The following is a 115,343-nucleotide window of genomic DNA, read 5'->3' as shown; positions in this document are numbered from 1 at the left end:
AGAGCAATCGACTTCGATATTAATGTATTGGCCATAACGGATCATGACACAGTGGATGGCCTGAAACATGCGCATCACTATGTGGACACAAATCAGTTACCCATCACCATTATCAATGGGATAGAAATATCGACGGTATGGCAAAATAAAGATATTCATATTGTTGGCCTTGATATTGACCCTGAGTCTAAGCAACTGAGCGAATTGATCGACAAACAGAAGCAGCATCGTCAAGTTCGCGCTGAGTTAATTGCCGAGCGTTTGGCTAAGGCAACAAACGATAGGGTGTATGAAGAGGTTAAGGCTATTGCTGGAGAGGCGTCGATTACCCGTGCTCATTTTGCGAAATGGCTAGTTGATAACGGCTATGCCAAAACGATGCAGCAAGTATTTAAAAAATACCTAACCCGTAATAACCCAGGTTATGTGCCGCCGAATTGGTGCTCTATCAACGAGGCTGTCGATGCGATACATCAAGCTGGGGGGTTAGCAGTGCTTGCCCATCCGGGGCGTTATAACTTGACCGCTAAATGGCTCAAAAGATTGATTGGCGCTTTTTCTGACGCTGGAGGAGATGCCATGGAAGTTGCTCTGCCGCAGCAAGGGCAACAAGAAAGGCGTAATCTGGCAGATTATGCGATACAATACAATCTATTGGCTTCTCAGGGGAGCGATTTTCATTATCCTTCACCTTGGACAGAGCTGGGCAGAAACCTGTGGTTACCATCGGGTGTCGAACCCGTATGGAAAGATATGCCAATCTGCCAATAAGTAGCTAGACTTTCCAAGCCAAAGTATGAAGTCACAGATTAACTTCATGTCCGACTGTAAATTTACTCGGTCGTATGACCATAGCATTAATAAAAATTATAGAGTCGAGAGACTCAGTGATGAGGAATTATAATGAGCCAGTTTTTTTATGTGCATCCAGAAAACCCTCAGGCTCGCTTGATTAATCAGGCTGTGGCCATCATTCGTAATGGTGGTGTTGTTATTTATCCCACTGACTCGGGATATGCGCTTGGCTGTCAATTAGAGAACAAACAAGCGTTGGAAAGGATCTGTAAGATCCGTAAATTGGATGAAAAGCATAACTTTACTTTATTATGCCGTGATTTATCTGAGCTCTCTATCTATGCGCGTGTAGATAATGGTGCTTTTCGTCTGTTAAAAAATAACACCCCGGGCCCTTACACCTTTATTTTTAAGGGGACCAAGGAAGTACCTAGACGTTTGATGAACAGTAAACGTAAAACCATAGGCATTCGTGTGCCAGATAATCGAATCGCACTCGATTTACTGGAAGCCTTAGGTGAACCATTAATGTCCACATCACTGATATTGCCTGGCAATGACATCACCGAATCTGACCCAGAAGAAATTAGAGATAAGCTTGAACATGCTGTTGATTGTATCCTAAACGGCGGTTATTTAGGTGAGCAGCCGACGACGGTTGTCGATTTTAGTGAAGATGAGCCTGTTATTGCTCGCGTGGGCTCAGGCGATCCATCTGCATTCGAGTAATTTAACTAGGATAGTGTCTAGAATAAACAGAGCTTAAGATATTGATGTTTATGCTCTGTTTAGCCGCAAATTTCAAATTGACTGCTATGCTGATTGTTAAGTCTCATCAATCACATCGAAATTATGCGCAACACTGCCATCTCCCTCTACTTTTTGAGTATTCCTTGTTTTTCCGCGCCACTGGAAATAAGCATTTTAGATATTGACGGTCGACCAGTTGAAGATGTTGTTGTTTACGTTACTGCTTCAAACTTGCCTAATGAAACCGATCCCCCTGAGGATCTAGTTACTGAAATATCCCAAGAAAATCGCGCTTTTCGACCCTATGTCTCAGTAGTCAGGGTGAATCAGCCTGTGCTGTTTACCAATAAAGATGACATATCGCATCACGTGTACTCAATAGCAGGTCCCTTGGATTTCTCTTTCGTCATTCGATCAGAGGAAAGTGGTGTATCTAAGTCTTTTCCTAGTGAAGGCATCGTCGGGGTAGGGTGCAATATACATGATTGGATGAGCGGATATATAAAGGTTGTTGACACACCGTATTACTCCATAACGGGCACCTCTGGCAGAGTGAAAATGACCTTGCCGGATAATATTGAAAATGCCGAGGTTATTGCATGGCACCCTCAAATGAATGAAGTCCTAAAAACAGGGCTTGGTGAGCAAACAAGCATCACTTTGTCTCTCACTAAGGAAATGTCGCCTATACCTAAGCAGAAAAATTCACAAATGATTGATTTCTACGGTAAGTACAGATGAGCGGGTTCAAAAGTATCCAGACACAAATCTTGTTATCATTTGTGGCCGTATTAGTCATTGTACAGAGCATACTCTTTTATTCCCTGTTTCAATCAAACTCAGATGAAAGAGCAGAGCGAGCTCAGATACAGCTGAATACCGCGCAGGCAGTGTTCGAAAATCAGATGGCACAACGAACAGAAAACCTATCGGGATTTGCTCAGACTGTTGCCAAGGACTTTGGCTTAAAGCAGGCGTTAAGAGAAGATATTAGAAGCTTTTTGGTTGCGCTTAATAACCATAGACAACGTATTGATGCAGACTTGGCCGTTTCTATCGACAAAGAAGGACAGTTTATTGGTAAGTTGACGTATGACAAAAGCAGCAATCGTACAAGTGCTAATACTGAATCTGACTTTTTGAACATGCTTGATCTAAATGCAACAGATGAAAACAGGCCAATTCTCTACGAGTATCAAGGAAATGTATATCAGGTAGTACTTGTTCCAGTAAAAAGCGGTAATGTACTGGTTGCTTGGATCGGTTTTGGATTTGCGGTTGACCGAGAACTTGCCGAACAATTATCGGTTTTAACTGGTATGAACATTGACATCGGGTATCAAATTGACGGTCGTTGGACCTTGCTCGCGAGTAGCAATCCGGATGTTACAGATAAACAGCTAACGACTGAAAAGCTAAAAGACAACAATAAAAGCTTGGTCACCACCCAAGTTGAGATTGGGTTTACCGATGACAAAGCTCTCATTGCTACGCTTTATCTAGCCAGAGAAGACTTATTCGCTACTTTACAAAAACGCTGGCTTCATATTGTTCTTATCGTTTTGGGCACATTTGGTTTTTCAATTATCGCTGCTTACCTTTTATCGAAAAACCTAGCTAGACCATTACAAGAGCTGGTAAAGAAGGCAAAAAATATTGCTCATGGTAAAGACAATACTCAACTAAACGTAAATCGCGAAGATGAGCTAGGTGTGCTCGCCCATGAATTTAACTTGATGAATCAGGCGGTAAACAATAGGGAAGCGGAACTCAACTTTAGAGCTTATCATACCGATCTCACTAAAATGCCCAATAAACGCAAGTTATTTGATGATATTGACTATTTGATTCGTAAAGAGTGCGATGGTTTTTTACTGATTCGATTCCGTGTCTTAGAGTTTGAAGAACTTAATTTCAGCTTGGGTTTGGATACCGGCGAGGAGCTACAGCTTGCTGCTGCAAATCGGTTGATGGCTTTGGAGGACGAAGCGCAATTTTATCAACTTTATCCCTCTGAGTTCGCGCTTTTGACTGCTTGCAATACAGTCCAAGCGGATGAACAAAGCATTAATGTGATCCTGCAATGTTTGTCGGGCCTAGTAAATTTGCAAAGAATATCGGTCACACTGCATACCGCGTCTGGGTATTGTTACTATCCGAAGCATGGTGAAAATGCTCGAGAGTTGTTACACAATGCCGGCATTGCGTTGCAGCAGGCAATGAAATTGAAAGTCCCAAGCCTAGAGTTTGCGTCGAGTATGGCGAAAAGTGCGCTGATGAGAGTGCGCCTTACTCATGAACTAACAGAGGCTATCGAGGGCGATCAATTGATGTTACATTTTCAGCCCAAGCTGAATTTAAAAACATCTAGAATTGATAAGGTCGAAGCGCTAGTCCGTTGGATACACCCTGAACTAGGTATGATTCTACCTGATGAATTTATCGAAATTGCGGAGACAACAGGACAAATTGATGCCCTTACTGATTGGGTGATAAAAAATGCGCTTAATCAACTGGGTATTTGGAAAGAACTTGGTTTTAGTCTTGGTGTGGCGATTAATGTTTCAGCGGTTAATCTCAAGCAAAAATGTTTTGATAGTCAGGTACTCAATTTAATTGCCCACTCTGGTTGTGACGCAAGTATGATTACTATTGAAGTGACCGAAAGTGCCTTAGCTGAAGATCCAGAGCAAGCCCTCTTAATATTAGATCGACTGTCTGACCGCGGTTTGTCTATTTCGATCGACGATTATGGCACTGGGTATTCATCTTTGTCACAACTTAAGCAACTTCCTGCTTCAGAACTTAAAATTGATAAGGCTTTTATCCTCAATGTCGCGACAGATGAACATGATAAGACCATTGCTAGATCAACGATAAGATTGGCGCAAGAGTTTGGTCTGAGAACCGTTGCTGAAGGTATTGAAGACAAGGCCTCTCTTGATTGGTTAACTGAAAATGGTTGTGATTATGCGCAAGGCTATTTCATCAGTCGCCCACAATCTGCAGAACAGCTCACGCTGTGGTTGAAAACGCTGAATGAGCAGTCATGGCCAATTGAAGAGCCCGTTCATTACCTTTCTTAATCTAATTTACGGCGAATAAAAATCTTAGAAGCGGTGCTACCTAGGATCTCAACCTACTTTGACGACAAAAATAAAGCATGCGTTTTCAGTGATATTTTGCGATAATATGCGGCCGCGATTTTAGGTCGCAATGTAGAATCGACGTCTGAGAAGACGACACATAGGTAGATGAATGAACGAGAAATTACAGAAAATACTCGCGAGAGCAGGTCATGGTTCACGACGCGAACTCGAAACTTTAATTAAAGCAGGTCGCGTGAGTGTAAATGGAGTCGTCGCTAAACTGGGTGAGCGACTAGAAGATGAAAATGCTGTCGTTCGTATCGATGGACATATTGTTTCTGCCAAAGCTCAGGAAGAAGTGGTTTGTCGTGTACTCGCTTATTATAAGCCTGAGGGAGAGCTTTGTACTCGTCATGACCCAGAAGGCCGTCGCACTGTTTTTGACCGTCTGCCGAAGATTCGTGGTTCTCGTTGGATTTCTGTGGGTCGTTTAGATGCGAATACATCTGGGCTACTTCTGTTTACTACTGACGGTGAATTAGCAAACCGATTGATGCACCCTAGTCGACAAGTCGAACGTGAATATTTGGTTCGCGTATTTGGTGACGTTGATGAGAAGAAAGTCCGTAACCTTGTAAGTGGCGTAGAGCTGGATGATGGCACCGCACGTTTTGAAGATGTGGTTTATGCGGGTGGTGATGGAATGAATCACACCTTTTACGTTGTCATCAATGAAGGGCGTAATCGAGAAGTACGTCGTTTGTGGGAATCTCAGGACTGTACAGTTAGCCGCTTAAAGCGTGTTCGCTATGGGGATATTTTCCTTGATAAGAAACTGCCTCGGGGTGGATGGATGGAGCTTGATCTTAAAGAGGTAAACTACTTGCGTGAGCTTGTAGAACTGCGTCCAGAGAAAGAGACATTATTGGACGAAAACAAAGCCAATACGTCACGCAAGCGTGAGCGCTCTCGAAGCCAGAAAATCCGCCGTGCGGTAAAACGCCATGAAGAAAGAGTGAACAGTGGTGGTCGCAGTAATAACCCCGCTCGAAGAAAGACTCGAAGAAGCGCAGGAGAGCAAGGAGCTCGCAATAAACAGCGCTAAATCATATACATTAAAAAGCAGCCTAAGCTGCTTTTTTAATATTCTATCTAGACAAATAAAGTGCCTTTAAGTGAGGTGACGGCTTGTCCCGCAAGCTTTACTCGGTCATTTTCTAACTGTTCCATATGGACGTAACCACCTCTTGCTGAAGCTTGATAAGCGGTGAGCTTGTCTTTACTGAGTTTTTCTGACCAATACGCTGATAAAGCACAATGGGCTGAGCCTGTTACCGGGTCTTCATTGACACCGACCCAAGGAGCGAAATACCTAGAAATAATCTCGTAGTTTTGATTGCTCGCATGTGAGGTCACTATGATGCCGCGTCCAGCCTCAGCTACAAGGGATGAAAAGTCAGGATTGAGGTTCACAACCGAATTTTCATCAATGACTTCAATCAGTTGTTTATTTTCGAAGTCGCATACTGAAACGATCTGCTGCTCTGATAACCCAAGGGCCATTCTTTTTTTGTCGGATAACTTTGCGTTATATGCTAGTGTCGGAGAAGGAAAGTCGAGTTCGTAGCCATGGTGCAAAGCATTAACTGTTAGCTCACCAGATAACGTATGAAAGGTAGCCTCATGCCCTGTAGTGAGTTTGCCTTGCTCTTTCAGTATGTGGGCGACCGCTAGTGTGCCGTGTCCACATAGCTTTACTTCTACTTCTGGTGTGAACCACCTTAGATTCATCTCTTCCATTGAAAGAAAAGCAGTTTCTGATACTGCCATTTCTTTAGCAACAGAAAGCATAAGGTCCTCGCTTAGTGGGTTTTGCGTTATACATACACCAGCGGGGTTTCCTTTAAAGGTTTCGCTTGTAAATGAGTCAACCTGATAAATGTCTAATTCCATTTTGTGAAACTCCCAATCATTACTTTTAAAGCGTTTGGTTTAGCTCAAAATAGCGGCCTTTATCTGACATTAGTTTTTTATGGGCTCCGTATTCAACGATTCTGCCTTGCTCAATAAGGCAAATTGCATCCATCTTGTCGAGGTCAACCAGTCTGTGAGTAATAAACACGACCGTTTTATTTTCAAAGTGTTGATTGAACAACTGCATAATTTGGTATTCGGTTTGCTTATCCAGACCTTCTGTCGGTTCGTCAAGAAGCAAAATAGGGCCATCATGCAATAGCGCACGAGCAATGCCAATTCTACGCTTTTCTCCGCCAGATAGCTGTCTTCCACCGTCTCCAAGCCAACTATCTAATCCTTGTTCATTGATAAGCTTGGATAAGCCGACCTTTGATAAAGTTTCCTGCAATTGCTCGTCAGTCGCATCAGGTGATGCCATAAGTAGGTTATCACGCAGGGTGCCATTGAGTATGTCTACCCTTTGACTGACCACTGAAATAGTGTTGCGAAGCTGGCTTTCACTCCAGTCAGTAATAGGTTGCCCTGCGATTTGTATATATCCTGTTTGCACATCCCAGAATCGATTGAGTAACTGTAATAGTGTTGATTTACCTGAACCTGTTTGACCTACGATGGCGACTTTTTGTCCTGCTGGTATAGCAAGGTTTACATCATCGAGTACATTGACTCCGCTGTCCGGGTATTGGAAACAAACATTTTTGTACTCTATGGAATATGATGGTGCGTTTTGTGTCGGTTCACATGGGAACTCTACCTCAGGAGTCGACAGGACAATCTCATTGAGTCGACGAGCCGAAGTGATGGTTTGTCCAAGGTGTTGGAACGCGCCTGCAATGGGCATGAGAATTTCTACACTTGCCATAGTGGCAAAGACAACGAGTGCAATCATTGGGTTAGGCAGCTGACCGCCGACACCATCAGCAGCAAGCCACAGCATAAGAGCAATCATCCAACCATTGGCGAGAATGAGTAATGCCTGAGCAATGCCAGTGAAATGGGCGTTGAAACGCTGATTATTTAGCAAGCGCTCTTGAATGGTATAGATAGCATTTCGGTAACGCTCTTCTGCACCAAAAAGAGTAAGCTCACTGTAACCTTGCAACCAATCCAAGGTAGCTATACGTAACGCTGCTTTATTGTTGGTAAGCTCACGTCCATTTCGTTTGCCGAGTTTGTAAAACAAAATAGGCCAAATCAAAAGTAGGCTAATCAAAATGGCGCCAAGTATTAGACCGAGTTTGGCATCAAACCAGCTGATAAGAGCAGTAAGTCCTAATATGCCCAGCGAGCCAACAATCATAGGACTTATCAGCCTGAGATAAACATGATCCATGGCATTGATATCGGCAACGAGGCGATTGAGTATATCGGCATCTCTTAGGTTAGAAACTTTCCCTGGGATCAAAGGAGCAAGCTTAGAGAAGAAAAAGATACGTAAGTCAGTTAGCAGCTTAAAGGTAGCGTTGTGACTGACGACTCGCTCTCCCCAGCGTCCTGCTGTACGGCCCATAGCGAAGCCACGAACAAAAGCGCCGGGTAACATATAATTGAAAGTTTCGCGCGCTATGGTTAACCCTGCAACGGCTGCTGCAGACAAAAACCACCCAGAGAGAGTCAGCAAACCAATGGAAGCAAGTAGTGTCAGCAATGCCAGTAGCATACCGAGCGACAAACCGAACCAATGTTTCTTATAAAGCTTTAGGTAGGGCACTAAATCACGCATCTAGATTCCCCTTATTGGTGTCACAAAGCGCTTGATTAGCCAAAAGCATCTTTTTGAATAGGCCTTCTTGATTACTCAGTACGCTGAAACTATCTTGTTGGACGATTAAACCATTTTCCATAACTAAGATTTGAGAGACGTTTTTTAGTGGTTGAAGCTGATGAGTCACCATTAATGAGGTTTTGCCTTGAATTTGATTAGATAAGCCTTTCATCACTAGTCTTTCGCTGCGAGCATCTAAACTTGCAGTTGGTTCATCCAGCAGCCAAAAGTTGCCGTTTTGCATCATGGCCCTCGCCAGAGCAATACGTTGCGCTTGTCCTACGGATAGGCCGCCTGAACGATCTGAAATTGGGTAGTCGAGTCCATGTTGTTCAACAAATTCAGATGCGTAAGATTCTTTTAATGCATTCTGAATCTCGTCTTCGCTGACATCATTTTTGCCTAATGTAATATTTTCTCGAATAGTGCCATGGACGAGTAGAGGGTTTTGACCCACCCAGCTGATCTTCTCCCGCCAATTAGCGAGATCCAGTTGTGTTCTTTCAACCCCGTTAATCGTCAATGATCCCTCGTAGGGCAGAAATCCTAATATGGCATTGACCAAACTAGTCTTTCCCGCGCCGCTCGGACCAACTAAAGCGGTATGCTGGTTTGATTTGATCTCAAAGTTTATCGGGCCAAGTAGCTTTTGCCCTTGTGGTGAAAAGACTTCTAAGTTTTTAGCACAAATGGTTACGCCATCCTTGACACTTAACTTACTATCACCTGAACGTACGCTGGTTGCTTCCGTCTCTAAAAATTCGACTATGCTGTCTGCAGCCCCAACCGCTTGTTGTTTTGCGTGATAGAAAGTGCCCAAATCACGCAGTGGCTGATAAAACTCAGGCGCTAGGACCAATATGAATAACCCTGCCATGAGGGTGACTCCTAACCCATAGTCGCCAATATTGATTTCTCCAATAAAGGCAAAGCCAAAGTAGACAGCGGTGAGGGCGATAGAAATTGATGTGAAAAACTCGAGTATGGCAGAAGACAGAAATGCGATTTTCAAAACATCCATGGTACGAGAGCGAAATACTTCGGAGGCGCCTCGCATAACTTCTGTCTCGGCTTGAGTCCGATCAAACAACCGGATGGTGGTCATTGATTGCAATCGGTCATAAAAATGACCTGACAACCGTTGCAGCGCTTTAAAGTTTTTACGGTTTGCATCGGCTGCTTTCATACCGACTAGAGCCATAAATAATGGCACCAGTGGCGCTGTGATCAAAAAGATTAAACCTGCGACCCAATTAACTGGGAAAACCACGATTAGAATCACTATCGGAACGATAACAGCGAGCGACATTTGGGGTAGGTAACGAGCGAAGAAGTCATGCATATCTTCTACTTGTTCCAGCAATAGCGTTGCCCATGCTCCGGCAGGCTTACCTTTGATATAGGCTGGACCTAGCTCTCTCAGTTTATCGAGGATCAACTGTCTAATATAGAGACGAACTTGCTCGCCGCATCGATATCCAGCAAGCTCTCGGCCCCAGGAGCATAAAGCTCGAATACCGACGGCACCACAAAGCGCAAAAAAGAGAGGGATGAGTTGCTGCTTTGGAACCTGATCAATGATTAATTGCTGAAGGATAGTCGCCAATAAAGCGGCTTGAGCCAGTAAAAATAGGCTTGAAAGAATACCTAGACCAACAGCAGTCATGAGCCAGCGTTTTGCTAGCTTACTCTGCTGCTTAAGCCATTTGTTCAAGCTGCGCTGTTTATTTTTGTCCATTATGAGGCTTAATGATAATTATTTTTGATGACTCTAAGTGGGCGATTATACAAAAGAAAGCCTCATGGTCATACCATAAGGCTTTCAGGTTTTGACTCAAAAGTGAAAAATATTATTTACCTTCTGCAAGTGCATCTAAATATCGCTCAGCATCGAGTGCTGCCATACATCCTGTTCCGGCCGACGTTATGGCTTGACGATAAGTGTGATCCATTACATCCCCAGCGGCGAACACACCCGGAATACTGGTTTGAGTGGCGTTACCATTGAGTCCAGATTGAACAATGATGTAACCATCTTTCATTTCAAGCTGGCCTTGGAAAATACTTGTGTTTGGCTGATGTCCGATGGCGATAAAGGTTCCCATTACGTCAAGCTCTTCAACCTGACTAGACTTGGTGTCTTTGATGCGAACCCCTGTGACACCCATATCATCGCCGACCACTTCTTCTAGCACTCTGTCGGTATGAAGAACAATATTGCCATTCTCTACCTTGTCCATTAATCGACGAATAAGAATTTTTTCAGCCCTGAAGCTGTCTCGTCTGTGGATTAGGTGAACTTCAGAAGCAATGTTTGAAAGGTAGAGAGCTTCTTCCACCGCTGTATTACCGCCACCAACAACGGCTACCTTCTGGTTGCGATAGAAGAAACCGTCACAAGTTGCACAGGCAGATACGCCTCGCCCCTTGAATGCTTCTTCAGATTCTAGGCCGAGATATTTTGCTGAAGCCCCAGTGGAGATAATAAGCGCATCGCAGCTGTATTCACCACTGTCTCCTTTTAATCTAAAAGGGCGTTGGCTCAAATCCACTTGATTAATGTGGTCAAAAATAATCTCTGTTTCGAAGCGCTCAGCGTGTTCTTTCATTCTCTCCATTAGCGCTGGTCCTGTTAGCCCTTCTGGATCGCCTGGCCAGTTTTCGACTTCTGTTGTCGTTGTAAGCTGACCGCCTTGTTGCATACCAGTCACAAGCACAGGGTTTAGGTTTGCTCTTGCAGCGTATACAGCTGCTGTGTAACCCGCAGGGCCTGAACCAAGAATAAGAAGCTTGCTGTGTTTGATGTCGCTCATTAGTGCTCCGCTGATCATTAGACTAAACAATACTCTTCGATTGTATGGAATATGGGCTTACAATGAAAGAGCCATCAAGGCTCCTAAGTGTAAGTAATGGTTATAGCTTAGAACGCAAACGATATCGCTTTGTTCATACCAGTGAGAAGTGTTACTTGAACAAGTATTTCGATAGTCTGCTAGATCATTCGGCCATTTCATGACTAACCAAAAATGGTTAGCTGTGTTGTAATAAATAATGACTTAGTAGGGTCTAGTTCAGAATCATAGAAAATAAGGATGTAATGTGAATATAACTCCTTTATCGCCCCACATCGGCGCTTTGGTTGAAGGTGTAGAGCTTGCTGACCTCAATGATGGTGAGTTTGATGCGCTTTATCGAGCTTATCTTGATCACAAGGTATTATTTTTCCATAACCAAAGCATGACACCAGAGCAGCATATGTTCTTTGCTAAGCGATTTGGTCAACTTGAACCTGTTCATCCGTTTTTTCCTCACTTGGAAGAGCAAGAACAAGTGGTGGTGATTGAAACTTCACCAGGTAGTCCTCCAAGTAAAAGTTATTGGCATACAGATCTGACCTGGCAATCAATCCCTTGTCGCTGTTCTATCTTGCATGCCCAGTTATGTCCAGAGACAGGTGGTGATACCATCTGGACATCAATGGAAGCAGTATGGTTAAGTTTGACGCTGAATGAGCAAAATGCACTTAGACGGTTAACTGCGACTCATGCTTTACATGCGTTTGAGGGAAGTCGCTATGACTCAGTAACCGCAGATGGCCAGAGTCGAGTCGCGAAAATATCTACTCAGTATCAACCTGTCACACATCCTCTTATTGTTCGTCACCCTGAAACGGGAAACCCAACGGTGTATGTTAACGAACAGTTTACTCGAGAGGTTGATGGCCTCTCGAGTAAGGAAAGTGAAGCTTTACTAAATAAGCTTTATCAGCGTGCAAGACTGCCAGAATTTCAGGTTCGATTTTCTTGGCGGCCCGGCTCTGTAGCAATATGGGACAACGTATCTACCCAGCATTTTGCTGTGACTGATTATGGCGATAAGCCACGTCGACTACATCGTGTTACTGTGCGAGGAGAAGAGTTAAAGCCTTATTAAGCAATAAGATGCTAGCGGCAGAAAAGGTCTAGTTTCTGCCGTAAACCCTTGGGCGCTTGAATCGGTAAAACCCTTGCTGTTCTTCTTTCTCAAGTGTCGACGCTTCGTCACCAAAATAGCTAATTCTTAAACGATTGAGTTCTGTGTCGAGCTCTTCCCCCGTAAGACTATCTAGCAGTGCTTGCCTTTCACCCATATACTGATAACCCACTTGCCACCTGAGCTCGTTTTTTTCATCTTTTAGCGCCGCTTTTTCTACTTGTCGTTCGGTAAATCCGAGATCTCGGCGTATATTTGCAAGCTGCTGTGAGCGTTCATAAGGCGACATTTTTTCTAAGTCTTGCTGTACGGAATCAAGACTGAAGAATGTACTGGCTAACATGGCTGGGCTTAAGATGTTTCCTCCAACCTGCTCCGAGAAGTTGGTTTCGATCGTTGCTTTGAGTGCATATAAGCGCTGATTTATCTCCATATCGTAGGCATGGTTTAAGAGCTCGATGGACTTTTGCGTATCTGCCATTCTCTGTTCACGTTCGGCTAGCTCTGCAGACCAAATAATATCGGCATCCGAAGCAAAAAGCTCACGGCGTTTTGCCCAAATAGCCACTTGCTTTTGCTCGAAACTCATACCAAGCAGAGACTTCATCTCTGCCAGCAGCCAACTTTCGTATTCTTCCATTAGTGAGATATTGGAAAAAATAGACTCAGCATAGGTTGGGAAGGCTTGTCTTATGACTGAGCGGAATAGACTATCAGTATTATCCTGGTATTGTTGGCGCAGATATTGGCGAAAATCCTCTAGCCCTATTTGTATTTCCACATGCGAGATACTTTCGCCTAGTTCTTGGCGCAACTTTTGAGCTAACTCTTTTACCAGTTCAGTGTTATCAACATGGAGAGTCAGAGGACCATTTTCTTGCTGAAACTCTATAGATGGAATCATGACTTTTTCGGTCTCGGAGTCTGCCGAGTTTGGTATCGTTATAGGAAGGAACCAAACGCCTAAGACAGCTAAGGCACTAATAGTGTATACCCATACCCATTTGCTCATGAACTTTTCCTTATGATTTAAGGTACCTAACCCATGATAGTCATGGGTTAGGTACGGTCTTTGGTTTACAGCACGGCTTCAAGGTATGGCCAGATAAGCTGAGCTAGCTTTTGAGAGCCAGAGGTATTTGGGTGTATATTGTCAGGTAATACATCATTTGAATTGATTGCAGATCTAGGGTCGATAAACTGGCAGGATACGGTTGTATTGTTACATGCATCGGCAAGTCGTTCATCGCCATAATCGATGGCTTGGTGGAGATCTGTTTTTTCACCAGTCGTATAGTAGTAGCCTAAATAAATGACTTGTTGAACTTCATTCTGTTGCATTTGATTGAGAAGGCTTACAGTATCAACGTAGACGTCATCGACCAAACTGGTGCATTTTTCGCTAAGCTCTGATCGATACCAAGTGGTTTTGCACTCATAGGGATCAAAAATCATCGCTGGTAACAAGATGTCATTACCGCCGCCATCCATCACGATGATGTTGATATTTGAATCGTCGGTTTGCGCATCTTGATATTGCTCTACTACTGGCTTTGAGACAATACCTCCGGTAAGTTTGGCACCACTTAATGTGTAATCGCGAAATGTAGTATTGGCCATATCAGGCCCTTCAAGAAACTGCTGAAGTTCACCAGAAAGGTCGAAGATTGAATCTCCAAGTGTAATTACATCATTTCGCTCTGCATTTCTGACATAGGGGTTGCCAGCACAGGCAACAAGAGCACTACAAATTGTGATAGCAGCACTTTTTTTCAGTAAAGAGATAAAGCCAACTTTGTTGTTATTAATCGACGTCATGTTTCTACTCACTTATTAGTTATATTGAAGCACATCTAAGGTGCACTACTCAATTTAGCTGCCACAGGCCGTAAATTCAAAGTGTTGAATTTATTAATGATTTGTTGGTTTTTAGGTGAAAGTTATTTTTGTTACACATATTCCAATTATTTACTATGCACATTGATACTCTTGACGGTATATTTCATGTGAATAAAAAACAAAGAAGTATCATAATGAAAAAAACTTTTGCCCTATGTTGGCTACTGCTTGTCGGATGTGCCCAGAATGCTCCGTCTCAATCTCCTCCCATTCAACCGAATACTAACTGGTCTTCGGGAACTCTAGATAATGGTATGAAATACCACCTTTATCCTATGGATTCTAAAAAGGTATCTATGCAACTGTTGATCAGAGTTGGTTCGGGAGCAGAAAAACCTGATCAGCTAGGATATGCTCATTATGTTGAGCACCTTGCCTTTGAGGGAAGTGAAAACTTTACCTCCACAGAAATAGAGCGATTGATTGGTGAGACGGGCGCAGAGAGCGGTCATGGTGTCAATGCTTATACTAACTATTATCAGACCGCATATGAGCTTAATCTTCCGACTACAGAATCATTCGATACGGCGATGCTTTGGCTTAGAGATGTGGCAAGCCGAATCACTTTTTCGACTAAAGAAGTAGAGCAAGAAAAAAATATTCTGTTATCTGAAAATCGTCTTTATAACTACGATGTTCAGCCATTTATGGACCAATATTATGATTACCTAATAGAAGGTAGTGTTTATGAAAACATGTCCACAGGAGGTACTTCTGAGTCGATCACATCAGCAACCCCCCAAGCTCTTAAGGGCTTTTACGAAAAATGGTATCAACCACAAAACACTGAACTGATTATAGCGGGTAATATCGAACGATCTGAAGCCAAAGCTGCAGTTGAAAAGTTGTTTTCTGATTGGATAGGGACTAACTCAGAGCAAGCCCCTAAATTGCCACCTCTGAAAGCAAAAAAAGATGATTTTATCGCTAGGGTTGCCGATGGAGAACCTGCTTTATTGGGTTTAAGGTTTGATCGAGGTAGCAACCTAGTAACAAACCAAGAGCAGAATCTAAACAGCTATCTTGACGTCATCGTAGCAGAGCTCATAAATACGCGATTAGTGACGGTTTACGGCCAGAAAGCATTACCACTACAGGCAATTTATTCAGATGTTTATCCGTTGGAAAATCTCAGCATTTATGAAGCCATACTCGAATTTACTGAGCATGATAGAAACCTCGTACAGCCGCTATTTTTGACAACATTGGCTTCTTTAAGAGATCATGGTGTCAGTCCGTCAGAATTAGATTCAGTTATTGCTCGTTATCGGACCTATCTAGACCGCGCTGATGAAGACTGGGAAACTTTTTCTCCTGAAAGCTTCGTTTCCGAAAAAAATCGTGAGCGAATGACTGGTGAGCCCACTCAATCACGCAAAGACTATAAACTCAATCTTGAGCATGTGATTCAAAGTGCAGACATCAATACAGTCAATCAGCACTTAAACAATATGCTATCTTCTTCTTATGGGATGTTCGTTGGTATTGGATCTAATGAATCCATCGAGCATATTGAGCAATCGCTGCCAGAGTGGAAAAGCATGTATCGATTGACAGGAGTTGTAGACAAGCAAATTAATTTTGATGTGAATGGATTGGCTGAGGTTACGTCTTCTGAGCCACTGCCTAACTCAGTGGTATTTGACAATGGTGAAGAGCTTTGGACATTAGACAATGGCGTAGAAGTCCTGTTAGATCATGATGTGAAGGGCGATTTTGTTAATCTTGTTTATATGTCTGAGGGAGGCTTAACTTCCTTAGACAGAGATTTATTACCAGCCGCAGCGATATTGTTGCCTGTCATTGCTCGAAGTGGTATCGGTAACTTTGACGGCTCACAAATGAAAGCTTTTACACGTAAAAACGCGATTGATACACAAGGCTTTATCTATAGTACGGAGCATGGGTTTTCGATAAATGTGCCTCGAGAAAACCTTGACCAAGCACTTCAGTATTTATATACATTCATTGCATATCCCAAGTTTGATCCTAAGCAAGTTGAAGTGATTAAACGAGAGTTTGCGGATCAAGCACTCACCCATCTTAAATCTCCCCTTGGGCAGTGGTATGATGCGATGGCAACCAACACTTACGCTTCGAGTAGTACGTACTTCCCAATTTATGCGCAAGATTTTAATAAGGTAACAGTCGATCAAGTTCAGCAAGCATTTGAACACTTGTTCAGGCAGTCACGCAATAACAAATTGGTGGTTGTTGCCGATATAAAATCTGCTGATATTGCAGATTCAATAAATAACTACGTAGCAACTCTGCCGTTACAAGAAGCAAATCTAGCTTCACACCAGATCGACTTCAATCCTCGACCTGATGCAAGAATTAACCTTGCTATCAACAATGAACAAAAGGGCGGGTTTGTATTAAGAACACTCAATAAACAGGCAAGAGCGCAAAACCCTCGACTTGATATCATCGACCAGGTGATAGAGCATATATTGGCAAATCGTTTGTTTAGTTATGTCAGACAAGAGCTTAGCCTAGATTATGCCCCGGCTAGTTATTCAAATGCGGGCTTTAACCAAACTGTGACTGATTGGGTAATTGAATCTCAGGTAGCGGTGCAGGATTTACCAAAGGTAGAAAAGGCCGTAGACCGAGTGATAAATGAGTTGCGGGTATCAGTTACAGAATTAGAGTTACAGTCGGCTAAAAAGCAACTTTATATTAAATTGGAAGATATTACAGACAATGCAGATAGCACTGCTTGGTTGCGGGCGCTGTACATGGTAAACGATTTCGGTAAGGATGTATTGGTTGGTGCAAAAGGAGTCATATCTGACATTTCAGTTGATGAAGTTAGTGAACGAATTAACGAGTCTTTTGGTGAAAATTCAGAATCTTATAGGTATATCTTGAGTCCGTTAGATTAAGCAGATAAAGGATTTAAGTTAACTCAATATCAACAAAGCCCTTATGGTAAGCATAAGGGCTTTTTTGTGACTGCTAGTTAGAGACTTCTACTTCATAGGAAGTAAATTTACGAATATTGATGACGCCGGTGTCAAAAATCATATATTGCCCTTTGATACCCTCAAGCGTACCTGTTACTTGGGGATCTTTATCGAAGTTGTGCGATGTGATTTTACTAGGGTGTTTAAGAACTGGATAACCGATTGACGTGGTTGTGCCATCAAGCATTTCTATTGAATCTTCACCAAATTTTTGTCTGATTTCTTCTATTTTGGGTTCAATTAAAGGCAAAAGCTCAGAGAATTTTTGCTCTAGGGCTAAAGGTTCGCCATCTTGCTTGAGTAAGGTCCTCCAATTGGTTTTATCGGCAATATGTTTGGCGATCTCAACTTCAATGAGTCCGGATATATGACGGGTTTGGACTTTAAATATTGGCAGCCCTTGAGTAGCCCCCTGATCTATCCATCGAGTGGGGATTTGTGTATGTCGGGTAATACCGACTTTGACGCCTGAAGTATTAGACAGATAAACGTAGTGGTCGACCATACAGTTCTCTTCACCCCAAGAGGGTTCTCGGCAAGTACCTTGGCCATAGTGACATGTTTCTGGTTTCATTATGCACATATCACAGCTAGCGAGCTTTTTCATGCATACGAAACAATGGCCCTGTGAGTAACTTTTCTTCGTTTTCTTACCACAAGAACAACAAAATATATTGCCAGTATGGGTTAGAGTAAGAGTTTTGCCGATAAATGGCTTAAGATTTATAACTTGCTCACCCACAGGCAATTGATAGTGAACCTGTTCATCTAGTGAGGCACGCATTTTTTTTAATGTACCTTTCGCGATGGAAGACATAGACATTGCTCTTTATTTTAAGTGTAATTTCAGTTTATCTGATTGGAGTATTGAAAATAATTTCAGTCAAGCCAAAGAACTCAGGGGTAAGTATGCTGCTGCTCGTTTAGTTATTAAAGTTTTGAACCGCGTCATCCCCGTGTATAGGTTCTTTGGGACCAAGAAATTTGGGTCGTTCACGCATAATGTAAAGATCAAGAACGGCTTTTGCTCTGGCAAAAACCTCACGTAGCCTGATTTGGTATCCCGAGTGCGCGCTGGGTCCGGGAACGGCAAAACACTTAGCCTTGATATGATGAAAATTAGCGATGAACAGTGCGCGCTCGCAGTGAAATTTTTGGGTGATGATTAAGAAGTTATCAGTTTCGAAGATTTCTTTAGCTCGTACAATGGAGTCAAGAGTCCTAAAACCTGCGTAATCAAGAAAGATGCTCGATTCGGGAATGTCAGCTTTGAGCAAATCTCTCTTCATGGTCCAGGGTTCATTGTAGGAACGATGGGCGTTGTCACCACTAAGAAGAAAGCTGTCAACTTTCTCTCTTTTGTATAAGTCTATGGCTGCATCGATTCGATTACTGTAATAATCATTTAAAACCTTGCCTAGATACTTGCTGGTACCGAGTACAACAGCTACATCAAACTTACCAATTTCCTCTGAAACGCTGTAAAGCTGATCTCTGGTTTGATAAGAGACCCAGCGATCGATAGCAAAAAGTACTGCGGAGCCTAAAACCAAAATAATTGGCAAACACTTGAGCCCCTTTAGCAAGTATGCCAAATAATGGTCCGAGGGTTTAGGTTGATGGAAAAGCCTTCTCACTAAATTTGTCGATTCCGTTGTGCCCATGAGCCGATAAATATAAAGCATACAACAACAATAGAGAACATGATGCCTGTATCTAAGCTATGCAATGTCCGAGTTAGGTAAGGTGTTGCTTTTACAATAATTAAACCGTATCCAAATGCATTGATTAAAATAAAAGCTGCCGTTCGCATTAAGAAGTGCTGGTTACGAAGCACTCTTCTCAGTAAGGTGTTGATTTCACCGCCGAACACAACCAATAGGCAAGCTATCAGCGCAATGGATATTTCATTTAAGTAGGGCAGAAGGTATTGACCCGCAGGGGCAAAAAAGTCAAAAAACATCATATATAAAGGCCCCTGTTGCCAGGGGCTCGTACCATTAAGAATTTAGAATGAAGTGCGTTTGTACTTGCGGTATACAGGTTGCCAGAAGTGATGTTCGATGGATTCTTCCAATGCATCATCCGGAATCTCTAATGCGACACCTTCTTCTATGGCTTTTTTGGCCACCGCAAAGGCTATCTTCTTCGATACTGAATGAATGGCTTCTAGTGGTGGTAGTAGAGCGCCTTGGCCATTTACCGCCATTGGAGAACATTTTGCTAGTGCACGACTTGACTCCATCAGCATTTCGTCTGTAACGCGTTTTGCTTGCACAGACAGGACTCCCAAGCCAATGCCGGGGAATATATAGCTGTTGTTGCATTGGGCAATAGGGTAAGTTTTGCCTGCGTGGACTACGGGATCAAACGGACTTCCTGTGGCAACAAGTGCCTCACCATTCGTCCATTCAATAATATCGTGAGGAGTTGCTTCAACTCGACTGGTTGGATTTGAGAGCGGGAAAACAATTGGGCGAGGGCAGTGCTTATGCATTTCCTTGATAACATCCTCGCTAAACAAACCTGGCGCACCAGATACACCAATTAACACGGTTGGTTGTCCATTTCGAATAACATCTAGCAATGAGAACCCAGTTCCTTCAGCTTTCCATTTGTCGGTTACGCTGTGCTTTTGAACCAATCTTTGTTGGAAGTCGAGCAAATTAGGCATGCCTTCTTGCAACAGACCCCAGCGATCAACCATAAATACCTGAGATCGAGCCTGCTGATCTGAAATGCCTTCGGAAATCATTTGAGCTATGATGGCTTCTGCTATTCCACAACCAGCAGAACCCGCGCCGAGAAAAGTGATGCGCTGCTCTGAAAGCTTAGTTCCTGCCGCCTGGCAAGCTGCTAAGAGTGAACCTACAGTGACTGCTGCCGTGCCTTGAATATCATCGTTGAAACAGCAAATACGGTCTTTGTAGCGCTCCAATAAAGGCATCGCATTCTTTTGAGCGAAATCTTCAAACTGGATCAAAGCTTCGGGCCAGCGATGATGGACGGCTTGGATAAAATCTTCAACAAAGCCGTCATATTCTTCACCTGTGATGCGAGGGTGGCGCCAGCCCATATACATTGGGTCTGCAAGACGTTGTGGATTATTAGTACCTACATCCAACACGATAGGTAGTGTGTAGGCGGGACTGATACCACCACATGCAGTGTAAAGTGCCAGTTTACCTATTGGAATGCCCATGCCGCCTATACCCTGATCACCTAGACCTAAAATACGCTCACCATCAGTCACCACGATGACTTTTACATTATGGTTTGAGGCATTGTTTAGTAGGTCGTCGATTCTGTCACGATTAGCGTAGGAGATGAAGAGGCCTCGACCTCTGCGATAGATATTCGAAAAATTCTCACATGCCGCACCAACAGTAGGTGTGTATATGATCGGCATCATTTCAGATACATGATTTTGTAGTAGCCGATAGAATACAGTCTCGTTTGTATCTTGGATATTGCGCAGATAAATATGCTTGGCCATATCGCTTTCAAAATTTTGGTACTGTTGGTACGCTCGCTCCACCTGCTCCTGAATAGTTTCAGTCTTTTCCGGTAATAGGCCTTCTAGATTGAAAGACGCACGTTCTTCGGCGGTAAAGGCACTGCCTTTGTTGAGAAGCGGCGTACTGAGAAGAGCTGGACCAGCGTACGGAATGTATAAGGGGCGTTTATCGTTATTCATCACTTGCCTATAAAATGTAGGGTCTTAAGGAACGGGAACCAGAAAATGATAGGGATTACTAACCTTATTGTAAACCGAATATTCCTGCATTATGGACCAGAATAAGTATATACTTTCCACCTTTTTCAAGATCTCGATGCGCACTATGCTCAGCTTACCCATAGATACCCTTAAATCTGACTTTCTCAACCGTTTATCTACTCACAATATGATAGTAGAAGCCGAAACAGGCTCCGGCAAATCTACGAGGTTACCCGTTTGGGCTCAAACGAGAGGAAAAGTACTAGTAGTAGAGCCACGGCGCATAGCTTGTACGTCTCTTGCTCAGTATGTTGCAGAGCAGAAAAACGAGTCTGTCGGACAATCAGTGGGTTACTCCATTAAGCTCGAAAATTGCTCTACGGATGATAGTCAGATTATCTTTGTCACTCCAGGGGTTGCACTACGTTGGTTAGCTGAAAATAGGCTTTCTGATTTTGATATCGTTGTTGTGGATGAATTTCATGAACGTCGTTGGGATACTGATTTACTTGTTGCGCTGCTGAAAGAATACAATAGCCACCGGCTAGTTATTACCTCGGCAACAATTGAAGGACAGAAGCTGGCAAATTATCTGAATGCCGAGCGATTGCAGTCGACGGGAAGAAGTTACCAGGTGTCAATCGAATATCGAGGTGGCGATTCTCGCCAGCTTCCAGACGGCAGAAACCTAGAGTTGAGAGTAAAAAAAGAAGTCGAATATTTAATGGATTTAGATGGTGATATTCTGGTTTTTTTACCCGGTCGTAAGGAGATTGCTCAATGCCAAAGTGTGTTATCAAATATGTCGGATGTGATAGTCGCTCCGCTTCATGCGTCAGTAACCGATCAACAAAGAGATATTGCACTAACGCCTCAGAGCCGAAAAAAAGTGGTCTTAGCGACCAATGTTGCCGAAACGTCATTAACAATACCTAATGTTGTCGCAGTAATAGACTCGGGGTTGGAGCGCCGAACGGAGCAGAGAAATGGCAAGACCACCTTGTGTTTGAAGCATATTTCTAAAGCAAGTGCACGGCAACGTAGTGGTCGTGCAGGAAGAGTCATGGATGGATTATGTATAAGACTGTATGGCGAACACGCAGCACTAGTTGAAGTAACGCCACCAGAGCTTCATCGCGAAGCGCTCAGTGAGCCAATGCTTGCAGCCGCATGCTGTGGATACCGATTATCCGATTTGAGCTTTTTAGACTCGTTACCAGAGAAGTCGCTCCATCAAGCACATACCATGCTTGAAAAGATGGGCGCAATAGATTCGCAGGGGCACGCAACACAACATGGGCAGCGTTTGTATCCACTTCCGATTGATGCATTGTATGCCGATCTTGCTACTCGTATGCCAAAACGTAACCTTCAGGAAGCAATGGTGGATCTAACTTCTGTATTAGCAACACCTGGAACTCTATGTCGAATTTCTCCTGCTGAAGAATTACAGCAGCAGCTTGCTAACGAAGAGCCTTTGGGTAGTGATGGCCAGTTGATGATCCGAGTGTTAAGAGGAGAGACCTTTACTGGTGTGACTATTGACCACGAAGTGTTAAAGGAAGCTCAAAAGCTCGCTGAACAAATGAGAGTCGTGTTTGAGTTACCCAAACTTGAGGTTGCTTCTCGTTTTGACCATGAAGAATTCGTTGAGGCTATTGCAAAGTTACACCCAGAGCTTCTATTTGTGCGTCGTGAAAAGCGTCGAGATGCATTTTCTAACGGTCAAATGGAGATTACACTGGGCCGCAATAGTCGTCTACAAGACAGAGTAGAGGCTACTTTGGTTATGGATACTCATAGCTTACCGGGGCGAGGAGTAAAGCAGACACTTAATATTGCAACTCACACTCTACCGGTGAGGTTGGCCATATTTGAAAAGCTCAATATTGGCGAATGGGCAGAAGGTCATATTGTGTCACATGATGACCTGCCACATGTTGAAATGCAGTTGATGTATGCCGGACGTAGCGTTGCCACAAAAATCCAATTAGCGCAAGGAGAGGCTGCGAGCAAAATACTACTAGAAGCGGTTAAGCAGGAACAAGTACTACCTGGCTTTGCTAAACGACGAAATGAAGAGATTGAACACTGGAAATTGTATCAAGCTCTAGAAAATAAATCGTTATCGAAAGAAGTGGAAGATCTTAGTTTTGAGTCCTGGTTTTTAGGTCAGTTAGAGGAACTTGAGTTGACTGACCTATCGGATTTAGAACTGTTCAATGATGACGACTTCCCATTTGAGGGCGTTCCTGCGTGGGAATATGAAGATTTCGCATCTAAATTCCCATTTGAGCTCTTTATTGGTGATTTAAACTTAACCGTTGAATATTTTCCAAACAAGAAACTGGTTCATGTTAAATACCAATCTGGACTTCGCAAAAGTGATCCCAAAAGGTGGGAGCTACCGAGGTGGTCTGGCTGGCGGATACAATACAAGAAGGCGAGTAGAGTTGTTGATGTTCGCTAGTGGTGGCTTAGTTCGAAGTTGTTGTAAGAGAAGAAAAACGGGTTTTTCAATACTTGTGATTCTGTAAACAGACCATCAGCTTCAGTCAGTGGGCTATACTATCAACACAGATAAAGCTGACATGTTTTGGCAATGTCTTCTATCAAGTACATGGTGTGGTTAACTTGTGTTGTAGAGGTGCCCATGGATGACAAACTTTCTTTTACCAGACCTTCTGTGACATTTTGGTGGGCTCTATTTCTCCTTCCTACCCATGCCAACGCCAGTAACAACTTCAATTACAATTATCTCTATGCAGATTTGGCGGCGGGCTCTTTTAACGATGATCTTGGTACGAACAGCAGCGTGACGTCCTTGGCCGTTGGAGGGAAAAGGATTGTTGAAGATCAAATCCTTGCCACCATTGATTATGAGGCAAGGTTTATTCATCCCAATGACAACACAACAACTGAAAATTATAGTTTGCTTCCAGGTATGGCATTGAGCTATTCGCTGGAAGACAAGTGGGACATCATTGCTGGTGTAAAAATAGGCTACGTTTGGTCATCCAAGACCAATGACAAGACCGATGAAAAGCTCTTTAGCGATAATGATTTTATGTGGGGCTGCGGTATAAGTCTGAAGTACGAAGTAAACCAAGATTGGCAAATTTCATTAACAGGGGAGTTAAGACGTAGTGATGTTTTGGATGAGGATATTTTTAATATGCGTGCTGGCTACAAAATAAATGAAATGTTTGTTATTGCGGGGCTTTACACCCATAAGAATTATGGTGAGACGACAACGAATGAAATGGGTATTAGTCTGAAATACATGTATTGATTTGCCTCTTTCACGAGTAATGATAAAAGCCAGTTTAAGCTGGCTCTTATCATTATGTTTGTCTACAGAACAGCTGCTATTGCTTTACAAAGTGGCAGCATATTTGAACGAGTCATGCCTGCAACGCTGATACGCCCAGATCCGACAATATAAATGCCAAACTCGTCTTTGAGGCGAGTAACTTGCTCTTTTGTCAGACCAGAGAATGAGAACATACCATTTTGACGTTCAATGAAACTAAAGTCTGCACTTACTCCCTGTTCTTTGAGCGTTGTTACGAAAAGCTCTCGCATGTCCTGGATACGGTCGCGCATTTCTTTCACTTCAGCTTCCCACTCAGCACGTAGTTGTTCGTTATTGAGAATGTGGGTAACGACTGCACTGCCGTGAGCCGGAGGATTTGAATAGATTGAGCGTATGATTGCTTTCACTTGAGAGAATGCTGTTGTTGCAACGCTCTCTGATTCAGCGACGAGAGTGAAGGCACCAACACGCTCGTTATAAAGTCCAAAGTTTTTAGAGAATGAACTTGCGACTAAAATTTCTCTGTTATGTTTAGAGAAAATACGCAGCCCTTGGGCATCTTCTTCCACGCCTTTAGCAAAACCTTGATAGGCGAAGTCAAAGAGTGGTAGTAGCTGTTTAGAAGAAATGAGTTTAGCTAGGGCTTCCCACTCTTCTCTTGTAGGATCAATACCCGTCGGGTTGTGGCAACAACCATGTAAAAGAACAACATCACCTTTTTCTGCGCGTTCCAAATCTGCTAGCATGGCAGAGAAGTCTTTGTCTTTTGTTTGCGCATTGTAATAGCTATATTGGGCAGTCTCTAATCCAGCGGCGGTAAACACGGCATTATGATTGGCCCAAGTAGGATTACTGATCCAAATTTTCACGTCACCTAGCTGGCGTTTGATGAACTCAGCCGCGACGCGTAATGCGCCAGTACCACCGGGAGCTTGAGCTGTTTTGGCAAGCTTATTCGTTACGATATCAGCGTCACTACCGAATAAGAGTTTTTGTACTGCCAGACCATACTCAGCTGTCCCCTCAATAGTCAGATAAGACTTAGTCTTTTCGTTTTCTAGCAAAGCGGCTTCTGCTTTTTTGACTGTTGTTAGTACAGGAGTTTCACCTTGCTCATTTTTGTAGATACCGACACCGAGGTTAATTTTGTCTGCACGAGAGTCATTTTTGAACTCTTCTGTTAGTCCGAGAATTGGATCAGCAGGTGCAGCAGCGACTTTTTCAAACATAATGGTCATCCGTGTTAATCGAAGGAAGGGATAGTAATAGTGTGCTTATTTATACCTTATGTAGGCTTGTGGAAACAAGATTGGCGAGCAATAAAATGCATAATTCAACTAACTTTGTCTGGTTACCCTTGGAGTAGGGCTAAAATCGCAAAAATACAGAGACATTTAAGCCTGCGTCAAAGTGATAGACACTCAAGCTTTTCTAAGCCTGAGCACGCATTTCTTCCTCGGCTTGGGCATTTTCTTCCCTCTCAATACGTCTGTATTTATCAGCAATATCGATAAACTCTTGCTCGATGGCTAAGAATGCATCAACAATTTCGGGGTCAAAGTGAGTTCCTCGCCCTTCAATGATAATTGCTTTGGCTTTTTCGTGAGGAAAAGCTTTCTTGTATATCCGCTCGCAAATGAGAGCATCGTAAACATCTGCTATTGCCATAAGTCTCCCCGAAATTGGTATTTCTTCTCCAGCAAGCGATTTTGGGTATCCACTACCATCCCATTTTTCATGGTGTGTGAGGGAGATTTCTTTCGCAAGACGCAGGAATGAATTGCTTCCAAGGTGTTTTTCTGCAATAGAAAGAGCATTTGAACCTATTTCTGGGTGCCCTTTCATTATTTCGAATTCTTCTTCGGTCAATTTACCCGGCTTAAGTAAGATATTGTCAGGTATACCGACCTTTCCCACATCATGTAAGGGTGCGGATTTATAAAGCAGTTCTATATAACTGGGTGTTAGCATTTGTTTATGTTTATCAAACTGGCTGAGATAGGTGGCAAGAGCTCTCACATATTCTTGAGTCCGTAGAATATGTGCCCCGGTCTCGTTGTCTCGAGATTCAGCTAATGCCGATAAAGAAACAATCGCCACGTCTCTCGTTGTTTTTACCTCTTCTTGGCTCGATTGCAAGCTGTCAAGCATATGATTAGTCAGTGAGGCCATGGATCCAAGCTCGTTATGTTCAAAAACAGGCAAACGTTTTTCAATGTTTCCTTTGGTCACTTCAAGTAATGAAGATTCTTGAGAGAGTAGAATCTGACGAGCTAGTTTTGCCCAAAGTACAAGTATAGTTACAACGTAACATAACATTACTACCGAAATATATAAAAACTCTTTAAGAACGCTGATGGTGCCGCTACCATCGAGCAAGCGTTCGGGATTATGCTCTAGCCAAAAAATATCTTTTACCGCCACCATACTGAGCAAAGTTGTTAAAGTAATGATTAATGCTGTAATCATGATACCCATTTGCTTAACGATAGATTGGCGTTCTCCACTGAGTTTGAATATTTCAGCATTGTCTTTCACCTCGGAAAAGTGTTCGATTTTGCTCGACAGTTGTAGTATTAAACCGGATAAGAAGCCAAACAAAGTCATCCCTAGGATCACTTTAAAGTTACTTTCTAGCCCAAAGCTATAATAGACGTTATAAAATAGCGCGAGTGGAATAGACGCCATAAAAAATAGAGTGGAATCGAGCTTTGCGTGATTTTGTTCCTCGATGAGAGGGTGACGGCTGAGTAAGAAATGCCGAGCAAGAAACAACAATAAAAAAGTAAGCCCAACATGGAAAAAGATCTCTTTCGCGCTGAGGCTTTCCAAAAATGGACATACCCTTCCACCGTACAACGCAAAGACCACACCTGCGATCACATACAGCTTAAATGTGAGACGTCTGTCATAACTTGGATTTACCATACTTAGCCCTTCCCTAGCCGCCGTTTGCCCAAATATGGGTCAAACGAAACACCACCATTTATATGACCTGATGTACTGATGACTTCTTTCATCAAGAAGTTGTTCAATATATAAGCCACTGGTTTAGCGTTAGATATATGATATGCAATATTAATCAAACTTAGCAGATATAACTGACATAAGCGCGAATATATCCTTTCTACATTGCTAATACTTACTATCAGTGTCGATGCCCTCACACTTTATATAGCGAGGGGCATGTAAATGTTGATCTATTAGGCTAAAGCCTTAGTGTGATTGCCTAAGTGCATAATTAAATTATGCTTTTTGATTGAAGGGTGAGGAAAAAATGACTCGCTACCAGCAGCTTGCGGAACAACTCAAATTACAAATTGAAAGTGGAATTTGGCGTGCAGGGGAGAAAGTCCCTTCTGTTAGAGTGACCAGCCGTAACTGCTCGGTCAGCGCATCAACTGTTTTGCAAGCATACCAATTGCTTGAATCTAAGGGATGGCTGGTCGCAAAACCACAATCTGGCTTTTTTGTCACTTCAATCATGGATAGAGTGTCGTTAGAAAGTTGTGAGAAATTCATTAGGCCTAAATATAACGACAAACTTTATGAGTTTTTGCAAAGTAATATTAATGTCGGCGTAGCCCTGGGCTGCGCTTTCCCGGATCCCGATCTTTTTCCACTGCAGTCACTCAATCGCCATTTGGCAAGTGCAGGGCGTAAAATGCCAACTCACAGCGTGTTCAATAACATGCCTCCGGGTAATGAATCCTTGAGGCGCCAGATTGCGCAGAGATATATTAATCAAGGACTATCGGTTTCTCATGATGACATTGTCATCACATCTGGAGCGATGGAAGCCCTAAATCTAAGCTTGCAAGTTGTTACTCATCCGGGTGATTCGGTAGTGATTGAAGCTCCTGCGTTTTATGGTGCAATACAAGCCATCGAGAGGTTGGGGCTTAAGGCCATTGAAGTACCTGTCGACTTGGAGGAAGGATTACTTGTTGACCAATTTGAAAAAGTAATCAGCCAGAACAACATAAAAGCGTGCTGGTTTATGCCAAGTTTTCATAACCCAACAGGTACTTGTTTATCGACTGAAAAACGAAGAAAAATTATTGAGTTAGCGCAGAAATATCACCTAGCTGTGGTGGAAGACGACGTTTATTCAGAACTCTATTTTGGTGAACAACGCCCAATTCCTCTCAAGTATTGGGACGAAGAAGATAGGGTACTCCTGTGCGGTTCTTTTTCTAAATCATTGTGTCCAGGTTATCGAATAGGTTGGGTTGTAAACAGAAAGCTTCATCAGCGGTTGCAAAAAGCCCAATTGGTATCAACGCTTTCAGGAAGCGTGCCGGTGCAGGAGGGAGTTGCTCATTTCTTGCAGTATGAAAGCTTAGACAGCCATTATCGAAAACTTCGTAAAGAGTTAAGTTATCGCCAACAGGCTTTTATTGAAGTGCTTCAACGGCACATTCCAGCTAATGTTAGAATGACTCTTCCCAGAGGAGGCTATTTTATATGGCTTAAGCTAGGGGAAAAAATTGATACTTATCGAATGTACCGAAATCTACAAATGAAGGGGATCACTATCGCTTATGGTTGCCTTTTCAGTGCCGGAGAGAAATTCCAAGATTGTATGCGCTTAAATACTTCTTATGAGATGACACCAGAGCTAGCTAAAGCGATTAAACATATTGCGATGGAGGTCAAGAGATAAGCAACTGTTTGGGTATATATTGGGGTAACTGTACTGATTGAATGTGCCGAACTTGTGTTGCAATGGTTGCAGTTATTCAGCGTAGAGAGGTATGTATGATCGCACCTAATTACACCCGTCAGTTCTTTTTATTTGCTGTTGCTATGATAAGCGCTTTTTTGCTCATCTTTGGTCATTTGATTTTGGCTAAGTCTTTTGCTGGCCTAGTATGGGTTGAGTACACAGCAGCTGCTATTCCCTTTGTATTACTCTTTCTTTGTATTTTTGGTTTTAGGTATGCAATAAAAGAGGAAGAAAGCTCGTAATAGTACGAAGAGTAAGCAATGGTTAATTTGTTATGTTTTAGTTATTTACCCTGAGGGGCTGATATTCTCATTCTATCAGTCCCATCCGCATTAGCTTGTGTATTATGCTTTAAAGCTCAGAAGCTTAAAGTTTTTCTAAAAATATGTCATCTTGATTTTGTAGAGTAATTACTTAACTTTATTGCAGGTTAAATTAAAAATATCACTGAGTCGTAAATATGATCTTTTGTGATTATTTCTCTTCTTTTATCATACCAATTGTAACTTCATATCAATGGTGTTAACTTTGCGCCCACTAAAGTTAAACACTGTATCGCACATAGCATCCATAGCGCTTCACTAGCTTAATGGTTTCTTTCAGAGATAGAACTTCGCTAATGCGGATCTCGTTTAACGCGTACCCAATGATTTATCTAATCAATACAAGCTTAAGTTATACGAAGCTTGTGATACCCATGTAAGAAACGCCATGCTGAAAATTACAAAAAAAAGCAGGACTGGTCGGCTCATGGATAAGGAAGTTTATTACTACGCAGGGGAGATATTAGCCGCGAAATCCTCTTACAACCCTTTCTTTGCAAAGGGTGCGAAAGAAAATTATGTACTTGAATGGTATTTGGGTGGTTTTGCTCGAAAACAAGTCGGTGCACTAGACCATGACCATGCTGAAGCCAAATTTGACCATCGTTTACAGCTTTGGACCGAAAGAATTTCACATAATGCTGATGTTATTCGTCCAATGAAATAAAAAAACCTCCCTCGGGAGGTTTTTTTGTATATGCGTTTAAAAGCTTGCTGAGCGCGGTGTCCGTGGGAATGGAATAACGTCTCTCACATTGCCCATACCGGTTACGTATGAAACCAATCGCTCAAACCCTAAGCCAAAACCAGCATGAGGAACTGTACCGTAGCGACGCAAGTCTCGATACCAAGCCATATGCTCTGGGTCAATTCCCATATCACGCATACGTGAATCTAGCACTTCTAGGCGCTCTTCACGTTGAGAGCCACCAATAATCTCTCCGATACCTGGCGCTAGTACATCCATTGCTGCGACCGTTTTACCGTCATCGTTCAAACGCATGTAGAAAGCTTTAATGTCTTTCGGATAGTTTTTCACAATAACAGGCGCTTTAAAGTGCTCTTCAGCTAGATAGCGCTCGTGTTCTGATGACATATCGATTCCCCATTCAACGGGAAATTCAAATTCACGACCAGAATCGAGGAGAATTTGAATGGCATCAGTATAATCTACTTGAGCGAAGTCAGAGTCAACGAATGCCTCTAAACGAGAAATGGCTTGCTTATCAATACGCTGTGCAAAGAACTCAAGGTCGTCGCGACGTTCCTCTAAAACTGCTTTGAAGACATATTTCAGCATATCTTCGGAAAGCTTGGCGATATCCTCAAGGTCTGCAAATGCGACTTCAGGTTCTACCATCCAAAACTCCGCTAGATGGCGACTCGTATTCGAGTTCTCTGCTCTAAATGTAGGACCAAATGTATATACTTTGCTCAAGGCACACGCATAGGCCTCGGCATTTAGCTGACCTGATACGGTTAAAAATGTCTCTTTACCGAAGAAGTCTTCATTGTAATCGACTTGACCTTCATCATTACGAGGAAGATTTTCCATATCTAAAGTTGAAACGCGGAACATTTCACCAGCGCCCTCTGCATCTGAGGCAGTAATAAGCGGAGCTGAAACCCAATAGTAACCTTGTTCATGGTAGAAGCGGTGAATGGCTTGAGATAAGCAGTTACGTACTCTTGCCACAGCACCTATAACGTTCGTTCTTGGGCGCAAATGGGCGACTTCACGCAAATACTCGATTGAGTGACGAGTTTTTGCCATTGGATAAGTGTCAGCATCTTCCACCCACCCAACCACTTTTACGCCGGTTGCTGCAAGCTCAAAGTCTTGTCCTTTCGCGGGAGACTCGACTATTTTTCCAGTGACTTCGACAGAACAGCCTGTAGTAAGTTTGAGGACTTCTTCAGAATAATTATCGAGATTATTTGGGACCACGGCCTGAATCGGGTCGAAACAAGAGCCGTCGTAGATGGCAAGAAAAGAGATTCCAGCTTTGGAATCGCGACGTGAACGGATCCAGCCACGGACAGTTACTTCACTGTCCACTGGTAGCTTTCCGCGTAATACGTCGGATACAGGCGCGTAAGTCATGTTGTAAATATTCTCCAGTAAGTAAAAAGTCAATCCGGTGTTTTAGACGCCAAACATGAATGAAAAGCAGGTAACACAGAACTGTATATGTTAAGTACCACATATTACCTTTCAAATTTAAGGCTTCAACCTTTATTCGCCGCAAGTGAAGTAAAAAGCGCATAAATATAGTAACTCACCAGCCGGTACGCCCATTACTCAAATGGCATTGAAGAAATAATCCTGCAAATCGGCTGGCAAAACTTGTCACTACTATACTATTTCCTTAGTATTGCATGTCTTTTGTATTGCCCGAGAACCAAAATGAAAACTGAGTTATATAAAGAGTTTATGTTTGAAGCAGCGCACCACCTGCCCAATGTCCCAGAAGGGCATAAGTGTGGACGTTTACATGGCCACTCTTTTTTAGTTCGCCTTTACCTTGCCGGTGAGGTTGATCCGCATACTGGATGGTTGATTGATTTTTCTGAAGTTAAAAGGATCTTTAATCCTATATATGAACAGCTCGACCATCACTATCTCAATGATATCCAAGGATTAGAGAACCCAACTAGTGAAGTACTAGCAAAGTGGATTTGGGATAAAGTGAAGCCGTTACTACCAATATTAAGTAAAGTAGAAATCAAGGAAACGTGCACGGCAGGTTGCATATATAAAGGTGATTAGACACCAATATATATGAAGTTAAGAAGAGGCGGCTTTTGTCTCTCTTTTTTAATCTTATATCTAAACTTTGCTTTTATCGATGCACAATGAATATGGGGGAAGACATGGTCACACGAATCGCAATAGTTGTTCAATTTGTTTTGGCGTTATCGATATTTTACCTCGGCTATACCATCCATTCTACATCGAACAAAGTGAGCCATATTATTGAAGTCTACCCCGAAGTACTTAAAGATATTGATTCATTGGCAAACACGCTTCAGGTAGAAGATTGGCTGAAAGTTGCTGAAGTCGCTGAACAAATGATACCAGACGTTATGAAAAGCGTTGATCAAGTGTCGAAAAGTATAACTGCGATAAATCAAACTGCAGCCTCTATTGACGAAAAAGTGCCTAGTGTTCTCAATGAATTAACGCGTTATCGTGTTGAGGTATTTCCTGAGATTGTGACTGAGGTCTCTAGCTATCGTAAGGATGTGATTCCTCCAGTATTAGAGGAAAGTCAAGGTTATAGACAGACCACAATACCGATGTTGGTAAGGGAAAGTACCAATTTGCGTAGTGATATTCCCCCTATGTTAGCGAAAGCCGATGAAATTGTTGATCAAAGCCAAGAACTTGCCGAACAAGTAACGTCAGGGGCGGTAAAAGGAGTCATAATGTCTCCGATTAATCTTATTAAAGATGCAGGATCTCAAATTAAAGGAAAAATCAAATCGGAAGAGCTGCCAGCACCAGAATAATTACCACTAATCTTGTTGCCTTCAATCAATAAGTGCAATTTCTTAATTGTTATCGTTGCAATCTGATCGCTAATGATTAAGATGGTCACTTCCTTCATATTGATAGGAAAACCGTATAAGGAATGCGGTATTACCTAAAGGATTCTCAATACAAGTCGGATTTTACATGATCTTAAAAATTACTACTCCAATTATTGAACCCACTGAAGGTTCACCACATAGTCTTGCAACCATTTCTGTTTGGCTAAAATTATTCTTTTCTCGTCAATATTCATCACACCCCTTCTTTTTTAAAGCTCGTTATTCTCTTCGCTTCTGAATGATAGCCGTAGTGCTAAACAAGCGTATTTTTCACTTTCTTACAATCAAATTTAGATACGAGTTTTATGAATACTAAACTTCTGGGTAGCTCCCTTATAATTTCTGGTACCGCATTGGGTGCGGGCATGCTTGCAATACCAATGGTTTTAGCTCAATTTGGCCTGTGGTACGGCACATTACTAATGATTTTTATTTGCTTTGGGACAACTTATGCAGCTTTGCTGCTACTCGAGGCGACACTCAAAACAGGAAGCGGGTTAGGGCTTAATTCTATCGCTAGGCAGACATTAGGTAAGCCTGGGCAGTTTGTTACCAATCTTCTTCTTTATGCGCTACTTATCTGCCTGTTGATGGCGTACATTCTTGGGGCGGCAGACTTACTTGGTCAGTTTACATCCTTTATCGGGCTCGATCTGTCTCTCCAGCACAGTCAAATTGCATTCACACTTGTATCGGGGATCATTATTGCTTGCGGTACTGGAGCGGTTGATAAGCTCAATCGTTTGTTGTTTTTCGTTATGATAATCAGTCTGGGGCTAAGTTTACTAATATTACTCCCTGATTTTAAAGTCGCTAACATAGCTCATATCGTAAATAGTGATAAAGTGGACCTAATTAAAACAAGTGCGGTACTTTTCACGAGTTTTGGTTTTATGGTCGTGATTCCTTCACTGGTTGCATATAACCATGAGGCCGATGATAAACAATTAAGAAATATGATTATTATTGGCTCAATGATACCCCTGATATGCTATTTATGTTGGCTGTTTGCTGTTGTAGGTAATTTGAGGCCAGATCAACTAGGTGAGTTCTCAAATGTATCAGAGCTTATCCTTGCCTTCGGAGGCAGCTCACAGTGGATTGGGACAATTCTTTCAGTTTTTACGGGTTTAGCACTGCTTACCTCATTTTTCGGTGTCGCTATGTCTTTATATAACCAAAACCGAGACACATTTGGCCAAAATAGAGTGGTAACCTATGTACTTACGTTTATTCTTCCGTTGGCTGGTGCATTGTTAGCAGCCGATAAATTTCTCGCCGTACTTAGCTATGCTGGAATCATATTAGTCTTTTTAGCTGTTTTTGTTCCACTAGCAATGGTCTACGTTGTTCGTAGTCAAAATATGGAATCCAAACGATACAAGGCAGAAGGTGGTAATATTATGTTATTGTTCTCCCTAGGTTTTGGTGTATTTTTGATTGCTTCTCAGTTAATTTAAAAATCGAAGGCCTCTCGCTGCAGAGGCCTTTTTCATTAGCCTAATCTTTTAACAAATTACTTTCACAGCCAGGCCACCTTGAGATGTTTCGCGGTATTTGGCATTCATATCTTTGCCTGTTTCAAGCATGGTTTCTATAACTTTATCGAGTGAAACAGTCGGTGCGGATGAACGGCGTAGTGCCATTCGCGAAGAGTTAATTGCTTTCACTGCTGCAATGCCATTACGCTCGATGCAAGGAACTTGAACTTGCCCCGCTACGGGATCGCACGTTAGCCCTAAGTTATGCTCCATTGCAATTTCTGCAGCCATACACACCTGCTCAGGACTCCCTCCCATCAGCTCAGCTAAACCAGCAGCTGCCATTGAGCAAGCTACCCCCACTTCTCCTTGACATCCTACTTCAGCACCTGATATCGAAGCGTTGCGCTTATACAAGCCGCCAATAGCACCTGATGCCGCAAAGTAGCGAAGGTAATCTTTCTCAGTTACCGTCTGGATAAACTTATCATAATAGGCGAGAACGGATGGAATTATGCCACAAGCACCATTGGTGGGAGCTGTCACAACGCGACCACCAGCTGCGTTTTCTTCGTTGACAGCGAAAGCGAACATATTTACCCAGTCAACCACTGACATAGGGTCATTGGTCGTTTTTTCTGATGTTAGTAGCTGCTGACGCAAAGCTGCAGCACGGCGAGGCACACGCAATGGGCCAGGAAGAATCCCTTCCGTGTTCATGCCGCGCTCCATACACTCACGCATCGTTTTCCAGATGTTGGCAAAGTATGTGCGTGTTTCTTCTTCTGAATGCAACGCTGCTTGGTTCTTCATTACTAAAGTGCTGATTGATAATCCGCTTTCTTTACATTGATTTACCAACTCTTCAGCGGTGGTAAATTCATAAGGTGCTTTGACGGCGCTTTGCTGTTCTTTGCCGAAGTTTTCCTCGTCAACAATGAAGCCGCCCCCGATTGAATAATAGGTTTTCGAGTATACTTTTTCATTCTCTACCCAAGCATGGATCTGCATGCCATTTTCATGCAATTCAAGATTGGTTTTATGGAAGGTCATCCCACCTTCTTTTGGGAACGAAACAGTATGACAATGCATGCCCACAGGAAGACGCTCTGTCTCCTCAACTCTTGAAATAAAACCAGGGATAGAGTCAATATCGACTTTTTCGGGAGTATTACCAGCAAGACCCATGATAATTGCAATATCAGTGTGGTGACCTTTCCCTGTCAGTGATAGCGAACCATAAACGTCTACGGTAATTTTAGTGATATCGCGCAATTTTCCCATTGAACGTAAATCATCAATAAATTCTTTACCCGCTTTCATTGGGCCTACAGTGTGTGAACTTGAAGGACCAACACCGATTTTATAGATGTCGAAAACACTAATCATATCGATTTCCTCAAAACAAAACCTCCCTATGCAGCGGGAGGTTTTTTATTATCATTATATTTTTACAAAACCACGTATCTAAGAAATGTGGTTAAAACGCGCCGTAGATTACAGAAGTAATAGCGGCAAGGCCACAGATTGTTGTGAAAATCTGCACTGGCGCAGAAGTTCTGTATTTTGCCATGGCTGGTACTTTTCGCATGGCAATAACAGGCATCAAAAACAAAATTGCCGCAATCATAGGAGCACCCATAGTTTCTATCATATCTAGGATGCTTGGGTTAATAATTGCGACTATCCAAGTGGTAATGACAATAAAGACCAAAGAGCCCTTTTCAACAACGGTTACAGGTGCTTTGGAACGTGACTTGATTAAACCCACAAGGCCTTCATGAGCGCCAAGGAAATGGCCGAAATAGCTTGATGTGATGGCAGCAAATGCCACCAGAGGACCCAAATAGGAGATAAGAGGCGATTCATGAGCGTTAGCAAGGTATGACAATACCGAGATGTTTTGTTCTTTTGCCATCGCTAATTGTTCTGGTGAAAGTGATAGAACCACAGAGAAAACGAAGAACATGACAAAGCCCATAAGCATTATCGCTGCGCCACCAGTAATCGCGTCAGTTTTTCTTACCGCATCATCGCCGTGTTGACGCCTTTGTTCTTTAGCAAATTGTGAAATGATAGGGCTATGATTGAATGAGAATACAATGATTGGGATCGCAAGCCATACAACAGCGGGCATAGCAGACCAATCCGGGGTAACCTCGATCATAGAGCTATTCCACTCTGGAATTAGGTAGACAGATAGAGCAAGCAGAATAAATACAAGGGGATAAACCATTGCGGAAGTTGCTCGAAGCATTAATTCTTTACCGAATACAACTCCTGCCGTCATCGCTGTAATCAGGCCTCCAGAGAGCAACCATCTAGGAATCGATTCCATCCCGATTTGATTGACTAGGAACGAGTCTACGGTGTTGGTAATTCCGACACCGTAAATGAGAACGATAGGGTAAATAGCAAAAAAATAAGCGAAAGTAATAAGGTTGGCACCCGCTTTACCAAAGTGCTCTTCGACAGTGTCAGTAATATCCGCGTTTGGGTTTTTTGCAGAAAGTACAAAGCGAGCAAGGGATTTGTGGGCAAACCAAGTCATTGGTGCAGCAATGAGCGCGAGGATAACCAATGGCCAAAAGCCTCCAGCCCCTGCCTTTATTGGTAAAAATAACACGCCAGCACCCACCGCAGTGCCAAAAAGTGACAAACACCAAGTGAAGTCTTTGTAAGTAAACGTACTAGACGATTGTGCGGAATAATCCGCAGAACTTGTAGGATTCATTTTATAATACTCATTTTGGGAACAGGAAATAAGTTGGGGGCAATTTTGCATGAAATATTGCACAAAAAATAGATCTAAATCATGAATTGACTCGACTAATAACTACATATGTTAAAAACAAGGATTTGTTCACGAAATCTATGGTTTTTTCATGATTTTTATTAATCAATTTAATAATAAAAACTAATGTAGGCTATTGGGTTGCTACTGGATTTTGGTCATCAGTCTTCTGAGGCGAAGCGCGTTCAGCTGTTAACTGTGTATTATGTGATTTTGCAATGCATGGATGATCTGAGCGGTCATACCCCAAATAAAATAGTGTTCGTAAGAAAGGCCAAATACGCGGTGTGAGTCGTTTCGAACACGAAAACGTTCGCTATGAAGTTTGTGTCTATCCAAAACGACCGATGCTGGGACTTCAAATACTTCGTCAACTTCATTGAGGTCAATATTGGTATTGTAGTCTGGTGCCACAAACGCCAGAAACGGTGTGACTTTGAAGTGACTGATGGTGATAAGTTCTGGCATCTGGCCGAAAACAGTAATTTCTCGCTCCTGTATTCCTACCTCTTCGTAGGTCTCTCGCAGTGCAGTCTGTAGTAGGGAGCGATCACTGTTTTCATATTTTCCTCCCGGAAAGCTGATCTGTCCCGGGTGATGTTTAAGATGTTGCGCTCTTCTAGTGAATATAATGTTGAGACCTGTTCTTCGCTCGACAAACCCTATCAAAACCGAGGCCTTGCGTAATGACTTGCGTGGTATATGAGCAACTCTTCTTATTGTCTCTTGGTGATAATCGACAGTTTGCTGCAATTGGAAGTTTTGAATGATTTGATTTTTATTGAGCTCTGACAACACGTTAGCTCTACCTCCTTATTTGAAAAACTAAATGTTATGACTCATGCTTGAATGGTAACTTTACTTCTAAGGATAGCTCATTCTATGAAAGGAATCATCTTCACAGAATTTATGGATTTGGTCGAAGAAAAATTTGGTTTAGACGTGCTTGACCAGCTGTTGGCTAACGCTTGTGAAGAGGGCGTTTATACTGTTGTAGGCAATTATGACCACAAAGATTTGGTACGTTTAATCGTGCAACTCAGTAAGCAAACAGATACCTCTGCTGAAGAATTACAGAGGGTATTTGGCCAGTCAGTATTTGATAATCTGTATCAATCCTTACTGGAAAGAACAGTGTTTAATATAGGTAAAATTCTACAAAGTTTGTCCAGCGTTTCCTGATATTCAGAGCAGCTTTTGCTGTCTGCTACCAGCCCGCCTCCAGCCCAAACATAGATTTTATTACTTTCTGCAACAAGCGTGCGTATGGTGATACTAGTATCCATTTTACCATGGCGGCTGATGTAGCCTATGCTGCCGCAATAAGCATTTCGACGGTGTGGCTCCAGCTCTTCTATGATTTCCATTGCCCTAATTTTGGGCGCGCCTGTGATAGATCCGCCCGGAAAGCAGGCGCGCAATAAATCTGCTGTTGAATAGTCATCGCGCAGCTCAGCTCGAATCGTACTGACTAGGTGATGCACGGCAGGAAAGCTTTCAATATCGAACAATTTGGGGACATGGACAGTACCGGGTTTGGCCACTTTTCCGATATCATTTCTCAGCAAATCTACAATCATAAGATTTTCAGCTTGATCCTTTTCTGCCATGGCAAGCTCATTGGCTTGAGCTGAATCTGCTTGAATACATGCATGACGTGGACGCGTGCCTTTAATTGGCTTAGTCTCTATTTTGCGATCACTAAGTTGGATGAAGCGCTCTGGAGATACACTTAAAATGGCACTGTTGTCTATGCGAATAAAAGCGGAGAAGGGAGCTTGATTAAATCGTTCTAGCGTTTGATAAGCTTGCCATTCGCAGCCGGTATATTCTGCATTGAAGCGTTGTGCTAGGTTAATTTGATAGCAATCTCCAGAGTGCAGGTAGTCTTTGACTCTTGAAAAACGCTCCACATACTCTTGCTTTGTCATATTTGACTGCCATTCAGACGTTAGCACAAAGTCTTGATCTAGCCTTGGATCTTGGCTGATGAGCCATCTATAGTGTTCATCGACATTTTCGCCCACAACAAAAGCTGTCTTATTTTGATGATCCAAGATGACAGCCCAGCTGTAAATTCCTACGGCCATATCTGGTGTGGTTAAGTCTTGCTGGGCAATTTGTGGTAGCTGCTCGACTCTGCGCCCAAGATCGTAAGAGAAATATCCTAACGCACCTCCAATAAAAGGCAGCTCTCCTTGATAGTCAAGTTGTGGTAACCATTGGTCTTGCTGTTGTTCTAGCAGTTGAAATGGGTCTTGATCGGATTCGAATTGACCCTCGGGGTGAACTACCAGAGTGGTTTGTCCTGAGGTAATGACTTTGACTAAAGGTTCGGCGACTAAAATATCAAACCGGCTATCCACATGTTCACGAGAAGCTGAGCGAAGTAACATTGCCCATGGCAGGGAGGCTACCTTATTGAAAAGCTCTAGTGATAAATATGAGTGATAGTTTAGCGGTTTGATTTGTAGGGAATTTGACGTCTTTTGATTCATTTGTTTTTTTTGTGACAAAGAGATGGTTCACTGCATAGCAAGAGAAGTAAAGCAAGAGTATCATACTGCGACCTATCGCCGCTACAATGACGTTTATAATAACAAGATGGTCTCAGCTCAACTAAACTTGTGGTCAGAAGCAAGAATGTAAGCTGAACTATACACAGCGGCATCAAAAGGAAGCATAACTATAACGAGGCATGCAATGACGGTAATTCGCAAGCAGGATGTGATCAGCAGTGTCGCTGATGCACTTCAATATATTTCTTACTATCACCCTCTAGACTTTGTTCAAGCCCTTGAAGAAGCCTACAACAAAGAGGAGAGCCAAGCGGCTAAAGACGCTATTGCTCAGATTCTAATCAACTCTCGCATGTCTGCAGAAGGCCATAGACCAATTTGCCAAGATACGGGTATTGTTACCTGCTTTGTCAATATTGGTATGGGCGTCCAATGGGACAGCACAGACATGACAGTCCAACAAATGGTGGATGAAGGTGTTCGACAAGCCTATAACAATCCTGACAACCCGCTGAGAGCGTCAATTTTATTAGACCCAGCTGGAAAACGAATTAATACCAAGGACAACACACCAGCTGTTGTTCATATTTCAATGGTACCTGGTAATACAGTTGAGATACAGATTGCAGCGAAAGGTGGTGGTTCTGAAAATAAAACCAAGATGGTCATGCTTAACCCATCCGATGATATTGCAGAATGGGTCGAAAAAACCTTGCCAACTATGGGAGCGGGCTGGTGTCCACCGGGTATGTTAGGTATAGGTATTGGCGGCACTGCGGAAAAAGCGGCAGTATTGGCTAAAGAATCTTTGATGGAGCATATTGATATTCAGGATCTTATTGACCGTGGTCCTCAAAACACTGAAGAAGAGCTTCGTCTCGATATCTTCAATCGTGTCAACAAGTTAGGCATAGGTGCACAGGGCTTGGGTGGTTTAACGACTGTGGTTGACGTCAAAATCAAAACAGCGCCTACTCATGCGGCGTCAAAGCCTGTTTGTCTTATTCCAAATTGTGCGGCGACTCGTCATGTGCACTTCACGCTTGACGGCTCAGGTCCAGCGGAGTTAACACCTCCTAAGTTAGAAGATTGGCCAAAAATCACTTGGGAAGCGGGAGAAAACACGCGTCGAGTTAATCTAGACACAGTGACCAAAGCGGACGTTGAACAATGGAAAACAGGTGAAACCGTCCTGCTTTCCGGTAAGATCCTAACGGGTCGAGACGCAGCGCATAAGCGTATTCAAGGTATGCTTGAAAGTGGAGAGGGACTACCAAAAGGTGTTGACCTAAAAGGCAAGTTTATCTATTACGTTGGCCCTGTAGATGCAGTGGGTGATGAAGTGGTTGGCCCTGCTGGCCCGACGACCTCTACTCGCATGGATAAGTTTACTGACATGATGCTGGAAGAAACGGGCATTATGGGCATGATAGGTAAAGCTGAACGCGGCCCTGCTACCGTTGAATCGATTAAAAAGCACAAAGCGGTTTATTTAATGGCCGTCGGTGGCGCTGCTTATCTCGTCGCGAAAGCGGTTAAAAAAGCCAAAGTTGTCGCATTTGAAGATCTAGGTATGGAAGCGATTTATGAATTTGAAGTCGAGGATATGCCAGTCACGGTTGCTGTTGATTCTAATGGTGCCAATGCCCATCAAATCGGTCCAGATACTTGGAAAGTTAAGATTCAAGAAATGGAATCTCAGTAAGGGTTGCCATCATACCTGATTTTAATCATATTAGGTGTACAACGAGTTATAGGGTGTAGCTTAGCTGCACCTTTTTTATTTTGTATCTTTGATAACTCGACACGACTTAAGGAATATCAATGCCTCGATTTATCCGAATTTTGCAAACCATTATTGCTGTACTTATTGGCTGTTTTGTCGGCTATGACATGATTTTTTATGGTGTGAGCGTCTTTGACCAAAAATATGTACGTTTAACTCTGGTGTTATTTGTTCTATTAGAATTAGCTTTGTTTGTTATCTATAAGCTTACAGAAGACGATTAAATATCATCTCCTACCATTTATACATAACTTCAATGATTTAGACTTTTACTTCCTTGGTTCATTTCTGGTTAAGATAAATAGACGTATGATAGTGAAGAGTTTAAATGAAGAGGCCCTTAATGAAGCCATTGCCCCGAGAATTGAATAAGTTCATTAGTCGCAGTATCGATTCCCATGTTCGTATTGCTGTGACGGGTTTATCCCGAGCTGGTAAAACTGCTTTTATCAGCTCTTTGGTCAATCAGTTACAGCATGTTTCCACCCATGACAATCTTCCACTACTCACTTCGGCTAGAGACCAACGCTTAATTGGATCAAAACGAGAGCCCCAAATAAATATGATGGTGCCAAGGTTTGGCTATGATGAAGCGATGGAACAGGTTTTTGCACAGCCTCCCTCTTGGCCAGAGCCAACTCGTGATGTCAGTGAAATTCGTCTGGCACTAAAGTTCAAATCGACTAAAAGAACTAAAAACTTGCTTGGTAGTACTTCGATACTCCATCTTGATATTGTGGATTATCCTGGTGAGTGGTTGTTGGATTTACCTCTGTTGAATATGAACTTTCATCAGTGGTCGCAAACTCAATTTGCTGCACTCAAAGGTCAACGTAGCGAATTAGCCAAAGATTGGCTTGCTATGCTTGAGTCATTATCCTTGTCGTCCCAAGCGAATGAAAAGTCACTTGAGGAAATCTCAAAAGCCTATACTGACTATCTACATCAATGCAAAGACTCTGGTTTACATTGGGTACAGCCTGGTCGCTTTGTTCTGCCGGGGGAACTGGATGGAGCACCAGTACTACAATTTTTCCCTTGTCAATATGACGAAGAGGATAAGATCCCTAAGGGCTCAAACTTGGCAATGCTGATCACGCGTTATCAAGAATATCAACAGAAGGTAGTAAAAGCTTTTTATAAACACCACTTTTCTACCTTTGACCGCCAAATTGTATTAGTGGATTGCTTACAGCCTCTCAATGCTGGTAACGAATCATTTCTTGATATGCGTCAAGCGATAGAGCAAATAATGCACAGCTTTAAGTATGGTCGGAGCAATATACTTAAACGTCTTTTTGCGCCTAAAATCGATAAAATACTGTTTGCCGCGACTAAAGCCGATCATGTCACTCCAGAGCAACACCCTAATTTAGTTTCGTTACTGCAGCAGATGGTGTATCCAGCTTGGCAAACCGCGGCATACGACAATATTGAGATGAGTTGTATCGCCATGGCATCACTACAAGCTACACGAAGCGGCTTTATTAGCCATAGTGGCGAGTCAATGCCTGCCATTCAAGGCGTGACCAACGGTGGAGAGACATTAACCGTATTCCCAGGAGAGGTTCCTCAAAAGTTACCCAGATCCGATTTTTGGCAGGACAACGAATTCAATTTTTATTCTTTTCGGCCTATGCCTAAATCTGAGGATGAGCCCTTGCCGCATATACGTATGGACAAAGCGCTAGAGTATTTGATTGGAGATAAGCTCAAATGAAAGATTCTCATAACAAGTTGAAAACACAGCGCATCTATACCCAAGTCTTAGAAGAAAAACCAGAGATTGGCGAGGATGAGCTCACCTCTCAACGCCAATTTGACGACAAAGACACGTTTGTTGTGGCAAAAGCGACATCAGAAGATGTTGGTGATCATATTGAAAAAACTATTGAACAGGTGATTCGCCCGCCAAGGAAAAGACGCTTCTTGTTGAGGGGACTTCTTGGGGCTTTTACCGCGTTACTCGCTTGGCAATCGGTTGATACCTTGCATAATGCGATTCAAACAAGTGATTGGTTGTCGGTTGCGTGGATTGGGTTTATTGCAACCCTTGCCAGTGTAGGCTTGGTAGCCTTATGCAAAGAGTTGTGGGCTCTGAAAAAGCTTCGTCATCAATTTAGCGTACAAGATAAAATCGAGACACTGATTACTAACGACAGTGTGGGGCAAGGAAAAGCATTTTGTGAGTCTCTTGCCACAGAGGCGGGTATAACATTGACCAGTCAAAGTTATCAGAGGTGGCAAAAAAGTGTCAATGCATCACACAGTGACTCAGAAATTATTGAAATGTATGATGCCATTGTCGTATCAGAGCTGGATACAAAAGCCACCAAAATAGTGACTAAATATTCAACTGAATCTGCAGCGCTTGTCGCGATAAGCCCTTTAGCGATAGCGGACATGTTACTCGTAGCATGGCGTAGTTTTAAGATGGTTGAGAGCTTAGCTCAGGTTTACGGTGTCCAACTTGGCTATTTGTCTCGGCTAAAGCTGTTTAAATCAATCCTAATCAATATGGCTTTCGTCGGTGTGAGTGAACTTGCCATTGATGCCAGTATGGATTTGCTTTCTATGGATCTTGCAGCAAAAGTATCGGCGAGAGCAGGACAAGGGCTTGGCGTTGGTATCCTGACTGCAAGGGTCGGACTAAAAGCGATGTCCTTGCTTCGGCCAACACCTTGGTATTCAGGAAGACAAGTAAAGCTTGGTGCTATTCGTAAACATGTTGTGGAAAAAATCGCCGCTCTAACAATCAAATAGCGTGATTGTGAAGCTGGTAATGCTGCTTTACTTGACGAGAAAATTTGCTTGGGGGAAACTACTGTCAACTTTTCCTGACACCTTAGACTAGGGACTTTCTCAGTGCGTTTAGAAGTAATATGTGAAGATAGACTCGGCCTTACCCGTGAGCTATTAGATATTCTGGCTTCCAGAAATATTGATTTACGAGGCATTGAAATTGATACCACTGGTATTATTTATCTGAATTGCCCAGATATTGATTTTGATACCTTTAGTGAATTGATGGCAGAAATTCGCCGGATCACAGGTGTAAAAGATGTGCGAAAAATTCAGTTTATGCCCATGGAGAGACATAATACCGAGCTGATATCTCTTCTCAATAGCTTACCAGAGCCAGTACTTGCCATTGATATGAAAGGCCATGTTGATATGGCAAACCACGCAGCTTTGAGTTTGTTCAATTGCGAGCAGGAAGAAATGATTGGTCACCCAATCGTGAGCTTATTGCCAAACTTCAATTTTTCAAATTGGACCGAAGGCAAAATCACACGTCACCGAGAAGATGTTGTGATTGGTGGGCTAGATTACTCCATGGAAGTCATGCCTGTATACATCACTGCTGAATCCAATGAATCTGTCTTAGCAAGTACAGTGATGATCATTCGATCAAATCAAGAAAAACCCATGCTGGTGGATTCTCTGCCCGTTCACAATAACTTAGGCTTTGAGCATTTTGTTGGGGTTTCTAACCGACATAAAGCCCTCATGGGTCAAGCTAAGAAGCTTTGTGTATTGGATCAGCCGTTGCTTATCCAAGGGGAAACGGGAACCGGCAAAGAAATGCTCGCTAGAGCATGCCACAATCGTTCACACCGAGCGGCAGCGCCATTTTTGGTATTGAGCTGCGCGTCTATGCCTGATGATGTCGCGGAGACGGAATTGTTTGGTCACGCGCCTGGTTCATTCAATCATGAACAGGGACATAAAGGTATTTTTGAGCAAGCCGATGGCGGTACGGTATTTCTTGATGAAATTGGTGAGATGAGTCCTCATCTACAAATCAAGCTTCTCAGACTACTTCAGGATGGCACGTTCAGAAGAGTTGGTGCTGAGCAGGAGATCCATGTTGATGTCCGCGTGATAGCATCAACTCGGCACAACTTAGGTGAGCTGGCTGAGTCTAAATCATTTCGTGAAGACTTATTCTATCGCCTAAATGTGTTGACTTTGAACATTCCTGCTTTACGCGAGAGGCCAAATGATATTGCGCCATTACTTGACCTATTTGTGTCAAAATACGTCAAACAGTTGGGCGTTAAAAAGCCAGATCTTAGTGAGGATTTGGTTGACCAACTGGTGAGTTATCAATGGCCAGGTAACATGCGTCAACTGGAAAATATGGTGCTACGAGCCTTGACCGAACTTGACTCAACAACTTTAACTGTAGATTTATTCCACCTTCCTCAACTGGATAACGCGATTGCGACAGGCCCGACGATTAATTTGGACGGTTCACTAGATGAAATCATGAAGGATTATGAATCGCAAGTATTGGAACGTTTGTACCAGTCTTTTCCCTCTAGTCGAAAACTTGCGAAGAGGCTCAATGTTTCTCATACCTCGGTGGCTAATAAATTGCGTGAATACGGGATAAGAAAGAGCTAATGGAACGAGTAAGTACCCCTAGAAATGTGTATGAGCAAGATGAGAATATCATCTTGCGCACTGCTGAGCCGACTGACGGTAAACTGATATCGGATTATTTCATTGCAAATAAAGACTTCCTTAAGCCATGGGAGCCAAGCAGAGAAGAGGCTTTTTATTCTGAAGCGGGCTGGACGAAAAGACTTATTAAGCTTCATGAACTTCATCGGATGGGCCTAGGCTATTATTTGATCATTTTAGACAGTGAATCGGGTGAAATGATGGGAACCGTCTCTTTTAGTAATGTATCCCGCTTTCCATTTCATGCATGTAATTTAGGTTACTCCTTAGCCGAGAATGCTCAAGGTAAAGGCGTCATGACTAGGGCGATGCGATTGGCAATAAAGTACATGTTTTCTATTCAAAATGTTCATAGAATAATGGCGGCTTACCTTCCTCGAAATCATAAAAGTGAAGCCACGTTAATGCGACTTGGATTTAAAAAAGAAGGCATGGCAAAAGACTATTTGCTTATCGATGGAGTGTGGGAAGACCATATTTTAAGTTCATTGGTTAATGACAATTGGACAGCGACGTGAATCGTATAGAAAAGCAGTTATCTTTGATCATGGAACTTGATCAACTGAAATCGGTATTGAGGCGAGCACGCGTAAAAAGTGCGAATGATCGGTTAGAAAATAGCGCAGAGCATAGCTGGCATGTCGCTCTCATGGCCATTTTGATGCAAGAACACGCCAATGAACCTGTGGATATTGCACGAGTCGTTAAAATGTTACTGCTCCACGATATCGTCGAGATAGATGCGGGAGACACTTTTGCCTATGATACTCAAGCCATTGAGTCGCAAAAGGGTAAGGAATTGGCAGCAGCTAAGCGACTTTTTAATATGTTACCTGAAGATCAAGGTGAAGAATTACTTAGTCTTTGGTGCGAATTTGAAGATGCACAATCAGCCGATGCAAAGTTTGCTAAAGCGCTTGATAGGTTGATCCCAATGCTGTTGAATTACCACAATGGCGGAAAAGGCTGGTTAGAGCACCAAGTGACGAGTGCCCAAGCATTGACTGTAAACCGCAAAATTGAAAGTGGTTCCCAAGCTTTATGGGAGCAAGCAAAGAAAATAATTCATGATGCTACCGAGAAAGGGTGGCTTAAAGCCTAACAAGGAATACTAATGTCATATCTTCCTTTGGACGAATACCAAAGAAAATGGATTTTTACTCATCACTCCATGCCTGTTTCTGAGCAGGATTTGGAATCCATAAAACCTATGACACAAGCTCGCTCTTCCCAGCTTTGGAAGGAAAATATCAGTGCTCATAGCCCTGATGCTGAGCGCCTTAGCTCTTCTGATTGGCCGATGAAAGAGACGAACTGGAAAGAAACATTAGATTGGATGGTTTCCTGGGAATCAGATCATGATGCTTTACCTATCGGTGTCGAAGAGTTTCTTGATTGGCAAGATGACGTAACGATTTACTTTTGCTACGAAAAGTACAATGTGATTGAGACTAAATGGTCGGTGTTCAAACGGTATTGGAAAAACTTTCTGTTTTACGATGACGGCCCTATTTTGATCGGCCGCCGACGCAAAGAAGCCCTATGGTTTGATAGCAAAGGTAATGTAAAACTCGGATGGCGCAAGTAAACGCGTTAATTATTGCTCTTATAACAAAGCCCGCTATCAAAGCGGGCTTTGTTTTGTTTGACCGCTATTTTTCATTCAGCAAGTCAAGGAAAAACGCATATTCGAGAGCATCCTCTTTTAAGCGTTTAAAGCGGCCAGAAGCCCCACCATGGCCTGCTTCCATATCCGTCTTAAAGAGTAACGCATGATTATCTGTCTTCATCTCGCGTAGTTTGGCGACCCATTTCATAGGCTCAAAATATTGCACTTGTGAATCGTGTAGTCCTGTCGTGACTAACAGATTCGGATAATCTTGAGAGCTAACATTGTCATAAGGCGAGTAGCTAAGCATATAGTCATAATAGGCTTTTTCACCAGGGTTACCCCACTCATCATATTCGTTGGTGGTCAAAGGAATGGATTCATCAAGCATGGTTGTTACCACGTCGACAAAGGGCACATGAGCTGCTACTCCTCGATATAGCTCTGGTGCTTGATTAATGACAGCCCCCATCAATAGACCGCCTGCTGAGCCTCCAACCGCAAAGACTTTATCTTTTGAGCCATAGCCAGCCTTGGTTAATTCTCGGGTTACATCAATAAAGTCGTTAAAGGTATTTTGCTTGGTAAGCTTTTTACCATCCTCATACCACGGTCGACCAAGCATTTCTGAGCCCCTGATGTGTGCGATAGCATAAACAAACCCGCGGTCTAACAAGCTTAGGCGTGCTGAACGAAATGATGGGTTTATGGTGTGCCCGTATGAACCATAACCGTATTGGTATATTGGGTTAGTGCCATCTTTTTTAAATTTATCCTTTCTGTATACCAGAGACACAGGTATCTGTTTACCATCTCTCGCTGAGACCATGATTCGTTCAGACTGATAGTTACTCGCCTCAAAGTCACCGAGTACTGGCGTCTGTTTGAGTACTTCAGGCTTACCAGTGGTAAGGTCGAAATCATAGTAGGTTCCAGGTGTGGTCAGGCTGCTGTAGTAAATCCTAACTTTTGAGTTTTCAAGTTCATAATTACCTGTAAAGTAGGCAGAAAAAGCACTGTCGTTAAACTCTAGCGGAAACTCTTTGCCTGTTGAAAGCTGACGAACTTTAAGAGTTGATAAGCCGTCTTTACGCTGTTCGTAGACGAGGTGATCGTCAAATAAGGTAAAATCAACCAGTAGAGTATCTTTGTCAGCAGCGATCACATCTTGCCATTTACTGCGGTCTTGAATATTGTCTTTTTCCACTCTCATTAGGCGGAAGTTTACCGCCTGATAATTGGTGTAGATGTAATACCAGTCATTTAGTTTAGCAATGCTGTATTCAACGCCTTCTTCTCTTGGATAAAATGCTTTAGCTGTGGCTTTGGAGTCGTTCGCATCAATAATGGATACACCGCTGGTTTCGGTGCTGTAGTGAGTTATGAATACTTGCTCACCATCTTTACTTTTTCCGAGCGAGGTATAGTAAGCATCGTCTTGCTCTTCATATATTAATGTGTCGCTGCTTTGTGGCGTGCCCAGGACATGACGGTAAACTTGGTAACCTAATAGGGTTTGGGGATCCTTTTTGATGTAATAAAAGGCTTTATTATCATTTTGCCAAGCGATATCACTTTCAGCCCCTTCGACTTTATCGTCTAAATACTCACCTGTATCGAGATTTTTAATCCGTATCGTATAAACTCGTCGGCTTAATGTGTCTTCACCATAAGCCATGAGAGACTCATTTGGGCTTACATATAATCCACCGACATTGAAGAACTCGTGCTCTTTTGCTAATTCGTTGGCATCGAGTAAAACTTCCGAGTCTGTCCCTGCGAAGTCTTTGGCACGTCGATATATAGCGTATTCGTTGTCACCCGATACCTGGTTTGAATAGTAGAAGTTACCTTCTTTCACTGGGACGGAGCTGTCATCTTTTGCGATACGACTTTTTAGCTCTTCAAATAGCTGTTTTTGCAGCGCTTCGGTATGATTTAAAACAGCATCAGCGTATTGGTTTTCCTGTTCAAGGTGCTGCAAAATTTCCGCATCTTTACGTTGGTCGTCTCTCATCCAGTAATAATTATCAATCCGAGTATCGCCATGATTTTCTAGGGCGCGGGGGACTTTCTTTGCTATCGGTGCTTGGGTTTGTTGGGCAATCAGTTCTACTTGGGATGGTTGAGTCATGGTGTTAATTCCTTGGTTGCTGCAGCCAGTGATCAGTATCGCTGAGACAGCTAATGCAGTGAGGGAGAAACGCATCAAAGCTCCTTAAATTATGCTCAGAATGACAATTATGCTAACCTGGATGATAATGCTTTTATATCAGGAGGATAGGCATAAATACTTACTTGGCAGCCTGATACGCTAGCAAACAAAAAGCATCGGATCAAACATTATCAGGGGCAATGTTTTTTACCGTGTGGCATTCATAAAAATTAGAAAAAGGATAGACAAATCATTTCGAGTAAGTTAGAAAGGTAGACGTTATCTTGCCGACGAGGAACTTACCCATGAGAAAAACCTACATTGCTTCATCTCTTATTGCATCACTTGTAACGCTTAATGTTTACGCCTCTCCGATCACACCTGATGAGGTAGAAGCGGCTCAGAAAGGTTGGGGTGAAGGCATTATCGCAATTGGTAAAGCAAAGGATGCTCGTAGTGCTGCCATTAAGCATATCGACAAGTTTTATGCCTATGACTTAGGTACTGTACTTTTCAAGCCGACGTTGGCAGTTGAAGATCAATTTAGACATTCAAAATCTGAAGCACTTTCTTATTTTGTTGGTGGCGAAATTAAAGAAGATAATGGTTTTGCTCTAGCGCCTTATACTAATGTTCGTTGGGAAAATGAAGGCGTTATTACAGATAAAAACTCCGACATAGCAATGGCCATGGGCAATTACTTTTTTACCAAAACCGACGGTCAAGAAGTTAAAGTAGAATACACCTTCGGTTACATCAAAGATGATGCAGGTAACATAAAAATCAATCTGCATCACTCATCTCTGCCATACAGCCCTAAGTAAGGCTAATAGTTAGTAATCTAACTAAGGCATATTAGTTTATCGGCTCGTTATAAAAAACATAACGGGCCTGTTTTTTGTTAGCTTATTTATTTCAATATTGTTGGGAGCTATCTTAAGACAGAACGAGCCATTCGAGCATAAGTATGGCGTATACCTCGAATAGCAATACTATAGCTGCGAATATTTTCTGGTAGTGCAATTCCTGTATAACCCGTATCACCGATGTGATGTAAATCTGCCCCCGCCATTTTGCTCATTAAGGCAATGCGCTTAATTGTGTCTATATCGGCGCCCTCTTGAGAGGTTCCAACTGCCGTCATGGCAAGTACATTATGCTTATGTGCTTCATCAATAAGGGAGGAGACATAAGACTCTGACATACCGGGTACTGTTCCAGGAGCAGGTAGCAGTATCACATCGGCGCCATGGTTTGCAAATGAAGACACATCCTGCTTTGTTATGATTTTTTTCCCATTTTCTGAGCTCACTCCTGCACCATGCATTTTTCCTGCAATAATTAGGATTTTATTCTTCTGATGCATTTTTAATTGCTGGAGAGACTCAGTAATTGCTTTATTTGACACGCCATTACTTGGGTTACCGGTGAGTACAATAAAATCACACTTCATATCGATTAAAGCATTCACATTCTCAGGCGTAGCGGCTCTGCCTGAACGCATTGCCCAAATTTCATTGTGTTCCTGAGCGAACTCTGGGTCAACTGCTTCTAGATTGACGCCAACAGGGCGGCCAGTCAGTTGCTTTAATGTAGCAATAACGCTTTGGGGACGTGTACTCTTGGGTAGGCCAATAATCTCCGGCCTATTAACATCAAACATGTTGATGAGCAGTAAATCAGCACCTTGTGAAGCTGCCAGTTCAGCATTGGTAATGTTTGTTAATAGCGGCTGCACTGAAGCAATGGTTTCAGTCATTAGCACTCTGCCTTCGCTAGCTTTTATTGCAAAGAGTAAATCTTCTTTAGTCATATTATTGAAGTTAGAGGCGCTGCAATCTAATAATCTTTTCATAATGATTTTATTCATATGAGGGGATATGTTGGCCTTCCTTCGTTCGTTTTTTATATTAGAAGGCCAACACAGCCGAGCTAAGGATTGGCGAATATATTTTCAAACATTACGAAGTAAGAAAAGGGTAAACATATAATGATATTATTTCCCTTTTTAAAACTATTGGGGCCTAAATATCATTAGTAGTATGGACATGAAATCACTTTAGCCTACTAAAAAGAATGTAAGCAGGGATTATGCTTAGCTGATTTGCTGAAAGGTAATTTCACTAAAATGAGGGTTATCGGTCAGGGCTGTCATTGATACTAAGGTTGAGGTCGGAATTTGTATGTCGCCACAGGGAGTATCAATAACGATACATTCTCTGCGCTGGTGATCATAGTTGGTTGTTTTCGCTCTCCCTTCAAAGACTTGAGCAGAATCCGTAACTAAGCGAATAGGAATACGAAAGAGACAGACTATTTCTATGTAATCGTATTCGCTACAGGAAATCATGGTTAATCCTTATAAAATAGTGCCAGCCAAATAGTTTCTTTATCAGGGGCAGTATAGCTCACTCTGTGTTTAGTATGGGCTGGAATGTTAAGATTATCACCCGCTTTTAATTCTATTTCTTCTCCATTGATGTATTGGATTTTTGCATGGCCAGTCAATACTAGTATCCATTCATGTTCGTCCTGATCGTACCAAAAATCAGGCTCTGAACATTGGCCTTTGGAAACAATACGCTCAAGGCGAAATTGACTTCCTGTCACAAGATCTTCAAAGACCTCATTGGTTAAATCTGCAGGGATAGAATGAAATAGGTTCATGGAACTACACAGCGTAATCGAAAACGATAATATCTTTTAGGATAGGTTTAAATACTTTTTTTAACGCGTCATGCTCGGGGTGAGGTAGATAATTCTGGCGACCTGATTCATCAGAAAATGTCATCATTACGCAGTGAGTATAATTTTCATTTTTTCCCTCAGGGCTGTTGTTTTCTCCCCACTCGACATCTAAAACGCCTTCAATTTTGTTTGGGATCGCGAGGAAAGCTGCTTTTACCATTTCTAACTGCTGTGGTGTTGCATCATCGATAAACTGAATGAGTAGAATGTGTCTGATCATGGTTTGACCTATTTAATTTTTAATGCCAATTTGTATTTCATAATACAGCGTTAGCTTAATGGTGCAAACTTCGATTTTTGTATTCTTTACTTCTAACTCACCGAGGTTTCGAAGCTTTTATTCTAAGTAACACTATTTGGAAGAGAGGTAAATAGTGTTACTTGGAATGGCTGGTAATGCTACTGACTTGATTCTAGTGTTTCTACTCTTGCTTTTAACTCTTTAATTGATTCTAAAAGTACCGGGATCAGACCGATATAATCTACCCGTAAAGTGCCTTGTATATCACGCTTCGCAAGCTCAGGTAACTCAGATTGTACCTCTTGGGCAATGACGCCGTACTCATATTGGCCAGCCAAGTGGCCTTGAATGCTATCGGGGTGCCAAGAATAGCTGTATCCATTAAGGCGGCTGATTTTATCGAGGCTATTTAGTAAAGGTTGGATATCACTTTTTAAATTAACGTCACTTATTCTAGGCATACTATTAGTCGGTGGTATATACCCAGCGGCGATAGAATAAGTATTGGTTTCTTGGTCAAAGAGCATAAATTTATACCATGAACTCAAAGAGTTTTTGGCTGGTTGAGCTAGATATTGACTGCCAAATTCGGTTTTACATTGTTGATTAACATCAATATAGCTAGATCTTAGAACCAAAAAATAGTCCCCACGATACTCTTCTCTTTCTACCCATGAACCATCAATGACGACTTGCTCTTCATTATCATCTTCTAGCCAATCCCAGTGGCTTCCATCAGGCTTGGAACAGAACACATTGGATTCATCGGCCAGCACGTGACTCGATAATATGACACAGAAACTCACACTTAATATCAAATTAAATAACTTCATCGCTCCCTCATTAACCTTTTATAAATTGTGGTTATTGTATTTTTATTGATCATTTATGCAAGTTGATTGATATGATTTTGCTATTTTTTGTGACCATGTCTAATGGCATTGCTTATTTATTAATAACGAGACTAAGAGAGGGAATAATAAAAAGGGCGAGCAATTGCCCGCCTTGATTAGGAAAGTTTATTGATTTGTCATTATATAGTCGATTTGCTTGCTGAAATAAGGTGATGAAACATTCAGTTGTAAACTGTCTGCCAAGCTATCATTATCGTTATTTTGATATTGGTAACTGTATGTCGTTTCAACCTCGCCGACTGTTTGTTTGAGTGTTTCAATAGGTTTTAAAGAAAGGCCAAAGAAGTCCATATCTACTTTCCATTCTTTTACAGGGTCAGAGTAATATGGGCCGTATACAGAAGCATCGTTTATATACGTTAATTCAATGGTTTTCTCTCCTTGAGCAAACAGGTTTTGAGTGGCTTTTTTGATTTCACCACTCGGGTAGTATTGTAGCGATAGAGTACTTGTTTGTGCAGGTGTTGACTGCTTTACCTCTCGGATTTGTTGTAGTTTTCCATCGGTATGATAGGTGTAGTAAAAGTGCTTTGCCGATGTTTCATCACCTGATAGAGGTGTTTGTATACGTTGAACAAGCTTATCGTTTTCACCATAAACGTATTGAATGTTATAGGTTGCGATCGGTGTGCCGCTTAGATCAGAAGCCTCTCTATGAAAAACTTGCTTTGTCTCTGACGTCACTTGTCCTTGGTCATTGTACTGATACGAAGAGATAAAGTTCTCTTTAGTATGTTTAATGTAAGTGTTCATCTCCCCGTGTTTCATTAGTGCGCGTGCTGATTCTAATAAACCATCATTGTTATAGGTATAGTTTAAAGTGCTATCAACGTAATCACGCTGTGTTACTTGGCCGAGATCATTATAAGAATAGGCAGCCGCTGTTGTGGTTTGGTTGTTATCTGTTTTTATTATTTGACTGATGCGAGCAGTATTGGCTTGCACTGAACTTAAATCCGCATAATCCTCAAAAACACCATAATGTTGATATGAGTGAGCGTTAAAAGCAGCAAGAAGAGCTAGGGTTGTTAAACTTGTTTTTATAGTCATAGTTTAAAGCCTGTTAGTTATTGTTTTTTTAATTAATAGGGAAATACTTTTTCCCATTTATTTCCCTTTCAAATAGACCACTTGAAAGGAGATATGAAACTAACAGCTTATATTCGCAGTGTTAATACCTAGAATTGATATGTGTCTGGTTTAATATTAACAAAATGTTTCTGAAAGAAACTGAGCCAAGCTTAGATACATTGCTAAAAAGGCTTGTTGAAAAAGGCTATCTCTTAAGGAGGGTAGATAGCCGAACGCTAGGAGGGGTTGAGTTTAGTTATTCGATGCTTGGGTAGTGAAATTAACGCTACCACGCTTTATCTGACATTTTTGCAAGATACATTTTCAATTTATTCCCGTTGGCTGGTTCGTGCTCCAATTGTATTAATAGAGAAGTGTCAGTTAATTCTATTTGTGTAGTGGGGATATTAATATGAACGAAGTAATCGTCGGGGTTAGAGAGCCTAGTAGAGAAATTTATAGTGAGTGCTCTCATTCCATTGATGGTTACACTTGAAACGCCTTTGGTCTGTTCTTCGAAGGTAATCCAATTGTCGAGGCCAGCGACAAGGCAAGTCTGAGGTATCAATGGTAGCACTTTATCTTGCAACTCACCGAGTTCTTTGTGCTTCATGTCTATTAGGTCAATGATTCTATTCGTAATATCTTCATCATCAACTTTCGCCTTAGCTTCTTTAATGGAGTCGATGAGTTGGCTCAGTATGGATGAGACAGCAATTACTACGCCAGTGCCCGTTGGATCCATCAGCCCTGCTATACTTGAGCCCAATTTTATCAGACTATTTATACGGGGGATGTGCTCGCTATCGGCACCTAGTATATCTCTTAGCTCTTGCAGCTCTTTTTGATATTCGATTTCTCTTGATTCCATTCTTTTTCCTCCGATAGTTTCATTAAGAGTAACACTATTAAAATCAGGTAAATAGGTTCTTTCTAGAACTACAGAAAAGCAAACGAGGCTGACCCTCGTGCAATAAAAATTTTTCGGTTACCTAGGTCACCACCACCAAGGTTCAGTAGGTTGAAATATATGGTTACTTAAGGCGTAGCGTGACGCGTAACGCTGCGTTCCTAATGTTTAGGTAGTACCTCTCCATTAGTTAACTAAGTTTTGCCCCTAAACTTGTTAGATCAAATGCTCTACATATTTTATGGGCGTGCTTTTTCCCTATCAAATCTAATTCGACGAAATAGAGTCAGACCGAGCGTATTTTGGGCGTATATAGATTGAAAATTGTATTGCTCAGAATCCGCCGGAGTTATACGGAAACTTTCGGCAACTTCTTAAGCTCATGTCTTAGACACTATGCTGTGCGGGCTTTCAATTGAGCGTGAGTGTGATTAGCGTTATGATTGGTCACATACAATTACGGAATAAATCCGTCTAATAAGCGTTAGGCTACAAAATTAATATACGGACAAAAAATGGATTATTTGAGTATAAATAAAGAAGCATGGGATAAAAGAACCAAGGTACACGTTGAATCGGAGTTCTATGATGTCGCATCATTTAAGAATGGTAGATGTTCGCTAAATCCAATCGAACTAAAACAAGTAGGAAATGTTCAAGGAAAGTCTCTATTGCACCTACAGTGTCATTTTGGTCAAGATACCTTGTCTTGGGCTCGATTAGGTGCGGAGGTCACAGGTATAGATTTGTCTGCTAATGCAATCAAGCATGCTAATTCACTGAAGCAGGCTTTGGATTTAAAAGCGAATTTTATTGAAAGTGATGTTGTTCAATTTGGTCATGAAAATAACCAACAATTCGATATCGTATTTACTTCATACGGTGTGTTGTGTTGGCTACCCAACTTAGTTGATTGGGCACAGACTATTGCCAAGTCACTAAAAGTCGGCGGGGAGTTTCACCTAGTTGAGTTCCATACGTTTAATGACTTGCTATCTGGCTACTCGTATTTTCCAGATAGCGAGCCTGACGTTGAAGAGGAAGGCACTTATACCGAAAACTGCGATGGTACAAAATCAACTACGGTTACTTGGTCTCATCCAATAAGTAAGGTTATAAGCGCCTTAATCGACACAGGTTTAAAGATTGAGTCTTTTTCTGAGCATCCATATAGCCCATATAACTGTTTTGATGGTTTGGAGTCGGTACCAAACTTGGGATACCAAATGCTGTATAAAGGTCAACAGATTCCTTTGCTATATTCAATCAAAGCTCGGAAAGTCGCCTAACAACTGAGGATTAAGCGTTGCGTAGCCGACGTTAAATCCCAAGTGTTGAACAAGCCTGAGCCTATATGTAAGTAAATTGTGCGATCTGATCTCGAAGGGTGGCGGCCTTGATACTTTTGTCAAGGTAAGCGCGATCTTCGAAAGGCAGAGGTTTCGACACATCATCCGGTGCGTTCTGCACATCAATTTTGCTATTTGCCATACCTGCAGTTATTCACGGCTTGCTAATGTAAGGTTTTTCGAAACTCATTCCTGTCCACTTTTGACTCTGCTCCAGAAAAGCCTTCCATTTATGAGTCCTTTAAATAATGTATGCGGCTTTCTAGGTAATATACCTTTTCCTGTAGGCAAAGTGCATGATTAGGGACTTTTGCGTAGTTCGTCTCATTTAGAGTGTTGACATTTTTTGGCTAAGTGATTAATAAATAAAGTTTTATTAGGATAGAGTAATACTAATGGCTAATATTGGTGTTTGTGCAATAAGAAATATGCAATTGAGCAAAAAAAGCAAAAGATCTGTAGCAGATGTTAAATCAATTATGGAGTCAGGGAATCTTTTAGCCGGAGCGCTTTCTGCCACCCCTTTCTACTATATTTTTGGCACACCGAGCATTACTAAAAGCCCATTTGAAACACTTGTCAGCATCAGAGAAAATGACTGGGATACATTTGGTAAAGCTATGCTAGCGTCGAGTTCATACACTCGAAGTGCGATCTTAAAAATCGCAATGGAACGAGAGATATTTACTAATGGGGAAGAACGAAAATTTTGGGGGTGTGTTGTTGAGCTATCTAAATAGAGTTTTAATTACGTTTTCACTGTTAGCTGTGTGTGCTTCAAGCTATGCTGCCAACTTAGACGAACTTGAGAAAAAATGGTTAGAAAAAATAGACTTCTGTGTTGATTTCTCAAGAAATAATGAGGTGGCCTTTCCGAAATCTGATTGGTTTCAATCCCTAAAACTTGAAGACAAGAAGGACGTTGTGGGATATCTGGCAAATTACAATACTAGGCAATGCTCAAAGCTTGAGACCGAAGCTTTACTCAAAGCAATTAAAGAACAAAATGCCAAAGATGTTTTTGCGAGACATGCTGCGGACTTGACGCCGCTAAAAAGCCAGACCGAAGAAAGGATGAAGAATATTGACATGGATAAGTTAATGGAACTTCAGGAACGATTCTATGAACCATTCAGTCTTATGTATGTAATGCAAGAGCAGGGTTGGTTTCCTCCAGAGTAGCTGGATTCTATACGAGGCAGGAAGAGACTATCTCCTAGGAAAAGCTTGCTAAATAAAGGCTGCAGGTCAAGCGTGACATTTTGTAGCCTCAAAAACGGTGAAACCCCGATGTTGGTAGCATCGGGGTCTCGAATTTTAGAAGTCTCGGATGGTAAGGCCGATATTCTTTATGCAAAAGGCTGGATTTAATCCAACAAATTCCTTGGTGGGGAATTAGATACGGATGAAGTCCATGTGCTCAACTTTTGGCTTGAAAGCGTGACGTTGAACGTCTTGTGGCTTAACTTTCACTTCAGCGCCGTCGATCACAAGAACAACACCTTCGTAGAACTCAGGCTTATCCATTTGGTTAACGATGTCGTCGTGGTTAAGAACGATTGATACCGGCGCAGCTTCACCACCGTAAACGATAGCAGGGAATTGACCAGCGTGACGTAGGCGGCGGCTCGCACCTTTACCTAGTTCAGTACGTACTACTGCTTCAAATTTCATAGTATTTACTCTCAAATTTAAAAAATGAACTTCACACCCAGCAATGCGACCTTGCCGTGATGTGGTATATCGCTATAGAAGAAACGGATAGTAACTCTATAAGCGAGCGCGGATACTACCACTGTATTGGCTTTCAGGCAATAAGAAACAGATACAATCTATGTGAAACTACTATGTTGGAAATGGTAAGAAACAACTAAACAAGCCACGTCTGCGATATTTGGCATAAAGCTAGAAATCAAATTGGTGTCTTTTGATGGGGATTAATAACTTTTAAATAGTTTGATGAAAATATTTATTTACACTGGGTCATCAAGTTGATATTTATGATGTGTGGTAATGCCATAAAGGGATTTTATATTGCATTCTACTGTAGTAGGATAGCGAATCCTACGATTCAGACTTGTGATGATTTATTTTTAGAGTTTTTATATGAATAAAATACTTCCAATATTAGTTCTATTATTTATTTCTAATTTTTCCTTTGCTAGTAGTCAGGTGGGTACGGTTGATCGTGTTATTGTCCGTGCTAGCGATGGCTTAATATACTTTTATTTAAATAATCCTTCATCCAGAGTGCAACCACCTCCATGCGCTGCTAATGCACATTGGATAATACGCGATGAAAACTCTAATGCAGGAAAACAGCAATATTCAATGATTTTGGCGGCCCATGCGGCTGGAAAAACAGTATCCGTCACTGGCATGAATACTTGCATTCGCTGGGAAAATGGCGAGGATGTTAACCAAATTGAAATTCTCAACTAAAAGCAGTTTTTAATTAACTTGGCTAGAGAAGTTATATACTTGGCCTATAAATACCTGACGGCCTATTTCAATGATAATATAATTCACATGGAGTGTGCATTGGAATATAAATTGGACACTAAGCCTTCTAATCGTGACATTGATGAAGTTCGTGGTGGGTTGATTAAACATAATACTCCTTTTATTTGCCCAAAAACATAATATGCCAGTGTTGACTGTAGAAGATATTGCCTTGTATCGAACGCAATTAGAACGTCACTCAGCTTAAGGTTTGCTTATTTTCGGTATTTGCTCAGGAGCCAAAAAGTTAATATCTTCATGGCTCCTTGTTTGGGTTAGTTACTTGGCTTATTTCTTTCAATAATGCTTATAGATACGGCAAGGAACAAAATATCTTTTACTAGGAAAAAGTTGGTGACTAGTACACCATCCGAGACTTTCCAAGTATTAGGTGTTGTAAGCAAAAAACTCAATGTTGTGGTGAAGATAGCCGCCGCAGCGATACCAGAATAAAACGCAATTTTTGGCTTTTTAATGCCCACAATAAGCCCAATGGCGACAATAATTTCTGCCGCTCCTATCAAATTAGATACTGCTTGAACAGAAAAAAGGTCATAAAGCCAATTCATCGCGAAATGATTTTCGACTAAAGGTTGAATCAGTTTGGCTTCGGTCGGTGTAAATTTATAAACACCGATCCAAATCAGCACGAGTGCCACGCCGAAAACGCCGATAAGGTAACCAATATTGTCAGTCTTTGTATTGTTCTCTAAAGCATGCATAAAATCTTTTTCCTCTTAAGTAGCATGAGAACAAAGACCTAAAGCTTAATGAAAAACTTTCATTAAAAATCCTAATCTATCAATAAAAAATCCTTATTCTGGATTACCTTAGGTATTATCGGGCTGGATGATAGAAATGTTGCTAGTTTGGGGCTTGGAGCAGAGCATTCCATGTTACTCTTACAAATTCATCGATATGTTTATCTGCGCCATTACCACTGATTTTATCTTCAAGAGGATGTTCGCCAACGATATCCGATACAAATATCCCAGGTATGATAGTGACAGAGCAGGGGCTATCATTCACTGCATTGAATATATGCGCCGTTTCTACATCGACCGTTGCTACTTTGTTCTCTTTTTGCTGTGCGAGCCAAGACTTTGTCTCAATGAGCGGTGAATCGACAGTGGTATTAGAACAAGCAGTTGTATTGACGCGTGAAAATTCAGTGGGTATCAGGAGCTCGGTATTACTCAAATTCACAACACTACCTTGGTAAGATGAATGGTTTAGGTGGATATAATCACCTACCTGTGCATCGCCAGTAATTCGGCCACCCGCACCACACATCACGATTTTGTTAAAACCTGATTCGGCAAATGTCTTAACCGCGTCATAAGATAACTCGCCATTAGGCATTCTCAGCGCCGCAATTGATACTGTCTTACCATCGTTTGTGATAGTGACTTCATCAAAAGTAAAAGGGCCGATTTTGTGATTATGTGGGTTGAGCTTTTTGTATCCTTCACCCTCTTTTTCACCCGAAAGACTAAAGATTTTATTGGCGATCGATTCCATGACTTTCCAGCGAGCACCGATATAGAGAATTTTTTCGTCTGCTTGAAGTTGAGCTAACTGAGACTTTAACCTTTTTATCGAGGAAGCTTTTAGGGAGTCAATACTGCCAATGGAGGTTAGCTTGGTTGCAACATTAATTCCCGAGAAGTGGAATTGAAGTATCTGATGTTCAAGGCGTGTATGAGAGCCTATTCCAGATACTACTATTTTGTTTTCATTTGTCTGGTGGTTGTTTAAAAGATAGAAGCGAGTTGAAGTGGGAGAAGATACCTTAAAGCATGTGTCAAAACCCTGGTTTTTATAGTGGTTGGCTACGTCTTGATCACTGGAGTTAAAAAGAAAAAACTCTGCACCGTGTTTGCTGATGAGATCAACTAGTCCTGATGGAAGTCTGTTGGCAAGGTAAGCATTGATATTGACAGTGTGATCTGCATCTGTGCTGGGTAGTTTTATAGGTTTATTTTGAAGTAAACTTGTGGCCTTCTGAGAGCCATTAAGGTTTTCTGCATGGGCAGGGTGTACTTTTTGTAAGCTTAATTGGTCGAGGCTGAATATCTTGCTTGTCCCAACTCGCTTTATATCATCTGCAGATAAGTATCGTGAAGGAAGTTCTGATGAGGTAAGGGCTCAAACTATCTGAGATTTTTGAGCTGATGCATAAGGGTTTTTATCTTCAAACCCAGCTCTAATCGCATTCATTCTATCTCCAGCCTGACGGATCTCCATCATTAATAATGTCGGTAAATGACGTATATTCGATGGAAGGTTTGTATCATTCGATAACTGCCTGATGCGTTTTATATTTAACGGCTGGTCGGATTTTGGTGCGTCTGACTGCTCAAGTGGCGCAGAATTCAGAGCTATACTTGATAACTTCATTACAATTTTTCATTCTGTGGTAGGTATAATGCTATCATCTGATATTATGATTTTATGAGATAAACTTCGTAAAATGTATATGTCTTTATTCGGTAATTAGACTTTTACTTTTTAGGGAGCTGAGAAGTATTAAGAATGCTGCAAAGAGGCACAATGAATATTGGTATCTATAATTATGATCATGCAGAAGTATTGGATTTTTCTGGACCGTTTGAAGTCTCATCTTTCGTTCAAAGCTTCACATTAGTAACCCTGATTAATACACCATAAAATCTACCTCGAAGTTTTTGTGTGATTTTTGATCATGTTGTGGGTTTTAAATACAAGATAATTAAACGAGTTCAACATGATTTAATTAGTGTATAGATTCTAATACTTATGTTTGTGATGTTTATTTATACGAAATCACTCGCTGGTCTGCAACGCAGATAACAATTCATGATGAAATTGTGAGATAGGACCACAAAGTTTTTGTTTTTCTTAGATTTTAAGATATCGTATAGCGACATAACCTAGTGCCTTTATTCAGTTTATGTCGATACTGATAATTAATGAAAACCTTATTTTAAATTTACTAGCGGGCTCGGTAGAAGATATTACAACCGGTTATAAATCAATGCTGGGAGGTAATGAGGTTGCAATGCTCAAATTCATGGTTGAGCATCCAAGTGAGCCACTCACCAAGTCTATTCTTCTTGAACAGGTATGGCACAAAAAAGGTGTCATTGTTGAAGAAAGTAGCCTGCTTCATTGCATCTCAAGCTGTCGTAAAGCTCTGCGTGATAAAGATGCTGAGATTATTAGTACGGTTCGTGGGGTGGGGTACCAATTTAATGGCGATACCAGAGATTATGAGCCTGAAGCCATTACTCCCATCGCTAATCAACAGCCTGATATTAGTGGTTCTTTAAATGACTCAAGTTGGTTAGTTTTAAATAAACCGCGTAGTGCTTACCTAACAATGTTTGTATTCAGTGCTCTATCCAGTCACTGGTTGGTTTCTTCTTGGGTGTCACCTTGGGTTGAAGCTGAGTACACTGAGACCTTTTATACGAAATGCACCCTATCAACTCAATCTCCACTCGTTGTTAATCAAGTTCGAGCATTTGAGACAGGCAACCAAGTTATTTTAATTAAAGAGGATGGAACGTCTATTAGCTATCGTCCAAAAGATGTGGAGGTGGTTTGTGAATAAGATAATATGTTCTGCCAGCATTATTACGGGAATGCTCGTGGGTGGTTTATCTGCATACACAAGTTCGCCGACGATGAATCGCAGTTTTGAGAGTAAAACAGAGATTATTGTTCCTACTAGGCAAGGTAGCGAGAATATAGGCTTATTAACTCAGCTGAACTTCAAACGTTCAGGTCAATATGAGATGTACTTTCTCACTGATGATTTGATTGGCTTTAATGTATCCGGACAATATGGGTTTAGTTCCAATGGTTTATCTCTGATGCCAAGCTCTGCTGAGCGAGTTATACCTCATGGAAAGGAACTTTCCATTATAGAAACTATGTTCAGCCAACACGGTATGCACTCTATGGAAGATCTAAAGATCATTCGCCTTGATGATGATAATACGATATTGGTTGCGCCAAGGTATTCATATTTATACTCTAGTGTTTACATATAGTAGATATACCATTCGTTTTTCTATGGGTTTTTTGCTATAAAAATCAATGTTTTGATGTTTTTTAATAATGCTTCATATTGAAACATCATCAAGCTGACAGTCCTCTAACTTTGGATAAAAAATCTTAGGTATAAAAAGCTCTATCAGTTATTGACCTAAGAGAACTCATGTTGATCATAAACGGAAATTCGATTTTCGATTCTAAACGCGGCTATATTCAAAATCTAAATAGTAATGTGCGTTATCCTATTGGGGTTAATGAGATCGCCTTGCTTAATTTGATGATTGATGAAGCAGGTAAAACGTTGGCTAAAGAGGAACTCATGCATCATGTGTGGCAGAAACGCGGTATTGTGGTTGAAATGAGCAGCTTGATGCATTGCATTTCCAATTGTCGCCGTGCTTTTGAAGACCGTTCTGGAGAGGTAATTAAAACCGTACGTGGTGAAGGGTATCAGTTTGTCGGAACTGTGGAAACTTACCAGCCAGATTACGAACCTAGTGAAATCCAAGTACCAGTTATTGATGCTGAACCTACACAGTTAATTGAAAATGAGGTTGCTCAAAAGCCTAATATACAAAAGCAGACATTATTAATGGCCGCGGGGTTATTTTTTTGTTCGGCACTCACCAGTTACTTAATCGTAGAGAACATGCGCTCTCCTCTTTCAGATATATCATTTGAACAAAAACATTTTAGCGCATGTTGGTTTTCTCCAGACTCTAATGGTACCAAAGTTCGTTATCAAGACGTCAATCTATACGACTTTGGAGAGTTAACTTTATTGGTTGATAAGAGTGGCCGTTCTCTGAGCTTTCGACCTAAGAGTGGGGTGTTAAGTTGTGAGTAAACTGGCGGCAGTTCTTATTATAATAGTGGGAGCAATGTTGGGGGCCCTGATCGCTTATTTGAATAATAACAGCATTAACCGACATATGAGCAGTCACACCGTAGCCCATGTGTCTTCTGTGGTTCCTGATAACAACTTCGGTATTACTTTACCTCTTCGACTTGAACTCATACTGAAAGAAGACAGCAGCTATGGCGTCTATGCTCTTTTGCCAAAGAGCCAAGTTGGATACACCAGCTCAGGTTGGTATGAACTCGATAGTGACGGAATATTTTTTGTCATGGGAAAGCACAAACGTTTGGATTTAGAACCGAAAAGAAATGGAATAATAGAGCAGTTGTTTGTTCGCCAAGGAGCCTTTGATGGGCACATGAAGCTAGTAAAACTCGGTGAGCATAGTGCTGCTTTGGTTGGCAGTAAAGTGGCTCTGCACATGATCTACTGAGCGAGCTTCATGGATAGAATGACTTTTAACCCCCCTAGAGCACTTCGACTTAGCGTTAATTTGCCTCGATAGCTGTGTGCCATTTCGCAAACAATATTGAGGCCTAGACCTGTCCCAGGCATGGTTTCATCCAAGCGAACACCACGCTTAATGACGGTAGCTAGTTTTTGTTCTGGTATTCCAATACCATCATCCTCTATCATAATGTCGATTGTTTCAGGGCTATCTTTTTGTAATAAAGAATGGACGCGAATAATACTTTTTGACCATTTGTAAGCGTTTTCAATAAGGTTGCCTAGCATTTCATCAAGATCGGTTTTCTCGACTGCGACGTTTATACTGCTGTCTAACTCATTAATAAGGCTAATACCGCGTTCTGCGTATACTTTATCGAATGCCATGGAAATGGCGTCAACGCGTTCTGATGGATTGGCACTGACAGACAAAATATTTTTTGCGCCAGCCATCCTCGCTCGGCCTAAGTGGTAATCAATTTGATTTTGGATTTGGTCTATTGGCGGGCGCAGTTGCTCTTGAGTAGCAGAGTCTTTTGTGGATATTTCATTCTTTAGCACCGAAAGTGGAGTTTTTAGTGCATGGGAGAGGTTTCCAGCATGGTGCCGAGCTCGCTCGAGGAGCTCTTGATAGTGGAAAACTAAGGCATTTAGGTCCGAAACAACAGGAGCAACTTCTTTTGGATATTCTTGGTCTAGTTGTGTTTTTTTCCCCATACGTAACTGCGATAGTTCCTTGTGCATTTTGTTGAGCGGGCTTAAAGACCATTGTACCTGAATAATGATTAACGCCAGAATGCCAATGTAGAGAAGCGCCAGAATGAACCATAGCTGGCTCATAAGATTACGGACTGTATCCGTAATGGGCTGTTGGTCGGTGCCAATAGTAACTTCAATAGGGCCAGAATAGTCTGGGTAGTATAAGGTTGATTGAATATAGATAAGTTTTTCATCGCGCGCCCCTAATAAGTCATGTTCATCCTTAGTCGTTAAGTTTTTGTCCCATAATGAACGTGAGCGAAGTAAGGCTTTATCCGTTTTAGCTGACCAATAAAAACCGCTGTATGGGCGCGTAAACCTAGGATCGGAAAGGGGAGAAGTTAATTTAAGATTTCCTTTCTCGTCGGCTTCAAGGGCGGCAGCGATTTCATCCATATAAATGGATAGTTGCTGTTTAGTATCTTCTTGCATGTACAGATACACTTGCGAAGGCATCATGACACCTGCTGCAATTATCATTGCGGTCAACCAAACAACAGCAGCAAGTACTAAGCGGCTTTTGAGGCTAAGGCGTTTGATGAACCTTATCTTCCTAATTGGCATTAAGTTGATACCCTAAGCCTCTGACGGTTTTGATTACCTTAGGCGAGATTTTCTTCCTGATACGGCCAATGAAAACCTCAATAGTATTAGAGTCGCGGTCGAAATCCTGCTTGTAGATATGTTCGACTAGCTCTGAACGTGAGATGACTTTTTCAGGATTGTGCATGAAATAAGCCACAACTTTATACTCTAGCGCAGTCAAATCAATGGCTTGTCCTTGCCACATCACCTTAGATGTTCGTGTATCCAGGCTCAGACAGCCCATCTGCATTATCGGAGAGGCGTTACCGGAAGCACGGCGGAGCTGTGCGCGAATCCTAGCAATAAGCTCGACCATTTCAAAGGGTTTAGTCTGATAGTCATCTGCACCAGCATTTAGTCCCTCGACTCTTTGAGTCAGACCATCTCTTGCACTAAGAATAATAACAGGGGTATTTATGTTTTCATCACGAATACTTTTTAAAACAGTGAGGCCATCTAATTTTGGTAAGCCAAGGTCAAGTACAATTGCATCCCACTGTTCCGATGTTGCACGGTAAAGTGCGTCAATCCCATCTGTTGATAGTTCAGGAACCCAGCCGTTTTTTTCTAACGACTCGATTATTTGTTCGCCTAGGCGAGGTTCGTCTTCGACTACAAGTATTTTCATTGTGATGCCGTTTAGTTTTTTAGGGCTTGTTTAAAATTCCGACCTTCAATCAGAATCATTTCTAAAGTTTGAGCGTTGTATTCGACTTTGATGATGTTGTTATTGTAATTCAGCTTGAGTTCATAGACCCAAACATCATCGTCTTCTTCGAGTTCTACTTTGATAATGCGGCCACGAAGATCTTTTTCAACCATAGTGTAAAGCTCAGAAAAGGGCCGGATATAGCCTTTATGAACAGCATCATAGACTTCATCTTGGTCTTCTTCGAACTCGACTTCAGTTCCAGCATGATGAACATCCTGCACTAAGGCATGGCCGTCTTTATCCGATTCTGTTTTAGTATGTGCTGAAGTACTTGCCATAATACAAAGGGCAGCAATAAGTGGGCCGACTAACTGCTTATTAAACATCACGTTATCTTGCTATAAAATTCTACGATTGAGTATAACCAATCTTTTATGAATACAAAGTGAATATTGGACCATAAAATGACATCAAACTTTGTCGCGAAAAAATTACGTCAGTTCATCAGCAAATATCTTATCGCGTATTTTCCAAAATCGCCCTGATTTCCTGGCAATGATAAACTGTGGTGGTCGGAAGCGATGCTGGTGGCTGACGATTTTAGTCGGAGAGGATTCTTCAAAAGGTCTATGCTTGTCGGCAAGGTGAGATCTGACAAAAAAGTCCTGAAAGTCCTGCTTTTGTTTTGGTGTGGATAATGACCAAAATTCATGAACTTGTGCTTGGTTATCACCAACATAGGATACCTTTAGACAATTTTTGCCTTTCTCATTTTTGTGCAGGGCTAGGTCCATAGCTAGGCACTCAAAAACAAGCGCATCTTTTAATTTTAATGCTTCTTTAAGCTTTTTGTCAGGATCGACTAGCGTCGCGTCGCACTGGTGACAAACCCTTGCTGATATATCATTGTCCGCGCCACATTCGCTGCAATATTTTGCTCGAAAACGGTAGTCACAATGTTCTCTTTCTTGAGTGGTTTTATCCTCAAAAAAACCTTGGCATTTTCGTCCATAGTGTTCGATGAGAAATCCATTACTGTCGAGTTTGCCCCAAAAGTTGTTGTTAAAACCACATGAAGGACAGGGAATAGTGATGATTTCGCTATCTTGGGAAGGTTTCGGTTCGCCTACTTCTGGTTGGTAAAGATCATAACTATTGCCCGCATAATCGAGCACTAAACATTCCGTTTTTCCTGAACTTAAGCGAAGCCCCCTGCCGACAATTTGCTGATATAAGCTGATAGATTCGGTCGGGCGTAAAATAGCAATTAGGTCCACATGCGGTGCATCAAACCCTGTGGTTAATACAGATACATTCACTAAAAACTTGATGTTTCGATTTTTGAAGCCATTGATTATTGAATCACGCTCAGAGACTGTGGTGTCACCGATAACTAAAGCCGATTCGTTAGGGGGAAGTAATGACAATATCTCTTGAGCATGGCGGACTGTAGAGGCAAAAATCATAACACCTTGCCTATTATGTGCATGGTTAATAATTTGCTGAACAATTTGCGGAGTGGCTCGTTTTGCTTGGTCAATAACCATGTCCAACTCATGCTCTTTGTATCTACCAGTGTTGGATGGCTTTAACTGCGAAAAGTCATAGCTAAGTATGGGGGCATCCATCATGCGAGCTGGAGTCAAAAAGTTTTGGTCAAGTAGGTAACGGATAGGTAACTCAAAAATACAATCTCGAAAGAATCTCGGTTCTTTTGTCCGAACAAGGCCACGCGTATGGTACTGATAAATCCATCCCATCCCGAGACGGTAGGGCGTCGCGGTAAGACCAAGGACTTTAATGCCTGGGTTTAATTCGCGTAAGTGATGAATGACCTTTTGATAGCTGGTGTTCTTGTCGTCTGCAACTCTGTGGCACTCATCAATCACGAGTAGGGAAAACTGGTTTTTGAAATCATCTAAGTTTCGGACCACAGATTGGACAGAGGCAAAAATGACTTGTTTATTGGTTTCTTTCCGACCGAGCCCCGCCGAATAAATAGCCCCTTCGAGTTGATAACCTTCGTACTTGGCATGATTTTGCTCAACCAGCTCTTTGACATGTGCCAAGACCAATACCTTCCCTTTAGCCAATCTAGCCAGCTCAGCAATAACAAGACTTTTACCTGCGCCAGTTGGCAGCACCAAAACCGCTGGACTTGAGTGTTTGCGAAAGTAGTGGATAACGGCTTTCACCGAATCAGTTTGATAAGGTCGTAATGTATACATAAATCGCGTGAAATTACTCAACTATTTGGGCTAGGCACTCTATAATACCTTACCCGATGTGGATGAGGTAATCATGCGTTTAGATAAATACTTATGTGATGCTTTGGGTGCAACACGTAAAGAAGCAACAAAAATAATCAAAAGTGGTGACGTTACTGTGAATGACGTCATTCAAAAAAGTGGCTCTGTCAAAGTAACAGACAACTGTTTAGTGGAGTGGCAGGGGAGAGAAATTCAAAAACCTGGCCCTCGTTACATTATGTTGTTTAAACCTGATGGCTTTGTTTGTTCTCACGAAGATGGATTTAATCAGACAGCATTCATGTTGTTAGATGAAGTGAAGATGGAAGATCTTCATTTTGCTGGCCGTTTAGATGTGGATACGACAGGTCTAGTGCTTATCACAGATGATGGAAAATGGTCTCATCGCATTACCTCACCAAAGCATAAATGTGAAAAGACTTACCGTGTTTGGCTTGCTGACCCTATTGGCTCCGACTACGCAGAGAAGCTTGCTCATGGAATCGAGTTACGCAACGAAAAAGCGCCAACACTACCTGCTAAACTTGAGATTGTTGATCCTCAAGAAAATGAGCTTTTATTGACGATTACAGAAGGTAAGTATCATCAGGTTAAACGTATGTTTGCGGCACTTGGAAATAAAGTTGAACATTTGCACAGAGAACGCATCGGTCAGATTGAGTTAGATGAAAACTTAGAGCCAGGCGAATATCGCTTTCTCACTCAAGAAGAAATAGATTCAGTCTGGCACTAGTCAGTTAAATTGGAAATGGTTTAGTTCCAAATAGGAAGTAGTCTTTTGCACTCTGTTAGCTCAATATAGCCTGTATAAATAGCACACTTGTATTGATAGCTGCTTTCTATTTTTCTCTAGCTAAGTGGCTAGCAATCCTAAAATATTTATGGAGACTTATGCCTAGTCACTCCCTTTCTTCATCCTCTTCTCACACCACTACTTATCTACTCTTTTTTGTATTAGGAGCCGTCGGCGCTTTAACGCCGCTAGCTATTGATATGTATTTGCCAGCAATGCCAAACCTTGCTCGTGATTTGGGTGTTGCAGAAGGGTCAGTGCAGATCACTTTAACCGTTTATACAGCAGGGTTTGCCATAGGTCAGCTTATTCAGGGCCCATTAGCTGACAGTTATGGCCGTAGACCAGTTCTGATAATAGGAGTAGCATTATTCGCGGTTGCTTCTGTTATGAGTGCTTTAGCCGAGGGGATTGACGCCCTGATATTGATACGAGGGATTCAGGGCTTTGCTGGTGCTGCTGCCGCGGTGATTATACAGGCTATAGTCCGTGATATGTTTGATCGAGAGGACTTTTCTCGTGCAATGTCTTTTATCACTCTCGTGATTACCATAGCACCTCTCATTGCACCTTTGTTGGGAGGGTATATCGCTATATGGTTTGGTTGGCGTGGCATTTTTTGGGTATTAGCTGTGTTTTCTTTAATCGTTATAGCGCTTGTGCTGTGGAAAATTCCTGAAACTCTGAAAGAGGAAAATAGACAGCCTCTTCACTTAGTATCAATATTGAAACATTATGCCAGTTTATGCCGTAACCCAGTTGTGGTTGGATTAATATTTTCGGGTGCTTTTTCCTTTGCTGGTATGTTCTCCTTTCTTACCGCAGGTTCTTTCGTTTACATCAATATATACCATGTAGAACCTAATGAGTTTGGTTATTTATTTGCTTTAAACATTATTGCCATGATTATTATGACTATGATTAATGGCCGTTTTGTAAAAAAAATCGGTTCGCATGCGATGTTAAAGCTAGCACTTTCGATCCAACTTTTCGCAGGAGTTGGCTTATTTGTTGGTTGGATTCTTGACCTAGGCCTATGGGGCACTGTACCTTTCGTGGTCCTTTTTGTTGGAACAACAGCTACCATCGGAAGCAATACAATGGCTTTATTACTAAGTGGCTATCCGACAATGGCTGGCACAGTTTCATCACTCGCCGGTACCCTTCGTTTTGGTACTGGGTCTGTGATGGGAGGCACTATTGCATTTATGCCTGATGGTGTTGTTTGGCCAATGATTAGTGTTATGACGACGTGTTCGATATTGTCCACGACGTGTTACTGGATATTTGGAAGAAAGGCATAATGTCTCTGTATACAACTGAAATTCAAAACTTGGTTAACTGCGCATTGCAGGAGCTCGCAAGCGAACATAAAACGGGCAAAGTAGTGGATGCTCCTGTCTCTAATAATCACTATTTGGTACGATGGGTAACGCGAGCGATAAAATCACAGCGGTTTAATCGCTGTGTTCAGGGAGATTTGACTCGATGGCAGAAAGAGGGAAGATCTAAGGGTAATAACGCAGCTCTTATGAGTACGTTTCAACGTATTGCGAAATTTTATGCGGATTTCTTCCCACTCAACTCTGCACATCGCCAGATAAAAGATCATGAAATTAATGACTTCTTGGATTCCATGGAGGAACAGGGCTGGGAGGTGTCAACGTCAGAGCCGCTCATCAATTGTGGAAAGGTTCAGATCTTTACGGAAGGACCGAACTCTTTTGCACTTTGTTCAAAACAGTGTGACGAATGCTTTGATGGGGAGGACTTAGTAAAGCCAATGAGTTGGTTTGTTCGCGGAAATCATGCCTTATTTATAGAAAAGGCAGCAAATGCCGGATTTATGCTGCACAAAATCACGGATTATAAGTCCAACGTAAAATATCATGGCGAGTACTTGGTTTATCCTGCGAACCAAGGCGAACAATTGGCTGAAATACCTATTGGGTATCCTCTCTAAACTCATATTAGTGAAGTGACTCTTTACAATACTTATCGGAAGTATATGAGCTTAATAATGGTGCCTAAGCTGTCTGTTATTTAGCCATATTCCACGAGTATTAGAATAGAGTCACGACATGAGATTATTAACCTTGTTTGCATTACTATGCCCGTTTTATGTATTGGCGAGTGATTTTAAGAGCATTTCTAGCTTTGGCGATAGCTTATCAGACTGCGGCAATAAATTTGCTGTTTCCCAAGAGTTTAATTTAGCGACAAAAGGTGCTGTTCTTGCCTCAACGTCCGCTCCAAATTGGCAAGGCAGGGCAAGTAATGGTCGAGTATGGACGGAGTATCTCGCTCAAATGCTAAAGCTTCCACCCGTATCCCCGGCAAGGGTGGAGATTAATACCGACATCCATGTAGAGAAACGAGATGAAAAAAGCTCGTACTTTATTCATATGGAGCCATTGCTAGGCAATAATTGGTCAGTTGGTGGTGCTATGGCTCTAACAGGAAACTTCAATAATCTTAGTAAAGGCCAAAATGTGCTCTCGTTTAGTGGTGGGAAAGTGCTGCCTAATTCAAGCTTACAGATATCAAACCGTATCGCTGCGAAGGGTGCTTTCCAAAAGGGTACAATCGTTACTTATATGGCTGGGACTAATAACATGTGGTATAGCTTGTACGATGAGCTAGGCCAAACCGGAGCGGAGGCTGCTGCTATGGTTGCAGTCGACATACGTCAACTCATCGATAATGAAGCGGAAACTATCATAGTTTCGAACATACCTGATTTCTCAGCAGCGCCATGGTTACAAGATAAAGCTGTGCAAGCGGAAGGTTTTATACGCAATTTCAACCAGATACTTGAAAACCAACTTAAAGATATTGAGCAAGCAAACCCAGCCGTAAATATTGTTTACGCAGACGCTTACACCTTCTATAAAAAGGTCAAAGAAACGGTTCTAGAAGAGGGGGTATATGAGGATAAAATGCTTAACATCAAGTTGACGAATGTGAAAGAAGCATCGTTTGAGGTTGAAACAGGAGAGGTTACAGGCAATCCCGAACAATTTATGTATTGGGATGGTATTCACCCAACAACTAATATGCATAAACTTTATGCTAAATATGTTTCTGAAGTAGTAAAAAGCAGCGTTAATTAGGGTTTTAAGTGCTTTTTCAGCGCTTCTGAGCTTTGTTTACGATGGCACGGACCATGCCTTTGAATATAAATATATGCGCCGGCATCATGGCAAACCAATACAAAAGCCCTCTAAACCCTTGTGGGTGCCACCATGCAGTAACGCTTAGCTTACGCGTGTTACCTAAATCTTTCAGTGAAAACTCTAAACGCCCCAGCCCTGGGGCTTTAAGACCGAATAATAAAGAAAGGAATTGGTTTTTCTCATAACGAATAACTTTCCATGAGTCGATATAATCCCCAACTTTCATCTCTGGACTAGAGGGGGAGCGCCTGATAGGGCGTTTGCCTCCAAATGGTAAATCGAGCCATTCTCTGATTCTCCATAATAAATTAGCGTAAAAATAGCCTTCCTCTCGACTCCCAAACCGTTGGATTATACGCCAAAGCTTATCGGCGCTGACTTGGGTTTGAATACTTGCGCCTGTTTGTTTCGGGTAGTAGCCATAACCTGGCTGCCAGCGTTTAAATGCTGTTGGATCATACCCCCAAACTTCGCTTTCTATATAATCACTTTCCGCTGAGATGGCTTGTTGGACCATTTCTTCATAACCAATTAAATTTTGAGGGTATCGCTTATGAGCGGCTTGCCAGTCTGCAACAAAGTCATGCTTCAAACCAGAAAGCAATGCTGCACCTATCGATTTAGGGACGGAGGTGATTATTCCAAGCCAATACGAGGCAAACTTTGGTGTTAGTAGATTAGTGGAAAAAATCCGAATAGGCTTATTTATTGTTTGACTAATAACCTCAAGTTGTTCCCTATAAGTGAGGATATTCGGTCCTCCAACCTCAAATAGATTATGTGTTGTTGGCGCCTCTTGCACCAGCTCGATTAAATAATGATTTAGGTTTTCAAGCGCGATTGGGTTGGCTTTGCAATCAATCCATTTAGGCGTTATCAACAAAGGCATATTAAAAACGAAATCGCGCATAATTTCGAATGCAGCCGAACCGGGACCAATAATGACACCAGCTCTAAGTTCAGTTACTGGGCGGCCAGCCTGACGTATGATATCACCCGTCATTAGCCGTGCTTTTAGATGCTCGGAATCGCCAGTCTGAGGTTGAAGGGCACTAAGATATATGACGTGTTGTACATCGCTGTTTTTGAGCGCAGATTTAAAGTTAGTTGCAAGGGAAAGTTCATATTCGAGAAAGTCGTGACCATGGACCATTCCATGAACGAGAAAGTAAATAATGTCGAACTTTGCAACCGTATTTATTGTGGTTTCTTTATCGGCTAAGTCGAGATAAATGAGGGAGAGATTTTTGCGAGGTCGTACTCGAGCCTTAAGGTAATCAATTTGTCTCGCTGCTGCCGTGACATGGTAACCCAAGTCGCATAGCTTTGAGAGTAGTTGGGAGCCAACGTATCCTGATGCACCTAGCACTAATATTTTTTTCATCGTATTCCTTCTTACATCAAAATGTGAACTTTTATTTTTGAAATACTGGCGCAGACCTATATGGGCTGATAAGCACGCGAATTGGTATATTTATAATTTCTGTTTATACGTTAGCTTATTGATTGGTAACCTGAAAACGATAGTTTTCGTCGGATCTCTGTAGTTAATAGATCGTCACAGTTTTTGATCAAACCTTGAAGTGTTCCAAAAACTCATTGTTGAGCGAATGAAAATTAGAACGTCTTGCGTGAGCCAGTGTCCAAAGTTCTTTCTCAAGGCAGCAATTTAGTGTAGATTCACAGTCCAATTTTAAAAATTGTGAGATTTTTGATGCTGCAACTAACAGACCTTTGTAAAGGTTATGTGGATGGTGGAGAGTTTCACCCTGTACTACAAGGTGCTGAGTTGTTATTGGATCAAGGCGAGCAAGTGGCTTTGATGGGCGAGAGTGGTTCCGGTAAGAGTACATTACTCAATCTTATCGCGGGGATAGACACAGTTGATTCAGGAGAGATCCTGTTCCCTCACTTTTCAATGCATCAAGTAGGTGAAAACCAACGGACCTCATATCGCAGGGAAAATATAGGGCTTATATTTCAACAGTTCAATCTAATCCCTACCTTAAACATTGCAGATAATATACGTTTTTGTCGACAGCTAAAGGGGCTACCTGAAGATATAGCTCTGTGGCGTCAAATTCTCTCATCGCTCGATCTTATGCCGCTCTTGGGGCGATATCCTGAAGAAGCTTCTGGTGGCCAGCAACAGAGAGCCGCCATAGCTCGTGCTCTATACATGGAGCCCAAGTTATTACTCGCGGATGAGCCCACAGGCAGCTTAGATGAACGTAATGCTGAGGCTGTGATGCGGTTGCTAACGAGCTTAACTCGAGAACTAGAGTGTACACTGCTATTGGTTACTCACAGTGAGCAAGTCGCGTCTCATATGAAAGGAAGGGTGCGCCTCCAAGGAGGGCTGTTACATGTTATGGCCAGTAGTTAAGGCATTATTGGGCCATTACAGACGCTACCCTTTTCAAATCATTCTTGTCTGGCTTGGTCTTACTTTAGGTGTATCTCTTTTGGTCGGTGTTACATCGATTAACGATCATGCGAAAACTAGTTATCAGCACGGAGAAAAGCTTTTTTCTAACCCCCTTCCATACCGAATTCGCCCTAAGCACATTACTAATAAGATACCGCAAGGCTTTTATGTACAACTTCGACGAGATGGATTTGACCAATGTGCGCCTTTTGACCGTCTAAGGCTCAACCTAAGCGATGGTTCTGAACTGATTTTAGTTGGTCTTGATCCCCTTGCTATGTGGCCGTCCCACCAAAACCCAGATTTGAAAGACTTTCCTTCCCTTCCTCTGATGGCAACTCCACATCCAGTAATGGTTGGCTCTGATCTAGCAGCCCATATGGACTGGCAAGACGGAGACCAAATGACGTTGAGTAATGGCAGTACGCTTGGGCCTATTATTGTCGATAAACTTGGCTTGATTCATGGCACCCAAGTGATCTCTGATATGTCACTGACAAGGATGATAGAGCGTAAAGCAGGCATTTCTTTCATTGCGTGTGGAGAAATGAATGTTGAGAAGCTTGCTCATTTAAAAAACTATTTACCTAATGGAATGATTATAACGAGGAGTTCCCATACCGAGCTTGAATCGATAACGCGAGCATTTCATATTAATTTGAGTGCTATGGGGATGCTGGCTTTTCTCGTAGGTCTTTTCATTTTTTATCAAGCAATGTCTTTGTCTTTGACTCAAAGGCAGCCTCTTGTTGGTATTCTTCGTCAAACTGGTGTCTCTGGAAGCCAGCTCACTGTTGCTTTGGGTATTGAGCTATTAATCCTGATCTTTTTCAGTTGGTTGTGCGGGAATCTTTTGGGGATAGTTCTTGCCAATCAGCTAATACCTGCGGTGTCAGGTAGCTTGCGAGATTTGTATGATGCAAATGTCGAGCTTGTTGTTTCATGGAGCTGGTCATCAGCAATATATAGTTTAGCTATGTCAATGATTGGGGCTTTTTTAACATGTGCATGGCCGATAGTAAGACTGCTTCGAACTCAGCCAGTAAGGCTAACTGCTAGATTGTCATTAGTGCGCTTTTCTGGTACTGAATTTTCACTACAAGCAGCATTCGCATGTGTATTATGTATTGTTGCGATTGCGATTTATCAGGCACCACAAACGCAAGTCTCTGGGCTCGTCATTATTGCTCTTATGTTAGTGAGTGTGGCATTGTTTACACCGTATTTTATTTGGAAACTCTTTGATAGCCTTTCATACGTGCTTAAGTGGCCTAAAGCGAGATGGTTTTTCTCTGATGCTGCTGCAAGTATGAGTTATAGAGGGGTTGCAACAATGGCGTTTATGTTGGCAATGGCTGCGAATATTGGTGTAGAAACTATGGTCGGTAGTTTCCGTGATACTACTGATAGGTGGTTGAGCCAGCGCTTGGGCGCTGACCTGTACATATACCCCAGTGTTAACTCTGTAACTAGGATGACTGGTTGGCTATCTGAACAACCTGAAGTCGAGTCTGTTTGGTGGCGATGGGAGCAGCAGATTGATTTGGTAGATGAAACGATTCAAGCAGTAAGCACGGGCCACTCTGATGGCGAGTGGGATTCTCTCACTGTAAAAATAGGGGTTCCTAATTACTGGTATCATTTGCACCATTCTAAGGGGATAATGATCAGTGAATCAATGGCAATCAAACGAGGCATCCGTCCTGGCGACTATATTGATTTATTTGGCCAGTTGGGTAAACGCTGGCAGGTAGTGGGTGTCTATTATGATTATGGCAATCCATACAATCAGATAATGTTGTCTCACCAAAACTGGTTAAAAGCGTTTAAAGATAGTGGTTCGGTGACTCTGGGAGTGATACTCCAAGATGGTGTGAATATTTCAGGCTTAAAACACCGTTTGGAATCAGTTTTCCGAGTGGGTGCTGAACGAACTTATGATAATAGTCATATCCATAAGAAAGCGATGAAGGTTTTCGATCGAACCTTTTCTATTGCAGACACTCTTGGCAACATTACGCTTGTTATAGCAATATGCGGTATTTTTTTCGCTAGTTTAGCAGGAGAAGTATCCCGACAAAGACATATATCATTACTAAGATGTTTAGGAATAACAGGTAAAGAGCTGGTTCTTATGGGTAGCTTACAATTGTTTCTTTTTGGTGCTATTTCAGTATTTATCGCTTTGCCTCTGGGCCTCGCTTTAGCTAATCTGATCGTTGATATTGTTATGAAGCCTTCCTTAGGTTGGACTCTAAGCCTCCAGCTGCTCTGCGGAGAGTATTTTCAAACTAGCATTATGGCAATGTGCTCTCTTATGCTTGCAGGAGCTCTTCCAACGATGAGAATGATTAGGCATACGCCAATGAAGTTTGTACGGAACTCTTTATAGCATGACTAAGGTTAAGGGCCAGTAGTGATTGTTGGCGGTGCATGCTGTGCTCAGAGTTATTACAACAAAGGCCATTGGTAGCATCGTTATACCGCAATATAACTCAAATTGTTTTATATATGACAATGGCTTAAAGTGCGAGTGGCAACCGGAGCCATCTTTTTTTGATGCTCTATTGGTAATGTAGAATCAAGACATTTGTCTCCCATTAAGTGTCCGGTTTTGTACTCTTGATGGACTGTCAAACCGGAAGGGCACTAAGTTTTTGGTATTTATCTCAAGAGTTGTTGTTTATATTGGTAATTCTCTGAATTTACCTATAATTAAGACAGGAATAAACGTGGTGTTACTCTTTAATTGTCGAAAATACCGAAGTGTAACCTCCAAACAAGCGATTTTTCCTTAAGGATATCTATGCGTAAACTCAGCTCTAGTGTTTGTTCATCGTGTATTAACATAATAATTTAAGGGACGATATCATGAACGATATTATTCGCCACTTCTTTAAAATGGAGTCAGCTGGAGGCATTCTTCTCGTCATTGCAGCAGCAATCGCAATGACTATCGCCAATACACCGCTTAATGATGTTTATCAATCGGTTCTTCAGTCTTATGTGCTAGGTTTGTCAGTTTCACACTGGATTAATGATGGTTTGATGGCGATATTTTTCCTCATCATTGGCCTTGAGGTGAAGCGTGAATTACTCGAAGGGGCACTTAAGTCGAAGGAAACCGCAATATTCCCTGCAATCGCAGCAGTGGGGGGCATGTTAGCTCCGGCTCTCATATACGTTGCTTTTAACTATAGTGATGCGGATGCCATTCGTGGCTGGGCTATTCCAGCGGCAACTGATATTGCTTTTGCGCTCGGCATTATGGCTCTTTTAGGTAACCGTGTTCCCGTAAGTCTGAAAGTCTTCCTATTGGCATTAGCTATTATTGATGATTTAGGCGTAGTGGTGATCATCGCTCTCTTCTACACAGGAGAATTGTCGACCACAGCGTTGGGTGTTGGCTTTGCAATGACAGCAGCGCTATTTATCTTAAATGCCGCAAAAATTACTAAGCTCACCCCCTATATCATAGTCGGTGCGATACTTTGGTTTGCTGTATTAAAATCGGGTGTTCATGCAACATTAGCCGGAGTAGTCATAGGCTTTGCAATACCTTTGAAAGGTAAGAAAGACGAAGAATCACCTCTCAAGAAAATGGAGCATGGGCTGCATCCTTATGTCGCTTTTGGAATTCTTCCGGTATTTGCGTTCGCTAATGCAGGTATTTCACTTGCGGGTGTTTCGATTGATGGCCTAACGTCTATGCTCCCACTGGGAATTGCTCTTGGCTTGTTAATTGGAAAACCGGTGGGAATTTTCACTTTCAGTTGGGTGGCTGTGAAAGCTGGGGTTGCTAAACTGCCGGAGGGCATAAACTTCACTCATATATTCGCAGTATCGATTTTATGTGGTATTGGTTTCACTATGTCGATATTTATATCGTCTTTGGCCTTCGGTCAAGCTAATCCAGAGTACGATACATATGCGAGATTGGGAATCTTGATGGGCTCCACTATATCAGCGGTTCTTGGGTATATACTTCTTCGAGTATCACTTCCCGATAGTACCAAAATGGCAGATAAACCAGCCTAATCTAAATCGGAAAAGTTGCGCTCCTCACAAAAGGAGCGCTTTTAGTTTGCAGAAGAATCATTTCTCTATGATGCTAAATATAGTCCACTCTTCAACTACTATTTCATCTAGACCGATAACACTTGCTGTCACACTGCGGTTTGCAGCATGAGCGACTTCATCATCACCTTCGTCTTCCAGACGGCTTTCGCCAAATCCAACGATAGTAATGCGCTCAGGTGCTATGCCGTAATACAATAGTTCGTCCTGTACAGCTGCTGCTCTTTTTTTCGATAAATTAAGATTATATGCTGCTGAGCCTACTTTGCTTGTGTAACCACGTATTTGAATCGATGCAGACATATATTTTTCCAAGAAGTCGGCCATTTCTTGTATTTGGTCTGAAAATACAGGATTAACTTCGTATGAATCGTGTTCGAAAAGGACTCTTAATGCCTGCTCTTCTTGTGTTTTGACCGAGCTCGCACATCCATCATTATCGATTTTTGCGCCCTCTGGGGTATCCGGGCACAGATCTCTTGCATTAACTACTCCATCTCTATCATCATCCGTCAAGTCTGCTACTTGGATTGCTTTGGGTGTATCTATATAACTATACTCATCTTCTATAGCTAGGGAAGTACCAGACAGTGCAACACTGATACTAGTCAGTACAAATATGCCTACACTCTTCATGTTCAATACTCCACTTGTTCCATCCATTCAGGTGGGACAGCAACTAATAAGGAATCTAATAAATTACCAGTAGCATTCATCACTCGATACTTCGCATATTGTTCAGCATAATGCGCATCAAGATAGTCTCTTCGTGCTTCAAACAGCTCGTTTTCCGTGTTGAGAAGATCTAACAGCGTTCTCTGGCCAATTTGATACTGTTTCTCATAGGCGATAACGGTTTCTGAGGCCGAATCAACATGATCGGCAAGAAATTCTTTTTGTTGTAAAGAAAGGTCCAATGCACTCCATGATAATCGTAAGCTTTCCTCTACTTGGCGATAGGCATCATCACGTAAATCTTTTGCTCTGTTTAGTTGGTATGCGGCACGTTCAGAAAGGTCTTTATCAGAACCTCCATTAAAGAGGTTATAGTTCAATCTAAGCATAGCTAGTGATTCATCACTACTGCCGACATTGCCTCCCGCATCCTCTCTCCATGTTTGGCTGGCTTCGACCGATACTGTCGGGTAGTAGTTACCTTTGGATTGTTTATACTGGTAACGCGCGGAGTCAACATCAGCCTGGGAGATTTTAATCACAGGATGACTATTGAAAGCAGTATCTAATGCGTCTTTAAGTGTAAGTGGAAGCTTAGACTCATCAGCTCTGGGATAGATCAAACCCAAGGGGCGTCGTCCTACCAGCCTTCTGTACTGAGTATGAGTGTCGATTAGGTTATTTTGCGCTGCAAGTAGGTTAGCATGCGCTTTCGCAATACGAGCTTCTACTTGGGTAACATCGGCAGTAGATCCAATGCCTGAGTCCGCGCGCTTTTTGATATCACGATATATCTTTTTGTGTACAGCAAGATTGCTCTCAGAAAGAGCAAGAACTTCCGTTGACTTGACAGCATTGAGGTAAACGTCAGTGACTTCTAGTGCTAGATCGGAAGCATCTGCCAATAATTGTAACCTAGATGATTCAGCTTGTGCTGCAGTTCTGTCTATATCGTTTAGAGTTGCATTTCCATCCCATAAAAGTTGAGTGAGTATAATGGATGCTTCTTTTCTGGTTAAGTCTGTATCGGTTCTACCTGATGATCGAGCAGGGCTGATACTCTCTCTACCTAATCCGGCGTCTAAATCAACATTGGGTAAGTAGGCACCAAAAGAGGCATCTGATTCTTTTAGAGCACTTTTGTATAAGTTGAATGTGCTCTTTAGTTCAGGGCTGGTCGCCAACGTAATTGATACTGCTTGCTCAAGAGTTTGGCTATTGCTGGTAAAACCAACTAAAGCGACACTACTGGCCAGAATCGCTTGTTTCCAGTTCAAGGGAGACTCCTTTCAAATCAATCTACTGAAAGCAAGATAAAAGTTGTCCCATTTTATCTAATTCTTCCACGTGAAATTTATCGAGTAATATAGTGCAACTAACTGAAAAAATGGTAACTTTTTACCAAAAATGCCGATTAAGTATCGAAAAGATGTAAGGTTCCTCCTAAATGCTTACTTTCGGTTGGTGTAATACGCACGCAAGGACTAAATTTAAGAGTATCCGTGACTTTACTCAGAATGATAGTGGACGTTATTTATGTCAGTAGTTATTGATGTAAATGGTCAACTAAGAGAGCTTGCTCCGGGAGAGTCCTAGGGCTGGTGAAGTCGTTGTGGAATTTGGGCAAGGTGCCCCAGCAGCAACAGATTTAGATGCTCAGTTAATCACTGGTGATGGCGAAACCTTTGACATAGATCTAGATAGCGACATTGCCTCGATATTCGATCAGATAGAACAGGGAATTGACCCAACCCAAAATGATGAGTTTGCGACAGCCGCAGGTGGGCAAAATGGCTCGAGCCCGACAGGTACTGGTGATAATGCGGGTAGCAGTGTTTACGTTGAAGTGACTTATACATTCGCCGACAATACAACTCAGGTAGAACAATACCAAAAAGACCCTGGACATACAGGTAACAGTCAAATTTTGTATGATTTTACTTATTCATCACCCAATAACCCAATAGTTTCAATGGAGTTGACATCTACAGGAGGGAGTTGGGAACTACGTTATCTTTCAGGTAATCAGCAGGTGACTGAAGATGTAACTTTCAATTATGTAGCGGTAGACTCTGACGCGGCTGTAAGTAATGAAGCTACTGTGACTCTTGATGTAAGTGATTCTCCTCAATATGAAGTGCTTTCTGCAGCCAATGAGGTGACTGCGCAACTTGGGAACCAAATTTTACTCGGTGATAGTAGTGATAATGTATTTAAATGGCTCGATAATACTCTGGATAGTGGCACAGATGTAGTTAAGAATTTTGATCTAGGGAATGACTTACTCGATTTTAGAGACATTTTGGATGATAACGACGTCGAAGTCGCCGATCTGATTAGTAAAATAGCACTGTCTGTAGATAACGATAATGTTGTCTTAACGGTTAGTGATGAAGGTACAGATCAAACTATCATTTTGGATGGCGCAACGACTTCATTTGAAAACGCTGGGTTAATCGTCAATGATGTGATTGCCAACGAACTCAATACTCTGACTCAAATCTTGAAAATGGACAGTTAATTATCCATCCTGGGTGTTATATGTTCTTTTTAGGTACAGTCACATAAATTCTCGTATATCGCACGAAGTTCTTGTTAAACGTTTTCTTTTACTGTATTTTCTCGAGCAATCTCGGTTCTGTCTTAATATTGATACACTGGGGGATACGCGTGATAAACATTCAGGCTGAGTATTTATTGCGTAGGGTAGGTATCGACAAGCTCTTTTGTCGATAGACGGGATACTAATGTCGCCAATGCGGCATGTTGATGGGAAACCCAACATTGAACTCACATAAAAAACACACACTGATCAGCTTTGTTCTACCTCAATGCCCTGTATTACAAAACAGTTGCATTACTGAACCTTGATTCCCCAACTATAAGTTTTAATCCATTTATTCGATGGAGCGTATTCGTATAGCCAGTTTTTTTGGTTTTGATACGAACGGGCAGCCGTACCTGCTATCCCATATAATAGTTAAATAAGTTACACAGAATATCGAAGGAGCTAGTCATGAGCACTGCCTTTGAAGTCGATAATTCGTTGAATGAAAACAATATCGCAAGTCCATTTTCGTCACAAATTCCCGTTGTAGATGGAGTTTACGACCTCACACCTGATTCCGTTTTACAAGAGCAATCCGAGCATGAATCCGAGGTCCGCTCATATCCTCGTCGACTACCTATCGCTATAAAACAAGCTTATGGAGTCCTGGTTGAAGATACACGAGGTCAGATCTTTCTAGATTGCTTAGCGGGTGCTGGTACGCTTGCTCTTGGCTATAACCATCCGGAAATCAATCAAGCACTCAAAAATCAGCTTGATTCAGGCCTTCCATACCAAACGCTTGATATCGCGACGAAAGCCAAAACCCACTTTATTCAGTCGGTGAAAAATTTTCTTCCGCAAGAGCTTGGAGAAAATTGCGTCATTCAGTTCTGTGGACCTTCAGGAGCGGATGCTGTAGAGGCGGCGATAAAACTTGCTAAACAAACCACTGGTAGAAATACCATGTTTGCTTTCCGAGGAGCTTATCATGGAATGACTAATGGCACTATGGGCATGATGGGTAATTTAGGTACCAAAGCTCGCCGCACTGGCTTGATGTCGGATGTGCATTTTATGCCATTCCCGTACAATTTACGCTGTCCTTTTGGTTTGGGCGGAGAAGATGGAGCACGTGCTGGTATCCGTTACATTGAGCGCTTGCTTAATGATGACGAGGCCGGAATCATGAAGCCTGCAGCTATTATCGTCGAACCTATTCAAGGTGAGGGTGGTGTCATACCTGCGCCAGCATTCTGGCTACAAGAGCTTCGTCGTATTTGTGATGAACATGAAATACTACTGATTTTTGACGAAATCCAATGCGGTGTTGGTAAATCTGGATACCATTTTGCGTTCGAGGAAGCGGGAATTGTTCCTGACATATTATGTTTATCCAAAGCAATTGGTGGAGGCTTGCCAATGTCTCTGCTGGTGATCAATAAAGAGCATGACACTTGGTTACCTGGAGAGCATACTGGTACGTTTCGTGGCAACCAACTTGCGATGGTTTCTGGTGCAAAGGCGTTGGAGATCATCGAGCGTGACAATCTTGTCGAACACGCAAATGTTTCTGGCCAGTATTTACGTTTGGGGTTGGAAGGCATTCAAAAACGTGTCAACTGTATTGCTGATGTACGTGGTAAAGGCTTGATGTTGGGTGTGGAAATTTGTCAGCCAAATCAGAAGCTAAATAAGTTCGGTGAACCTGCATCAGATGGCGAATTGACCTTATCTATCCAGCGTGCAGCACTTGAGAGAGGCTTGATGGTTGAGAAAGGCGGACGCGATGGCTCGGTCATCCGATTCCTACCCCCGCTTATTATTTCCTTTGAACAGATCGATTTTGCTCTTCGTGTTCTCGAAGAAGCTATTTTGGTTTCTGGCGGTGCTTATAAGGTTCAACAGGAATCAAATCAAGCATGGAAAAAACACTTTATTCAAACAGGTGGAATGGAGAGGGCTGATTTTAGTAAAGCCATGAACCATGCGACTGCAACAATGGAAAAACTGTTTGAGCAAGTCAGTGGTCCTTATTCAGGTGTCGAGCCTAAAAAGCTAGAAGAGTTAATCAATGCGGTTGACCTTAACAATCAACAATCAAATTTGCTCGATGTTATCGATCATACCGCAGACCTTGTCGGAAAAAACGCTATCTTCACACAGCATCCAGATTGTATTGCACATTTACATACACCTCCGCTGCTATCGTCGGTAGTGGCTGAGACAATCATTGCTTCTTTGAATCAGTCTATGGATTCTTGGGATCAAGCTTCATCTGCAACCTATGTTGAACAAAAAGTAGTGAGTTGGCTGTGTGAAAAATATGAACTAGGCAAAATGTCTGATGGTATTTTTACTAGCGGTGGAACCCAGAGTAACCAAATGGGATTGATGTTGGCGCGAGATTGGGTGGCTGATAGGCTATCTGGTCATTCAGTTCGTCAACATGGGCTTCCAGATTATGCAGATAAACTAAGGATTATTTGTTCAGACAAATCACATTTCACCATTCACAAGGCTGCATCTTGGATGGGGCTTGGTAAGCAATCTGTTTTGACTGTTCCAACCAACATTGATGGTACTATGGACACAGTGCAACTGGAAAGAGTGGTTGCAGATGCTAAATTTAATGGCCTCATCCCATTTGCTATTGTAGGTACTGCTGGCACGACAGATCATGGTGCAATTGATGATTTGAATACGCTTGCTGATATAGCAGATGCTCATCAAATGTGGATGCATGTTGATGGGGCATACGGCGGAGCGCTGGTATTAAGTAGTCACAAAGACCGCTTGGCAGGGATAGAACGTGCGCATTCTATAAGTGTTGATTTTCATAAGTTATTTTATCAAACCATAAGCTGTGGCTCTTTACTGGTTAAAGATAAAGCTCACTTTAAGTATTTGCTTCATCATGCAGATTATCTTAATAGAGAACACGACGAGTTACCTAATCTTGTCGATAAGTCTATCGCAACCACTAAACGGTTCGATGCCTTAAAGGTGTTTATGACGATGCAAAACGTAGGGCCTAAAACATTAGGGGCCATGTATGATCATCTGTTAGAACAAACCCAGAAGGTTGCCGAGTTAATCGACCAAGAGAAAGACTTCGAGCTTTTATCAAACCCATTACTGTCGACGGTTTTATTTAGAGTCACACGTAAACATTCGGTAGATCTAAATGAATTGAATAAACGAGTTCGACTTGAAGCTTTAACACGTGGTGTTGCTGTATTGGGCGAAACCATTGTTGACGGTAAAACGGCACTTAAATTTACGATTCTAAATCCATGCTTAGCCATGTCTGACTTTGAATCATTAATCGCAAAAATAAACAAGCTAGCAGTTGAGTTAGCGTAACTTAGGTAATCAAACTATGGCAATTCTTCAGATTGGCGCAGGTGGTGTTGGCTGGGTAGTGGCACACAAAGCAGCGCAAAATAATAAGATCTTGGGTGATATTACTATTGCTTCGAGAACAATAAGCAAATGTGAAAAAATCATTGCTTCGATTGATAAGAAAAACAACCTACAAGATCCAACAAAAAAGCTAGAAGCAAAAGCTGTTAATGCCGATGATGTAGATGCTCTCGTTGCTTTAATTAATGAAGTCAAACCTGACCTGGTGATTAATGCTGGTCCTCCATGGGTTAATATGACGATCATGGAAGCGTGCTATCAAGCTAAAGTATCGTATTTGGATACGTCGGTTGCCGTTGATCTTTGCTCGGAAGGGCAGCAAGTACCACAAGCTTATGATTGGCAATGGGGTTACCGTGAGAAGTTTGCAGAAGCTGGCATAACTGGAATTCTTGGGGCTGGTTTTGATCCGGGTGTTGTGTCTGTATTTGCAGCCTATGCAGTGAAACATTTGTTCGATGAGATCGATACAATCGACGTTATGGATGTGAACGCAGGTGATCACGGTAAAAAATTTGCCACTAACTTTGATCCAGAAACGAACATGCTTGAAATTCAAGGCGACTCTTTTTACTGGGAAAATGAACAGTGGAAGCAAGTCCCCTGTCACTCGAGAATGCTAGAGTTTGATTTTCCATTAGTCGGTAAACACAAAGTCTATTCTATGGCTCATGATGAAGTCAGATCAATGCAAGAGTTTATTCCGGCAAAACGAATTGAGTTTTGGATGGGGTTTGGTGATAAATATCTTAACTACTTTAACTGTATGCGGGATATAGGTTTATTAAGTCCGGATCCTTTGACTTTGCATGATGGTACCACGGTTCAACCCCTTCATGTTTTAAAGGCGTTACTTCCTGATCCAACATCTCTTGCTCCTGGGTATGTAGGTAAAACTTGTATCGGAACTTGGGTTCAAGGCAAGAAAGACGGTAAAGAGCGTAGTGTCTTTATCTATAACAACGCAGACCATCAAGTAGCTTATGAAGATGTGGAACATCAAGCAATCTCGTACACGACTGGTGTGCCAGCCATTACAGCGGCATTGCAATTTTTCAACGGAAAATGGGCTGATAAGGGCGTGTTTAATATGGAACAACTCGACCCAGATCCATTCTTGGAAACTATGCCTGAGATTGGCCTTGATTGGCATGTTCAGGAATTAGAAGTTGGACAGCCAGATATTCAGATTTTGAAATAATTTCTAGCCCTATCCATTTACCCCAAAGCCGGTACTTAGTTATCGGCTTTATTCGATTTTACGGTATTTAGAAATGCAAAAAAGTGAATTAAAAACACCCTATTTTATGATCAATGAAGCCAAGCTGATTGAGAATTTAGAGCAGGCGAAGAAACTAAAAGAGATATCAGGTGCAAAACTGGTATTAGCTCTTAAGTGTTTCTCAACTTGGGGCGTTTTTAACATCATTAAACCTTATTTAGATGGTACTACCAGTTCAGGTCCATATGAAGTCAAACTTGGATATGAGACATTTGGCGGAGAAACTCATGCTTACAGTGTGGGATACAGCGAGGAGGATGTTCGTGAAGTCGCTGATATTTGTGATAAATTAATTTTCAATTCACACAGTCAGCTGTCCGCTTATCGTCACATTGTCGAAAACAAGGCATCGATCGGCCTTAGGCTTAATCCTGGCGTTAGCTATGCAGGACAAGACTTAGCAAACCCAGCAAGGCAGTTTTCTCGTTTGGGTGTGCAATCCGATCATATAGACCCAGCAGTATTTGAAAGTATTGATGGTGTTATGTTTCACATGAATTGTGAAAATAAGGATGTGGATGCGTTTATTCGTTTGCTAGATTCAGTTTCAGACAAATTTGGTCAATATCTCGATAAGCTTTCATGGGTCAGCTTGGGTGGAGGCGTGTTTTTCACGTGGCCAGGCTATGATATTGAAAAGTTGGGCCTAGCACTTAAAGCGTTCGCACATAAGCATGGTGTACAAGTTTACTTAGAGCCGGGTGAAGCGATCGTCACTAACACGACTGATTTGGTCGTGACTGTGGTCGATATCGTAGAGAATGGTATGAGAACCGCTATTGTTGATTCTGCTACAGAAGCACATCGCCTAGATACCCTTATCTATAACGAGCCCGCATCAATTCGTGAAGCATCAAAACAGGGTCATTATGAATATGTCATAGGATCATGTTCATGTTTAGCTGGAGACCAGTTTTGTGTGGCAAATTTTGAGCAGCCGCTTGAAATTGGGCAGCGCCTGCATATTTTGGATAGTGCTGGTTATACAATGGTGAAACTTAATTGGTTCAATGGCCTGCGTATGCCGTCTGTGTATTGTGAACGTTCAAATGGTGAACTCCACAAACTTAATGAGTTTAACTATTCAGACTTTAAACGTTCTCTATCACAGTGGAGTGTTGAATAGAACTGCATAGTCGCCACTGGGTAGCGCTCAGCTACCCATCGGCTAGGATTCGACAATCACACGAATACCGATACTGAGAGCCTCCAAGTCCTTTACTACATCATCAATAATTACATCTTCAGGCACTTTTACAGACATATTCGCTGTGAATAAACTTGAGCTTACGCCGCCACCACCAGCAACAAAAACACGCTGACAGTCCATATCGAGGATATAGATATTTTGTCTATCCAGTGCATGACTTATTTCGTTGACGATACCTGCTCGATCCGCGGAATCTAATCTCAGTTTATAGATACTTTCTGCGTTCTGAATATGGTTTTTTGCTTTACTAAATTTAACCAGAAGGCCTTCATGATCGCAAAAAGCATCTTTAACTAAGTCTTCATTTTCTTGAGGTATTTCAACCTTAATAACACCAGCAACGAGCTCCTCTAAAAAATTCACCTTGCTGACCAACCACTTTCCGCCGTGGTCATGAGTAATACTGGCCAGTTGCTTAATGGTTTGTGGTGTTGCATTTCCTGTAAAACTAACGATAAAAATTCGATTCATATGACCACCTGAGCAAAATCTATCTCGCATATCTAGTTTGATTGTAGAAGCCCTTCAAGAGTGGAGGTTGATTTGGGTCAACATTTAAAGTGGAATTTCTGCCATTTGACAATAACGTCGTCTTGTAAAGCGCTATGTCACAGTAACTTGACTAACAAATGATAGAGCTAATTTTGGCAAGAATTTTCATAACTTTTCTGGTGATATTTGCATTGAAATTGGCAGTGTGAATTTTCCGTTTAATTCCAATCGAAGGTGATGATGTGAAAGTATCAGCATTAGGTAGGGTGTTTATTTCACCAGTCTATAATAGGGATTTAGCTGAGAGAAAGCTTGAGGTTGTCTCTGTATCTCAACCATCTGAGTATGGCAAAAGCCGTTCTGCTTCTTTACCGCCCTTTAAATTCGAGGCTTTGCCTGAGACTCAGCATAAACCGATACAACCAGAACGATTGAATATTACTTCGGCCGATGCTTTAGACTCCAAGAGTGGAGTCTATGGTCTTGCGATACGTGATCATCAAGAAACAGAAGTGCTTAAAAAACATACTGAGAGTAAATCGTTGGAAGGTATAAAGCGCTTGGTAGTTATTGGTGATAGCCTGTCGGATTCACATGGACGTATGAAGTCAAAAACCTTGGGTCTCATGCTGTCTTCTAGGCAGTATCATGAAGGACGTTTTACCAATGGGTTTGTATGGCCGGATTTTATATCCTCAGATGCTTACTTAAAAAAGCACATTAAAGACAAAGATGTGCGTGATAACTTCAAATTATTCAATTATGCAGAGGGTGGAGCAGTCACGGCACGTTACTCGAAATTGGACCCCACCTTTATTCTCATTTCTCATATGAGCAGACAAATCCGAAAGCATGAAAAAAAGGAAGGATTTAAGCCTGGAGACATGGTGGTGCTAGCACTAAGTGCGAACGATTATATGACTTTTTCTAAGCGCGATATTAACAAGGTGATGAACTGCTACCGAAATCAAATCACAAAATTGGTAGAATCAAAAGGGGTTAAACATATTCTTGTTACTGGTGTGCCTGACTTGTCTACCACGGCTTTAGCGCAGAGAAAAGGGCAAGATTACCAACAGAAAATGGCCAAAATATCTCACGAGCATAATGCTGCAATGCAAGTATTGTTAAAGGAGATGAATAAAAAATATAGAGATAAGGGAGTGGCAATAAAATTTTTTGATTTTGGTGGGGAGTTAAGCAAACTTGTGACTGCGGCCAATAAAGTGGGTTATGACACAGTGACCGAAGAGCAGGCAGGGTATGTTGACCTACGTCGCTACTTTGGGCTTGGAGGATGGAGCCAGCCATTTGATCCCGCACATAAGCACATATTTCACGATCAGGTTCACCCTAGCCAAGAAGTCCACCAAATCCTTGCGTCGCGCATGTGTGACTTTATTGTCAACGAGTTTGGTAGTAATGGTTAGTGCATTCTCTTCGGCTTAACACTTGCCAAATAAACAAGCTTATTCACTGTATACATCATAGTTGGCTTGGCTCTCATTGAGTCGAAATTGTTGTGGTGTGAGGTCAAAATAGGACTTGAATGCCTTAATATAGGAAGAGTCATTTTTATATCCTATTTTGTCTGCAATAACTTGGATGGGTAGTTCTTGATCTAATAAAGGCAAAGAACAAATAAGTCTTAAATGTTGGCGCCAGCGGGGGAAGGAAGTATTGAATTCCTTAAAAAACAGTCGTGATAACGTTCTGTCTGAGGCGCCGACTTTATCTCCCCAAACTTTTAGTGACCAGTCTAATGAAGGCTTCTCCGATAGTTGATTAAAGATAAATCGTAATCGCCTATCCTGAGGTAACAGGAGCTGAAATGTTACTACTTCGTTGGCATATATTTGATCGTGTAACACGTCAAGTAACCGGATCATTTGATCTTTAGAATGACCACATGAGTAGGTCCTACGAATTTCTTGCAATAATTGCTGTAGGAAGGGTGTAAGGTGAAGCGTTCTTAATCTGTCGGTATGGTTTCGACTCAAAGCTGGATTAATATAGATGCCAATAAAAGTGGTATGAGATAAAGCGATTGACTCATGACTTAGAGTAGCAGGAACGAACAACGCTGAAGTATGGGGAAGAAGGTACTGATAGTTCCCTGACTGAGTCTGTAATAGCCCTTTTATTGGGAAAATGATTTGATGCCAATTGTGGCTATGCATTTTGTCTACATAGCCTTTGGCCATTTGTATTGTTTTTACCAGCACCGGCGCGTCTGGTTGAGTAGCGATAACCTCGTTGGCTGATAGTTGATATTCCTGTGTTTTATCTTGGCGGCTTAGCATTATAAGGTGTCTTATTGTCTCTATCTCGTCATTAATACATCAGGTTAGCATAGTGTTATTAACTATCACAGGAGAGACTATGCGGATTCATTTTATTGTCCATGAGATATTTGAGGGACCAGGTTATTTCGAGTATTGGGCATTTAAGAACGGATTTACACTAAGTTATACGCGTTTATATTTAGGAGAGACCCTGCCTGATAATGCCAAAGAATTTGATGTATTAATTGTGTTGGGTGGTCCCCAAAGCCCCTCGACATCTCAAAAGGAAAGCCCTCATTTTGATGCCGATAAAGAGAAAAATCTCATTGGCGAAGCAATATCGAGTAACAAAGCGGTTGTGGGTGTTTGTTTAGGCGCGCAGCTTATCGGAGAGGCTTTAGGTGCTAGTTATACAAAAAGTCCCGAACCTGAAATTGGCGCTTTCCCTATTACACTAACATGTCATGGAATAAGCGACCCTCTACTTAGCAAATTTGAGGGTAAGGAATTAGTCGGTCATTGGCACAATGATATGCCGGGCTTAACCCAAAATGCCGAGATACTTGCTTATAGTCGTGGTTGTCCTCGACAAATTGTTCGTTACTCTGGATTGGTTTATGGTTTCCAGTGTCATCTTGAATTCACGCCTTTTGAACTTCCGGCTTTGATAGAACATAGCACAGAGCAACTTGAGGTTGGACATGAACATGAGTTTGTTCAATCTGAAGATGAAATTTTAGCTATGGAAACCTCGCGGATGAATCATCTGCTTCACTCTTTTCTTGACGGGTTAGTGCAGAAATATTTGCAGAAGGATTGTCATTGATATGAGATATAGGGTAGATATATATCAGCAAGAAAAATTACTTTTTAGTGTAGACATTGAACATATAGATAAAAATAAAAGAGAGGAATACTTAGAGTTACTGCTAGTGAAGTTCCCCTCTGAAGAAGGGTATCAGTTAAAAACTTTCTATTCAGATCATGAAATTCGTTATCTTAAAAGTACCGGAGACAGTGTCGAACTGCTTGCTGCATTGCCTGTCTACCGGTTGGTTCCATATGGCTGAAAAAGGCAACTTCTGTCGAGGAAACTATGAAAAGTTTAGGGAAAGTAAACGCTGTGCTGACGGGTAAGGCAGTGTCGTTTGCTCATGGTTCAAAAAGCGCAATTGACAAGAAAGTTGTTGATGGGCGTCAATCCGTCTCTTTTCTGGGACTTATGGGTGATGAACAAGGAGACTTACGTTTCCACGGTGGAGTAGAAAAGGCTCTCCACGTTTACCCCACTGAGCACTACAGTAAATGGGTGAAAGAGCTTGGTGATCGAGATATTTTTCATCATATCGGAGCGTTTGGTGAAAACATAAGCTCTAGTGGTATCACTGAAAAGGATATCTGTATAGGCGATAAAATACGTATAGGCTCAACGCATTTAGAGGTTTCTCAGGGCAGAATGCCTTGTTGGAAATTGAACGTACGTTTTGAGCAAAATGATATGGCAAAGCGTTTACAAGACTCACTGCGAACAGGGTGGTACTTCAGGGTGCTACAAGAGGGAGATATTGGGCAAGGTGACGAGATCTTATTGTGCGATAGACCTTATCCTGAGTGGACGCTTGCTAGGATTATGAGTCTAATCTTTGAAGGCTGCCTTGAAACGTTAGAGTTACAAAAATTGGCACAATTACCTTTGGTCGAGTCATGGAAAAAATTAGTTGACCTAAGAATAAGGGATGGTGTTGTTGAGGATTGGTCTCCTAGAATAGAAGGCCCTTGTCGTAAAGATCAATAAAGTTGGTGATGTAAGCCTGCTTGAGTCGCGAGCAGGCTTACAAATAGAGGTTATGTCTAGAAAGTAATCTTCATCTCGACGCCATAAAAAATATCGTCATAGCTAGCGCCTGAGTCTAGAGCAAATTTAGCAACATCTTGATTACCAAACCAAGGTTTTGTGTTGAACTGGAATTCGGCTGAGCCGCCCCAAGCATCGCTGACCCAGCCGTGGATGTGACCAACTGGATTGAGAAAGAATAAACTGACACTTCCCATGGTTTCAGAACCCCATACCTCACCACCATTAGCCACGATATCTTGTTCTGCCTCAAACATCATTTCACCGACAACGGCGCCGAAGAATGGTGTGATGAACAGGTCTTGCCAAGATGGCACTTCGGCAAATGCTTCAACCCCATATTCCCAGAAAAAAGTCGATAATGTTGCGGAGTATAAGAAAGATTCAAATTCATTGAAGCCAGCATGACGAGCAGCAGTATAGTAAACTCCACCAAAGTATGGATGCATAACGTAGTTGAGAAAGTGATCATCTCTGTCCCAAACAGGGCCTGAAGTGACGTTGTCTTTCCACTTTGAACCCAAACCGCTTAAATCTCGGTCTTCTTCATCCCACTTAGTAATAGATTCAGGGAGCAAAGTCATTAACCCGACTGTCGCAACACTGAGACCCAAAATAGTGTATGTTTGTCCCTTAAGATAGCCCCAATCTTTTTCGCTTTGTACAGTGAGGTATTTTGGTAACTCAGGCTCTTCAAGTTTAAACTCACTTTCAGTTAGACCTAAATTGTATGGAGTTTGTGAGTTGTATGAATACGGGTTGTCGAAAAGGTAGTAGTTTTGACTGTCTTCTGCTTGATATGAAAACTCAATGTGCTTAGGAGTTTCATAGATGTTGGCGTTTGTGTAGGCAGAAAACGACAACATCAAAGTCGTGATGTATTTTTTGTACACGGATAAACTCCATAATCTTGTGCTTGAACTGTCCCTAGTTCACGATTATCCACCAAAGTAACTAGAATGAAAACCGCAACTTGTGCTAATTAAGAAACTAATACTCTTAGCTGCGCTCAAACTATGAAGGCGGTCCGTTATTACACTCTTCATACATGAGCTAAGATGCTTATCAGTTCGATATTCATACTTCTCTGACTAGCTTCTATCTTAAAGCTGAAGAGTTATCATGGTTATTAAGAACTTCCTAAAAGGAAAGTGAATATGTTGAAAATAGCGATGTTAAGCACTGGTGAAGAAGTGCTTCATGGGGATATTGTCGATACAAACGCTGCTTGGCTGTCTGAAAAGTTTTTCCAACGTGGTTTCTCTTTGTCTAAACGTTCCACAGTTGGAGACAGCAAATCAGCGTTAGTTGAAGAGTTAATGATGTTAAGTTTCAACTACGATGTGGTGATAGTAAATGGGGGGCTAGGACCAACAACCGATGATGTCAGTGCTGAGGCTGCAGCAGAGGCTTCTGGTTGTGAATTAGAACTGTATTCACAATGGATGGATAAACTAGAAAAGCACTTTTCATCTCGTGGTATGCCTATGCCGGAGAGTAACAGAAAGCAAGCCATGTTACCCCAAGGGTCAATAATTTTAGATAACCCAATTGGCACCGCATGCGGTTTTTCACTGACTTTTAATGACTGCGATTTTTATTTTACGCCAGGTGTGCCGAGTGAATTCTACCTGATGGTTGAGTCAATCGTGTTGCCTGCATTAAACGAACGTCATGATAACGTGGTTGGTTTTGACTGTAGTAAGCTATATACCTTTGGCTTGTCCGAGTCATACCTGTCTGATCTGATGAATAAAGTCGATTTACCAGATGAATACACGTTAGGTTACCGTTCTTATTTACCCTATATAGAAGTGAAGCTATTTGGACCAAAAAATGATGTAGATAATAGAGTCAAGCTTCTTAAAATTATCCATAATCTGATTGAAGAAAATGTGGTGAGTGTTGATGAGCCATTTGAAGATTGTGTTGCCTATCTGATAGCAGAAAAAGGTCAGTCAATTTCTACAGCAGAGCAATCAACATATGGCCAGCTTATTCGGTGGCTAAATTCTAATGACCAAACGGCACACTATTGTGAGCACGGATGGGTGTTGGGAGAAAGAGTTGAGGTGGGAGAAAGCAATAATGATGCTTTAGCTGCGATACTTGCCCTTGCTGGAGCTACAAGAGAAAAGTGTGCCACTGATATTGCACTTGCTACCGGAAAGCTCAAAGATCAAACGTTTTCAGTCGCCGTAGCTACTCCTAATGGGGAATGGGGACAGACTCTAAGTTTTAAGCGCTCATTATCTCGTGATGACAAGGTGGCTGTCATTACCACTGTGGCAGCAGATATGCTCAGACGTTACTTTTTGAGTAAAAGTATGTTTCCTAACTACAGCGCTCTTACTCGCGTTAAAGAAATCTATATTCCGAGGGAATGCATTAACAATTAAAGGCTTGAATGATACTTTGTTAGCATTGTTAACGCTATCTAACCATTAGTACAGGTCTTATATCATTAAGTGAATGAATATGCTCCTTATTACAGCTATGACTTGGCTAATGGTTTTTAGAAGAAAATCATCTAACGCTTAAAGTTATGATTTTTAATAGATGGCTGATGAGCTCCATAATTGGTACGTGCATTTGTTTCATTTGTGCTTAAAATGAAAGTTCATCAGAGGTTTTACCTAGGGAGGTTCGCATGTGCCAACATTCGAGAATTGTAGTTTGGTATCAAGTTGCAGGCCAAAAAGTCGTGCTAGGAGAATCACTTAGTGAGTTTGGTCATGATGCTAGCTCGATTTGGCTCAGTGTGCCAGAAGAAGAAAATCATACAAATTCATTAGGCTATCGCTTGTCTCTGTTTGACGATGGAGGAAGAGAAATTGCAAGCAAAGCTGTATCTACACAGACCGCTGATGAATTTTTAGCCCGAATTAAAGTTCGTGTGTAAACCTTATATATAAATAACCCGACTGATTAAGTCGGGTTATTAAAAGTGAATGATTATGCACTTTTGTCATTAAGGCTATAAGTGACATTTTCAATTTCTATGTCAGATTTCGCCTTACATATACAGGGTAAAATTTCATCACTTTCAGTGTAGGCCATTGCAAAACCAACGTATTCTACTTCACCTTTGGCTAGCTTGCAGCGACAGGCACCACAGTGCCCATCTCGGCAGTTGTATTCAGGTATTATTCCAGCATTCTCCATTGTCTCTAAAACTGTGTTAGAAGGATTAGACTGAATTGATGTAGTTCCGTTGATCTTTATGTTGGGCATTAGAGCTCAAAGTCCTTAAAGTCATCTGCTTGAACATCACTATCTATCTGTCCCACAAGATAAGATGATATTTCAGCTTCTTGCGGAGCAACTTGAACATTATCTGATGATAACCAAGCATTTATCCATGGAATTGGGTTAGACGTAGCCTCTGGGTATGCTGCATCGAGTCCGACGGCCTGCATACGAATATTTGTAATGTATTCAACGTACTGGCAAAGAATATCTTTGTTGAGACCTATCATGGATCCATCTTTAAACAAGTACTCGGCCCATTCTTTTTCTTGTTCGGCGGCGGCTTTAAACAAGTCGAAGCATTCTTGCTTGCACTCTTCTGCAATTTGCATGAATGAAAAATCATCCTGACCGTTACGTAGCAGATTTATCATGTGCTGTGTACCAGTTAGGTGGAGAGCCTCATCACGTGCGATTAGCTTGATGATTTTCGCATTACCTTCCATCAATTCACGTTCTGCAAAAGCGAAGGAGCAGGCAAAACTTACATAAAATCGAATAGCCTCTAAAGCGTTCACAGACATCAAGCAGATGTAGAGCTTTTTCTTGAGGTCGTGCAATTTAACAGTGATTTGCTCACCGTTAACGGTATGCGTGCCTTCACCGTAACGATGGTAGTCATTGGTTAACTGAATTAAGTCATCGTAGTACTGAGAAATATCTTCTGCACGCTTTAATATGTGCTCATTTTCTACGATATCATCAAACACAATAGCAGGGTCATTGATGATGTTACGTATGATATGAGTGTAAGAACGTGAGTGAATCGTCTCAGAAAACGACCAAGTTTCAATCCAAGTTTCAACTTCCGGTAGTGATACTAACGGAAGTAAAGCGACGTTTGGACTGCGTCCTTGAATTGAGTCAAGCAAAGTTTGATACTTCAAGTTAGAAATGAAAATATGCTTTTCATGCTCAGGAAGCTTGTTGTAGTCGATGCGATCGCTTGAAACATCAACTTCTTCTGGTCGCCAGAAAAATGAAAGTTGCTTTTCGATAAGCTTTTCAAATATTTCGAATTTTTGTTGGTCATAGCGAGCAACATTTACGGATTGACCAAGGAACATAGGTTCTTTTAATTGGTCATTTTTATTTCGGTTAAAAGTACTGTAAGCCATGCTGCCTCTTTCCTTTTAAGCCCCTCTACTGAGGGGCAAACAATCTGTTAATTTGTTTCTAATCACATTGGTGATTAGGGGTTAGATCTTACAACCGCCACCATCGCAATCATCATCTTCTGGCACTGCGTCTTTTTGGTCATCACTCGCACCGTCGCGAGTGTTGTGATAATAAAGTGTTTTCACACCATATTTATAGGCTGTGAGTAGATCCTGTAATAGCTTCTTCATCGGGACCTTACCCTTATCGAAGCGAGTAGGGTCGTAGTTGGTATTCGCTGATATCGCTTGGTCAACAAACTTCTGCATAATACCGACTAAGTGCAAGTATCCATCATTGGAGCCTATATCCCACAGTAGTTCGTAGTTCTCTTTGTACTCACTGTACTCGGGGACCACCTGCTTCAGGATGCCGTCTTTTGATGCCTTGATTGATACGTAACCGCGAGGAGGCTCGATACCATTTGTCGCGTTCGAAATCTGAGACGATGTTTCAGAAGGCATTAGGGCGGTCAGTGTCGAGTTACGAAGGCCATGTGTCATGATTTCGGTGCGCAGCGTGTCCCAATCATAATGTAGAGGCTCGTCACAGATTAAATCGACATCACTCTTGTAGGTATCGATTGGCAATAGGCCTTTTGCATAGTTAGTTTCGTTAAAGGCTGGGCATCTTCCTTGCTCTTTAGCCAAGGCAACCGATGCTTTTAGCAAGTAATACTGCATTGCCTCAAAAGTGCGATGGGTTAATCCATTGGCGCTGCCATCAGAATACTTCACCCCATTTTTTGCAAGGTAATAAGCGTAATTGATGACACCCACACCTAGAGTGCGTCGATTCATCGTTGATCTTTTCGCTGCCGGGAGAGGGTAGTTTTGATAATCGAGCAGAGCATCGAGCGCTCTTACTACCAAGTCTGACAGTTCTTCAAAGTCATCAAGAGATTCAATAGCACCAAGGTTAAATGCAGAAAGCGTACAGAGAGCGATTTCACCTGACTCATCCTCTACATTAGTGAGAGGTTTAGTTGGCAGCGCAATCTCCAAGCACAAGTTTGATTGACGTACTGGAGCAACTTCTGAATCGAATGGGCTGTGAGTATTACAGTGGTCTACGTTCTGGATGTAGATACGACCGGTAGACGCTCTTTCTTGCATTAAGATAGAGAAAAGCTCAACGGCTTTGACGGATTCTTTCTTAATTGAAGGGTCATTTTCGTACTGAACGTAAAGGCGTTCGAACTCATCTTGATTTTCAAAAAATGCGTCGTAAAGACCAGGAACATCTGAAGGCGAGAATAAAGTAATGTTTCCACCTTCAACCAGACGTTGATACATCAGCCTGTTTAATTGAACACCATAGTCCATGTGGCGAACACGGTTCTCTTCTACACCTCGGTTGTTTTTGAGCACCATCAGAGCTTGCGATTCACCATGCCATAGCGGGTAGAAAACAGTTGCAGCACCGCCGCGCACACCACCCTGAGAACAGCATTTGACCGCGGTTTGGAAATACTTATAAAAAGGAATACAACCCGTATGGAAAGCCTCACCGCGGCGGATTTCTGAACCCAGTGCACGAATGCGTCCAGCGTTAATACCAATCCCTGCTCTTTGCGAAACATAGCGTACGATAGAGCTAGCGGTAGCGTTAATGGAATCTAAGCTGTCACCACACTCGATAAGTACACATGAACTGAACTGGCGTGTTGGTGTGCGTACGCCAGCCATGATCGGTGTTGGTAAAGATATTTTGAATGTTGACGTTGCGTCATAAAAGCGCTTGATATAGCTAAGTCTTGTTTCTTGTGGGTATTTTGCAAACAAACACGCCGCTGCAAGAATATATAAAAACTGAGCACTTTCGTATATCTCACCTGAAACACGGTTTTGGACAAAGTATTTACCTTCAAGCTGCTTAACCGCAGCATAAGAAAAGTCTAGGTCGCGCTTGTGGTCTATATAACTATCAAGTTCATCCAATTCTGCTTTGGTATAATCTTGCAAAATATTCTGATCGTATTTGCCTAAATCCACTAGACGAGCAACGTGGTCATAGAGCTTTGGAGGCTCGTATTGACCATAAGCTTTCTTACGCAAGTGGAATACCGCGAGTCGAGCTGCAAGATATTGATAATCTGGCGTTTCCTCTGAAATCAAGTCAGCAGCTGATTTGATGATAGTCTCATGAATATCTGATGTGGTAATACCATCATAGAACTGAATGTGGGCGCGAAGTTCTACTTGAGAGACTGAAACGTTATCTAGGCCTTCTGAAGCCCAAGTAATGACTCGGTGGATCTTATCTAGATCAATACTTTCTTTGCGTCCATCACGTTTAGTAACGGTGAGTTGTTGGTTCATTCTGCTTAATTTCCCTAACAAAACTGATAAAAGCCGTGTTTTTATGCAAATTGCTTCAAAAACGTTCCAGCTTTGTGATCAAAGTCTATCTACATATTGTAGTCCAAACACAACATATAGGGGTTAATTGCTTTACGACTTACAAGATAGTGCTATGCGCGAAGCTTTTCAAGTTGAACAACTTGGATGACTTGTGGATAACTAACAAAATTAAAAATTTCAGTAAGTGGGTACTAACCGATGGAGTTAGGAGCCACTTGATTGTATAAAACTGCCATTTTTAGATCGGTTTATTAGTAACCATATTTAAAAAAAAATCCCTTGATCTTTCAATAATTCTGAGCATGATTTTTGAGTGCTCATTTTGGAACCAAAACATCAAAATAAAGCTTGAAATTAAAACAAAAACGGTAGCCTATGCTAGCTACCGATTTATACGGATTGAGCAAGTGTTTGTATCAATTGATGGCTAAAACTTACTGGTGTGAATGATGTAGTTAACGTCTACATTTTTTCCTAACTTGTAGGTGTCAGTGATTGGGTTGTAACCAAGACCCGTGATTGACATTTCTGTGAGTTCGGTGTGGTCAATCATTTTAAGAAGCTCAGCAGGTCGAATGAACTTATCATGATCATGAGTGCCTTCTGGAACGATACGAAGCAGCTTTTCAGCGCCTACAATAGCGAATAAATAGGATTTGATGTTACGGTTAAGTGTCGAGAAAAAAACATGTCCACCCGGTTTGACAAGCTTTGAACAAGCGGAGACAACCGATTGTGGGTCAGGAACATGCTCCAGCATTTCCATACAAGTGACCACATCATATTGGCCTTGGTTATCCACAGCGTGATCTTCTATTGTACTTTGGATATAGGTGAGCTCAGTGTTTGTCTCAAGGGCGTGAAGTCGAGCGACTTCAAGCGGCTCTTTGCCCATATCAAGTCCAGTTACTATTGCTCCTTCTTTTGCCATGCTTTCTGCAAGGATTCCGCCACCGCAGCCGACATCGAGTACTTTTTTGCCAAATAAACCATTGGCACGATTCAAAACGTAATTGAGGCGTAATGGATTGATTTGGTGAAGAGGTTTGAATTCTCCTTCTTTGTCCCACCAACGTGAAGCCATCTCTTCAAATTTTTTGATTTCGTTCGGGTCAACATTTTTTGAAAGCGTCATAAACGGTATTTTTCTCGATAAGTATCCGTGGATAGGGCGACATTATACGCTGTAACTCATCACACTCCATACTCGGCTTAATTTTTTATGTAGTGCCTAAAAAATAGCCTGTATCTATAAAGATAAAACAACAGTGTTTATTTTCTCAGCATTTGATCCACAACCAAGCTCACAACCTGATAAAAGGAGAGGGAAAGTAATGCCGAAGTGGGCATTTGTGTGTTATATTTTTGCGACTTAAACGTATTGTACATACGATCTATAAATAGAGGGATATTGGCTCTATGAGCGATCTAGCTAAAGAGATCACGCCCGTTAACATTGAAGATGAGCTAAGAGGTTCATACCTTGACTATGCGATGTCCGTTATCGTGGGTCGTGCTCTTCCTGATGTGCGTGATGGCCTAAAGCCTGTGCACCGCCGCGTATTGTTCGCGATGAATGTGCTGGGCAATGATTGGAATAAACCATATAAGAAGTCTGCCCGTGTTGTGGGTGATGTGATCGGTAAGTATCACCCACATGGTGATAGTGCGGTATACGATACGATTGTACGTATGGCTCAACCGTTCTCATTGCGTTATATGCTTGTTGATGGTCAAGGTAACTTTGGTTCCATTGATGGTGATTCAGCAGCGGCAATGCGTTATACCGAAGTTCGAATGGCGAAAATTGCCCACGAACTTTTGGCTGATCTTGATAAAGAAACGGTAGACTACGTACCAAACTATGATGGTACTGAGCAGATCCCTGCAGTTCTACCAACTAAAGTACCTAATCTGCTGGTCAATGGTGCTTCTGGTATCGCAGTCGGTATGGCAACCAACATCCCTCCACATAACCTTAGTGAAGTGATTGATGGCTGTCTTGCGTATATCGAAAACGAAGCCATTACTATTGATGAGCTAATGGAATATATTCCAGGCCCCGATTTTCCAACGGCAGCGCTTATTAGTGGTCGTAAAGGAATAGTCGATGCGTATAAAACAGGTCGCGGCAAAATTTATATGCGATCTAAGGCCGATATCGAAACCGATAAAAATGGCAAAGAAACCATAGTCGTTACTGAGATACCTTATCAAGTTAACAAAGCGCGACTGGTTGAAAAGATAGCAGAGCTTGTAAAAGATAAAAAAGTGGAGGGCATTAGTGCACTTCGCGATGAGTCTGATAAAGACGGCATGCGCATTGTTGTTGAATGTAAGCGTGATGCAGTCGGTGAAGTTGTATTAAACAATCTTTACACTAACACTCAGCTTCAGACGACTTTTGGTATTAACATGGTTGCGCTGAACAATGGTCAGCCTCAACTATTTAATCTTAAAGAAATGCTGAAGTGTTTTGTTGACCACCGCCGTGAAGTGGTGACTCGACGCACTATCTTTGAATTACGCAAAGCTCGTGATCGTGCTCATATCCTTGAAGGTCTTGCGCTTGCTTTAGCGAATATCGACGAAATTATTGAGCTTATTCGCCGCGCACCAACACCGGCAGAAGCGAAAGCTGGATTGACAGCTCGTGGCTGGGATCTAGGTAATGTTGCGGCAATGCTTGAGCGTGCTGGCACCGATGCTGCGCGCCCTGACTGGTTGGAGCCTCAGTTTGGTATTCGCGATAATCAGTACTTTTTGACTGAGCAACAAGCCCAAGCCATTCTAGATCTTCGTTTGCAGAAGTTGACAGGCCTAGAGCATGAAAAAATTCTTGATGAGTATAAGCAGCTTCTAGAAGAAATTGCTGAACTGATGCACATTCTGGCAAGCACTGAGCGCTTGATGGAAGTGATTCGTGAAGAATTAGAAGCCGTTCGCGATGGCTTTGGCGATGCACGCCGTACTGAAATTACGGCCGCTATCCATGATATTGATATGGAAGAGCTTATTGCTCGTGAAGACGTTGTTGTTACACTGTCTCATGAAGGTTATGTGAAGTACCAGTTACTCAACGACTATGAAGCTCAGCGTCGTGGTGGTAAAGGTAAGAGTGCAACTAAGATGAAAGACGAAGACTATATTGAACGTCTTCTCGTTGCTAATACCCATGACAACATCTTGTGCTTCTCTACACGAGGTAAAACCTATCGCCTGAAAGTATATCAATTGCCTCAGGCAACGCGCACTGCACGTGGTAAGCCAATTGTTAATGTATTACCGCTGGAAGAAAATGAGCGTATTACGGCTATTCTGCCAGTCGACGAATTTTCAGCTGATAAGTTCATCTTTATGGCGACAGGTGATGGTACGGTTAAGAAGACATCACTTGATCAGTTTGCTAACGTTCGCTCAAACGGTCTTATTGCGGTTAACTTACGCGATGACGACTCGTTAATCGGTGTCGATATCACAGATGGCAACAGCGATATCATGCTGTTTTCTAAATCAGGTAAAGTAGTTCGCTTTACTGAGGATAAAGTTAGAGCAATGGGACGAACAGCTGCTGGTGTACGTGGTATTAAGCTAGCGGATGATGATCAAGTTGTGTCTCTGATTGTACCTTCTAACCAAGGTGATATCCTAACGGTCACGCAAAATGGCTTTGGTAAGCGAACTGAATTGACCGAGTACCCGACTAAGGGTCGAGCAACTCAAGGTGTTGTTTCTATCAAAGTGTCTGAGCGAAATGGTAGCGTTGTTGGTGCTGTCCAAGTCGAAGAAGGTGATGAGATGATGATGATCACAGACGCTGGAACATTGGTTCGAACACGTGTTGCAGAAGTAAGCCAAGTTGGACGAAATACTCAAGGCGTTACTTTGATTCGAACTGCTGATGATGAAAATGTTGTTGGTTTGCAGCGCATCGATGAGATCGAAGAGTCGGAATTACCACAAGGTGAGGATGACGAAGCGAATGTAAGCGCTGAGATCGCAGAGACAAGCTCTGATAATAGCGAAGAATAGCAGTAAATCATTTTTAATATTGAATAAGCCGAGCATTATGCTCGGCTTTTTTTTTGAGGTAACTTATATACAGCTTTCAATGAACAATATAGATTAAAATTATTTAACCTATCCCTCAAACCTGTCGCCAATATAATAATGACTAGGTATTTTAGACATAATAATGACGTCAAAAACTTATCAATATTACAAAAGGTTACATGTAAGTGATATTTTAATAATATTACGTGCAACGGGAAAAGTTTGTCTATAAAATTAGCAACTTCTGTCTGTTCTTCAACTCATATAAAAATTATGAAATTGTCTCTAAAACAAAAACTCATTGGTGCTAGTTTATTAGCAGTATTGTTAATGGCAGGTGCACTTACTTGGCTTTCGGCTGATCAGCTTTTTAAACAAACTCGTAATGGCGTAATTGCTCGGGCAGATAGCCTGACCAAAACCGCCTCAGAAGGTATTTCTGACTGGATAACGATACGTAAAGATATTGCTAAGTCATTTAATGGTTATACACAACAAACCGATGTTGTACCTTTTCTGCAGCAAGCGCGAAAAGCGGGAGGGTTTGACGATATTTTCCTTGGTACGCCAGAAGGAGAAATGCTCCGCTCGCATCCAGAGCGTAATCGTGCAGATTACGACCCTCGTGTTCGTCCTTGGTATCAAGATGCCAATAATGCAGGCCAGCAAATAATTACCACTGCATATAAAGATGCCATTACCAATGCTTTACTGGTCACTATTGCAGAGCCAGTTCGTCAAAATGGTACCTTTGTCGGAGTGGTTGGTGCTGATGTACTTATTGATCAGCTAGTTAATGATGTAATTAATCTTGATGCAGGTGACAATGCTTACGCAATGCTGATTGATGCTCAAGACGGAACGTTTCTCGCGCACCCAAATAAAGAGTTGTTACTTAAACCTGTTTCAAGTCTTTCTGAAGAACTTTCTATGGCAGCGGTTGAGCGCTCGGCCAATGACGGCTCAATGAAAATTACCGAGCGTAATGGAGAAGAGAAGTTTTACTTTTTCAAAAAAGTCCCCGGGACCGAGTGGATTTTAGCGCTTGAAATGGATCGTCAAACAGAAGAGGCGGCGCACTCGGATCTATTACAAGACCTAATTCTGACTGCTCTCATTGTTACTTTACTGGTGATTGCGGTTGTTTCTTGGCTGGTCAGCTTCTTGTTTCGTGATCTCGGACGAGTTTCTGCTGCTCTTGAAGAAATTGCATCGGGTGAGGGTGATTTAACACAGCGTCTTGAGCCGCGTAGCGATGATGAAGTGGGTCAATTAGCGGAAAACTTCAATACTTTTGTTGGCAATATGCACGCAATGGTCTCCAAGCTAAGTAAGGTCTCGGCATCTTTGTCTGAGCAATCGAAACAGACAGCGGCACAAGCAGAAGAGCGTAGTGCGCGCATTCGTTTGCAGCAAGACGAAATCAATATGGTGGCAACGGCCATCAATGAAATGGCTGCGGCCACCCAAGAAATAGCGGGTAATGCAGATAATACCGCTCAGAACTCGTCAGAAGCAGTGACCGCTTGTGTGCACGGTGGAGAGCAAGTGATACAGACTCAAAGCTCAATCCAGAACTTGGCGCAAGAAGTGGAAGTGGCCACTGACGTTATTCAAGAGCTTGAAGTGCACGGTAATAGTATCAGCACCATTCTTTCTACCATTCAAGATATTGCAGAACAAACAAACCTGCTTGCACTTAATGCGGCCATTGAGGCTGCACGTGCTGGAGAGCAAGGGCGAGGCTTTGCAGTCGTTGCTGATGAGGTTCGTGTCCTTAGCCAGCGCACCCATGCTTCAACTAAAGAAATTCAGCAGATGATAGAAACGCTTCAAGGCACGACGGGTAAAGCGGTCAACATCATGGGAGATAGTCGTCAGTTGGCTGAAACGAGCGTAACGGATGCAGATTCGGCTGCCATTAGTCTTAATCAAATTCAGACCGCGGTTGAGCAAATCAGTGACATGGCGACACAAATTGCTTCCGCTGCAGAAGAACAAGCGTCTGTCACATCTGAAATCACGCGTAATACGGTTGGTATTCGCGATGTGTCTGATGAATTGGCAGGAGAGGCGCATGATGCAGCGGCGCAGGCTGCTCAGCTCTCTGATTTATCCTACCAATTAGAACAAGAGATAGGCCGTTTCAAACTCTAACTACTAAAAAGCCCAGCGTGTATTTGCTGGGTTTTTTTCGACAATTTCCAAAATGGAAACATATTATGAAAGAGAATTCATTAGCAGAATAAAACATCGCTAGCGTAAAGTTTCGAAAAATGGAGATACTTTATGTCTAACAGCTTGAACTCTTTTCAAACTCGCGTGCAAGACATCATCACGGACGCAAACCTTAACCCGAAACAAAAAAGCCAATACCTCGCGTTAGAAGCCGAGGGTAACCTTCCTTACCTTTCATTATCCGAGCCTGCGCAAGCAGCCATGGACTCGGGGATTTTGTGTGATCTATTTGAAGGGCACGCCCCGTTTAAACCGCGCTACGTACTGCCAGATTATGCTAAATATCTTGCTCAAGGCTCTGAATATCTTGAGTTAGAGCCTGCCAAAGATTTTGATGATGCGATCAATTTGCTGACTATTCTTTACCACCATGTGCCATCGGTTACCAGTATTCCTGTCTATCTTGGTCATCTAGATGAAGTACTGATGCCTTATGTAGGCGAGCTTGATGAAGAGTCAGTATATCAAAAACTCAAGCGGTTTTGGGTAATGCTGGATAGGACATTACCCGATGCATTTATGCACGTAAACATTGGCCCAACGGATAATATTGTTTGCCGGGCAATATTACGAATTGATGTTGAGCTAAAGCAGGTTGCTCCAAATCTGACTTTTATGTATGACCCCAAGGTGACGCCGGATGATTTACTGCGCCAAGCCACAAGCAACATATGTGCGTGTAGTAAACCTCATATTGCTAACTACCCTATACATGCACAAAGCTATGGTGATAAGCGTTTTGGCATAGTGAGCTGTTCCAATTCACTGCCTTTAGCTGGTGGCTCAAACACACTGGTTAGAATGAACTTAAAACTGGTAGCAGAACGTGCATTAGATCTTGATGATTTTTTCAATAATCTATTACTTGACTATAGCGAACTGATGGTTGAGTTAATGGACGCTCGCAGCGCCTTCCTTCATGAAAAATCGTATTTCTTTAATGGGTTCTTGGCTCAAGAAGGTTTGATTGAGGAATCACGTTTTGCGCCCATGTTCGGCATTTATGGAATGGCAGAAGCGGTGAATATTCTGATGGAAAAAGCAGGTGCTCAGGGGCTTTATGGTCATAACGCTGAGGCTAACGAGTTAGGTTATCAGATTTCCGATAAATTGGCCGAGATAGTGGAAAGCTCAACGGTCAAATATGGCATTGATGGTAAAGCATTGCTGCATGCACAAGGTGGTATTGCCTTAGATAAAGGCGTTACCCCGGGGGTGAGGATACCCTATGGAACGGAGCCGGATCCCGTTACCTATGTTCAAGCGACAGCGAAACACCACAAGCATTATACTTCAGGGATTAGCGATATTTTGACCATAGACGAGACGGTAAAATCTAACCCAGAGGCCATGTTTAATTTGTGCAAAGGTGCGCTTAATTCAGGCTATCGTGAGTTTACTGCTAATGTCGCATCGAATGATTTAGTGAGAGTAACTGGCTACATGATTAAGCTGTCTGATATTGAGAAGTTTTCTGAGCATGGCTCGCGTAAAAATACCACTTGGTTGGGGGCAGAAGCTGCGAATAATACAGGGATATTACAACGCTCGCCACGGGTTGTGAGTATGGAAATGCAACCCTCGTATAAATAGGACAAACAATGACAGAAAGGCAAGCCATTGTAAGTCGTATTCTTAACTTTTCTTGTGTCGATGGGCCAGGCAATCGTCTGGTCCTTTTTCTGCAAGGATGCAATTTCAATTGTATCAATTGCCATAACCCCCACACAATTAATTACTGTAATGATTGCGGTGACTGTGTGGCTGGATGCCCAGAAAATGCATTGTCATTGGATAATAAGGGCAAAGTGAAGTGGGATGAGGGCCTATGCACCCATTGCGATCAATGTATTGATGTTTGTAGCTATCGTTCTAGCCCGAAAGTACATCACTTGACAGTCTCTGAGGTGCTGTCGGTTATCCATGGCCAAAAATGGTTTATTAGTGGGATCACAATTTCAGGGGGTGAAGCGACGATGCAGTTGCCCTTTATCATAGAGCTTTTTGAGCGAATCAAAGATGATAGTGAGCTTGGGCATTTAACCTGTTTTATCGATAGTAATGGCTATTTGAGCGAGTCAGGTTGGAATAGGGTACTCCCTTATTTGGACGGCGCTATGATAGACCTTAAATCCTGGCAACAAGAAACACACCTATGGTTAGTAGGGAGAAGCAATCACAAAGTTATTCAATCGATACGTTACTTGGCGAAAAACAAAAAACTGCACGAGATTCGTTTGCTCCATATTCCGCAAAAAAGCGATTTGGACCGAGAGGTCGATAATATAGCATGCTTGATTAATCAATTGCCAGAGACAGTAATAGTCAGATTAAATGCCTTTCAGCATCACGGCGTAGAGGGGGAGGCACTGCAATGGGAAAAGTGCAGTGAACCACAAATGCTAAGTTTTTATCAGTCACTTAGGCCATTGATCCCTAATCGGATTCAATTGCCTAGTGTGTATGTCTAACTAGGCTTAACGAGTTGAGAGTGAAGCCACTTGAGTGCTGGATTGTTTAGACTGGCTTGATTCCAAACTAAGCTGTAGGCGACTTTCCCATATGAGAATGGCAGTGGCTTTTGGATGAGCCCTTTGGCTTGAAGTGATTTCTCCGCCCACATTTTAGAACAAGTAAACAGCAGTTCAGATTGATGACAAATTGTCGCCGCTGAACCAAAGTCTGCGACCGAAATACGTACTTGTCTAGGTTGGTATTGCTGGGTGAGTAGCTGCTCAAAATACGGCTCAGAGAGATCTTTATCTAAAATTCCTACATGCTGACATGAAAGATAATCTTCAATGCTTAAGGGTTTGTTGGCCAGTGAGTGTTTTGGATTCATTAGGCATATCATTTCGTCTTGTTCAATTTGCTCCCATATCAGATCGCGGCTGCGAGTTGGTGGTTGACTGATATCATGTGGCAGGATCATAAAGTCAACTTGTCCACGCAGCAAAGCTTCAAAGCTAAGTTGTTCTTTAGCAAAAATCTGAATTTTGGCTGAGCTCAGTTTAGAACTGATGGCGCTGATGCGATCGCAAAACAGGTCAAAGGTGCTTTCACGCATTGAAAGAGCCAATGTACCGGTGTAGCTTTCTGGCTCAAATTCCCCTTGATGAAGAATTTGATTCATAGAACACAGAATCTTGTGTATATCATTCGCCACTGCTAAAGCAAAAGGGGTGGGGACTAATGAAGTACCATCGCGATAAAACAACTCATCATTGAGTTGTTCCCTTAGCTGACCAAGTGTTTTACTGATACTTGAAGCGGTTACACAAAGGACTTCTGATGTGCCATTGACACTGTGGGTGCTCAGTAGGACGTGGAGCACGGTTAGGTGCTTCAAACTGATTCGGGAAAGAGCAATATAATCCATTGAAAACCCCAATAAAGAACAATGGCCTAGTTATACCTTCAATACTGTTGAATGGGTATGAGTTGATGTGAAAATTGGGCTGCATATTGGATGTTTTACTTTAGCTGTTATAGTGCGGATGTATTCTAACTAGCGTATAGATTTTCGTTTAACTCATCCCTTGAGATAGTAATTCGGTAGTAAAGGAATTGTAAATGACTCCAGTCTCAGATCCCCAATTATGTTTCTTAAACAGCCTCATAGGCAAAAATGGCTATATTAAACCACTAACTGATGGACTAAGTGAAAGTGATGTATATTTTATTGACGATGGAACTAAGAAGTCGATAGTTAAGTTCCAAAGTGAGCAAGTAGAGTATGATTTTTTTACTTGTTATACCCCTGACAACCTCCCTAATGTCACTTGGCTTCCAAAGTTGGTCGATAGTGGAAAACTTGGTACTGAGAATTGGTTACAATTTGAATATATTCCGTATTCTTGGCCTGAATCAAATTGGAATCGTGATGTTAACGCGCTTAAGATTCTGACACGTATTCACGAATTACCGATTTCAAACTCCGATATTAAGCTGTTTGATAACGCTTGGCACTGTTCTGATGTCTTGAGTTTAGAAAGTGATTTATCAAGCGATCTCATAGCTATGATGTATAAGTTTCAACCAATATGCGAGAAACTACATGATGAGAAGCAAGTGATGTGTACCGGAGATGCCTACCCACTAAACTGGCGACTTCGCGAAAATGGTGAGCTTGTAAAAATTGACTGGCAACTGTTTAGCTTTCAAAATAAAGCGGCAGATATTGCCAGTTGGTTGTCCACCTACCCAGATTTTGAATTAGCAAAATCGGTAGCTAAGAAATATCTCTTGGTAAAAGAGGCTAATTGCTCATATACAGATGTTAGCAATGACGATGTAGAGGAGTTAGCTATTGAAATTATGGCTTTTTATGGCCGTCGTATGGGCTTGCTCTACAGGTTTAGCAATGCATCTTCAAGACCACAGAAGTGGAATGCTTTTATTAATCAGCTCGAACAGCCTTTATTGGATTGGATGCAAAAACATTCCTCTATCCTAAGCAGGCTGAACAAGGTATAACAGCAACGTATTAGAGTGACTTTCTTGACGATTCAGTTTGTGGCTGGGACACACCACAATGGGGATTTGTGATGTGTCCATTTTGATACCAGATGAAGACTCTAGTTATCCCACTTTATTAGCAAGTGCAGCGGAGCGGGTAAAGGGCTTGCTGTAGGGTTGGCGAGAAACTTGAGTACATGGTTTTTATGTTGCGGCAGTATGTTGTCTCTGGCCCAATCTCTGTGAACCCTAGTGATAGCTACGCCCACTTCACCAGCGCCATCGTGTTGGCGGACTTGGTCTCTTAGTTTGCTTCCTCCATTGGCATACATCATTGTTTGTAACATGGCGAATTGATCACCGGATTTTAGCGCTTTTTTAATTCGTTCTTTGTCGCCAGACTCTCTCTCTTTAATTAGCCCCCTAGTTACCATATACGGTGTGCCACACACTTGTTCAAACGGGTAAGTGCCACCATTGGGTGTGGTGACAAAATCAAGGTCTATATGTCTTGCCACCCCATCTTTTATCACCATATTTTCAGGCTTAATATCTCGCATATAGATATCTAAGTCGTGCATAGCAGCAAGATCTTGGCAAGCTATGCGAAATGATTCTAGTGGAAACCTTCTATTGTATTTTCTTCGCTGATCAGCAATTTCATTGCCACCGTTTCTTGCCAGTACCGTTTTATCTTCCACATATCTTGAATGACAGACCGAAGAAAACTGAGACAACTCGTCTGCAAGCTTATTTTCATTTTTAGCTGCTTCGAGAGAAATGCTTGGATTCGATAGCTGAACAAATGAAGAGTCAGCATGAGTCACGGTTTTAAAAGCGCCAGCATTACCGTATTTGATGGGGTGATCAGGCGTTCTCAAGTGAGGGTTTTCTTTTGTTGAGTCAAAGTAGTAGGTTCGACCATGATTTTCGTTGGTCATCTTTTTAAAGCCGAAATCGTTTTCTGGTGTTAGCGAACGACGAGCGACAAACCCTCGAAAGGCTGCTTGAATCGTCGTGACGGCATTTTCTTTATTGCACTCATTAATGATCTGACCGCAATTCATGTCCAGCTTTTGCAGTACTTTTAGCGCCTTTGCATTGTTACTTTTGCTAAGAAAGTTTGCTATTGATGTTTTACATTTGGCGCCAAACAATTGTTTAGGGTTCTGTCTTATGACGGATGTGGCTTTGCCATCAGCATCTACTAATACTCGGTATACTTTTTTGACAGGAAGCGTGAGAATAAACTCATTGCTATTATCCGTTGCTTGTAATGCATTGTGCTTGGTTGTTATATGTTGATGTATTTGTCTACTCGTTAGGCTCATTGCTTTTAATTCTGCTTACTATGCATCAAGGTTTCCATTTTGTACTCTAATCAAAGACTTACCAAAGTGAAATAACATGAAGATAAATGAATACTTGTTATTTGATTAATGATGGGAATGTTTCTGCGGTGTGTCTTGCTCTATATCGGTCTTTTGGATTAACCTAGATAGCCGAACCTTTAACATGGCAAACCAATGGCAAGGAAGGTAAATTTTGGAGGTGTGTATATAATGCGCTTTAAACCTCTGCTAATAGGGCTGGCTCTTTGCAGCTTGTCAGTTCATTCTGAAAATCTCGACGCTTGGGCCAATCAGCTTAAACATGAAATGGACTCTAATTACTCCCTTCTCAATCAGCGTGTAGCTGAATGCAAGTCAATAAGGAAAGATTTTGATTATTCAAAAGCACTTGATACAGAGTGGTTTACAAAACTAGATAAGTCTGAAAAACAAACTGTTATCCAATATGGTTTTGCTTATGCGTCACAGCAGTGTTCATTAAAAGAGCGTCAAACTTATACCAGCGCTTTGGTTAATTACGTTGCTTACTCTGGTGATAAAAAACCATTGAATGAATGGCTAAGTCTTGTTGAGGGAGATAAAGATTTACAGCAGAAAGTCAACGAAATTGGTATTGAAGATACCCAAAAGTTTATCGCCTCCTATTTATCTACTCCATTTGATGCGCTTCAGTTGCTAAAAGCACAGGGATTATTTTAAGACACGTCCAATTCTTATTGATAGGTAGATAGGAATTGGACAAAACCAGGTTACGATTTCAGATGAATGTCAGGCGTTCGGATAAATTTGGCTAGGGCAAAATGAAAGATCTGACCCCGAGCACTTTTTCTAATTGCTGTAATCATGATATTTATTGCTTCCCTAAATGATTTGGTCAGGCATAGTGCGTAAGGAACCAGAGGAAAGCTATTTTTATAAATTAGCAAGTCACAAATAAAGACAGGTACACTAGAATAGGTAAAGAAATGAGAGTAAAATGGAGTTTATTGATAAATATATATTAATTGTAACAAAGAAGTTATGGAATTAATCTTTACTCCATTTTTAATTATTTTTTTCTTTTGGAAAGAAAAAGAAAAAGAAAAAGATGAAATATTAGTCAGCATTTTCTATACATTATACGCTATAGGCTTATATTTCTTTTCAGAGTTACCAACAAACTCCAAAATTGGTAGCTTATTTATAGGAATCCCATCTATATCTTATTTGGTGTACATATTTCCCTTCCTAATTCAACATGATGAAAAAGTGGTTAAAACCACTTCTTTTATCATGATTATGATTACTTCACTTCTTTTGGTCTACTTCCAAGTCTTCGAATATTGATAAAAGGTCAGTTTCAAGACTATAGGCTTTAAGCTTACTATCGAGTTCTGTTAAAAGAACTAGTTCCTTGGTTGTTAACTTCGATAAGTCCATTTTGTTATAAGTCGATAATGTTGCCTTCAACATAGAGTTTTTTGTATTTTCGATGTAGGACAACTCTTCTACTTTTGAACAGCTCTCTATTCTCAAACTACGAATAATTGATAGATATTTTACCTCACGTATAGAAATCTGATTTTCGGTTACATCTGGTTTGTTTTTTTCTATTGCTATACATTCTTCAACTTTCGAGTAATAGTTATCTAGAAAGTCATTCGCAAATACTTGGGCGTTAGTAAAAGCTAACGCAACAAACACTAGAATTTTAGCGCATTGCATTATACATACACCTCCAAAACATCTTCTCTTGATGTGGTAACGATGGTTTCATATACATTCTGAATGAAATATCTTCCACACGGCGTACAAGTATGGGATTAGACGACCTCATAGCTTGGCTCAATAACTCGAAGTCGGTTGTGTATATCTTATATGATGCTAATATAACACCGTTTCCCCCGAAAATATCAAGCATTGCTGAGGCACCTATAAATACTGAAAGTGCTTTTGACATATCTTGCAGCTCTTTAATTTCTTCTATCGCTCTTCTGCTATACGAACCAAACCGAATATTACTAATATTACCGCATGACATTTGTGCTCAACTCCTATTAATCGCATTAATCCTATAAGAAATTCGAATCTTATCAACGTACTGAGATACACGCAATGTTGCACATCAATAAGTGCACAATCACTATTAAAAGCGCCATTTAGACGGTACGTATAACCATTTCACCGCCAAAAACTCTATAATAGTTGGACAATTCTGTGTTGCGATTTTTTATGAATGTCGGGCATTCGGATAAATTTAGCTAGGGCAAAATGAAAGACTTGACCCCGAGCACTTGCACATCGATCACCCAACCGTTACTTTCCATGTCTTTTTTGAGTACTCTAAGGTTTTCCAACACGTTCATACCATTACCACCTAATTATACAATCGTTGCACTCATTACAATCTAAACACCCTTAACTGTACAGCGTATAAAGTGGGAAAGGGTTCACACTTTAAAACAGGGATAAGATATTGCTGAGTTGTTATTTCGAACAAAAATATAACGCCCAATTAAACTGCCAAAAACGTACAAATGCCGCTTCTGAAAACTACCCTAAACACAAAACTCAATGCAAACTAAAAATGCCATGCGTTTTTGGTCTGTTTGAATTGTTTGTTAGTGCTTGTTTATAAACACCAACGTTGACTTGGTTAGCTTTATCAATTGAGAATCTGCATTTTCACGCTCCATCCGGATTAGTAAGTGCTCTAGCAACTCTTTAGTTATTTCAAAGTAGCGTCGGTAATTCCTGAGCTCGTATAAAATTACCATCTGTTTTTCAAGAGTGGCGCCATCTGTAAAAGCTGATATTAGCTCATGATAAGCTTTATAATCATGACGTCGTTCCTCTCTATTTTTTAGGTCGAAATATTTATAAGCAGCCCATGCCGCACCAATAAATGTAACAAAAAAAGCTAGTAGCTCTTTATTTACTATGAACCACTTAGTCAATTCCATAAGCCCTCACAACACTAACATTCTTAATAACAGGCAGTCTCGTTTTTCTGTCTGCCTAATTTCCCATTAAGCTATCATAACTCACTAAAAATTAAAGCAAATACATCGAGCTATGTATTCTGTGACCACATAAAAACGCGCCAGCGCGTTATCACTTTTTAACAGTGCCTGTTATCTAAGGCATGATCATCACAACTATCCACATAAACAATAACTTACTAAATA

Annotated in this window: 102 protein-coding genes and 2 pseudogenes (1 of these 104 running past the window's edge); 57 read left to right on the top strand and 47 right to left on the bottom strand. The window is 41.8% G+C overall.

Annotation, left to right across the window (positions count from 1 at the left end):
• From MHN79_RS05780 to rluB, 5 genes are all read left to right on the top strand, one after another.
• On the top strand, nucleotides 1-771 hold the 3' portion of the coding sequence (locus MHN79_RS05780; protein ID WP_239172076.1) for a PHP domain-containing protein. It extends 69 nt beyond the left edge of the window; the window shows 771 of its 840 coding nt (coding positions 70-840); its start codon lies off the left edge, out of view; it ends in the stop codon at nucleotides 769-771.
• A 132-nt stretch (nucleotides 772-903) separates the two neighbouring features.
• Nucleotides 904-1,524 (top strand): L-threonylcarbamoyladenylate synthase, encoded by a 621-nt coding sequence (locus tag MHN79_RS05775; protein ID WP_160931128.1) that lies wholly within the window; start codon nucleotides 904-906, stop codon nucleotides 1,522-1,524.
• A 123-nt stretch (nucleotides 1,525-1,647) separates the two neighbouring features.
• Nucleotides 1,648-2,286 carry a hypothetical protein gene (locus MHN79_RS05770; protein ID WP_239172075.1) on the top strand — a complete coding sequence of 213 codons (639 nt, stop codon included), beginning with the start codon at nucleotides 1,648-1,650 and terminating at the stop codon, nucleotides 2,284-2,286.
• Nucleotides 2,283-4,631, top strand: coding sequence for an EAL domain-containing protein (locus tag MHN79_RS05765; RefSeq protein ID WP_239172074.1), 2,349 nt, complete (start codon nucleotides 2,283-2,285; stop codon nucleotides 4,629-4,631). Before MHN79_RS05770 ends, MHN79_RS05765 begins: the two co-directional genes overlap by 4 nt.
• Nucleotides 4,632-4,803: 172 nt before the next feature.
• A complete protein-coding gene (gene rluB / locus MHN79_RS05760) occupies nucleotides 4,804-5,739 on the top strand; it encodes a 23S rRNA pseudouridine(2605) synthase RluB (RefSeq protein ID WP_152430650.1) in 936 nt (311 codons plus the stop codon).
• A gap of 47 nt (nucleotides 5,740-5,786) precedes the next feature.
• Here rluB and MHN79_RS05755 read toward each other — a convergent pair whose 3' ends face one another.
• The 4 genes from MHN79_RS05755 to trxB form a co-directional block, all read right to left on the bottom strand.
• A complete protein-coding gene (locus MHN79_RS05755; RefSeq protein WP_239172073.1) occupies nucleotides 5,787-6,587 on the bottom strand; it encodes a PhzF family phenazine biosynthesis protein in 801 nt (266 codons plus the stop codon).
• 25 nt (nucleotides 6,588-6,612) lie between these two features.
• Nucleotides 6,613-8,334, bottom strand: a complete 1,722-nt coding sequence (gene cydC, locus MHN79_RS05750; RefSeq protein WP_239172072.1) for a cysteine/glutathione ABC transporter ATP-binding protein/permease CydC — start codon at nucleotides 8,332-8,334, stop codon at nucleotides 6,613-6,615.
• A complete protein-coding gene (cydD, locus tag MHN79_RS05745; protein WP_239172071.1) occupies nucleotides 8,327-10,114 on the bottom strand; it encodes a cysteine/glutathione ABC transporter permease/ATP-binding protein CydD in 1,788 nt (595 codons plus the stop codon). Before cydD ends, cydC begins: the two co-directional genes overlap by 8 nt.
• A gap of 112 nt (nucleotides 10,115-10,226) precedes the next feature.
• Nucleotides 10,227-11,189, bottom strand: coding sequence for a thioredoxin-disulfide reductase (trxB, locus tag MHN79_RS05740; protein ID WP_239172070.1), 963 nt, complete (start codon nucleotides 11,187-11,189; stop codon nucleotides 10,227-10,229).
• A 286-nt stretch (nucleotides 11,190-11,475) separates the two neighbouring features.
• On the opposite strand from trxB, the gene MHN79_RS05735 reads away from it, so the two are divergent.
• Nucleotides 11,476-12,309: a TauD/TfdA family dioxygenase gene (locus tag MHN79_RS05735; RefSeq protein ID WP_239172069.1), complete on the top strand. Its 834-nt coding sequence runs from the start codon at nucleotides 11,476-11,478 to the stop codon at nucleotides 12,307-12,309.
• 28 nt (nucleotides 12,310-12,337) lie between these two features.
• On the opposite strand, the gene MHN79_RS05730 is transcribed toward MHN79_RS05735, so the two are convergent.
• Nucleotides 12,338-13,360, bottom strand: a complete 1,023-nt coding sequence (locus MHN79_RS05730) for a hypothetical protein (protein WP_239172068.1) — start codon at nucleotides 13,358-13,360, stop codon at nucleotides 12,338-12,340.
• Nucleotides 13,361-13,425: 65 nt separating this feature from the next.
• The gene (locus tag MHN79_RS05725) at nucleotides 13,426-14,166 is read right to left on the bottom strand and encodes an SGNH/GDSL hydrolase family protein (protein ID WP_239172067.1); all 741 of its coding nucleotides are present in this window, start codon (nucleotides 14,164-14,166) and stop codon (nucleotides 13,426-13,428) included.
• Between the two features lie 215 nt (nucleotides 14,167-14,381).
• Between MHN79_RS05725 and MHN79_RS05720 the strand changes: the two genes are divergently transcribed.
• Nucleotides 14,382-17,135: an insulinase family protein gene (locus MHN79_RS05720; RefSeq protein ID WP_239172066.1), complete on the top strand. Its 2,754-nt coding sequence runs from the start codon at nucleotides 14,382-14,384 to the stop codon at nucleotides 17,133-17,135.
• 73 nt (nucleotides 17,136-17,208) lie between these two features.
• Here the strand turns inward: MHN79_RS05720 and MHN79_RS05715 are convergent, their stop codons facing one another.
• The 4 genes from MHN79_RS05715 to MHN79_RS05700 form a co-directional block, all read right to left on the bottom strand.
• On the bottom strand, nucleotides 17,209-18,033 hold the full coding sequence (locus MHN79_RS05715; RefSeq protein ID WP_239172065.1) for a DUF2797 domain-containing protein: 825 nt from the start codon (nucleotides 18,031-18,033) through the stop codon (nucleotides 17,209-17,211).
• Between the two features lie 106 nt (nucleotides 18,034-18,139).
• Nucleotides 18,140-18,853 (bottom strand): ElyC/SanA/YdcF family protein, encoded by a 714-nt coding sequence (locus MHN79_RS05710; protein ID WP_239172064.1) that lies wholly within the window; start codon nucleotides 18,851-18,853, stop codon nucleotides 18,140-18,142.
• The gene (locus tag MHN79_RS05705; protein WP_114784624.1) at nucleotides 18,853-19,182 is read right to left on the bottom strand and encodes a DUF3392 domain-containing protein; all 330 of its coding nucleotides are present in this window, start codon (nucleotides 19,180-19,182) and stop codon (nucleotides 18,853-18,855) included. Before MHN79_RS05705 ends, MHN79_RS05710 begins: the two co-directional genes overlap by 1 nt.
• 42 nt (nucleotides 19,183-19,224) lie before the next feature.
• Nucleotides 19,225-20,913, bottom strand: a complete 1,689-nt coding sequence (locus MHN79_RS05700) for an NAD-dependent malic enzyme (protein WP_239172063.1) — start codon at nucleotides 20,911-20,913, stop codon at nucleotides 19,225-19,227.
• Nucleotides 20,914-21,058: 145 nt separating this feature from the next.
• Here MHN79_RS05700 and MHN79_RS05695 point away from each other — a divergent pair, with 145 nt between their 5' ends.
• Together MHN79_RS05695 and MHN79_RS05690 are read left to right on the top strand one after the other, a co-directional pair.
• Nucleotides 21,059-23,404, top strand: a complete 2,346-nt coding sequence (locus MHN79_RS05695) for a helicase-related protein (protein WP_239172205.1) — start codon at nucleotides 21,059-21,061, stop codon at nucleotides 23,402-23,404.
• A gap of 132 nt (nucleotides 23,405-23,536) precedes the next feature.
• The gene (locus MHN79_RS05690; RefSeq protein ID WP_239172062.1) at nucleotides 23,537-24,226 is read left to right on the top strand and encodes an outer membrane beta-barrel protein; all 690 of its coding nucleotides are present in this window, start codon (nucleotides 23,537-23,539) and stop codon (nucleotides 24,224-24,226) included.
• A 62-nt stretch (nucleotides 24,227-24,288) separates the two neighbouring features.
• On the opposite strand, the gene MHN79_RS05685 is transcribed toward MHN79_RS05690, so the two are convergent.
• Nucleotides 24,289-25,479, bottom strand: coding sequence for an amino acid aminotransferase (locus MHN79_RS05685; RefSeq protein WP_239172061.1), 1,191 nt, complete (start codon nucleotides 25,477-25,479; stop codon nucleotides 24,289-24,291).
• Nucleotides 25,480-25,681: 202 nt separating this feature from the next.
• Nucleotides 25,682-27,178 (bottom strand): HD domain-containing phosphohydrolase, encoded by a 1,497-nt coding sequence (locus MHN79_RS05680; RefSeq protein WP_239172060.1) that lies wholly within the window; start codon nucleotides 27,176-27,178, stop codon nucleotides 25,682-25,684.
• Nucleotides 27,179-27,527: 349 nt separating this feature from the next.
• On the opposite strand from MHN79_RS05680, the gene MHN79_RS05675 reads away from it, so the two are divergent.
• From MHN79_RS05675 to MHN79_RS05665, 3 genes are all read left to right on the top strand, one after another.
• Nucleotides 27,528-28,916 (top strand): PLP-dependent aminotransferase family protein, encoded by a 1,389-nt coding sequence (locus MHN79_RS05675; RefSeq protein WP_239172059.1) that lies wholly within the window; start codon nucleotides 27,528-27,530, stop codon nucleotides 28,914-28,916.
• Between the two features lie 95 nt (nucleotides 28,917-29,011).
• On the top strand, nucleotides 29,012-29,221 hold the full coding sequence (locus MHN79_RS05670) for a hypothetical protein (protein WP_239172058.1): 210 nt from the start codon (nucleotides 29,012-29,014) through the stop codon (nucleotides 29,219-29,221).
• Between the two features lie 508 nt (nucleotides 29,222-29,729).
• A complete protein-coding gene (locus tag MHN79_RS05665) occupies nucleotides 29,730-29,969 on the top strand; it encodes a hypothetical protein (RefSeq protein ID WP_160931094.1) in 240 nt (79 codons plus the stop codon).
• 36 nt (nucleotides 29,970-30,005) lie between these two features.
• On the opposite strand, the gene asnS is transcribed toward MHN79_RS05665, so the two are convergent.
• Nucleotides 30,006-31,406 carry an asparagine--tRNA ligase gene (asnS, locus tag MHN79_RS05660; RefSeq protein ID WP_239172057.1) on the bottom strand — a complete coding sequence of 467 codons (1,401 nt, stop codon included), beginning with the start codon at nucleotides 31,404-31,406 and terminating at the stop codon, nucleotides 30,006-30,008.
• Between the two features lie 303 nt (nucleotides 31,407-31,709).
• Here asnS and queD point away from each other — a divergent pair, with 303 nt between their 5' ends.
• The 3 genes from queD to MHN79_RS05645 all read left to right on the top strand — a co-directional run bounded on the left by queD (nucleotide 31,710) and on the right by MHN79_RS05645 (nucleotide 34,356).
• Nucleotides 31,710-32,072 carry a 6-carboxytetrahydropterin synthase QueD gene (queD, locus tag MHN79_RS05655; RefSeq protein ID WP_239172056.1) on the top strand — a complete coding sequence of 121 codons (363 nt, stop codon included), beginning with the start codon at nucleotides 31,710-31,712 and terminating at the stop codon, nucleotides 32,070-32,072.
• 104 nt (nucleotides 32,073-32,176) lie between these two features.
• A complete protein-coding gene (locus MHN79_RS05650; RefSeq protein ID WP_239172055.1) occupies nucleotides 32,177-32,815 on the top strand; it encodes a hypothetical protein in 639 nt (212 codons plus the stop codon).
• A gap of 386 nt (nucleotides 32,816-33,201) precedes the next feature.
• Nucleotides 33,202-34,356, top strand: a complete 1,155-nt coding sequence (locus MHN79_RS05645; RefSeq protein ID WP_239172054.1) for an aromatic amino acid transport family protein — start codon at nucleotides 33,202-33,204, stop codon at nucleotides 34,354-34,356.
• Nucleotides 34,357-34,404: 48 nt separating this feature from the next.
• Here MHN79_RS05645 and MHN79_RS05640 read toward each other — a convergent pair whose 3' ends face one another.
• The 3 genes from MHN79_RS05640 to MHN79_RS05630 all read right to left on the bottom strand — a co-directional run bounded on the left by MHN79_RS05640 (nucleotide 34,405) and on the right by MHN79_RS05630 (nucleotide 37,969).
• Complete coding sequence (locus tag MHN79_RS05640; protein WP_239172053.1) at nucleotides 34,405-35,766, bottom strand: L-serine ammonia-lyase; 1,362 nt, start codon at nucleotides 35,764-35,766, stop codon at nucleotides 34,405-34,407.
• A 91-nt stretch (nucleotides 35,767-35,857) separates the two neighbouring features.
• Complete coding sequence (locus MHN79_RS05635; protein ID WP_239172052.1) at nucleotides 35,858-37,111, bottom strand: aromatic amino acid transport family protein; 1,254 nt, start codon at nucleotides 37,109-37,111, stop codon at nucleotides 35,858-35,860.
• A gap of 252 nt (nucleotides 37,112-37,363) precedes the next feature.
• Entirely contained in the window at nucleotides 37,364-37,969 is a 606-nt protein-coding gene (locus tag MHN79_RS05630) for a CoA pyrophosphatase (RefSeq protein WP_152430629.1), read from the bottom strand.
• 84 nt (nucleotides 37,970-38,053) lie between these two features.
• On the opposite strand from MHN79_RS05630, the pseudogene MHN79_RS05625 reads away from it, so the two are divergent.
• A pseudogene (locus MHN79_RS05625) lies at nucleotides 38,054-38,293 on the top strand (heme NO-binding domain-containing protein); the annotation flags it as partial.
• On the opposite strand, the gene pabB reads toward MHN79_RS05625, so the two are convergent.
• Nucleotides 38,284-39,669, bottom strand: a complete 1,386-nt coding sequence (gene pabB, locus MHN79_RS05620) for an aminodeoxychorismate synthase component 1 (protein WP_239172051.1) — start codon at nucleotides 39,667-39,669, stop codon at nucleotides 38,284-38,286. The pseudogene MHN79_RS05625 and the gene pabB overlap by 10 nt on opposite strands.
• 205 nt (nucleotides 39,670-39,874) lie before the next feature.
• Here pabB and MHN79_RS05615 point away from each other — a divergent pair, with 205 nt between their 5' ends.
• The 8 genes from MHN79_RS05615 to MHN79_RS05580 all read left to right on the top strand — a co-directional run bounded on the left by MHN79_RS05615 (nucleotide 39,875) and on the right by MHN79_RS05580 (nucleotide 47,534).
• A complete protein-coding gene (locus MHN79_RS05615; RefSeq protein ID WP_239172050.1) occupies nucleotides 39,875-41,395 on the top strand; it encodes a fumarate hydratase in 1,521 nt (506 codons plus the stop codon).
• Nucleotides 41,396-41,514: 119 nt separating this feature from the next.
• Nucleotides 41,515-41,700, top strand: coding sequence for a hypothetical protein (locus MHN79_RS05610; RefSeq protein WP_152430626.1), 186 nt, complete (start codon nucleotides 41,515-41,517; stop codon nucleotides 41,698-41,700).
• A gap of 119 nt (nucleotides 41,701-41,819) precedes the next feature.
• The gene (locus tag MHN79_RS05605; RefSeq protein ID WP_239172049.1) at nucleotides 41,820-43,196 is read left to right on the top strand and encodes a YcjX family protein; all 1,377 of its coding nucleotides are present in this window, start codon (nucleotides 41,820-41,822) and stop codon (nucleotides 43,194-43,196) included.
• The gene (locus tag MHN79_RS05600; protein WP_239172048.1) at nucleotides 43,193-44,239 is read left to right on the top strand and encodes a TIGR01620 family protein; all 1,047 of its coding nucleotides are present in this window, start codon (nucleotides 43,193-43,195) and stop codon (nucleotides 44,237-44,239) included. The genes MHN79_RS05605 and MHN79_RS05600 overlap by 4 nt, the downstream gene beginning before the upstream one ends.
• A 102-nt stretch (nucleotides 44,240-44,341) precedes the next feature.
• Entirely contained in the window at nucleotides 44,342-45,886 is a 1,545-nt protein-coding gene (gene tyrR, locus MHN79_RS05595; protein WP_152430623.1) for a transcriptional regulator TyrR, read from the top strand.
• Nucleotides 45,886-46,464 (top strand): ribosomal protein S5-alanine N-acetyltransferase, encoded by a 579-nt coding sequence (gene rimJ, locus MHN79_RS05590; protein WP_239172047.1) that lies wholly within the window; start codon nucleotides 45,886-45,888, stop codon nucleotides 46,462-46,464. Before tyrR ends, rimJ begins: the two co-directional genes overlap by 1 nt.
• Nucleotides 46,461-47,048, top strand: coding sequence for an HD domain-containing protein (locus MHN79_RS05585; protein ID WP_239172046.1), 588 nt, complete (start codon nucleotides 46,461-46,463; stop codon nucleotides 47,046-47,048). The genes rimJ and MHN79_RS05585 overlap by 4 nt, the downstream gene beginning before the upstream one ends.
• A gap of 12 nt (nucleotides 47,049-47,060) precedes the next feature.
• The gene (locus tag MHN79_RS05580) at nucleotides 47,061-47,534 is read left to right on the top strand and encodes a DUF2947 domain-containing protein (protein WP_152430620.1); all 474 of its coding nucleotides are present in this window, start codon (nucleotides 47,061-47,063) and stop codon (nucleotides 47,532-47,534) included.
• A 64-nt stretch (nucleotides 47,535-47,598) separates the two neighbouring features.
• On the opposite strand, the gene MHN79_RS05575 is transcribed toward MHN79_RS05580, so the two are convergent.
• Entirely contained in the window at nucleotides 47,599-49,764 is a 2,166-nt protein-coding gene (locus tag MHN79_RS05575; RefSeq protein WP_239172045.1) for a S9 family peptidase, read from the bottom strand.
• Nucleotides 49,765-50,015: 251 nt separating this feature from the next.
• On the opposite strand from MHN79_RS05575, the gene MHN79_RS05570 reads away from it, so the two are divergent.
• Entirely contained in the window at nucleotides 50,016-50,534 is a 519-nt protein-coding gene (locus MHN79_RS05570; RefSeq protein ID WP_239172044.1) for a hypothetical protein, read from the top strand.
• Between the two features lie 107 nt (nucleotides 50,535-50,641).
• Here MHN79_RS05570 and MHN79_RS05565 read toward each other — a convergent pair whose 3' ends face one another.
• The 7 genes from MHN79_RS05565 to MHN79_RS05535 all read right to left on the bottom strand — a co-directional run bounded on the left by MHN79_RS05565 (nucleotide 50,642) and on the right by MHN79_RS05535 (nucleotide 55,555).
• A complete protein-coding gene (locus MHN79_RS05565; protein WP_239172043.1) occupies nucleotides 50,642-51,565 on the bottom strand; it encodes a haloacid dehalogenase-like hydrolase in 924 nt (307 codons plus the stop codon).
• Between the two features lie 240 nt (nucleotides 51,566-51,805).
• Entirely contained in the window at nucleotides 51,806-52,060 is a 255-nt protein-coding gene (locus MHN79_RS05560) for a Rho-binding antiterminator (protein ID WP_160931060.1), read from the bottom strand.
• 2 nt (nucleotides 52,061-52,062) lie between these two features.
• Nucleotides 52,063-52,377, bottom strand: coding sequence for a cupin domain-containing protein (locus tag MHN79_RS05555; protein WP_239172042.1), 315 nt, complete (start codon nucleotides 52,375-52,377; stop codon nucleotides 52,063-52,065).
• 4 nt (nucleotides 52,378-52,381) lie between these two features.
• A complete protein-coding gene (locus MHN79_RS05550; protein WP_239172041.1) occupies nucleotides 52,382-52,678 on the bottom strand; it encodes a Dabb family protein in 297 nt (98 codons plus the stop codon).
• A 179-nt stretch (nucleotides 52,679-52,857) separates the two neighbouring features.
• Nucleotides 52,858-53,532 carry a tail fiber domain-containing protein gene (locus MHN79_RS05545; RefSeq protein ID WP_239172040.1) on the bottom strand — a complete coding sequence of 225 codons (675 nt, stop codon included), beginning with the start codon at nucleotides 53,530-53,532 and terminating at the stop codon, nucleotides 52,858-52,860.
• A 186-nt stretch (nucleotides 53,533-53,718) separates the two neighbouring features.
• Entirely contained in the window at nucleotides 53,719-54,663 is a 945-nt protein-coding gene (locus MHN79_RS05540; RefSeq protein WP_239172039.1) for a hypothetical protein, read from the bottom strand.
• Nucleotides 54,664-54,970: 307 nt separating this feature from the next.
• Nucleotides 54,971-55,555, bottom strand: a complete 585-nt coding sequence (locus tag MHN79_RS05535) for a hypothetical protein (protein WP_239172038.1) — start codon at nucleotides 55,553-55,555, stop codon at nucleotides 54,971-54,973.
• Between the two features lie 554 nt (nucleotides 55,556-56,109).
• On the opposite strand from MHN79_RS05535, the gene MHN79_RS05530 reads away from it, so the two are divergent.
• From MHN79_RS05530 to MHN79_RS05520, 3 genes are all read left to right on the top strand, one after another.
• Nucleotides 56,110-56,883 carry a class I SAM-dependent methyltransferase gene (locus MHN79_RS05530; protein ID WP_239172037.1) on the top strand — a complete coding sequence of 258 codons (774 nt, stop codon included), beginning with the start codon at nucleotides 56,110-56,112 and terminating at the stop codon, nucleotides 56,881-56,883.
• Nucleotides 56,884-57,338: 455 nt separating this feature from the next.
• The gene (locus MHN79_RS05525; protein WP_239172036.1) at nucleotides 57,339-57,683 is read left to right on the top strand and encodes a hypothetical protein; all 345 of its coding nucleotides are present in this window, start codon (nucleotides 57,339-57,341) and stop codon (nucleotides 57,681-57,683) included.
• The gene (locus MHN79_RS05520; RefSeq protein ID WP_239172035.1) at nucleotides 57,634-58,125 is read left to right on the top strand and encodes a hypothetical protein; all 492 of its coding nucleotides are present in this window, start codon (nucleotides 57,634-57,636) and stop codon (nucleotides 58,123-58,125) included. The genes MHN79_RS05525 and MHN79_RS05520 overlap by 50 nt, the downstream gene beginning before the upstream one ends.
• Nucleotides 58,126-58,338: 213 nt before the next feature.
• Here MHN79_RS05520 and rplY read toward each other — a convergent pair whose 3' ends face one another.
• Nucleotides 58,339-58,617 carry a 50S ribosomal protein L25 gene (rplY, locus tag MHN79_RS05515; RefSeq protein ID WP_114784692.1) on the bottom strand — a complete coding sequence of 93 codons (279 nt, stop codon included), beginning with the start codon at nucleotides 58,615-58,617 and terminating at the stop codon, nucleotides 58,339-58,341.
• 432 nt (nucleotides 58,618-59,049) lie between these two features.
• Here rplY and MHN79_RS05510 point away from each other — a divergent pair, with 432 nt between their 5' ends.
• Entirely contained in the window at nucleotides 59,050-59,385 is a 336-nt protein-coding gene (locus MHN79_RS05510; RefSeq protein WP_239172034.1) for a hypothetical protein, read from the top strand.
• 335 nt (nucleotides 59,386-59,720) lie between these two features.
• Here MHN79_RS05510 and MHN79_RS05505 read toward each other — a convergent pair whose 3' ends face one another.
• The 3 genes from MHN79_RS05505 to MHN79_RS05495 all read right to left on the bottom strand — a co-directional run bounded on the left by MHN79_RS05505 (nucleotide 59,721) and on the right by MHN79_RS05495 (nucleotide 61,845).
• Entirely contained in the window at nucleotides 59,721-60,167 is a 447-nt protein-coding gene (locus tag MHN79_RS05505; RefSeq protein ID WP_239172033.1) for a DUF417 family protein, read from the bottom strand.
• Nucleotides 60,168-60,309: 142 nt separating this feature from the next.
• The gene (locus MHN79_RS05500; protein ID WP_239172032.1) at nucleotides 60,310-60,966 is read right to left on the bottom strand and encodes a hypothetical protein; all 657 of its coding nucleotides are present in this window, start codon (nucleotides 60,964-60,966) and stop codon (nucleotides 60,310-60,312) included.
• Nucleotides 60,967-61,593: 627 nt separating this feature from the next.
• Nucleotides 61,594-61,845, bottom strand: coding sequence for a hypothetical protein (locus MHN79_RS05495; protein WP_239172031.1), 252 nt, complete (start codon nucleotides 61,843-61,845; stop codon nucleotides 61,594-61,596).
• 153 nt (nucleotides 61,846-61,998) lie between these two features.
• Here MHN79_RS05495 and MHN79_RS05490 point away from each other — a divergent pair.
• The 5 genes and pseudogenes from MHN79_RS05490 to MHN79_RS05470 form a co-directional block, all read left to right on the top strand.
• Nucleotides 61,999-62,070 (top strand): annotated as a pseudogene (locus tag MHN79_RS05490) (DJ-1/PfpI family protein); the annotation flags it as partial.
• 307 nt (nucleotides 62,071-62,377) lie between these two features.
• Nucleotides 62,378-63,040: a winged helix-turn-helix domain-containing protein gene (locus MHN79_RS05485; protein WP_275436081.1), complete on the top strand. Its 663-nt coding sequence runs from the start codon at nucleotides 62,378-62,380 to the stop codon at nucleotides 63,038-63,040.
• Nucleotides 63,033-63,482, top strand: coding sequence for a hypothetical protein (locus MHN79_RS05480; protein WP_239172029.1), 450 nt, complete (start codon nucleotides 63,033-63,035; stop codon nucleotides 63,480-63,482). The genes MHN79_RS05485 and MHN79_RS05480 overlap by 8 nt, the downstream gene beginning before the upstream one ends.
• Before the next feature lie 167 nt (nucleotides 63,483-63,649).
• Nucleotides 63,650-64,333, top strand: coding sequence for a winged helix-turn-helix domain-containing protein (locus tag MHN79_RS05475; RefSeq protein ID WP_239172028.1), 684 nt, complete (start codon nucleotides 63,650-63,652; stop codon nucleotides 64,331-64,333).
• Nucleotides 64,326-64,778 carry a hypothetical protein gene (locus tag MHN79_RS05470; RefSeq protein ID WP_160931044.1) on the top strand — a complete coding sequence of 151 codons (453 nt, stop codon included), beginning with the start codon at nucleotides 64,326-64,328 and terminating at the stop codon, nucleotides 64,776-64,778. Before MHN79_RS05475 ends, MHN79_RS05470 begins: the two co-directional genes overlap by 8 nt.
• Here the strand turns inward: MHN79_RS05470 and MHN79_RS05465 are convergent.
• The 4 genes from MHN79_RS05465 to MHN79_RS05450 form a co-directional block, all read right to left on the bottom strand.
• Nucleotides 64,772-66,115: an ATP-binding protein gene (locus MHN79_RS05465; protein ID WP_239172027.1), complete on the bottom strand. Its 1,344-nt coding sequence runs from the start codon at nucleotides 66,113-66,115 to the stop codon at nucleotides 64,772-64,774. The two genes, MHN79_RS05470 and MHN79_RS05465, sit on opposite strands and share 7 nt — an antisense overlap.
• Nucleotides 66,105-66,764 carry a response regulator transcription factor gene (locus MHN79_RS05460; protein ID WP_160931040.1) on the bottom strand — a complete coding sequence of 220 codons (660 nt, stop codon included), beginning with the start codon at nucleotides 66,762-66,764 and terminating at the stop codon, nucleotides 66,105-66,107. The genes MHN79_RS05465 and MHN79_RS05460 overlap by 11 nt, the downstream gene beginning before the upstream one ends.
• An 11-nt stretch (nucleotides 66,765-66,775) precedes the next feature.
• On the bottom strand, nucleotides 66,776-67,126 hold the full coding sequence (locus MHN79_RS05455) for a PepSY domain-containing protein (protein WP_237475645.1): 351 nt from the start codon (nucleotides 67,124-67,126) through the stop codon (nucleotides 66,776-66,778).
• A gap of 153 nt (nucleotides 67,127-67,279) precedes the next feature.
• Nucleotides 67,280-69,016 (bottom strand): DEAD/DEAH box helicase, encoded by a 1,737-nt coding sequence (locus MHN79_RS05450; RefSeq protein ID WP_239172026.1) that lies wholly within the window; start codon nucleotides 69,014-69,016, stop codon nucleotides 67,280-67,282.
• Between the two features lie 73 nt (nucleotides 69,017-69,089).
• Here MHN79_RS05450 and rsuA point away from each other — a divergent pair, with 73 nt between their 5' ends.
• From rsuA to MHN79_RS05430, 4 genes are all read left to right on the top strand, one after another.
• Complete coding sequence (gene rsuA / locus MHN79_RS05445) at nucleotides 69,090-69,791, top strand: 16S rRNA pseudouridine(516) synthase RsuA (RefSeq protein WP_239172025.1); 702 nt, start codon at nucleotides 69,090-69,092, stop codon at nucleotides 69,789-69,791.
• Nucleotides 69,792-69,949: 158 nt separating this feature from the next.
• The gene (locus tag MHN79_RS05440; RefSeq protein ID WP_239172024.1) at nucleotides 69,950-71,155 is read left to right on the top strand and encodes a Bcr/CflA family multidrug efflux MFS transporter; all 1,206 of its coding nucleotides are present in this window, start codon (nucleotides 69,950-69,952) and stop codon (nucleotides 71,153-71,155) included.
• On the top strand, nucleotides 71,155-71,814 hold the full coding sequence (locus tag MHN79_RS05435) for a DUF2913 family protein (RefSeq protein ID WP_239172023.1): 660 nt from the start codon (nucleotides 71,155-71,157) through the stop codon (nucleotides 71,812-71,814). The genes MHN79_RS05440 and MHN79_RS05435 overlap by 1 nt, the downstream gene beginning before the upstream one ends.
• A gap of 118 nt (nucleotides 71,815-71,932) precedes the next feature.
• The gene (locus MHN79_RS05430) at nucleotides 71,933-72,964 is read left to right on the top strand and encodes an SGNH/GDSL hydrolase family protein (protein WP_239172022.1); all 1,032 of its coding nucleotides are present in this window, start codon (nucleotides 71,933-71,935) and stop codon (nucleotides 72,962-72,964) included.
• Nucleotides 72,965-72,980: 16 nt separating this feature from the next.
• On the opposite strand, the gene MHN79_RS05425 is transcribed toward MHN79_RS05430, so the two are convergent.
• Nucleotides 72,981-74,411: a DUF2867 domain-containing protein gene (locus MHN79_RS05425; RefSeq protein WP_239172021.1), complete on the bottom strand. Its 1,431-nt coding sequence runs from the start codon at nucleotides 74,409-74,411 to the stop codon at nucleotides 72,981-72,983.
• A 330-nt stretch (nucleotides 74,412-74,741) separates the two neighbouring features.
• Here MHN79_RS05425 and MHN79_RS05420 point away from each other — a divergent pair, with 330 nt between their 5' ends.
• The 3 genes from MHN79_RS05420 to nhaA all read left to right on the top strand — a co-directional run bounded on the left by MHN79_RS05420 (nucleotide 74,742) and on the right by nhaA (nucleotide 79,493).
• On the top strand, nucleotides 74,742-75,413 hold the full coding sequence (locus tag MHN79_RS05420; RefSeq protein ID WP_114784728.1) for an ABC transporter ATP-binding protein: 672 nt from the start codon (nucleotides 74,742-74,744) through the stop codon (nucleotides 75,411-75,413).
• Nucleotides 75,394-77,847, top strand: a complete 2,454-nt coding sequence (locus tag MHN79_RS05415; RefSeq protein WP_239172020.1) for an ABC transporter permease — start codon at nucleotides 75,394-75,396, stop codon at nucleotides 77,845-77,847. The genes MHN79_RS05420 and MHN79_RS05415 overlap by 20 nt, the downstream gene beginning before the upstream one ends.
• Before the next feature lie 479 nt (nucleotides 77,848-78,326).
• A complete protein-coding gene (gene nhaA, locus MHN79_RS05410; RefSeq protein ID WP_239172019.1) occupies nucleotides 78,327-79,493 on the top strand; it encodes a Na+/H+ antiporter NhaA in 1,167 nt (388 codons plus the stop codon).
• Between the two features lie 57 nt (nucleotides 79,494-79,550).
• Here nhaA and MHN79_RS05405 read toward each other — a convergent pair whose 3' ends face one another.
• Both MHN79_RS05405 and MHN79_RS05400 read right to left on the bottom strand, forming a co-directional pair.
• Nucleotides 79,551-80,168, bottom strand: coding sequence for an OmpA family protein (locus MHN79_RS05405; protein WP_239172018.1), 618 nt, complete (start codon nucleotides 80,166-80,168; stop codon nucleotides 79,551-79,553).
• A 2-nt stretch (nucleotides 80,169-80,170) separates the two neighbouring features.
• The gene (locus MHN79_RS05400) at nucleotides 80,171-81,484 is read right to left on the bottom strand and encodes a TolC family outer membrane protein (protein WP_239172017.1); all 1,314 of its coding nucleotides are present in this window, start codon (nucleotides 81,482-81,484) and stop codon (nucleotides 80,171-80,173) included.
• A gap of 335 nt (nucleotides 81,485-81,819) precedes the next feature.
• On the opposite strand from MHN79_RS05400, the gene MHN79_RS05395 reads away from it, so the two are divergent.
• The 4 genes from MHN79_RS05395 (at nucleotide 81,820) to nspC (ending at nucleotide 88,589) form a co-directional block, all read left to right on the top strand.
• On the top strand, nucleotides 81,820-82,728 hold the full coding sequence (locus MHN79_RS05395) for a M10 family metallopeptidase C-terminal domain-containing protein (protein WP_239172016.1): 909 nt from the start codon (nucleotides 81,820-81,822) through the stop codon (nucleotides 82,726-82,728).
• Between the two features lie 495 nt (nucleotides 82,729-83,223).
• Entirely contained in the window at nucleotides 83,224-86,121 is a 2,898-nt protein-coding gene (locus tag MHN79_RS05390; RefSeq protein WP_239172015.1) for a pyridoxal phosphate-dependent class III aminotransferase, read from the top strand.
• A 16-nt stretch (nucleotides 86,122-86,137) separates the two neighbouring features.
• A complete protein-coding gene (locus MHN79_RS05385; protein ID WP_239172014.1) occupies nucleotides 86,138-87,382 on the top strand; it encodes a carboxynorspermidine synthase in 1,245 nt (414 codons plus the stop codon).
• 73 nt (nucleotides 87,383-87,455) lie between these two features.
• On the top strand, nucleotides 87,456-88,589 hold the full coding sequence (gene nspC / locus MHN79_RS05380; protein WP_239172013.1) for a carboxynorspermidine decarboxylase: 1,134 nt from the start codon (nucleotides 87,456-87,458) through the stop codon (nucleotides 88,587-88,589).
• 42 nt (nucleotides 88,590-88,631) lie between these two features.
• Here nspC and MHN79_RS05375 read toward each other — a convergent pair whose 3' ends face one another.
• Nucleotides 88,632-89,144 (bottom strand): ACT domain-containing protein, encoded by a 513-nt coding sequence (locus tag MHN79_RS05375; protein WP_239172012.1) that lies wholly within the window; start codon nucleotides 89,142-89,144, stop codon nucleotides 88,632-88,634.
• 263 nt (nucleotides 89,145-89,407) lie between these two features.
• Between MHN79_RS05375 and MHN79_RS05370 the strand changes: the two genes are divergently transcribed.
• Nucleotides 89,408-90,595: an SGNH/GDSL hydrolase family protein gene (locus tag MHN79_RS05370; RefSeq protein ID WP_239172011.1), complete on the top strand. Its 1,188-nt coding sequence runs from the start codon at nucleotides 89,408-89,410 to the stop codon at nucleotides 90,593-90,595.
• A 39-nt stretch (nucleotides 90,596-90,634) separates the two neighbouring features.
• Here MHN79_RS05370 and MHN79_RS05365 read toward each other — a convergent pair whose 3' ends face one another.
• Nucleotides 90,635-91,468 (bottom strand): helix-turn-helix transcriptional regulator, encoded by an 834-nt coding sequence (locus MHN79_RS05365; protein ID WP_239172010.1) that lies wholly within the window; start codon nucleotides 91,466-91,468, stop codon nucleotides 90,635-90,637.
• Nucleotides 91,469-91,547: 79 nt separating this feature from the next.
• Here MHN79_RS05365 and MHN79_RS05360 point away from each other — a divergent pair, with 79 nt between their 5' ends.
• Genes MHN79_RS05360 through MHN79_RS05350 form a run of 3 tightly spaced genes read left to right on the top strand, consistent with a single transcriptional unit; the run spans nucleotide 91,548 to nucleotide 93,245 of the window.
• Nucleotides 91,548-92,276 carry a glutamine amidotransferase gene (locus tag MHN79_RS05360; protein ID WP_239172009.1) on the top strand — a complete coding sequence of 243 codons (729 nt, stop codon included), beginning with the start codon at nucleotides 91,548-91,550 and terminating at the stop codon, nucleotides 92,274-92,276.
• A 1-nt stretch (nucleotide 92,277) separates the two neighbouring features.
• Nucleotides 92,278-92,520: a hypothetical protein gene (locus MHN79_RS05355; protein ID WP_239172008.1), complete on the top strand. Its 243-nt coding sequence runs from the start codon at nucleotides 92,278-92,280 to the stop codon at nucleotides 92,518-92,520.
• A gap of 26 nt (nucleotides 92,521-92,546) precedes the next feature.
• Nucleotides 92,547-93,245, top strand: a complete 699-nt coding sequence (locus MHN79_RS05350) for an MOSC domain-containing protein (RefSeq protein WP_239172007.1) — start codon at nucleotides 92,547-92,549, stop codon at nucleotides 93,243-93,245.
• A 56-nt stretch (nucleotides 93,246-93,301) separates the two neighbouring features.
• On the opposite strand, the gene MHN79_RS05345 is transcribed toward MHN79_RS05350, so the two are convergent.
• On the bottom strand, nucleotides 93,302-94,198 hold the full coding sequence (locus MHN79_RS05345) for a DUF3943 domain-containing protein (RefSeq protein WP_239172006.1): 897 nt from the start codon (nucleotides 94,196-94,198) through the stop codon (nucleotides 93,302-93,304).
• A 264-nt stretch (nucleotides 94,199-94,462) separates the two neighbouring features.
• Between MHN79_RS05345 and MHN79_RS05340 the strand changes: the two genes are divergently transcribed.
• Together MHN79_RS05340 and MHN79_RS05335 are read left to right on the top strand one after the other, a co-directional pair.
• Entirely contained in the window at nucleotides 94,463-95,704 is a 1,242-nt protein-coding gene (locus MHN79_RS05340; protein WP_239172005.1) for a CinA family nicotinamide mononucleotide deamidase-related protein, read from the top strand.
• 251 nt (nucleotides 95,705-95,955) lie between these two features.
• Nucleotides 95,956-96,207, top strand: a complete 252-nt coding sequence (locus tag MHN79_RS05335) for a hypothetical protein (RefSeq protein ID WP_239172004.1) — start codon at nucleotides 95,956-95,958, stop codon at nucleotides 96,205-96,207.
• Nucleotides 96,208-96,260: 53 nt separating this feature from the next.
• Here the strand turns inward: MHN79_RS05335 and yfaE are convergent, their stop codons facing one another.
• From yfaE to ubiG, 4 genes are all read right to left on the bottom strand, one after another.
• Nucleotides 96,261-96,539, bottom strand: coding sequence for a class I ribonucleotide reductase maintenance protein YfaE (yfaE, locus tag MHN79_RS05330; protein WP_114784757.1), 279 nt, complete (start codon nucleotides 96,537-96,539; stop codon nucleotides 96,261-96,263).
• Nucleotides 96,539-97,672, bottom strand: a complete 1,134-nt coding sequence (gene nrdB, locus MHN79_RS05325; RefSeq protein ID WP_160932929.1) for a class Ia ribonucleoside-diphosphate reductase subunit beta — start codon at nucleotides 97,670-97,672, stop codon at nucleotides 96,539-96,541. The genes yfaE and nrdB overlap by 1 nt, the downstream gene beginning before the upstream one ends.
• An 81-nt stretch (nucleotides 97,673-97,753) precedes the next feature.
• Nucleotides 97,754-100,033 carry a class 1a ribonucleoside-diphosphate reductase subunit alpha gene (gene nrdA, locus MHN79_RS05320; protein ID WP_239172003.1) on the bottom strand — a complete coding sequence of 760 codons (2,280 nt, stop codon included), beginning with the start codon at nucleotides 100,031-100,033 and terminating at the stop codon, nucleotides 97,754-97,756.
• A gap of 469 nt (nucleotides 100,034-100,502) precedes the next feature.
• Nucleotides 100,503-101,210, bottom strand: a complete 708-nt coding sequence (gene ubiG / locus MHN79_RS05315) for a bifunctional 2-polyprenyl-6-hydroxyphenol methylase/3-demethylubiquinol 3-O-methyltransferase UbiG (protein WP_239172002.1) — start codon at nucleotides 101,208-101,210, stop codon at nucleotides 100,503-100,505.
• Nucleotides 101,211-101,494: 284 nt separating this feature from the next.
• Here ubiG and gyrA point away from each other — a divergent pair, with 284 nt between their 5' ends.
• From gyrA to MHN79_RS05295, 4 genes are all read left to right on the top strand, one after another.
• Nucleotides 101,495-104,107, top strand: coding sequence for a DNA gyrase subunit A (gene gyrA, locus MHN79_RS05310; protein ID WP_239172001.1), 2,613 nt, complete (start codon nucleotides 101,495-101,497; stop codon nucleotides 104,105-104,107).
• A 294-nt stretch (nucleotides 104,108-104,401) separates the two neighbouring features.
• Nucleotides 104,402-106,285 (top strand): methyl-accepting chemotaxis protein, encoded by a 1,884-nt coding sequence (locus tag MHN79_RS05305; protein WP_239172000.1) that lies wholly within the window; start codon nucleotides 104,402-104,404, stop codon nucleotides 106,283-106,285.
• A 132-nt stretch (nucleotides 106,286-106,417) separates the two neighbouring features.
• Nucleotides 106,418-107,959, top strand: coding sequence for a YjjI family glycine radical enzyme (locus MHN79_RS05300; RefSeq protein WP_239171999.1), 1,542 nt, complete (start codon nucleotides 106,418-106,420; stop codon nucleotides 107,957-107,959).
• A gap of 8 nt (nucleotides 107,960-107,967) precedes the next feature.
• Nucleotides 107,968-108,837: a YjjW family glycine radical enzyme activase gene (locus MHN79_RS05295; protein WP_239171998.1), complete on the top strand. Its 870-nt coding sequence runs from the start codon at nucleotides 107,968-107,970 to the stop codon at nucleotides 108,835-108,837.
• Here the strand turns inward: MHN79_RS05295 and MHN79_RS05290 are convergent.
• On the bottom strand, nucleotides 108,834-109,745 hold the full coding sequence (locus tag MHN79_RS05290; RefSeq protein ID WP_239171997.1) for a LysR family transcriptional regulator: 912 nt from the start codon (nucleotides 109,743-109,745) through the stop codon (nucleotides 108,834-108,836). The two genes, MHN79_RS05295 and MHN79_RS05290, sit on opposite strands and share 4 nt — an antisense overlap.
• A gap of 194 nt (nucleotides 109,746-109,939) precedes the next feature.
• Between MHN79_RS05290 and MHN79_RS05285 the strand changes: the two genes are divergently transcribed.
• Nucleotides 109,940-110,842, top strand: coding sequence for a hypothetical protein (locus tag MHN79_RS05285; protein ID WP_239171996.1), 903 nt, complete (start codon nucleotides 109,940-109,942; stop codon nucleotides 110,840-110,842).
• A gap of 101 nt (nucleotides 110,843-110,943) precedes the next feature.
• Here the strand turns inward: MHN79_RS05285 and MHN79_RS05280 are convergent, their stop codons facing one another.
• The gene (locus MHN79_RS05280; RefSeq protein ID WP_239171995.1) at nucleotides 110,944-112,155 is read right to left on the bottom strand and encodes an IQ calmodulin-binding motif-containing protein; all 1,212 of its coding nucleotides are present in this window, start codon (nucleotides 112,153-112,155) and stop codon (nucleotides 110,944-110,946) included.
• 231 nt (nucleotides 112,156-112,386) lie between these two features.
• On the opposite strand from MHN79_RS05280, the gene MHN79_RS05275 reads away from it, so the two are divergent.
• Complete coding sequence (locus MHN79_RS05275; RefSeq protein WP_239171994.1) at nucleotides 112,387-112,875, top strand: hypothetical protein; 489 nt, start codon at nucleotides 112,387-112,389, stop codon at nucleotides 112,873-112,875.
• Between the two features lie 588 nt (nucleotides 112,876-113,463).
• On the opposite strand, the gene MHN79_RS05270 is transcribed toward MHN79_RS05275, so the two are convergent.
• Together MHN79_RS05270 and MHN79_RS05265 are read right to left on the bottom strand one after the other, a co-directional pair.
• On the bottom strand, nucleotides 113,464-113,880 hold the full coding sequence (locus MHN79_RS05270; RefSeq protein ID WP_239171993.1) for a hypothetical protein: 417 nt from the start codon (nucleotides 113,878-113,880) through the stop codon (nucleotides 113,464-113,466).
• An 896-nt stretch (nucleotides 113,881-114,776) separates the two neighbouring features.
• Entirely contained in the window at nucleotides 114,777-115,118 is a 342-nt protein-coding gene (locus MHN79_RS05265; RefSeq protein WP_239171992.1) for a hypothetical protein, read from the bottom strand.
• Between the last annotated feature and the right edge of the window lie 225 nt (nucleotides 115,119-115,343).

This window comes from Vibrio sp. Of14-4 (genome assembly GCF_022347625.1).
Classification (GTDB): domain Bacteria; phylum Pseudomonadota; class Gammaproteobacteria; order Enterobacterales; family Vibrionaceae; genus Vibrio; species Vibrio pristinus.
This window is presented reverse-complemented; position numbering and strand designations above follow the sequence as displayed.

Excerpts from the sequence above, each read along its gene's own strand:
- MHN79_RS05775 (WP_160931128.1), top strand. The coding sequence starts at position 904 with ATGAGCCAGTTTTTTTATGTGCATCCAGAAAACCCTCAGGCTCGCTTG.
- MHN79_RS05770 (WP_239172075.1), top strand. The coding sequence starts at position 1,648 with ATGCGCAACACTGCCATCTCCCTCTACTTTTTGAGTATTCCTTGTTTT.
- MHN79_RS05765 (WP_239172074.1), top strand. The coding sequence starts at position 2,283 with ATGAGCGGGTTCAAAAGTATCCAGACACAAATCTTGTTATCATTTGTG.
- rluB (WP_152430650.1), top strand. The coding sequence starts at position 4,804 with ATGAACGAGAAATTACAGAAAATACTCGCGAGAGCAGGTCATGGTTCA.
- MHN79_RS05755 (WP_239172073.1), bottom strand. The coding sequence starts at position 6,587 with ATGGAATTAGACATTTATCAGGTTGACTCATTTACAAGCGAAACCTTT.
- cydC (WP_239172072.1), bottom strand. The coding sequence starts at position 8,334 with ATGCGTGATTTAGTGCCCTACCTAAAGCTTTATAAGAAACATTGGTTC.
- cydD (WP_239172071.1), bottom strand. The coding sequence starts at position 10,114 with ATGGACAAAAATAAACAGCGCAGCTTGAACAAATGGCTTAAGCAGCAG.
- trxB (WP_239172070.1), bottom strand. The coding sequence starts at position 11,189 with ATGAGCGACATCAAACACAGCAAGCTTCTTATTCTTGGTTCAGGCCCT.
- MHN79_RS05730 (WP_239172068.1), bottom strand. The coding sequence starts at position 13,360 with ATGAGCAAATGGGTATGGGTATACACTATTAGTGCCTTAGCTGTCTTA.
- MHN79_RS05725 (WP_239172067.1), bottom strand. The coding sequence starts at position 14,166 with ATGACGTCGATTAATAACAACAAAGTTGGCTTTATCTCTTTACTGAAA.
- MHN79_RS05720 (WP_239172066.1), top strand. The coding sequence starts at position 14,382 with ATGAAAAAAACTTTTGCCCTATGTTGGCTACTGCTTGTCGGATGTGCC.
- MHN79_RS05715 (WP_239172065.1), bottom strand. The coding sequence starts at position 18,033 with ATGTCTTCCATCGCGAAAGGTACATTAAAAAAAATGCGTGCCTCACTA.
- MHN79_RS05705 (WP_114784624.1), bottom strand. The coding sequence starts at position 19,182 with ATGATGTTTTTTGACTTTTTTGCCCCTGCGGGTCAATACCTTCTGCCC.
- MHN79_RS05700 (WP_239172063.1), bottom strand. The coding sequence starts at position 20,913 with ATGAATAACGATAAACGCCCCTTATACATTCCGTACGCTGGTCCAGCT.
- MHN79_RS05695 (WP_239172205.1), top strand. The coding sequence starts at position 21,059 with ATGCTCAGCTTACCCATAGATACCCTTAAATCTGACTTTCTCAACCGT.
- MHN79_RS05690 (WP_239172062.1), top strand. The coding sequence starts at position 23,537 with ATGTCTTCTATCAAGTACATGGTGTGGTTAACTTGTGTTGTAGAGGTG.
- MHN79_RS05685 (WP_239172061.1), bottom strand. The coding sequence starts at position 25,479 with ATGTTTGAAAAAGTCGCTGCTGCACCTGCTGATCCAATTCTCGGACTA.
- MHN79_RS05680 (WP_239172060.1), bottom strand. The coding sequence starts at position 27,178 with ATGGTAAATCCAAGTTATGACAGACGTCTCACATTTAAGCTGTATGTG.
- MHN79_RS05675 (WP_239172059.1), top strand. The coding sequence starts at position 27,528 with ATGACTCGCTACCAGCAGCTTGCGGAACAACTCAAATTACAAATTGAA.
- MHN79_RS05670 (WP_239172058.1), top strand. The coding sequence starts at position 29,012 with ATGATCGCACCTAATTACACCCGTCAGTTCTTTTTATTTGCTGTTGCT.
- MHN79_RS05665 (WP_160931094.1), top strand. The coding sequence starts at position 29,730 with ATGGATAAGGAAGTTTATTACTACGCAGGGGAGATATTAGCCGCGAAA.
- asnS (WP_239172057.1), bottom strand. The coding sequence starts at position 31,406 with ATGACTTACGCGCCTGTATCCGACGTATTACGCGGAAAGCTACCAGTG.
- queD (WP_239172056.1), top strand. The coding sequence starts at position 31,710 with ATGAAAACTGAGTTATATAAAGAGTTTATGTTTGAAGCAGCGCACCAC.
- MHN79_RS05650 (WP_239172055.1), top strand. The coding sequence starts at position 32,177 with ATGGTCACACGAATCGCAATAGTTGTTCAATTTGTTTTGGCGTTATCG.
- MHN79_RS05645 (WP_239172054.1), top strand. The coding sequence starts at position 33,202 with ATGAATACTAAACTTCTGGGTAGCTCCCTTATAATTTCTGGTACCGCA.
- MHN79_RS05640 (WP_239172053.1), bottom strand. The coding sequence starts at position 35,766 with ATGATTAGTGTTTTCGACATCTATAAAATCGGTGTTGGTCCTTCAAGT.
- MHN79_RS05635 (WP_239172052.1), bottom strand. The coding sequence starts at position 37,111 with ATGAATCCTACAAGTTCTGCGGATTATTCCGCACAATCGTCTAGTACG.
- pabB (WP_239172051.1), bottom strand. The coding sequence starts at position 39,669 with ATGAATCAAAAGACGTCAAATTCCCTACAAATCAAACCGCTAAACTAT.
- MHN79_RS05615 (WP_239172050.1), top strand. The coding sequence starts at position 39,875 with ATGACGGTAATTCGCAAGCAGGATGTGATCAGCAGTGTCGCTGATGCA.
- MHN79_RS05610 (WP_152430626.1), top strand. The coding sequence starts at position 41,515 with ATGCCTCGATTTATCCGAATTTTGCAAACCATTATTGCTGTACTTATT.
- MHN79_RS05605 (WP_239172049.1), top strand. The coding sequence starts at position 41,820 with ATGAAGCCATTGCCCCGAGAATTGAATAAGTTCATTAGTCGCAGTATC.
- MHN79_RS05600 (WP_239172048.1), top strand. The coding sequence starts at position 43,193 with ATGAAAGATTCTCATAACAAGTTGAAAACACAGCGCATCTATACCCAA.
- rimJ (WP_239172047.1), top strand. The coding sequence starts at position 45,886 with ATGGAACGAGTAAGTACCCCTAGAAATGTGTATGAGCAAGATGAGAAT.
- MHN79_RS05580 (WP_152430620.1), top strand. The coding sequence starts at position 47,061 with ATGTCATATCTTCCTTTGGACGAATACCAAAGAAAATGGATTTTTACT.
- MHN79_RS05575 (WP_239172045.1), bottom strand. The coding sequence starts at position 49,764 with ATGCGTTTCTCCCTCACTGCATTAGCTGTCTCAGCGATACTGATCACT.
- MHN79_RS05570 (WP_239172044.1), top strand. The coding sequence starts at position 50,016 with ATGAGAAAAACCTACATTGCTTCATCTCTTATTGCATCACTTGTAACG.
- MHN79_RS05565 (WP_239172043.1), bottom strand. The coding sequence starts at position 51,565 with ATGAAAAGATTATTAGATTGCAGCGCCTCTAACTTCAATAATATGACT.
- MHN79_RS05560 (WP_160931060.1), bottom strand. The coding sequence starts at position 52,060 with ATGATTTCCTGTAGCGAATACGATTACATAGAAATAGTCTGTCTCTTT.
- MHN79_RS05555 (WP_239172042.1), bottom strand. The coding sequence starts at position 52,377 with ATGAACCTATTTCATTCTATCCCTGCAGATTTAACCAATGAGGTCTTT.
- MHN79_RS05550 (WP_239172041.1), bottom strand. The coding sequence starts at position 52,678 with ATGATCAGACACATTCTACTCATTCAGTTTATCGATGATGCAACACCA.
- MHN79_RS05545 (WP_239172040.1), bottom strand. The coding sequence starts at position 53,532 with ATGAAGTTATTTAATTTGATATTAAGTGTGAGTTTCTGTGTCATATTA.
- MHN79_RS05540 (WP_239172039.1), bottom strand. The coding sequence starts at position 54,663 with ATGACTATAAAAACAAGTTTAACAACCCTAGCTCTTCTTGCTGCTTTT.
- MHN79_RS05535 (WP_239172038.1), bottom strand. The coding sequence starts at position 55,555 with ATGGAATCAAGAGAAATCGAATATCAAAAAGAGCTGCAAGAGCTAAGA.
- MHN79_RS05530 (WP_239172037.1), top strand. The coding sequence starts at position 56,110 with ATGGATTATTTGAGTATAAATAAAGAAGCATGGGATAAAAGAACCAAG.
- MHN79_RS05525 (WP_239172036.1), top strand. The coding sequence starts at position 57,339 with ATGGCTAATATTGGTGTTTGTGCAATAAGAAATATGCAATTGAGCAAA.
- MHN79_RS05520 (WP_239172035.1), top strand. The coding sequence starts at position 57,634 with ATGGGGAAGAACGAAAATTTTGGGGGTGTGTTGTTGAGCTATCTAAAT.
- rplY (WP_114784692.1), bottom strand. The coding sequence starts at position 58,617 with ATGAAATTTGAAGCAGTAGTACGTACTGAACTAGGTAAAGGTGCGAGC.
- MHN79_RS05510 (WP_239172034.1), top strand. The coding sequence starts at position 59,050 with ATGAATAAAATACTTCCAATATTAGTTCTATTATTTATTTCTAATTTT.
- MHN79_RS05505 (WP_239172033.1), bottom strand. The coding sequence starts at position 60,167 with ATGCATGCTTTAGAGAACAATACAAAGACTGACAATATTGGTTACCTT.
- MHN79_RS05500 (WP_239172032.1), bottom strand. The coding sequence starts at position 60,966 with ATGGAATCGATCGCCAATAAAATCTTTAGTCTTTCGGGTGAAAAAGAG.
- MHN79_RS05495 (WP_239172031.1), bottom strand. The coding sequence starts at position 61,845 with ATGAAGTTATCAAGTATAGCTCTGAATTCTGCGCCACTTGAGCAGTCA.
- MHN79_RS05485 (WP_275436081.1), top strand. The coding sequence starts at position 62,378 with ATGTCGATACTGATAATTAATGAAAACCTTATTTTAAATTTACTAGCG.
- MHN79_RS05475 (WP_239172028.1), top strand. The coding sequence starts at position 63,650 with ATGTTGATCATAAACGGAAATTCGATTTTCGATTCTAAACGCGGCTAT.
- MHN79_RS05465 (WP_239172027.1), bottom strand. The coding sequence starts at position 66,115 with ATGCCAATTAGGAAGATAAGGTTCATCAAACGCCTTAGCCTCAAAAGC.
- MHN79_RS05460 (WP_160931040.1), bottom strand. The coding sequence starts at position 66,764 with ATGAAAATACTTGTAGTCGAAGACGAACCTCGCCTAGGCGAACAAATA.
- MHN79_RS05455 (WP_237475645.1), bottom strand. The coding sequence starts at position 67,126 with ATGGCAAGTACTTCAGCACATACTAAAACAGAATCGGATAAAGACGGC.
- MHN79_RS05450 (WP_239172026.1), bottom strand. The coding sequence starts at position 69,016 with ATGTATACATTACGACCTTATCAAACTGATTCGGTGAAAGCCGTTATC.
- rsuA (WP_239172025.1), top strand. The coding sequence starts at position 69,090 with ATGCGTTTAGATAAATACTTATGTGATGCTTTGGGTGCAACACGTAAA.
- MHN79_RS05440 (WP_239172024.1), top strand. The coding sequence starts at position 69,950 with ATGCCTAGTCACTCCCTTTCTTCATCCTCTTCTCACACCACTACTTAT.
- MHN79_RS05435 (WP_239172023.1), top strand. The coding sequence starts at position 71,155 with ATGTCTCTGTATACAACTGAAATTCAAAACTTGGTTAACTGCGCATTG.
- MHN79_RS05430 (WP_239172022.1), top strand. The coding sequence starts at position 71,933 with ATGAGATTATTAACCTTGTTTGCATTACTATGCCCGTTTTATGTATTG.
- MHN79_RS05425 (WP_239172021.1), bottom strand. The coding sequence starts at position 74,411 with ATGAAAAAAATATTAGTGCTAGGTGCATCAGGATACGTTGGCTCCCAA.
- MHN79_RS05420 (WP_114784728.1), top strand. The coding sequence starts at position 74,742 with ATGCTGCAACTAACAGACCTTTGTAAAGGTTATGTGGATGGTGGAGAG.
- MHN79_RS05415 (WP_239172020.1), top strand. The coding sequence starts at position 75,394 with ATGTTATGGCCAGTAGTTAAGGCATTATTGGGCCATTACAGACGCTAC.
- nhaA (WP_239172019.1), top strand. The coding sequence starts at position 78,327 with ATGAACGATATTATTCGCCACTTCTTTAAAATGGAGTCAGCTGGAGGC.
- MHN79_RS05405 (WP_239172018.1), bottom strand. The coding sequence starts at position 80,168 with ATGAAGAGTGTAGGCATATTTGTACTGACTAGTATCAGTGTTGCACTG.
- MHN79_RS05390 (WP_239172015.1), top strand. The coding sequence starts at position 83,224 with ATGAGCACTGCCTTTGAAGTCGATAATTCGTTGAATGAAAACAATATC.
- MHN79_RS05385 (WP_239172014.1), top strand. The coding sequence starts at position 86,138 with ATGGCAATTCTTCAGATTGGCGCAGGTGGTGTTGGCTGGGTAGTGGCA.
- nspC (WP_239172013.1), top strand. The coding sequence starts at position 87,456 with ATGCAAAAAAGTGAATTAAAAACACCCTATTTTATGATCAATGAAGCC.
- MHN79_RS05375 (WP_239172012.1), bottom strand. The coding sequence starts at position 89,144 with ATGAATCGAATTTTTATCGTTAGTTTTACAGGAAATGCAACACCACAA.
- MHN79_RS05365 (WP_239172010.1), bottom strand. The coding sequence starts at position 91,468 with ATGCTAAGCCGCCAAGATAAAACACAGGAATATCAACTATCAGCCAAC.
- MHN79_RS05360 (WP_239172009.1), top strand. The coding sequence starts at position 91,548 with ATGCGGATTCATTTTATTGTCCATGAGATATTTGAGGGACCAGGTTAT.
- MHN79_RS05355 (WP_239172008.1), top strand. The coding sequence starts at position 92,278 with ATGAGATATAGGGTAGATATATATCAGCAAGAAAAATTACTTTTTAGT.
- MHN79_RS05350 (WP_239172007.1), top strand. The coding sequence starts at position 92,547 with ATGAAAAGTTTAGGGAAAGTAAACGCTGTGCTGACGGGTAAGGCAGTG.
- MHN79_RS05340 (WP_239172005.1), top strand. The coding sequence starts at position 94,463 with ATGTTGAAAATAGCGATGTTAAGCACTGGTGAAGAAGTGCTTCATGGG.
- MHN79_RS05335 (WP_239172004.1), top strand. The coding sequence starts at position 95,956 with ATGTGCCAACATTCGAGAATTGTAGTTTGGTATCAAGTTGCAGGCCAA.
- yfaE (WP_114784757.1), bottom strand. The coding sequence starts at position 96,539 with ATGCCCAACATAAAGATCAACGGAACTACATCAATTCAGTCTAATCCT.
- nrdB (WP_160932929.1), bottom strand. The coding sequence starts at position 97,672 with ATGGCTTACAGTACTTTTAACCGAAATAAAAATGACCAATTAAAAGAA.
- nrdA (WP_239172003.1), bottom strand. The coding sequence starts at position 100,033 with ATGAACCAACAACTCACCGTTACTAAACGTGATGGACGCAAAGAAAGT.
- ubiG (WP_239172002.1), bottom strand. The coding sequence starts at position 101,210 with ATGACGCTTTCAAAAAATGTTGACCCGAACGAAATCAAAAAATTTGAA.
- gyrA (WP_239172001.1), top strand. The coding sequence starts at position 101,495 with ATGAGCGATCTAGCTAAAGAGATCACGCCCGTTAACATTGAAGATGAG.
- MHN79_RS05305 (WP_239172000.1), top strand. The coding sequence starts at position 104,402 with ATGAAATTGTCTCTAAAACAAAAACTCATTGGTGCTAGTTTATTAGCA.
- MHN79_RS05300 (WP_239171999.1), top strand. The coding sequence starts at position 106,418 with ATGTCTAACAGCTTGAACTCTTTTCAAACTCGCGTGCAAGACATCATC.
- MHN79_RS05295 (WP_239171998.1), top strand. The coding sequence starts at position 107,968 with ATGACAGAAAGGCAAGCCATTGTAAGTCGTATTCTTAACTTTTCTTGT.
- MHN79_RS05290 (WP_239171997.1), bottom strand. The coding sequence starts at position 109,745 with ATGGATTATATTGCTCTTTCCCGAATCAGTTTGAAGCACCTAACCGTG.
- MHN79_RS05285 (WP_239171996.1), top strand. The coding sequence starts at position 109,940 with ATGACTCCAGTCTCAGATCCCCAATTATGTTTCTTAAACAGCCTCATA.
- MHN79_RS05280 (WP_239171995.1), bottom strand. The coding sequence starts at position 112,155 with ATGAGCCTAACGAGTAGACAAATACATCAACATATAACAACCAAGCAC.
- MHN79_RS05275 (WP_239171994.1), top strand. The coding sequence starts at position 112,387 with ATGCGCTTTAAACCTCTGCTAATAGGGCTGGCTCTTTGCAGCTTGTCA.
- MHN79_RS05270 (WP_239171993.1), bottom strand. The coding sequence starts at position 113,880 with ATGCAATGCGCTAAAATTCTAGTGTTTGTTGCGTTAGCTTTTACTAAC.
- MHN79_RS05265 (WP_239171992.1), bottom strand. The coding sequence starts at position 115,118 with ATGGAATTGACTAAGTGGTTCATAGTAAATAAAGAGCTACTAGCTTTT.